Genomic DNA, 115343 nt, shown 5'->3' on the forward strand with positions numbered 1-115343 from the left:
CCACAACTCTAATTTTAAAAAAAATGTAAACACTTAGGCAGGACAGCAGACATTCAATTTTTGACAGGATTCACAAAATTTATAGGTTCAATAAAGTGGCTTCGCCGCCAAAAATCCTGCAAATCTTGTAAATCCTGTCAAAAACCTAAAAGCCTGCCAACCGAGTCTTATGCGCTTGGGGCTGCCTAAGTTTTTACAAAAAAATCAATCTCCGAACTCACGCTGTCCAGTAGTGTGTATTCCCACCTTTTTTTCACCTCGCCTGACCCAATGCTGTGTCCCGTCCAAGCAAATGTCTTACATTGGCGTTTCGGAGCTTTTATGGTTGTCGAAAAAGCATTTGGGGCAGCCATGTCAAACAAAATAAGGGACAATGAGTTTGAGTAAACATCGCAGGAAAGACAGTGGTGCTTCGCCAAGCAATGGCTAAAGTACGCTCCCTCAACTACCCCCTCGACCCCGTCCGCTCCGCTTGGCCGGGCAAGCCCTTAAACCTGTTCAACTCTTTCACCTCACGGATATGGACTGATTTTTTACTTGTTCCTTTTTTTCATCCTCCTTAAAAAATGCGCTTATGCTGACCCATGGGCCATATCGGGCACTTGCCCGGCTGTTGTTCGTCCTGATGTTCGTCCAAGTGCATCAGGCCATATCCGTCGCGCAGCGACCTTTCACTTGCGAAGACCAGTTCTTTCTGACGCTCAACACCACCCCGCCGACGCTCAGCGAGGTCGTCATTGACCCGCAGACCAACGCGGTGGTGTTCAAGAGCATCAGCGACAACTTAGGCATCGAAGTCAACGCCGCGGGCTACCGCAGCGTGGACAACTTGATATACTGCGTCAATCCCAACACTGGCGCATTGGTGCGCATTGATGCCGACGGCGTGGCGGAGGTGCTCAAGATACTCCCCCTCAATCTCAACGATGCCTATTTCGCGGGCGACGTGACCCCCGATGGCCGCTATCTGCTGATTCTTGGCACAAGGTATTTCCTCAATGGCTCCGCCAACGCCGCCAACCTCGTCCGCATTGACCTCGAAGACCCCGACTACGGCATCACCGTCATTCCCATCAATCGGCCCGGACTCATCTTCGACATCGCCTTCCACCCGGTGACCGACGAACTTTATGGCTACGACTCGGCCACCCAACGGCTGGTGCGCATCAACCCGGAGACGGGCGCGCTCTTTTTCAATTTTCCGCCGTCGGGAGTGCCCGTCAACACTGGCAGCCTCTTCTTCGACGCTTACGGCAGGTTGTTTGCATACGGCAGCACCAGCAACGACTCCGAGCAAAACAGGCTTTACAGCATCAACCCCGCCACTGGTGCCAGCACGTTTTTGTATCAAGGCCCACCCGCCAGAGCCTCCGACGGTTGCTCCTGTCCCTACACCGTGCTGTTGAGCAAAACGGTGTCGCCTCGCCAGACTTTCCCCTGCACAGAGGTGGAATACACCTTCGAAATCGTGAACACTTCCCGCCGCCCGCACGAAGGCATCCTGCTCGAAGACCAATTGCCGCCCGGGTTCACCTTCGTGGCGGTACGCGAAAACCCTTTGGGCGGCAACGTGCTGAGCCAACCCGGCGACACTTTTTTCCGGCTGAGCGACGTGGATTTGCCCGATGGCCGTTTCAAAATCACGATAGTGGTGCGCGTGGGCGCAGTCGCTGCGGGCATTTATCGCAATCAGGCCATGTTGCGCAATCTGCCCGTCGGCCTAGGCAGCGAGCGGCGCTCCGATGACCCTTTCACCACCTTGGAGGGCGACAGCACCAGCCTCACCGTGTTGGCGCTTTCGTTCGATTCGCTTTTCGTCGAGGAAGCCATCTGTGAGGGCGTGGACTTCATTCGACTGGATGCCCAATCGTATTTTGCAGGCTTCGGCAACGCCGTCAAATACCACTGGGACGACGGCAGCACCAATTCTTTTTACAACGCAGAACGTGCTGGCCAATACCGTGTGGTTGCCACGGCTGGCTGCGACACGGCATACATTTTTTACAATGTAAAATACTCGGCCATTTCGGTGGAAATACTACTCAACGAAGACGCGGCCACGCTCTCCTTGGGCGACAGCGTGTTCATCCGGACGAGCGTTTTCAACACCGACAACCTTACGACCTACTTTTGGACGGACCCGCTGCCCGGCTCGCTGCGCTGCCCGACCTGTGCCGACTCGTGGGCGCGACCGTTCAACAACGTCGAGTACACCGTGCAGGTGCAAAACGAATTCGGATGCCGCGATTCGGCCTCCATCCGCCTGTTGGTGAACAAAAACAAGAACATTTATTTCCCCAATGTTTTTATGCCTGCTGCCGAAAACCCCGATAACGGCTACTTTTACGGCTCCGGCGATGGCTATGCCATTGTGTCCCGTCTGTCCGTGTACTCACGCTGGGGCGAGCAACTCTACGAAGCACGCGACATCACCCTCAACGACGCGCGGGCGGGTTGGGATGGCACCTTCAGAGGCCAGCTCATGTTGCCCGGCGTTTATACTTGGGTGGCGGAAATTGCCTTCCTTGATGGGGATTCGGCGATTTATGCGGGAGACGTGACGCTGATTAGATAAAGGGTTGACAGGGTTGCCCGGGCAACCCTGTCAACAACTCCGTCCGCTTCGCTTGGCCGGGCAAGTACTTCAACCCATTCAACTCCTTTAACTCACAACCACTATGTCCGTGTGCAAAATCCTCCTAACCTTTGTCTTTTGCTCTTTGCTTCTGTGTCCTGAGTCGCAGGCCCAAGACGAAATCAAAGACCCGACTTTCAATTTTGGCTTGCAAGCAGGCGTAATTTTTCCCAGCAGTCTTTTCAGGGTGCGCAACCGCGTGGAAGAGTCCAACGGCATTTCGTACCGCATCGAACCCAGTATCGGAACGCAATTTGGCGGCATAGCCACTTTTAGGCTTAGTGAAAAGTTCCAATTGCAAGGTGGCTTTTCCCTGCTCCTGCGCCGATACGAATGCACTGCCAGCACCGAAAGCGAACAACGCTCGCTCAAAATCAACACCACCATCTACGAGGTGCCGCTGCTGCTCATGTACTATCAACGCTTGGGAAGCCAACTGCTGCTGACCGCTGGCACAGGGGTGAACCTGCAAACGCTGCCCAGCGACCTGACATCCAAAACGGATGGGCTGGATATCATCGCGTTTCGCCGCGCCTTTGCCCTGCCGAGCAGCCTGACCATGCTCGGTCTGGAGTTCCGAAAAAAAGGGGCGGGCGGCTTTTTTGCCGGCTTGTCCTACTGCATCACCCCTTTCCACCTCTACGACACAGGTTTCCGAACACGCTTCAACGGACAAAGCCGCTTCTACGCCATCCCACACATCGGCGACTATTTCTGCGTGGTCGGGCGGTATTATTTGGATTGAGGAGCGATGTTTCTACCGATATTCCGCCCCGCTGGGGCAAAAATTCGGGATGACTCCTGTTTACTGATGTTGATTCATCGACAGGATGATTTGTTGAGCGAACAGCGTGTTAGTTGTCAAAATATATAGGGGCTTTTGCAACAGGTAGCCCTACTGAAAATACGTCAACCGCCCTCTCACCCACCAACCCAAAAAAACCAGCCCACCCGCGACGAGCAGCGCCCACGCCCACCAAGGCCACTTCGCCCCCTCTAGGTCCACTGGCCCGTCGGCACCCGTCAGTGTGAAGGCCGCCCAGTGGAAAGGCGCTTTGCGGGCATCCATTTCCGAAGAAGCGAGATAATCAAGTTTGGCCAGGCGCAGCGCCTCGGCCTTTGAACGCCCCTTTTCGAGATGTTGGTAAAATTTGGAAAAAAATGCGGCGGTGGAGCGTTCGTTCACCGCCCAATGGCTGGCCACGAGGCTCTGCGCACCCGCGTAGGCAAATGCCCGGGCGAGACTCATCACCCCCTCACCTTCTGCAAACCTTCCCGAGCCCGTCTCACAGGCGCTGAGCGACACCAGCGAGGCACGCAAACGCTGCGCGTATATCTCGGACAAGGTCAATCGGCGGTCGTAGAATTCGATGCCCGCCACTGCCCGCCCGCCCGCGTCGGCATGGGTGGATAGATGCAGTATATTATGGTCAGGTGCGCGCTGCAAAAACGAATTGGCTGTGGCTTTTTCGCCTTCAAGCACCGTCGCCACGAGCGAGGCGGGAGCATCGCGCAAGCTATTGGGCAAGGGCGCGAGACCGTCGCGAGCCGTATGGACGAAGGGCGCGATATGCAGCAGCCCTTTCACCCCATTTTTTTTGAACGCAGGCAAGGTCAGCAAGGTGGCCGACCAAGCATACTGCACCGATGTCGAACAAAGCAAGTAGGGTGCCGAGGCATATCCACCCATGTGCGGCGCGGTCAGCAGCGCCTCGAAGGGGAGGTAGCACAAAGGCCCGTCGGGGATGACAACCAGCGAGCGCACACCCGCTATGGCCGAATCGGGCAGAAGTCGCTGGCACAACTGGAAGGCATCCGAAAAGAGGTCGGTAGGAGCGGCTTCTTGCCGCCCCTTGTCGGGCAAGAGACGGAGAAAACGAACAAGCGTGGCCTCCAAAGCCGAGTCGCGTGGCACCTCGTACCCTGAGAGCCGACCGCGCCGCAGCGTCAGGCAGAGGTAGCGGTCGCTGGCATCGAACCAAGCAAGCAGCGCGGCGGAGTCGGGCAAGGCGGCGCTGAGTTCTACGAGACGGGGAGGCGCATCTGCTTGGTGGAAGGCATCGAACTGGGGATAGTTTTTTTTCAAAAAAGCAAATAGTTCCTCGTATCGGCGCTCCAACTGAAACAGGGATGCGCTACGGAGCGTCACCAAAGCCGTGTCGTTTTTTGCCTCGGCCTCGCTCACAAGCATTTGCAGGTCGGCGCGGCCAAGCCGCAACGCTTCTTCGATATGCAGCAGGGAGTCGGGTATGCCTGTCAGCGCGAGGGCGCGTTGTTGGAGGAGTGCATCGCGGAGGGTGCTGGCGCGGCCTTTTTCGAGCAAGTCGAAGAGTCGTTGCAGGTGCGCCTCGTCGCTCGAAGCGCGGTACATTGCCCAAAGGTTGCGCGCGGCCTCGCGGCGGATGTCGGAGTTGTGTTGCGTGAAATAGAGTTTGGCCTCGTCGGAGCTATAGGTGCGGCGGAGGCGTTCGGCGACGGCGAAAGCGAGGTCGAAGCAATCAGCGGCGGTGGCGCGGTGTTGGGGCGTGGGGTTGCGCAGGAGTAGCGCGGCTTTGCGGGCGGGCGCGTTCATGGCCCAGAGTTCGAGTGGTGGCTCGGCAGGGCTGGGATTGAGGGCAGGTGAGCGGTCGTGGAAAGTCGGATAGGCTTGCACGAGGGCTTTTTGGTAGCACTGCAAGGCCTCTCCCTCGCGTCGGAGGCTGCTCAGGAAGTCGCCCCATTCGCAGTAGAGTTTTGCCATTTCGCGGCTTTTTCCCTTGAAATACGCCAATCCGATGCGCTCGGCTTGTTGGAACAGGGCTTCCGCCTCGCGGGGGCGGCCCGTGTTTGCGGCAATGTGGGCGAGCGAGGTGAGGCTGCGCATGGTGTTGTCTTCCTCGCCCGGTTCGTTTTGGTAGAAAGCCAGCGCCTGCCGCATCATGGCTTCCGCTTGGCGCCATTGGCCTTTTTTTCTCCACGCATCGGCCCCGACCGAGCGTAGCGATGCCAAAGCAAACGCGTTCCCCTTTATTGATTTTCCTTGTTCGACATAGCGCAGCGCCAAGTCAATGCTATCTTGCCAATAGGCGTTGTTGGCCAGTTGACCATAGATGGACAGCAGGTAGTATTGGCTTGAGTCGCCGCGAATGGCGGCTTGGAGGCACTCTTCGGCCCGCCGATAATTGTGTTGGCGCATATAGATTTGAGCGGCGTTTTTGTAGCAGTAGGCCACGCTTGGGCTGTTGTAGCCGTGTCGCTCGTAGATTCGGGTGGCTTCGTTGTAGGCTTCGAGCGCGTCTGTATATCGCTCCAAATTCCGGCAGGTGATGGCTTTCCACGTCCACAGGCTGGCAGTGGGCAAGGAGTCTGCCCTGCCAGTCTTGGTCAGGGTGCCGATAGCTTTGTCCAACAATTGCGCCGCTTGTTCGTGCTCGCCCGCGTCGAAGTGTTTTTCGGCTTGCTCGACGACTTTTTCTCCAAAAAGCACCCATTGTTCGGCGCGTGCTTTTGCGTCGGGGTGGGTGTCAATGATGACGTGAATGGTTTCAAATTCTGCATTTTGGATGAGGCTATCGAAGGTGGCCGCGCGGGAAGGCTCTGGAGCGGGTTGCGCCCACAAGATGGCGGCCAAAAGAACAAGCAGGGCGATGATAGGGAACAGGTGCTTCATACTGCCGGCAGATTATGCCCGCAAGTTCCGTGTTTTTGGGGATTCGATTTCAAAACTTGTATTCAAACGAGGCCTGCACGAACGGCTGAAAGCCATCCAACAAGATGCCGCCGGCCCGAATGCCCACGTTTGGCCCGACGCGCACGCTGCCGAGCGTGAGGTCGGCAAAAAGCGAGAAACGCAGGTTGGTCTCGTTGAGGTCTTGTGTGGAGGGGTCGGTGGTCGTGACAGGGTCGCCCGTCTGCAAGTATTCCACGACTCCCGTGGGGCCGGCGGCCCGGCGATACGGGGTGCGCGTGGTGGTCACTTGTCTGCGGTCTTCGCCATTTTCGAACAAAACCCGGGCGCTGCCGCCGATGCCGACTCCAACGAATTTGGCAAAGTTCTTCCGCAACAACACTGGTACTTCCAACGAGAAAAAGCCCCGGCTTCCCGATTCGCGTATTTCTTGCGACACCAGTGTGTCCAAGTCGCCCATGAGCTGGGAAATATCGCCGGGCAAGAGGGTGAGGCGTTCGGGCAAGTCGGTGCGACCCTTCACCCCCGTGAGCAATTCCACTTGCGGATAGATGCGCCACGACTTGTAGGGCGAGAGGCTGGCCCCGAAGAAGAAATAGCCCGTGTCGGACGAATCGGGCTGAAAGGCATAGCCCATTTTGAGCCCGGGCGAAATGCCCGGTTTGAAGCGCGTTTTGGAAAAATTGGTCAGCACGGGTTTGTTTTTGTCGAACACAATGGAGGCTTGGCTGCGGAAGGGTCGCTTGGGCATATCCTTGTGCGGTTCGATGCGGTATCGCACGAAGCCCTGCGTGGAGTCGTAGTCGCTCACCCCCTTTTGGCGGCTGCCGGGGAGGTAAATGTTGCGAAAGGTGAACACCAGCCCATCGCGGGTGGTGGCGGTGTCGAGGCAGCCGCTGGGTTGGGGCGGGGTCGTGCAGATGGGGCATTCCGGGTACCACTTGATGGGGCGCATTTTGCTGGCGTTCAGGCCCTCTGGCAGGGTGATGGTAAGCTCCACTTTTTGTGCCGGGCCTTCGCCGTTGTTTTGGAAGCGCACTTTGTAGTCAAGATTTTTTCCGCCCACATTCCGGTAACTCACCCGATTGTCGGAAACGGCTATGGCGTTGGGGTCGTGGGAACTGACGATTTCGATTTCGAGGGTAAATTCTTCGGGCGAAACGGCGGGGTCGAAGGGCGCGAACAGGCCTTTCAAGTGGATGAAGGCACTGGTGTCTTTGAGCATATTGGCCGTGCCTTGCAGGCTGACAAAGAGGTTGCGCTGTTCGCCGGGTTTGAGGGCGGTGAATCGCCACCCTTGCTCGTCGCGGTAGTTTTGCCGAGCCTTTTGGAGCAGTTCGGCGGACGACGGGGGCGCTGCGAAAAATAGCGGGGCGGCGTTGCCCGCAGTCGCTATTCCCTCGAAAAGGGCATCCCAGTCAAGCACCTTTTGTGGAAGGGTTTGCGTGTAAGCGGCCTCGCTTTTTTCGCCAAAATGGGTGCGGGCGTTCAAAAAGGTAAAATGAGTGGCGGGGAATTTTCGCTCGTTGAAAAAGAGGTGGAGGCGACCGTCGGTGGTGAAAATGCTGTTGTTGCGGTAACTGATGATGCAGACGATTTCCTCTCCGGCGGCGGGCTGTTGATTGGTTTTGAGAGCGATGGCTTGCGCGGTTTTCGTGAAAACATGGTTGGGGCGCAACGCGCCCGGAGCACTAGTGCTGGCAAACACCTGTTGCGACGTGGGTTTGGGTGGTTTTTGCTTGTCGTCGTAGTGGGCGGTGGCCGCGAGCAGCGCCTGATGGGGCCCGCCGGTCTCGTAGCGGTGCAAGGGGCTTTCCTCGAAGCTAAAATCACCGTCGCCAAATTCCCAATAGTAGGTGTAAAATGCTGCGGGCGCACCAGCCCTTTGCACCAAAGGCGGGCATTGGGGGCGGAAGCGGATGCCGCCATTTTCGGGTGTGGCGCCGAAATGGGCAAGTGCAGGTGATGGAGTGGGTTGAGCCTTGATGAATGAGGTGGCGAAGAACCAAGCAAATAGGAACGAGTGCAGCGTTTTCATTGCCAAATATTTTGCGAGAAAAAATCAGAGCAGGTTTATAATTTGCAAAAACAAGGTCAAATGTGCGGTTTTTTTGCAAAAACAACCTATTGACAAAAAAGCCTCAGGGTGCGGCACCCGAGGCAATTTGGTATTTTGGCGTTAGGCTGACAAGGTTACTTTTTGTTGTGATAAACATAGGCTGAAGCAGCAGCGGAGACGAGTGGCCCGCCCAGTTCCATCCCGATTATGTCGGCCCAAACCCAATCGGGGATGATGCTTGTTGTGCCAGTGCCGCCGCTGTTTTCTGGCGATGATACGGCTTTCCAGTACCAGTAGTAGCGGCTGTACTTGAGCACGGAGACCATGGAAAGCACCACTTTTGGGTTGTCCATTTTTGCTTGGCGGGCCAGGTAGGTCTCTCGGTCGGTGATGCGCTGCACGAACTCGCTCAATTCTTGCGGTGAGCCGACGGGCGTGGCGGCGGCTTCGTCGAAGATTTCGAGCAGGAGTTTCTTGTCGTTTGCTGTGAGGCGAGTCTCGTTCAGGCGAGCGACGTAGTCGCTGTAGTCACGGTTGAGGTTGAGGCTGCGAGCGCGTTGTTGCTCGGCTGTGCTCACGGGCATTTCGGCATCGGCGAGGAATTGGGCGATTTTGTCAAGCAAGAGGTTTTGGATGGCTTTGCGGTCGCCGTTGAGCGCCTTGATGGCGTCGCGGTTGTCGTTGAGCACGACCTGCACGGCCAGATTGTGCAGTTGGCCGATGTTGTCCTGCGGGTTGTTTGGATTGACCAAACCGGCCACGGGCTGGCACGATTCGGGGCTGAACACTACTGTGCGTTTTCCGGTGGGCAGGCCGCCCAGTGCGTCGCGGATGGGATAGAAACCAGCAGGGATGACTTGGCTTTCGATGCCCAATGCCTCAGCCTCTTCTTTCGTCACGACATAATCGCTGGTGACTGGGAAATACTGGCCGAAATACTGGTTGGCCGCTTCTCCGTCGCCGAATTGGAAGGCAAGGCTTTGATTCGATTTCAACACGTCTTTATCCCAGCTAATCCAGATGCAATTGCTAAAAGAGTACATGCAGCCTCTCAGGGTGGAGGTGCCGAAACGGATGGTGACGCGGTTGCCATCGGGGATGTTTGGCTCGTCTTTGACGATGATGTCGGGGGTGTCCGACACGTCGTTTTTGGTGCAAGCAGGTATGGAAGCGAGGAGGGTTGTCAGGGCAAGGATGGACACGAGAACTTGATGCTTTTTCATGACAGTTCGATTTTTAATGATGAATGAGTTGCAAGGTGTGTTTGCCCTACATCCACCTGCCCGACGGTTTGTTACCCCCCACTCGCTGAATTATTTTTTCAAGTAACTATACCTTGATTCGCTAGGATTTGTCAGATGTCCATGATTGATTTTCTTGATTTTGAGCAGATTGTGCTTTTTGCCATGCACAAAACCTAACGGCGCGAAGCATATTAGGTGCTGTCACTTGTGGCTGGGTTCGTAGATTAGCCGGAAAAACGTGCTGAATCGCTGGTTTTCCCGATTGACCGGAATGCCTGCCACGATGCCGATGAGTAGGTTTTCGGCGATGCCCACGCGCATTTGGGGGCGTATCACCATGTCGAAATCCCCTTCTCGCGCTTCCTTGTTTAGCTCCACTCCGATGAAGTTGCGCGTGCCGCTTATCATGTAATGGATGCTGGTGTTTATCTGGAACACATGCTCCCATTTTTTCTTGTCGAAATGGCGAATCATCTCCGGGCCGGTGTAAAGAAGGGTGTGCCAGTTGTTGCCCCAGCGTTTGGCGGCGATGAAAAATGGGTTGAAGTTGTTGCCAGTGGGTCGCATGGAGCGTGCGTTGAATTCTGGCATTTCCAACGCCCGGCTGCGGGGATGTCAATATCATCACGGGCGTGGAATCGGCGACATTCGCGCAGGAGGCGGAGGTGCGATGCGCCCCCAACCCCGCTTCTGTGGAGACCTACATCACCCTGCCCGAAGACCTGCCCGAGCGAGATGTGGTGGTGGTGCTGCTCTCGCCGGAGGGAAAGCCGCTGCATCGGCAAGCCTACGCGCATCCGGGCATCCGCATCCCCCTACATGGCGCGGGCAGCGGGATGCACTATGTGGCGGCGTATCGGCAGGGGCGGCTGCTGGGGGTGGCGAAGTTGGTGGTGCAGCGGTAAGAAACGCACGGTTTGCCCTCTACCCTACTTTCCAAACTTGTGCCGCATGGCCCGATAGTACACGATGGGGAACACCAGCAGGGTGAACACCGTGGCCGTGACCAAGCCGCCGATGATGACCACCGCCAAAGGCTTCTGGCTTTCCGAGCCGATGCCCGTGCTCAGGGCGGCGGGCAGCAGGCCGAGGGCGGCCATGAGGGCGGTCATCACCACGGGGCGGGTGCGCTGGCGCACGGCCTCGTGGACGGCCTGCCCAATGTCGGCAAACTTTTTCCCCTGTTTGTGAAATTCCCCGATGAGGATCACGCCGTTTTGCACGCAAATGCCGAACAGCGCGATGAAGCCCACGCCGGCGGAAATGCCGAAGTTGATGCCGGTGAGATGCAGGGCCAAGATGCCGCCCACGAGCGCGAAGGGCACGTTGACGAGCACGTAGCCGGCATCTTTCACGTCGCCGAACATGATGAACAGCAGCACGAAGATGAGGCCGAGGCTGATGGGTGTCACCTGGGCGAGGCGCTTGGTGGCCCGCACTTGGTTTTCAAATTCGCCGGCCCAGTTCACGGTGTAGCCGGGCGGGAACTGGATATCGCGCACCGCCGCCTGCGCCTCGCTGATGGTGCTGCCGAGGTCGCGCTCGCGCACGGTGAACTTGACCCCTATGAAGCGCTTGGTGTTGTCGCGGTAGATGAATGCCGGGCCGGTGACGGTGTGGATGTCGGCGATTTCCTTGAGCGGGATGCGGCCTCCGCTGAGCGTGGGAATGAACAGGCGGAGCAGGTCGTCCTCGTCCTTGCGGTACTCCCGGTCGAAGCGGATGCGGATGTCGAACTTGCGCTCGCCCTCGTACTTCACGGTGGCTGTTTTGCCACCGATGGCCATTTCGATGACCGAGAGCGCGTCGGCCTTGGTCACGCCGTACAGGGCCATCTTTTCCTCGTCGAGCACCACGCTCACCTCGGGCTGGCCGAGGTTGCGCAGGATGCCGATGTCCTTGATGCCCGGCACGTGCTCGATTTTTTCCAGCACGAGGTTGGCCAAGGAGTCGAGCACGTTCAGGTCGGGGCCAATGATCTTGACGGCGTTGTTGGCGTTCATGCCGGCCACGGCCTCGGCCACGTTGTCAATGATCGGCTGGGAGTAGTTGTAGTTGATGCCCTGGAAGTGCTTGAGTTTGGCGTCCATTTCCTCCACCAGCTGGTCCATCGTGATTTTGCGCCCCCACTCCTCCTTAGGCTTGAGGTTGACCTGCATTTGCACATAGTAAAAGCCGCTGGGGTCGGTGCCGTCGTTGGAGCGGCCGGCCTGCGAGAGCACGCCGTTCACCTCGGGGAAGGAATTGAGCACCTTTCGGAGTTCGCCGGTCATCTGCACGGTTTGGGGCAGGGACGTGCTCATGGGCATTTTGGCCTCTACCCACAACGCGCCTTCGTTGAGCTGGGGCAAAAACTCGGTGCCGAGCCAGCGCGTGGAAAACAGCGTGAGCGCCAGCACGGCCACCGACACGGCGAGGCTGGTGCGCTTGTTGGCAAACGTGCGCCGGAAGCCGCCCTCCACGAGGTTGTTGATGAAATTGACCACCGGATTGTGCTTCTCGCGCACGTTCTTGCGCAGCAAGACCGACACTAGCACGGGTACCAGCGTAAGGGTGAACAGCAGGGCGCCCAGCAATGCAAAGCCCAGCGTGTAGGCCAAGGGCGAGAACATCTTGCCCTCCACTTTTTGGAACGAAAAAATGGGCAGCAGGGCGGAGATGATGATGAGTTTGGAAAAAAACACGGCCTTGCCCATCTCCGTGCCCGTGCGCCGGATGAGGCCGAGCTTGGCCAAGCGGTTGAACTGCGGCATCCCGCGTTGGTGCGCCATGCGGTCGAGCGCCACAAAAAGGCCCTCCACCATGACCACCGCCCCGTCAATGATGATCCCGAAGTCCACCGCGCCGAGCGAGAGCAGGTTGGCGCTCATGCCCTTCATTTTCAGGCACATAAATGCAAAAAGCAGGGAGAGCGGGATGACGATGGCCACGATGAGCGTGGTGCGCCAGTCGGCCATGAACAGGAACACGACCACCGTGACCAGCACGATGCCCTCGAACAAGTTGTGCAGCACCGTTTCGGTGCAGTAGCTCATCAGGCGGTCGCGGTCGTAAAAGGTCTCCATTTTCACGTCGGCAGGGAGGATATCGTTGTTGAGTTCCTCGATTTTGGCTTTCAGGCGGGCCAGCACCTCGCTGGGGTTTTCGCCCTTGCGCATCACCACGATGCCCTCCACCACGTCGTCCTCGTCGTCGAGGCCCACCTGACCCACGCGGGGGGCGCTGCTTTCGCGCACCTCGGCCACGTTTTTTACCAGCACGGGGTTGCCGTTGAAATTGTCCACGATGGTGTTCTCGATTTCCGCCATGGAGCTCAGCAGGCCGATGCCCCGCACGACGTAGGCTTGGCCATTTTTTTCGATTACATCGCCGCCCACGTTCAGGTTGGCCTTGCCGACGGCTTCGAATATCTCCAGCGGAGTCATCTCGTACTGTTGGGCCTTGATGGGGTTGACGGCGATCTCGTAGATTTTCTCCTGACCGCCGAAGGCCACGAGGTCGGCGATGCCTGGCACGGCGCGCAGGTGACGGTCGATGACCCAGTTTTGGATGGTGAGCAGTTCGCGGGTGTCGCGCTGGGGGCTGCGCAGCACATAGCGGAAAATCTCGCCGGTGGGGCCGTAGGGCGGCTGCACGTCGGGTTCCACGCCCTCGGGCAGGGTGACGCTGCGCAGCTGGTTGTTCACCTGCTGACGGGCGAAGAAGTCCTCCACGTCGTCCTCAAAAATGATCTTGATGACGGACAGCCCGAACATGGTGATGCTGCGCACGTTGGTCTTGCGCTGCACGGGGTTCATGGCGATCTCGATGGGGGTGGTCACAAAGCGCTCTACTTCTTCGGCGCTGCGCCCGTTCCACTCCGTGACGATGATGATCTGCGTGTTGGTCACGTCGGGGAACGCCTCGATGGGGATGTGGAGGTAGCTCACCACGCCCGTGATGACCAAAATAAGTACCCAGAAAAACGTGAAGAATTTGTTTTTGAGGGAAAATCCGATGATGTTCTTGATGAACTTGTTCATGGCAGGCTGTTAGTCGTTGAGCGCGTCGTACACCCACAAACCGTTTTTGGAAATGACTTTTTCGCCGGGTTCGAGGCCGGCGGTGATGTAGGCCTTGTCGCCGACTTGGCTGTGCAGGTGCACGAGGCGCGTTTCGATGTCGCTGCGGTCGCGATAGACCATGACCCAGTTTTTGCCCTTGTCGAAGATGATGGACGCGGCGGGCACGGCCACGAGGCTGCTGCCTTCGGGGAAGCGCAGGTTGACGGTGGCGTTCATCTCCGGCTTGAGTTTGAGAGTGGGGTTGGGGATTTTCACCCGGATTTTCATGGCCTTGGTCTCGGGGTCAATGGTGTTGTAGATTTTGTCCACCTGCCCGCGGTACACGTCGTCGGGGAAGCTGACGGTGTGGACGGCAGCGGGGATGCCGAGCCGGACTTTGCCGATGTCGCTTTCGTTCACGTTGGCCAAAGCCCACACCTCGTTGATCTCGGCGATGGCGAACACGGGTTCGGTGCGGTCGGAGCGGAGCTGTTCGTTCTGATTGATGTCCTTGGCCAGTACGAACCCGTTCATGGGGGCGGTGATGTTGTAGATGGAGCCGTCGCGCAGGCTGTAGATGCTGTACAGTTCGTTCACGCGCTCCAGTTCGGCGCGGGCTTTGTCCAGTTCGCGCTGGGCGGCGATGACCTCTTTTTCGGTCAGCAGTTTGCCAGCAAACATGTCGCGGGCCACTTGCAGGTTTTTTTCGGCGATGGCCACGTCGTTCAGGGCATTGAGGCGGTCTTTCTGGAAGCCGGCCACCTCGCCGCTGCGCATGACGGCCAACACGTCGCCTCGGCGGACGTAGTCGCCCACTTCTACGTTGATTTTGAGCACGTTGCCGCCCACGATAGGATATACCTGGGCGACTTTGTTGTTGTCGGCGCTGATCTTGCCGAAGAGGCGCAGTTCGACCATTACCGGCTCTACTAGGGCCTCGTAGAATTGGCAGCGGGCGGCCATGGTGTCGCTTAGGGTGAAGGCAAACGCCGTTTGGCTAGTATCGTCTTTTTGGGCATCCTGTTGGCAGGCTGCGAGGGCGGCGAACAGAAGCAATACGGGGAAAAAGTGTATGTGTCGCATTATTGGAAAAGTTCGGTTGCAGTCAGGAAGTTGAGGTATTCGGCAGTCAAGCCGAGTTGTTGGCGGACATCGGAGACGGTGCCGAGCGCTTCGTTGTAAGCTTGGAAAAAGTCGAGAAACTCGATGAGGTTGACGTTGCCGCGCGTGAAGTTGTCGGTCATGCCTTCGAGGATGCGGTCGTAGTCGGCATTGAAGACTTCCAGCATTTTGCGGTACTCTGCCAAGGCCTGTTCGTAGGCTCGGTTGCGGTTGGCGATTTCCACGGCGATGGCTGTGCGCAGTTCCTCTCGTCCGAGGGCGGCCATTTGTTCGCCGATCTTGGCGGCCTGAATGTTGCCTTGGTTGCGGTTCCACATGGGCAGGGGCATACTTGCGCCTATGTTGACCTGATTGACAAAGGCTCCGCTGCGCTGGTCGTAGGCACCGAACACACTCACGTCGGGCTTGGCTAAGGCGCGCTGGAGCCGGGTGTTTTGGTTCGAGAAGACGACCAACCGCTCGGTGGCGCGGTAGTCGGGCCGGGCGCTGAGGGCGGCATCGAGCAGAAAGGCATCGTCGAAGCGGCTGACGTAGCGGTTGTAGGCGGCGGTGGCGGTGTCGGGCAACACAAACCGGTCGGTGCGGAGCAGCATTTGGAGGGTGCCTTGTTCGGCAAACAGTGCTTCGAAGATTTGCGCCCGCACGTTGACGAGGCCGAGGTACTCCGATTTGAGGCGCACGAGGTCTTTGAGTGCCACGTTGCCTTTGGCGGCCTGGTCGCTATAGGCGCTGATGAGTGTATCTAGTTGTTCGAGTTGGCGGGTGTATCGGTCGAGCAGGAAGATGTGGCGGCCTACTGCGAAATAGCTCTTGCGCAGTTCGAAGCGCAGTTGGCGGGTCAGGTCTTCCAGCTCCAGTTCGGCGAGTTCGGCGTTGGTTTTGGCCAAGTCCACTTGGGCTTGGCGCTTGCCGCCGAGCAGGATGAGTTGCTCCACCTGAAGCGCTTTTTGTCCCGTGCGCCCGATGTGCAGGGCTTTTTCATTCTCTGGGTCGAGCAAGTTGAAGTCGGCGAAGACGACCGGATTGGGGTACAGTCGGGCCTGCACGATCTGGGCGCGCTGGGCATCCACGTTCAGGGCGGCGGTCAGCAGGCGGTAATTGGACGCGAGGAAGAGGCTATCGGCTTGGCGCAGGTTGACACGCAGGGTATCGGCGGCATGCAGGGTAGCGCCGAGCAGCAGCAGCGGCGCAAGCAATCTGGATTTCATGCCGCAAAGGAGGAGGAAACGGGCTTAATAAGGGCTTAACGGGGATAAAATTTGGCTTAAAGACGCAGCTCCACCTGAAAACAGTTCCACCCCTTTTGCTCCGACACCTCGTACCACAGCTGCCCCCCGTGTAGTGCCACGATATGGTGCGCCAGCGCCAGCCCGAGCCCGAAGCCGCTGTGCTTACTGCTGTTGCTGCCGCGGAAGAAATGCTGGAACAGACGTTCGGCCTCTTCTGGCGGCAGTGTAGGGCCGTCGTTGCAGACCGTCAGGCGCAGGCCGCCGGGCAGGGGGGCAAGGGCCACCGTTGGCGGGTGTTCGCGATGGTAAAGGTGGGCGTTTTTGAGCAGGTTTTGCAGCACGGCGTGCAGCAGGCCTCGGTTGCCAGTCACGGTCAACTGGGCGGCATCGGTAATGCTCTCGTCGAGCGCTACTTCGATGTGCAGGTCGTCGTACGCATAGCGTAGGGAATCCATGACCTGAAACAGGAGCTCGTCAATGCGCACTGGTTGGCCGAGTGCTTGCTTGGCGCCAGCTTCCACTTGCGCTATCTGGAGCAGGGCATCCAGAATGTCGGCCACGTCGCGCAGGCCAGTCTTGTGTTCTAGCAGGGCTTGGCGAAGAGCTGTTTCGTTGCCTGTCGCTTCAGCGCGTTCGAGGTTGGAGAATAACACGGCCAAAGGTGTTTTCAGTTCGTGTGAGACGTGCTGGATGAAATGGCTTTGAAATTTGACTGCTTGGTCCAATCGTTCGCGCATGGCATTGAATTTCAGTGCCAGTTGCTGTACCTCGACACTGCCGCTGGGTATATCAAGTGGCTTTTGGAGTGTGTCCAAGCGGACTTGTTCTATCTGTTTGGCGATGTGTTCGAGCGGGGCCGTGATTTGACGGGCCAAATAATGGGAAATAAGCACCACGAGCACACAAGCGATGACAAACGTGCCGAGCAACAGGTACCTGAGGTACTCTTGCTTGCGCATGCCGAACTGGTCGCTGGCCCGGGTGATGATGTAGAACTCACGGCCGTCCTGTTCCCGGTATAGTCCTTTGATGGCCACGCCCTGTTCGCTTCCTTGGAGGTCTGGATTGCTTTTGCTGAGTGCGTTCAGCATTTCGGGATGATAATAGTGGCGCTTGTTGCCGAGGCTGTTGTAGTACACGCGCCGGTCGCGGTCGAAGATGAGCATCCGCTCGTCGTCGGCATCGTCCATGAAGTCCACGGGATATTGTGGGGTTGTTTCGGCTGAGTCTGCTTGCGCCAACATACGCAAAGCGACCTCACCTTCTTCTGTCAATCGGCGCCAGAACTCCTCGCGGCGGTAGTCGGCAAAAAATAGATACACCAACCACAAAGCCAATCCGATAAAGGCGATGATGGACGTGGAGAAATAGAGTAGGATGCGGCGGCTAAGTTTCATGGATGTCCTCGTCAATGTAGTAGCCGAAACCTACGCGCGTCTTGATGAGGCGGTCGGTGCGGGTTTTGTCAATTTTGTTTCGCAGCAGGTTGATATACACCTCGATGGTGTTGGTGTTGGCTTCAAAGTGTCTGCCCCAGATTTCCCGGATGAATTCCTGCTTGGACACCACGTTGCCACGTCCTTTTAACAGGAGCAATAGAATCTGATATTCGCGCGGGGTGAGGTCTAGGGGTGCACCGTCGAGCAGCACCTGTTTGGCTTCTTCAATCAGTTCGAGGTTGCGGACACGGTAACGCCGGTGCTGCTGATTGCCCTTGCCCGGCCTCGATTTTCGCTTTAACAGTGCCTTGATGCGTGCCACAAGTTCTTTGTGGTAGAAAGGCTTGCCAAGATAGTCGTCAGCACCTGCTTCGAAGCCATCCAATTTGTCTTGTAATTCGCTGAATGCCGTAAGCATCAGGATTGGTGTGTGCACGTCGTGGCTGCGAAACTCCCGTGTCAGTTGATACCCATTTTTGTGCGGCAGGTTGATATCCAGCACTATGCAGTCGTACTCAAATTGGCGCAGCATTTTTTCAGCCACTTGGCCGTCGAAGGCGACATCTACGGTAAAACCTTGTGCGGACAAATCTGCCTTAATGTTTTGGGAGAGCGTCGGGTCGTCTTCTATGAGTAGTATTCGCATTGCCTATGGACATTTCATTGGATTGCTTGCCATTTGGAACGTAAGTTTTGCAAGGCAATTATAGCATTTTTCTACGCTGCATCAACCAATACAGGCCGCCGGTGATGAGGCCTGCCATCATGACGGTGGTGTAGAAGGCCCAGGGTTTGTCGGGGATGCCGTTGTCAATGTTCATGCCGAAAAAGGAGGAAATCAGGGTGGGCACCATGAGCACGACGGTGATGACCGTGAGGCGATGGATGAAGCGGTTGAGGTTATTGGAGATGATGCTGGAATAGGCATCCATCGTGCCGTTCAAGATGTTGGTATACACGTTGGCCATGGAGAGCGCCTGCGAGTTGTCAATGATAATGTCCTCGAACAGCTCGGTCATGTCCTCGTCGCCGTTGATGTGGAGGAAATCGGTGCGTTTCACCTTCATTTTAAGCAATTCGTTGGCGTTGAGCGAGTTGACGAAATAGACGAGGCTTTTTTCAATGGCCAGCAACTGCATCAGGTCGGTGTTGCGGCTGGAGTGCATCAACTCTTTTTCGACGCGGTTTCGGCGCAGATTGAGGGCTTTGAGGCAGGAGAGAAAATGATACACGTTTTGTTCGAGCACTTGCAGCACGAAGCGTTTTTCATCGGCGGGGTTGAAGTTGCGGATATTGTTTTGCAAAAACTTGTCGAGCACGGGTGTCTCCACCGCCGAAATCGTGATGACGTGCTCTATGGTCAGCACGATGCCAATGGGGACGGTGATGAAGTACGCCTCGTTTTCTTCTTGAGCGTAGATGTTCTTGATGGGCGTATTGATGAGGATGAAGCGAACATCCTCGTCGCGCTCATATCGGGCGCGTTCGTCGAGGTCGAGCGAGTCGGTGAGGAAGGCCATGTCAATCTCGAACCGGCGAGCGAACTCCTCTAATTCGTCAGGCCCGAACGGTGGGGTAAGGTGTACCCAACAGCCGGGATCCGGCTCGGCCAATTCGACGAGCTTCCTTTTTTCGCGTGTGTAATAACGGATCACTGTCCATTGAGTATGAGAAAGTTGTTAGTTGTTCCCCGAATGGTCGGGGCGAGCTGTGGGTCGTTGGCTGGGCTGTCTCGGGGTCATTGAATATTGGACATGGGTCTTTTCCAAATGCTAATTTTTGAATTTGAAATTTAAAATGTTCAATGAACAATGTTCAATTTTCAATGACCAAGTGACCTACGAGCCTCCAACACTGGGCGATGCTATTGCAAAAAACCACCGCTTGCTGACCATTTTTCAGCGGGCAAACTTACGTCACCTGTCTTTGGCAAACAAATACCGAATTAACTTTTGCAGAAAACGATATTCGGGCGGTAGAATTATGTTTTGTCGTCGCTTAAAAAAAGCCATGTTTTCGGAACATTGTTTTGTTTTTTGTTTTTGGGGCGAGATATGCTTCTTGCCCTTTTACTTTTCGGCAGATTTTGATAAAAATCATGGGCTGCGCTGGAAAATTCTTTTTTATCATTGCGTGATTTTTTGAAGCGCCGTGAGTGCCCAACAAAACCATGAACACGATTGCTAATCCTCCCCCGCATACTCGTGACAAAGTAGCCCACTCGTTTGTGTTGGGCGACCCATTTTTCCGGTTCGAGCCTACGAATGTGCCAATTCAACCAACTCTGTGACATTTCAAACAGCGGATGATGCAGCGAGAAGCATCTCCGCCGTGTCTTGTCCGTCAGGACAAATCGAAGTCCAAACCATACACACTAACTAATCAAACCCTTGTTGTCTATGCGTGTATTTACACCCCGTCATTTTTTCCCCTTTCTCATCCTGCTTCTGGTGTTTTCGACCCCCGCAGTGTTGCGAGGTCAGGCCGACAATACTGCTGCCACCGTGCTTGACGGGCACTTGCAACGCCATGTCATCACGGCGTATTCGACCAATCAGGTATTGACTTTTGAAAATCTAATTGTGGGCGAGACTTTCTCGCTTATTGTGCCAGAAGACCCCGCACTTAATGGCTGCTTGCCTGAAGTTGTGGCAACAGATGCCAACACGAAAATCCTTGAATACGACGCGGCGGTTCGCCAGTTGAAGTTTGTGGTGACTGCCTCGACCATGTCGTTTCAGCTCAACTATCCCTGCTCTTGGGAGGCTGACAATCCGCCCCGGCATTATGTTTCCATGGTTTGCAACACTTGCCTGAAGAAGAGTTTTGCGGAATACATGAAGTCGCTGGCGGTGCTTGAGGTATCGCCCGGCGGCTCTGCCGAAGACCTCATCAGAGACGTGCTTATCGGTGGCAACTGTTTTGATGTGACCAATGTGACGTTTCAAGGCAATGGCTCTCAAATTGGCACTTTTACAAATGGCACTACCAATATCGGTTTTGACTACGGGATGATTATGGCTACGGGCAACTGTGCCGTCGCGGTTGGCCCCAACAATGCCGACAACGCCAGTGCTGGCTTTGGAAACGCGACACCCGACGCCGACTTGTCGCAACTTTCGGGTAGCGGCAGTTTGTACGACTTAGCCAATATCGAATTTGATTTTACGCCTACCAAAACCCCGCTGACGTTTGAATACGTTTTTGGCTCTGAGGAATACTGCGAATACGTGGGTTCGCAATTCAATGACGCTTTTGGCTTTTTCATTTCGGGGCCGGGCATCACGGGGCCTTTTGGCGGCGCGGCCAATATCGCGGCTTTGGGGCCGGGCAACTATGTCGCTATCAACAACGTGAACCACATTTCCAACGCGGGGCTTTATGTGAACAACCAACCGGCCTCCAGCGGCAACCTTTGCGGGCAACAACCCGCAAACGGCCCCGCAGTCAATGAGGTGCAGTTCGATGGCTTCACGAAAAGACTCACGGCAGTCGCACCGGTGATTCCCTGCTCGACGTATCACATCAAACTGAAAATCGCGGATGTGGGCGACGGCATTTTCGATTCGGGCGTGTTCTTGAGAGCAGGTTCTTTCTCCGGCTCGGGTGCGGCCTCGGTGGAATGGCTTGTGAACGACCAACCAGACGTGACCGACGTGTATGAAGGTTGTGGCACTGTGAAGCTTGTGTTCAAGCGAGTGGGCGGCAACGTCAACTCGAACTATACCGTGTCGTACACCATCAGTGGCACGGCCACTCCCGGTGCCGACTATTCGCCTATCCCGGCGGTGGTCGTGATTCCTGCCGGTCAAACTCAAGTGGTTATCAACGTGAATATCGTGAACGACTTGATTGCGGAAGGTGCCGAGACCATCGTCATCCGCCTCACCAACCCCTGTTCTTGCTTGGAGCCTGAAGTCACGCTCACGATACACGACCTCTTGCCGCTGTCTGCCGTGGCCGACACGGTGGTTATTTGTGGCTCGGGCGTCGGCACGGTCACCGTCACTCCTACAGATGGTGTGCCCCCCTACTCTTATTCATGGCAAGGTGGCGGCAACACAGACACCAAATCCCAATTTGTGGCGGTTTCCACAAACATCCGCGTGACAGTGACAGACAACTGCGGCAAAACATTTGTCGCCACCGCTCGCATCAACGTGAAAGCCCCGCCCGTGGCGCAGCTTCTGCCTCCCGCGCCACAAATATGTCCGGGTCAATCAGCTCTTATCAGGGTCAACTTTGTGGGAACCGGGCCATTCACGCTCAATTATACCCAAAGCGGCAACCTACAGCCACCCATAGAAGGCATCACAGAAAATCCGTTCTTCTTGGAGGTGAACGAACCCGGACTTTACCAAATAGCCAACGTCATAGATTCAGATGGGTGCGTGGGAAATGGACAGGGAGCCTTGTTAGTGACACAATCGTCGCTGACGCTAAATGGTACCGTGACCAACCCCACTTGCAATAATTCCAGTAACGGCGCCATCCAAACCTCTGTGACTGGTGGGCAAGGCCCATACACATACACTTGGCAAGGCCCGCAGAACTTGCCGAATTTGCCTTTCCAAAATAATTTGCAGGGAGGCACCTATTTAGTAACCGTCACCGACGGCTTTGGCTGCACCAGCCAACAACAGTTCAACGTGGTAGCCCCACCAGCCATTGACCCCGTCGTCGCCAATGTGCAAGGAGCCACTTGCGCCAACCCGACGGGGGGCAGCATTGACCTTACGGTTACTGGCGGTTCTCCCAACTACACCTATAATTGGACAGGCGGCCAAACAGTGCAGGACCCGCAAAATCTTGCCCCCGGCAACTATACCGTCACCGTCACAGACTCAAAGGGTTGCACAAAAACCACTACGGCCACCGTGCCGGGCAATTTTACCCCACCAGATGTGGTGGCAGCGGCTCCAGACCCACTTACATGCGTCGTGACCTCCGTCAGCCTTAATGGCAACGGCTCCAGTAGTGGGCCGAATTTCACTTACAACTGGACGGCTTCGGGAGGCGGCAACATCGTCAGCGGCGGCAACACGCTCACCCCGGTGGTCAATCAGCCCGGCACTTACACCTTGGTGGTCACCAACACAGCCAACGGTTGCACGGCATCTCAGTCCACGCAAGTCGTGGGCGACAACGTGCTGCCCACCGCAAATGGGGGGCCTGACCAAACCCTAACCTGTGTGTTGACCAATGCCACCCTCGACGGCAGCGGTTCCAGCGGAGGTGCCAATTTCACCTATCAATGGACGGCTACCAACGGCGGCACTATCGTCAGCGGCGGCAACACCCTCAATCCCTTGGTCTCCTCTACGGGTACCTATACCTTGCTCGTCACCAATACGGCAAATGGATGCACGAAGACGGATGTGGTGCTGGTGAACAGCAACACCACGCCGCCAGTCGCGGTCATTGGAGCTCCTGCCTTGTTGACTTGCACCAACACGACCGTGACGCTCAATGGCAGTGGCTCCACGCCTGCCGGAAGTCTTGGCTTCTCTTGGTCAACCGCCAATGGCAACATCCAATCGGGGCAAGCCTCCGCCAATGCGGTCGTGTCCGAACCCGGCAATTATACCCTTGTCGTGACCAATACCGTAAATGGATGCACTAATAGCACCACCGCGACGGTGGCTCAGGACAATTCCGTGCCAGTAGCCGAGGCAGATGTCAACGGCCTGCTGAATTGTAACACGACACAGCTAACCATCAGCGGCGCTGGCAGCAGCAGCGGTTCAAATTTCACCTACACTTGGTCTTCCACACCCGGCGGCTCGTTTGTATCAGGGCAAAACACTTTGAATCCTGTCGTCAACGCTCCAGCCACCTATACTTTGCTGGTGACCAACACCACCAACCAATGCACAGCAACGGCATCGGTCTTAATCACACAAGACATCGCGGCTCCCGCGGCCAACGCGGGAACGCCTGCCACGCTGACCTGCGTGGTCACCTCACACACGTTGGGCGATCTGAACGCACCTGTTGGGCCCAATTTGAGCTATGTGTGGACTACGACAGGCGGCAATATCGTCAGCGGCGGCAACACGCCCACACCCACAGTGAACCAACCCGGCACCTACAACTTGGTCGTCACGAACGCCACCAACGGATGTTCAAGCACTGCCTCCATTGCGATTCCGCAAAACATCACCAACCCGACAGCCACCGTGGCACCGGGAGGCGAATTGAATTGCACCTCACCTGTGGTACAACTCAACGGCACAGGCAGTAGCACGGGGCCAAACTTTACTTATGAATGGACCTCTTCCACCGGAGGTGGCATCGGCGCGGGCGGCAACACCTTGAATCCGACCGTGACCGCAGCTGGCACCTATACACTTACCGTCACCAACAATGTCAATGGTTGTACCTCCACAGCATCCGCGACGGTGACCAGCAATGCCAACCTGCCAACCGCCATCGCCACGCCTTCGGGCATACTGACTTGTGCGGTGCCGCAGGTTACGCTCAATGCCAACGGCTCTTCGTCGGGACCCGGCTACTCTTATCAGTGGGGCACCATCAACGGGCAAATCGTCAGCGGTCAAGGCACCTTGCTCCTCACCGTTGGCCAGCCCGGTCAGTACACTTTGTTGGTGACAAATACTGCCAACAACTGCACCGCTACCTTCTCCATTCAAGTGGAGGCCGACAAAGTAGCCCCCACAGCCAGCGCAGGCACGAGCCAAACGCTGCTTTGTACCCAACCTTCCATGACACTGGATGGCAGTGGCTCCAGCACTGGCCCACAATTCAGCTATCAGTGGACGGCTTTGTCGGGCGGCAATTTCACCAGCCCCACCAACATTCTGAACCCAACAGTGAACGCTCCCGGCACCTATCAGATATTGGTCACCAATACACAAAACGGCTGCACATCCACCGCCCAAGTCAATATCTTGCAAGATGCCGATGAACCCATCGTGCAAATCGCCACGCCGAACATCCTGAACTGCGTGACCGGGCAAGTCACGCTGAATGGCAACGGCTCCACCACCGGCGCAAACATTTCGTACGCATGGACGGGGCCGGGCATCGTGTCTGGCAACACTACCCTCAACCCCGTGGTCAACCAGCCGGGCAGCTACAACTTGGTCATTACCAACTCTGCCAATGGCTGCACCTCCGACATGGCTGTCACCGTCAATCAGGACATCACCCCCCCGCCCGCCGATGCAGGGCCTGACAAAGTGCTCAACTGTTTCAACCCACAACTGCAACTTGGCGGCACGGCCAACCCATCTGGCTCTAATTACACATTCTCTTGGACGGGTGCCGGCATCCTGTCGGGTGGCACCACCGGAAGCCCGGTCGTTAATCAAGGCGGCACATACAGCCTTCTCGTCACCAACACGACCAACGGCTGCACGACCACTGATGAAGTACTTGTCACCATGGATTTTGCACAGCCCAATGCCAACGCAGGCAACACCTTCCAACTGACGTGTGTGGCAAATACCTACACACTGGATGCCACTGCCAGCACAGGGCCAGAATTCACCTATCAATGGACAACCAACACCGGTAATTTCATCACGCCGACCAACATTCTCAACCCTACGGTAGATGGCGCGGGCAACTATTTCCTGTTGGTGACCAATACCATCAATGGCTGTACCGCCACCTCGACCGTGCTCATCACACAAGCCGCTGACGTGCCTATCGCCATTGCCAACAACGCGCCCCAACTCACTTGCGCCGTCACCAGCATCACGCTGAGTGGGGCGGGCAGCAGCGCAGGGCCAGAGTTTTCTTATCTCTGGACCGCCACAGGTGGAGGCAACATCACAGGTGGCAACGGCACGCTCAATCCCACCATTGACGCGCCGGGCACCTATGTGTTGGCCGTGACGAACACCACCAACAATTGCACAGCAAGCTCCAGCGTGCTTGTTACCCAAAATATCAACCCACCAGTAATGGATGCTGGGCCGTCGCCCACGCTGACTTGCACCGTGTTGTCAGTCAATCTTGCAGGCACGGTGAGTTCCAACGGCAACTTCACTTACAGCTGGTCTGCCTCGAATGGCGGCAATATCACGAGCGGAGCAAATACCCTTGCGCCGACCGTGAACGCCACCGGCACCTACTCGCTCGTCGTGACCAACACCCTCAATGGCTGCACCAGCACCGATGCTACCAGCGTGTCTGCCGACCAAGAGCAGCCCAATGTGTTCATTGCACAGCCCAGCACCCTGACTTGTGCGGTGCAGCAAACTACCTTGGATGCCACTGCCTCCAGCACGGGCGCTGAATTCACATATCAATGGAGCACGACAGGTGGCAACTTTGTCAACCAAACCAACCCGCTCCAGCCAGTGGTGAACCAGCCCGGCAATTACACCCTGCTGATTACCGACACTTCCAACGGCTGTACCCAAACCTACTCGACCGAGGTGGCGCAAAATGTGCAAAACCCAACCGCCCATGCAGGTACGGATGGCTTGTTGACCTGCGCCGTCACATCATTGCAACTCAACGGCACAGGCTCCAGCCAAAACGGAAATTATTTCTATCAATGGACCACCACCAACGGGCAAATTCTCGTCGGCGCAAATGGCCTTAACCCGACCATTGTGGCAGGTGGCACCTACGTCCTTGTCGTTGTGAATGAGGACAACGGTTGCTCCGCTTCCGATGAAGTGCTCGTCAACGTGAACACCACGCCACCCGTGGCAGCCATCGCCACGCCATCGCTCATCACTTGTGTGCAACCACAAGTCACCCTCAATGGCAGTGGCTCGCAGGGCGGCTCCAACATCAGCTATATCTGGACCACCCTCAACGGCAACATCGTAGGCGGAGAAACAACAAATTCGGCCACCGTGAGTGCCTCCGGTACCTATACACTGACTGTTTTGAACAATGTGACGGGCTGTACCAATACTGCCACCGTGACGGTGAACGACAACATCGTGCTGCCCATAGCGGAAGCAGGGCCACCATTCACCCTGACTTGCACAGTGGAGCAAGTGACCTTGCAAGGCTCAGGCTCGACAGGCTCCATTTATTCCTACACTTGGAGCACACAAGGGGGGCAATTCGTCTCCGGCAACAGTAGCCTGACACCAGTGGTCAACCAAGCAGGCGTTTATACCCTTACCGTTGCCAACACAACGACTGGCTGTACGCAAACCGACCAAGTACAAGTGTTTTTGGAAACCAATATGCCGACGGATTTCATTTTCGACTTGAAAAATCCGAGCTGCAAGGATAATGACGGCATCATCACCTTCGGACAGGTGGCAGGCGGCGTTGGCCCCTTCACCTACTCCATCAACAACGGCCAGTCCTTCTTCGCGCAAACCGATTTCCAAAAAATCACGCCGGGCACCTACGACCTTTGGATACAGGATGCCAATGGCTGCGAATTTCACAAGACGCTCAACGTGCCAAAAGCACCCGACCCAGCCGTCTCGCTCGCGCCCGATTTCAAAATCGCGCTGGGAGAGTCGCTGAAAATCGAAGCCACCTTGCCAGCTGGCTATCCACTTGCACTCATTGACACCGTTATCTGGACACCCATAGACGGCTTGACGTTCGACGGCAACAGCATTCTGAACCTGTTAAGCCCAACCGCACAACCCTTCAAGCCCACCCAATACACCGTCACCATCATCAGCATTGACGGTTGCGAAGCCAGCGACCGCACGGTCGTTCGGGTGGACAATCAGCCGCACATCTACATTCCAAACGTGTTTTCACCGTGGAAAGAAGATGGCGACAACGACGTGGTTTACATTTTTGCAAAAGGCGACCAAGTGGTGCAGGTCAAGACCTTCCAAATATTCGACCGTTGGGGGGCCATGGTGTTCCAAAAGCAAAACTTCTTGCCCAACGACCCAGCCTATGGGTGGAATGGTCGTTATCGCGGCAAGCTGATGACACCCGCCGTGTTTGCCTACTATGCCGAAATCGAATTGATTGATGGCCGCGTATTGCTCTACAAAGGCGATGTCACTTTGTTGAGGTAGTATATTGAGTTGGATTGAAACAACAGGAGCCATCCCGAATGTTCGGTGATGGCTCCTGTTGTTTCAATCCGAGTTCGGCATTTGTGAATCTTGTTCGGTGGGAGGCCAAATTTTACCCTAAAAAAACACCCTGCCCCGAAACGCGAAGCAGGGTTTTTCCCCAAAATCATCTTCCTTCGTTCATTAGACTTGTCGCGGTGGAGAGCTTTGGCGAAGGGAAAGCCCTCCACCGCGACAAGTCTATTAACGTCACCCATTCACCTTTTTGTAGTCAGCCAAAAACTTCTCCAGCCCGATGTCCGTCAGGGGGTGATTGAACAAACCCATAATGGCTGAAAGGGGGCAAGTCACCACATCGGCACCCGCTTTGGCGGATTGAACGATGTGCAGCGGCTGGCGAATGCTGGCCGCGAGAATGGCCGTCTCGTAAGCCTGCGCCGTGTAAATCTGGTTGATTTCGCGGATAAGCTTCATGCCATCCCAGCCGATGTCGTCAATACGCCCGATGAACGGCGACACATAAGTGGCACCCGCTTTGGCAGCCAGAATCGCTTGGCCCGCCGAAAAAACCAGCGTGCAATTCGTCCTGATGCCAGCTTCCGTGAAATATGCCAATGCCTTCACGCCGTCCTTAATCATCGGCACCTTCACCACAATGTTCTCGTGAATGTCGGCGAGTTGCTTGCCTTCGGCGACCATGCCTTTGAAGTCGGTTGCAATCACTTCGGCACTCACGTCGCGGCCTTGCCCCACGATTCCACAAATGGTGCGATAGTGTTTCAAGATATTTTTTTCACCAGAAATACCCTCTTTTGCCATGAGCGAGGGATTGGTGGTCACGCCGTCGAGAATGCCCAGTTCGGCAGCTTCGCGGATGTGGTCGAGGTTGGCAGTGTCTATGAAAAAAAGCATGGTTTCTAATGTGCTAATGCGCCAATTTGAAAATGTGCCAATGCGCAACATTGGCACATTGGCACATCATCGAATTGGCATGTTGAAGAAAAAGCGCCGAACACACCGCTACGACCACATATCCTTGCTGCGTTTCCGCCCTGGGGAGGTTTTGCAGGAGCTGGTCGCCCGGCGCCGGGGCAAAGGTACGAGCTTCGGCGAAAAATTTACTTTCCATTTACCCAGCAAAATTTTTGGGCTCATGTTCGTCTTTGTCTGGCAGGAACTCAAACAAATTTTTCTCCATGCACAACACTATACTTGTTGCGGTGGGGAGCTTTGGCGAAGGGAAAGCCCTTTTTCCGACTGGCTTCGTTAAATTTTTCGCCGAATATGCCCGATTTAGACTGCAAAATTTGCCTCGCCAGTCGAAAAAATGACAATCTCCTTCACTCAAAGCCCTCCACCGCAACAAGTCTACTACTTTTGCATCCTATGATTTTCAGTCTGCAAAACAAGACAGCCGTCGTCACGGGCGGCGGCAGCGGCATCGGTCTGGCGATTGCCAAAGTGTTTGCCCAGCAAGGGGCGAGGGTTCACATTTTGGATTGGGACGCGGAGCATGCACGCGAAGCCGTTGCCGATTCTTCCGAAAAAATCTTTGTTCACCCATGCGACGTGAGCCAACAGGCAGCTGTCGTGGCTGTTTTTGAAAATTTGGAGCGAGTGGATATTTTGGTCAACAACGCTGGTATCGCCCACATCGGTAATGCGGAAAACACCCAGGAGGCCGACTTCGACCGTCTTTTTCAGGTGAACGTGAAAGGTGTTTACAATTGCCTCTATGCCGCTTTGCCACTCATGAAAGCGCAAGGCGGCGGTGTCATTTTGAACATGGCCTCCATCGCCTCGTCGGTCGGGCTGGCCGACCGCTTTGCCTACTCCATGACCAAAGGCGCGGTAAAAACCATGACGCTCTCCGTCGCCAAAGATTTTATCCGGCACAACATACGCTGCAACAGCATTTCGCCCGCGCGGGTGCACACGCCCTTCGTGGATGGTTTTTTGTCCAAAAACTACCCGGGCCGCGAGCAAGAAATGTTCGAGAAACTCGCGCACTCGCAGCCCATTGGCCGCATGGCAACGCCTGAAGAAGTCGCCTATCTCGCGCTCTACCTTTGTTCCGACGAGGCGGCCTTCATCACCGGCGTTGACCACCTCATTGACGGAGGCTTCGTTTATCTTGGTAGTGGAAATACTTAACTGGCAATGTAATTTTTCGCCATGATAACAGAAGTTCGTCGTTGACACCGCTGTGAAAGCAGCAACATCGTCAAAAACGGGAAAAACCGCTCCGGCACCCAAACCTACAAGTGCAAAGATTGTGGTTGCTGCCGGGTATTGGACAGCAAGCAGCCCAGCAGGAACATAGACCCCGAACTGATGGAGCGTGCCTACCAAGAGCGGCAAAGCCTTCGAGGCACGGGGCGCTTGTTGAATGTCTCGCATCGGTGAAAATCAATCAAGTACGGGTCTGGATTGTTCAGTGCTGTAGAACAAGGCAGATACTCTCCTTTTCGTTGGCGACGGCTCGGTAGGGTCGTGCAAGCGACTTTGGCGCAAACTCCCGCTCAAGTTTGATTCCACGCTCAGCCTCCAATGGCTCAAGCACATCGGCCCGAGCAGCAGCGACTACAACGGCCTCTACGACATGACGCGGCCCCCCGACGGGCACTACCTCGTGGCGGGGCAGCGCACGGCTTACGGCGACCTTGCCCAGCCCAGCGGCCGGGACTGGGGGGGGCTGGCTCTACAAGTTCACGGAGCAGGGCGACAGCCTCTGGTCGAGGGCCGACAACGCGCCGGCGCCCCACGTCCCCGGTGGGGCCAGTTTGCCTACGGCGGGGTGGGCATCCTGAGCAGCGGCAGCATGGTGGCGGGCGGCTTGGGGGCTTTGAGCACCCAGTTCGTGGGCTGGGTGGTGAAGGTGACCGCGGATGGGTGCATGGACACTGTTTTTTGCGGCGCGGTGGGGACTGGGGAGCCGCCCTTGCGCGTGCTCGACGCCTCCCTGCTTTCCATTGCGCCCAACCCCGCCCGCGTCACCGTGTCGCTGGCGCTCGAAGGGGCGGCGGCGGGTGACAGGCCCGTCCGATTTTCCATCCACAATCTGCTGGGGCAGGAGTTGTGGTCGGCGCGGTCCGCGTCGGGTCGGGAGGAGGTGTGGTTGTCGGGCTGGCTGGCGGGGGCCTACATCGCGCGGGCGGAGTCGGCGGGGGGTGTGGCGGCGCGGGTGTTTGTGAAGGAGTGAGGGGCAACGGGATGCCCCTCACTCCTCATAGTTTTATCAACCTAAGTATTTTTGCCTCACCACTTGCCAAACTGATTTTTACCCAATATCCAGATGGCGGTAGGGCTTCCAACTCAAGCGCCACCGTATGCCTCTCCCGGTGGGCATCCGTTTTTTTCAGAAAAACCAGTTGCCCCAATGAATTGAATACCGCGACCTCCAGCGCCGCGGGCTGTTCAAGTTCCACATCCAACGTGGCTTGCCCAAAAGTCGGATTGGGAAAAAGCGCCAAGATTGAAATCATTTCTGGCGCTCCTGTATGCAATGTGCCGACCGCGATGGGGCCGACCACCTGAGTACAGCCCAGCAAATCCGTCACCGTAGCGTAGTAGATGCCAGCTGACAGTCCCGTAGCGACCGGGCCTGTTTGCCCGCCAGTGTTCGCGCTCCATTCCACTGCATAAAAAGAAGGCACATTGAGCGTGATGGACCAACCGTTGGCGGAAGAGTCTGTCGTCCATGAAAATAACAACAAGGGCGGCTCGACCACAATAAAGGTGAAAAATTTGAAACAACCCGCAGCGTCAGTCAGGGTTAGGGTGTAGGTGCCAGCTGTAAGATTGGTAAGGTGAGGCCCTATATGGCCGGTGTTCCAGAAAAATTGATATTCGGGAGTGCCGCCAAATGCCTGTACCGATATGGCACCCGTGTTGCCTCCGCGACAGGCGACATCGGTTTTCACCCAATCCACGTCCAACGGGGTGCTGAGCGCCTCGATGTCGTATAGCAGCGACACTTGGGTGCAGCCGACATGGTCTGTTGCCGTCAGTTGATATTGCCCTGCGGCAAGCCCTGTGATGGAGGCCGTTTGTTGGCCGCTGTTCCACAAGAAGGCGTAAGGGGCAGTACCCCCAGCCACTTTTAGGAAGATAGCGCCGCCGCTGTCGCCGCATCGGTCTTGTCGCACCGAATCGGTGGTGATTTGCAGTCCGAGCGCAGGTTGCGTGATGTTCACGTTGGGCGATATGTATGTGCAGCCGAAAAAGTCAGTGATAGTGAGCCGGTAAATTCCGGCGGAGAGGTGCTCCAGATTTTGGCTTGTCGCGCCGTTGTTCCACAAAAAAGCAAATGGCGGCAAACCTCCTGAAAATGCCGTTTGAATCACCCCGGTGGAATCGTCCTTGCACAAGACGTTGATTTGGTTGACGATATTAAAAACCACGGGGGGCGCTTCCTCAATCGTGTAGGGCGGTGAAATGGCCACGCAGCCTTGCGCGTCGGTCACCGTCACCGTGTAGATGCCCCCTGACAAATTGCTTGCTTGGTCAGTCGGGTTGGTAATGTTGGGGTGCAAACCCACCGGAGGCGACCAAGCGAATTGGAACGGCCCTGAGCCATTGACTACTTGCACCACGATACGACCATCGTCGGCACCGGGGCAAGAAACAGGTTTGACCTCAAGGGTGCGCACCGTGAAACTTTGTTTTCGGTCAATCACATTCAGGTCGTTCAGCACCTTCACGCAGCCGCTCGCATCTTGCACCGTCACCGAATACTGACCAGCATTCAGCGAATAAATGTTCTGGGTGACAGCGCCATTGCTCCACACATATTGGTAGGGCGGCACACCCCCAATCACGTTCAATTCGATGCTGCCCAACGAAAGGCCAATGCACGGAATATCGGTGAGGTTTGGCTCTATGGTCAGGGCGGGCGGTTGGGTCACCACAAGCGGCCCCAATATATGGGTGCATCCTCTGGCATCGGTGGTGGTGAGGGTGTAGGAGCCTGCTTTGATGGCCAACAGGTTTTTGGTGATGGCTCCGTTGCTCCAAGAATAGGAGTAAGACGTGGTGCCCCCCGAAGTGTTGATGGTGATGCTCCCATTCGGCTCATCCGCGCAGGTCACATGTTGCAGCGAAAGCAGCGTGGAAGTCAGAGGCAGTTCGGGTTGGGCCAGCCAGAAGGTCTGCTCTATGGAGCAGCCCCGCCCGTCTTGCACTTTCACGATGTATTGACCCGCCGGGACATCGGCCAAAGTGAAGCCTCCTGCTTGGCCATTCCAAGTCACGTTGACGCTGCCTTGCGTGCCGCTGACCTCCACCGAAATGCGCCCGGTGGAAGCGCCAAAGCAATCGGCGGGCACAAGGTCATTGACCGTCAGCGTCAGCAGTTGAGGCGCGTTGAGCGTGATGTCGGTTGTCGCCACGGAGCATCCCGCCGCGTCAGTCACGGTGAGACCGTAGTGGCCGTTGGTTTGGTTTTCCAAAATATTCAGCCCCATACCCGACGGGCCGTGGCTCCAATCGAACTGATAGGGCGGTGTGCCGCCGCTGACAAGGGCTTCTATGCGGCCATCCTGCGCTCCCACACAAATAGGGTGGGTGGTGAGCACATCATCAAGCGCCAACGCGGCAGGCTGCGAAAGGGTGGTGACAAATGTGTCGGAACAGCCGTTTGCATCCGTCACGGTGGCTGAGTAGTTCCCGGCTGGGAGGTTGTTCAGCGAATTTTGAGTGGCACCGTTGTTCCACAAAAACTGATAGGGCAACACGCCGCCCGTTGTTTCAATAAAAATAGCGCCTGTATTTTCCCCGAAACAAAGGATGTCTTGGATGATGCCTTCCGAAACGACGAGCGGCGGCGGCTCGGAAATGTTGTAAACATCCGTCGTGAAGGAACAGCCGTTTGCATCCGTCACGGTAGCTGTGTAGTCGCCGGGAGCCAAATTGGAAAGATCTTCCGTCGTCGCTGCATTTGACCAAACAGAACTATACGGCGGGGTCGCGCCAAAAATGGCGAGGTCGAGCGCACCGGAATTGGCACCATTGCAGGCGACGTTGGTCAGGTTGTTGAGCACTATTTGGAGCGGGGACGGGGCGGTGATTTCCAGATTGCTCAACACTTGCGAACAGGCACCATCTGTGATGGTGACAGAATATGTACCCGGTGGCAGGCTGCCGATGGCGGGGGTGTTTTGGCCAGTGTTCCAGCTGATGGTTGGGTTGGTGCCATTCACACTAAGCGTGATGCTGCCTGTGTTTTGGCCGGGACATTGAACGTGCAGGATTTCATCCACTTCGACGGAGAAACCGGGCGCATTGAGCACGATTTGCGGCATCACCATAGAGCACCCGCCACCGGATGCGTCGGTCACGGTGACGCGATAGCCGCCTTGTTGCAAGCCTGTGATGGTGCCGGGGCCTGTTATGTCGGTCAAAGTGCCTGCGGTCGGTCCCGACCAAGTGAAGGTATAGGGCGGTGTCCCATTGAGCGGCTCGAGGGTGATGCTGCCGTCAGTGCCGCCACAGACAGAGGGATTCTGCACCGACAGGATGGCGGTTTGCGTCACGTTATTCAGGGTGTGTACTTTGATGGATTTCGACGACGAACAACTGTTCCCATCTGTTACTGTCACGGTGTAAGTCGTTGTGGTGCCGGGTGTTGCGCTGGCTTGCACGGGAATGTTTTGCAAATTCAGCCCATTGCTCCAAGTGTAGGAGAGCGGCGCGGGTCCGTTTCCGGTGGCGTTCAACGTGACGGATTTTCCACGACATACCGTCACGGAATCGCCTTGCGCGATTTGCACGGTTGGCAAAGGGTTCACCGTGACCGCGACGGCGGCGGTGTCAGCGCAACCCAGACTTGTTTGATTCAATACATAATAGGTCGCGCTGGCGTTCGGCACGATGAACGGCGAGGAAAGTTGGGTACCCATAGTGAGCGGCAGCGCAAAATAATAGCTGGTCGTGCCGCCTGCATTGGCGGTGTCCGTCGTCGCGTTGGAAAGGTTGACCGATTGACCCAAGCAAACGGGGGGCAGGGGGGTGGACGACAGCGCGGGGGTGGGGTTCACTGTCGCTGTCACGGGTGTGCGGATGCTGGCACAATTCGCCCCCGGCAGCGAGTCTTGCAGGTAAAAAGTTTTGGTTTGCGCCAATGAGGCCAAAGTCAGGGTAGAGCCGATGCCGATGGGTGTGTGGCTGCTGGCATTTTCGAACCAAAAAAACTGACCGACAGGGGTGCCATTGGCCGTCAGCACGACGGTCTCTCCGACACAGACGACCGCCCCGTTGCCACTCGGTGCTGCGATGAACGTGTCATCGTCCATGCCATTGCAATTTTCGTCCACGCCATTGCACAGGATTTCTGTCGCTCCAGGATAGATATCCGCGTCATCGTCGTCGCAATCGCCGTCGTTTGGCACATAACCCGGAGGCGCGTTTGGGGTGCAAAGAATGACGCGGCGCTCAGGGTCGCCAAACCCATCGCCGTCCGCGTCGAGGAAAAACGAGTAGTCTGGCTCTCCATCCACGGTGGAGCCATAAAACGCCAGATTGTCAATGCCGATGTCGCCATAAGAGCCGAACACACCTGTGGCGACAAATTGAAACACCGCGATTTGACCATCGAAAGCGGCAAGGCTCACATACTCGCGCTGCCAGCGTTTGCCCTGATTGCCGCTCCACGATTGGAGAGTGGTCCAATTTTGCCCCCCGTCGGTAGAGATTTGGAAGGCGAGATTGCTCATCAGGCCAGTCGTGGTGTTCATGTAAAGGTCGAAGGAAAAATGACAGGGTTGTCCTGCTGAGGCCACTACTTGCACGCACAAGGTGCGGAGGATGGCCGTCTCGCCATTGGCACCCGTAGGCGAGCAGGCATTTCTAAAATAGAGATAATTGCCCGCACCACCCGATGCGGCGGCCGGCCCGGCAGTCGGGAACACCAGCCCCGGCCCCGTCCATACTTTCCATTCGTAATTGTCATCCGGCACGTTTTGCCAAAGGCCGGGCAACGGACAGGGAGCGGCGCAACCCGCCGGACAAGTCGGCAAGTCGTCGAAATTTTCCAAGAGGGTAGGGGGGCAGTTGGTGAAAAACTGGGCATGGGCGCTGTTAGGCCCCCACACACCAGGTGCGCAAAGGCGCCGCACATACACCTGATAGGTGGTCAATGTCGTCAGTCCGGCAAGTGGGAGCGGCAGGGCAATGGGTTCTTGCAGCGCCACGATGGTGCCGCCGTTGCCCGCGCTGCTGCCAGTGCCGGGAATGAAACCCGCTGGGCCATACTCGACTATCACGCTATCCGTGCCTTGTGTCCAAGAAATATCAGCCGACGATGCCGTGATGTTGGAAGCCGTCACGTTTTCGACCGCTGCGCAGCCGCTAGGGGCAAACACAAGTTGTAACAGGCGAAGTCTCCCCTTGTCATTGGCTTTGTTGTCGCAAATTTCGAGTCGCCACACCCCGTTGGGGTTTTGGTTGTTGGCAAAAGGTGTAAAGGATTGAAAAGGAAGGTAATAACCCGTAAAATTGTCTTGTTCGGCAGCCGCCGAAAGAGGTAGAGCGCCGGGCTGCTCGGTCAATTCCACAAACTGGGCGCAAGGGTTGCCCGCCGGGTTGCCGATGTTTTTGTCGCTCGCGTTTAGTCCGCCTACGATTTGCACACGGGTTCCGTCGGGCGACCACAGCCATGCACTGAGGTCGGAGCGCCAAGTGTGTTCGAGCATGATTCTCACCCCGCGCAGTGCCACATCGTTGCCGAGGGAAATACCCGGTGCATTGTTGACGTGTATTTTGAAAAATTGGTTACTCCCGCAAGAAGTGTCGCGGAGCTCGAAATCAAGCGGGCAGGGGCGTTTGTTGTTGAGGTCGGTGGCAAAGCTGCGCGGCGCGCTCCAATCGCTGAAACTGGCATCCGGGCACACCACCCGCACCCGGAAGTGATATTGCTGACCGGGCGTGAGGTTGCTGAGCGGTAGGGGCGGGGCGCCGTTCACAAAATGAGTGGGGGTGCCGGAGAAAGGCAGGTTGGCCTCGCGGAGCTCGATTTGGTATTCGTCGCCCACATCGGTCCATGTGAGTAGGGCCGTGGAGTCGGTGACGAGGGAAGCGGAAAGGAGCTCAGGGCGAGGGCATTGTGCCGCGGCGTGGTTCGAAGCAAAAAAGAACAATAAAACTGGCACGAGCCAGACACAGCGCAGGTATTGGAAAGTCATGTCGTCGGGAAGGATTAGCAAGGTGAATGAATCGGGTTTTAGTCTCGGGGCCGCTTTCAGACGCGCCCTGGCGGATGCGTAACAAATCGCTCAAAGTTTTGAAATTTGTGAGCAACGCGTGGAGGGAAACGTGGTTTTTGTCATTTTTGGTGAAAAAATGCCGTCGAAGCGGTAGGCAAAATTCAGGCCGGAAAGGGCTTGAAATGACTATGCGCCAAAGAATTGACCTCGAACAATAACAACTTTTCAGGCCGACAACCTACGTTTGCACGGCTCAACTTCTTCAAATGCTTCAATCGGAAATCGCCTCTTTCAGGCTTCAAAACCAACTCATTACGCACTCGTCTTTCACCCAACCGAAAGAAGTGGCCGCTTGGCTCGGCGCGATGCAAGCGCAGGATTACACCCACGCCAAATGGGCGATTGGCCTGCGCATCCCCGGCTCCACCGATGCCGACATCGAGGCCGCGCTTGACCGGGGCGACATCGTGCGCACCCACGTCCTGCGCCCGACTTGGCATTTCGCTGCCGCCGAAGACATTCGTTGGATGCTGGCACTATCCGCGCCACAGGTCAAATCTGCTACTGTCGCCATGAACAAGCAACTTGGATTGGACGAGGCGCTATTCAAAAAAACCAACACGCTTATTGCCAAAGCTCTGGAAGGCGGCAAGCAACTGACCCGCGAAGAACTCATGGCCGAATTGGCAAAATCGGGCATCGTTGCCAACAATTCGCAGGCTACCCATATCATGTTCGAGGCGGAATTAGACGCCATCGTCTGCAACGGCTCGCGACGCGGCAAACAGCAGACCTACGCGCTGCTCGACGAGCGCATCCCGCCCGGCAAAATACTCGCTCGACCCGATGCCATCGCCGAACTTGCCCGACGCTATTTCACAAGTCATGCACCCGCGTCGCTAACCGATTTTCAATGGTGGTCGGGCTTGCGGGCTGCCGACGCACGGGTGGGTTTGGAAGCGATGCAGCCGTTTTTGACAAAAGAAATTGTCGAAAATCAGACGCTCTGGCTGCCCAATGATTTCAAGCCCAAGCCTGCTTCGCCTCTGAACGTGCATCTGCTGCCAGCTTTTGATGAGTTTTTGGTGAGCTACACCGACCGCCGCGCCTCGCTCCATGCTTCCCGAAAGGCGCAAACCATCACGGGCAACGGCATTTTCAAGCCCGTCGTGGCAGTGAACGGCTGGGTGAAAGGCATCTGGAAACGGACCTTCAAAAAGGACTCGGTTGTGATTGAGAAAGAGATGTACGAGACGCTGACGGCTGCCGAGCAGGAGGCTTTTGAAGCGGCGGCGAAGCGATTTGAATCCTTTGTTTTTCAAAACAAAACCATCTAAAGCGGCGACATGACTCGATTTCTTAAAAATTCCGTTACCGCCACAGTTCTCATTTCTTGCAGCCTCGCCATGTTTTCACTTTTCGGTTGTTTCAAAAAAAAGCCCGCCCCCAACAACATCGAGACATGGTTGGAGACGCAGTTTCCCGGCCAGTTTGAGGTGGTGCATTCCAACCTGAACTACAACGCGATGGATATGTATCGAGGCAGAAAAACGGCACTCGTCGCCGACAAAGCTGACCCCGACGTTCAGTTTTTGCTGTTTTGGCAAAAAGATTCGCCCGACGTGGGTTTGACAAAAGAGGTGCTTCAAACTGCTTTTAAAACGGCAAAACGAGATGTCGCGCAAGCCCGCGATTTGTTCAATCTGTTGAAAAATAAGGACTTGGAAAAAATATCGGTCGGCGTGATAGAGCCAGCCGCCTATATTTTAGTGTTCGCCGAACCCGATGCAACGACGCGAGAGGAAGTTTTGACAAAAATAAAATCGGCACTGGACGCCGCTAATGCGCCAACCAGCATTTGGGTCGAGTGGATGGAACCTTCTGCATATCGTCAGAAGTTTAGCGACATCATCCCGAACGGCCATTGGAAAACCGAGATGAGTTGGCAGGAACAGGAAAAAATCATGTCTTTGAATTTTGAGCATCGAAAAGAGGTGTCCGCCGCGACGCTGATGCGCCATTGGGAAGTCAACCCCATGTCGAAACGAGGCGATGCGGACAGGAAAGATGCCTATCGGCAAGCCAAAATTTGGGCTGAAAAAAACCTCCCCAAACCTTTTTATCTGGAACCGAACCAGATAATTGGCTTTGAAGTAGATGAAAAAGACGGGTTGGCCATTCACTACCATTTTCCGTATTTCGATGCCAAACCGCGTGAGCAAGATTCAGGTTTGGTCGAGCCAAAAGGCTATATTTCAGGGCTTTATCACACGGTGGAGAAAACTTTTAAAAACATCCGAAAACGAAAGGAACTATGAACGACTCGCAGCGCATTGCCGACCCCGGCATTCAACTGTACGATTTCGCCACGCATTTTGTCGTCCATTGCCCCAAATGCGCGGGCAAGGCGCACGTCAACCCCGTTGGGGATAATTTCCCGAAACACGGCAATTTTCAAGGCGTGGAATGGCGGCTTGTCTGCACGACCTGTTTCCACGTCGAGACCCCCGGCCATTGGCACGGCGCGGCGACGGCGTTCGTGTCGGTCAAATGCCGCGAATGCCATGCCCAGCTGCAACGTTCTGCCCCTTGGGACGGCCAGTGGCAAAAATTGGCGATGCACTGCAACGAGTGCGGCGACGATTGCGAGTACGAGGCGCACATTACCCGACATCCCTACGACAAAGGCCGCAAAACCGACCCCGTATTCGGCCTGCCCCTGTGGCTGCAAAAAGAATTTCGCGACGACTTGTTTTGGGCGTACAATTACGAGCATTTAGGTTTGCTGCGCCAATACATCGGGGCCAAGTTGCGCGAACGCGGTATCGAACCGCGCAACACCATTCGCAAAAACAGCGCGATGTTGAGCCGTTTACCGGAATTCATGAAGAAAGCCGCCAACCGCGAAGGGCTTCTGAAATTGATAGAACATCTTGAACATCAGTAAAAAATGGAACTTAGAGACAAAATCTGGCTCGGCTTCTGCGGGATGTTTGCCTTCGTCGGCACCATGTTCCTCATCATCGGTTGGAGCCATTGGCAATCCACCTACCGCATCGTCCGCAACGGCGTGCAGACGCAGGGCATCGTCGTCGAAAACGTCCGAAAACAGCGACGCGGCGTGCAGCCGCAAACAACTTCCCGGGCACCGGTCGTGCAGTTTTTCACGGCCACCGGCGAGCGAAAACTGTATTATTCCCAAACCTACACCACGCCCGTCTCGCATCAAGTCGGCGAAACGGTCGCTATTTGGTACCTGCCCGACGCTCCAAATCAGGCGACGCTCAACGGCGTGGATGCGTGGATTTTCCCGGTCGTGTTTGGTCTTTTTGGCGTGGCGGCGGCGCTCATCGGATACCCGGCGCTGCTTAAGTTTCTTTTCCGAAAAATTTTTTCAAACACCTGAATTTTCCCAAGTGATTCAAATAGAAGGAACTACCGTCCGCCAAACAGGCGCTGACGTTGAAAAAATCTGGAGCATCCCCGAACTGCTCGAAACCTACAACGCGCTTTCGGAAGAACCATTGGACGAGCGCATCATGCTCTTTCGGCAAATCGTGCCGCTCGCGCAAGCGATGTACGGCGACCTTTCGGAGGCCGCCCGCTTGCGCTGCGATTTTTGGAAAAACCTCCAACCTTGGCTCATCAAAACGCAGAAATACGAGTACTCGGTAAAAATCAGCAACACCTACCGCTGGGAACTGGAGGTCAGCATGGAAGGCCTGTTTTTCAAAGATATTTCAGGTCAGTACGGCGCGGCGGGCGAGGTGCGCCCGCAATTGTTCAGCGACTTTTGGTTTTACGGCCCGCTCAGGCCTTTGCCCGATTTAGGAATGCGAAAACAGGTGTTGGCGCAACTCCAAAATACTTTTGAGCGCAAGCACAAGGCACTCCTCGACGCTCATTTTCAACTGTTTGAATACCCCGCTTACGCTAACCCGCCGATGTGGGAAGACGGCGATTACCGCGTCAGCGATTTTGTCATCGTGCGCGATTTTGGCGTGGATTACGGTCGGCAAAACTTTCGCGACGGGCTGGTATCACAGGGTTTTATCTCCTTCGAACATTGCCTGCACCGCGACGACATTCCCGAATGGGCGATTCCCGCCAAGGTGTTGCGCGACATCAAAAACCGCTTGCTCGGTATTGAAAGCCCCGAATTCGAGGCCGATTTTTCCCAAAAAACCGAACCAGAAAAACCCGCCCGAAAAACGCCGGAAACCGAAGCCGAATGGCTCGAACTCGCCGCCACCGGCAACGCTCGTGAAAAACAAGAGGCCGCACGAGCGTTGTGGGAAAATTACCGGAACGAAAAAAGCGTCGAGACCCTGCTCGAACTGCTGCCCAACCCTGACTCCTACTGGCGCGATTACGTGTTCAACACCTTCGCCAAAATGCCCGACAGCGAGGCGGTGCGCGACTGGATTTTGAAATGCCTCAACGGCGACGACGCGGTTTATTTCAGAAAATCAGTGGACGTGCTGCGGATGTGGGGCTTGTTCGGCAATCCGCGCCTAAGCGACGAAAGCCTGCTGCGCCCGCTCAACTGGGCAGAGAAAGAAATGCGCACGAGCGCCTTTCGGGAGGCATTGAAAAAAGCGACGACAATTTTGTCGTAAATGTGTTGATGACCTCATCAACCCTCATCAACTTTTATCAACTTTATCTCATGTCTCGATTCCTCTTCGGCCCCGAACTCATTTGGCTTGCCTTGTACGGCATCGTCAGCCTGATTGCCAAAGCCAACGTGCCGCCCGTGAAGGCTATTGACGACCGGTTGGAGCACTTGTGGTTTTTCGTTCCGCTAGCCGCTTTGCTGACTTTCGCGCTCTGGTATTTTCCCAGCGTGGAGAAAAACTGGCTCCTCCTGCGGGTCTGGATTGTCTGCATTTTTGGCGGCCACTACGTCCTCGAAAAAGGTCTCGGCGCTCATAGCCAGCAAGGCCCCGGCATCGGAACGGCCTACATGGTCGGGATGATTTTTGTGTTTTTCGCGCTCATCGTAGGCAGTATTTTTGTCAAAATCAGGTTTTGAAAATGAAGCAAGAGCAATTCGCGCAACTCATCGAACAAGCCTACAAAGACGCCCTCGCTGCCGCCGATGCCATCAAGGAAAGTGCCGCTGCCGACCACGAGGCGGCCCGGCAAGAACTGGAATCGGCCCAAAAAGCCAACGAAGTGGCGCAAGCCGAAGGCAAAAAAGTGGCGCAGGAGCATTTTGAAAAACACAAGGAGGAACTGGTCGAAAAAGCCCACCGCGAATGGCTCGCCGACCTTGTACGAAAACACCTCGAAGCGGGAAAATCCAAAGCCGAAATCATCGAATGGCTCGAACTCGATGAAGATTTTGTCGAGCATATTCGGGTGGAACTCATTCTTAAAAACCCGCCTGCCACCGATGCCCGGCTCGAATACGCCGAGTATCCTCGTGGCGGCACCGTCACTTATGTGAAGGGTAACACCCGGCTTGTGTTCGACTGGGAATTTGGCGGCGGCAACACGGTGTCGCTCATTTTTGTGCCGCGGGAAGAGCATTGGGAATCTCGCACTGGCTTGCCCTTGTCCGAGCGCCCGTCCGTGCTTGATTTTGTTGGGCAGCAGGTTGTCCGCGACAAAGCGAGAGGCTGCAAATACCGGATTCGGGCGGATGTGTTGGAGGTGTATCGGGGGTGAGCGCTGCCAACAAGATTTTGAAAAAATTCTGTAAAAACTTAGGCAGGACAGCGGACATTCAATTTTTGACAGGATTTACAAGATTTACAGGATTTTTCGCGGCGAAGCCGCCTCATTGAACCTGTAAATCTTGTAAATCCTGTCAAAAACCTATAAGCCTGTCAACCGAGTCCTCTGCGCTTGAAGGCTGACTAAGTTTTTACAAAATTCTTTATTTTTGTCCAAAATTTCAATCAATATGTCTGTAGTCCAGCCCAGTCCGCCGCTCACCAATGTGCAACTCGAACTCTTGAAGTTGTACGCCTACGATTTGAAAGAGGAGGAAATGCAAGAACTGAAAAAGGTACTGGCCGCTTTTTTCGCGCAACGTATTCGCCAACGCACGGGAGAAATCTGGCAGGAGCGCGGCTACACGCAGGAAACGATGCAGCAGTGGCTCAATGAGGAAAACCAGTAAGCCATGCGCATCGTGTTGGATACCAATGTGTTTTTGGTTTCACTCTCGCCTTTTTCGCAATACGCGCCAATTTTTGATGCATTCCTGACTGGGCGTTTTACGCTCTTGCTCAGCAACGAGGTAATTACAGAATATGAAGAAGTCATCGCCCAACGATACGACCGCAAGACCGTTCAGGACGTGTTGCGCTTGCTGGTTTCTATTCAAAATGCCGGGCTAATCACGCCGCACTATCGTTGGAAACTAATAATCAATGACCCGGACGACGACAAGTTCGTGGACTTAGCGGTTGCTGGAAATGCCGATTTTATAGTTACAAATGACAAACATTTCAAGGTTTTGGAGCAAATATCTTTCCCGCTTGTTAAAACGATATCCGCCGAAGAATTTTTGGAAATGCTCGCCGCGCTGTAATTCTTACTCGCCCTACCTTTGCCCGCCCGACCCCTTTACTCTCTAACCATCTCCACCATGCAAAAACTCGAAAATTATATCCTCGGAAGCTGGCAGCCCGGCGCGGGCGACGGCATCCCCCAATATCACGCTCTCACAGGCGAACTCATCAGCACCGCCAGCAGCGAAGGGCTGGACTACGCCGCCATCCTCGAATACGGTCGCAAAATCGGCAACCCCGCCCTGCGCCGCCTCACCTTCCACGAGCGCGGGCGAATGCTCAAAGCATTGGCGCTCTATCTGTTGGAGCGGAAAGAAAAATACTACCAAGTCTCCCATGCGACCGGCGCGACCCGCGTGGATTCGTGGGTGGACATCGAGGGCGGCATCGGCAACCTGTTCGCCAACAGCAGTTTGCGGCGGCGTTTTCCCAACGAAACCTACTACGTCGAGGGCGAAACCGTGCGCCTCTCGAAGGAAAACACCTTCATCGGCCACCACATCCTCGTGCCGAAACGCGGTGTGGCCGTCCACATCAACGCTTTCAATTTCCCGATTTGGGGGATGCTGGAAAAAATCGCCGTCAACCTCATGGCGGGCGTTCCGGCGGTGGTGAAGCCCAGCGAGCAAACCTCGTTTTTGACCGAAGCCATGGTGCGCGACATCATCGCGTCGGGCATTTTGCCGGAAGGCGCCTTGCAACTCGTCGTCGGCACGGGGCGTGGCATCCTTGATTTTGCTCAAAGTCAAGACGTTGTGACCTTCACCGGCTCAGCGGAGACGGGCCGCAAACTGCGGGCGCACCCCGCCATCATCGAGCATTCCGTGCCGTTCACGATGGAAGCCGACTCTTTGAACGCCGCCATTTTGGGCGAAGATGCCGCGCCAGGAACGCCTGAATTTGACCTGTTTATTAAAGAATGCCGCCGCGAAATCGTGACCAAAGCGGGGCAAAAATGCACGGCGATTCGGCGCATCATTGTTCCTGAAAATCTGTTGGACGAAGTTCAAAAAGCCTTGTCGAAAGAGTTGGCAAAAACCGTCATTGGCGACCCGGCCTTGGAAGGTGTGCGCATGGGGGCGCTCATCAATCGCCAGCAACTCGCCCGTGTGCAGGAAAAACTGGCTTTGTTGACAAAAGAAACACCTGTCGTGGTCGGCGATTTGGAAGCCTTTGAGGTCGTCGGCGCGGAGCGGGAAAAGGGTGCGTTCATCCCGCCTGTTTTGCTTTTAAATGACAAACCTTTTTCCAAAAAACTGACCCACGAAACGGAGTGCTTCGGCCCTGTTTCCACGCTAATGCCTTACAAATCAATGAGCGACGCCATCGAACTGGCGAACATGGGCAAAGGCTCGCTCGTCTCCACCATTTGCACGTTCGAGCCGAAAACCATGCGCGAGTACGTGCTGGAAACGGCGGCGTTTCACGGGCGCATTCACATTTTGAATCGAACTTCAGCGAAAGAAAGCACGGGGCACGGCTCGCCGATGCCTTTGCTCGTGCACGGCGGCCCCGGTCGCGCAGGCGGCGGCGAGGAAATGGGCGGGATGCGCGGCGTGTTGCACTACCTCCAGCGCACGGCCATTCAAGGCCACCCGACCGACCTCACGGCAGTGACGAACCAGTACCAAGTCGGCGGCGCGCAAACTGAAACGCCTGTTCACCCGTTCAAAAAACACTTCGAGGATTTGTTTGTCGGCGAAACGCTTGTCACGGCCAAACACACGGTCTCAGAGGCGGATATCCACAATTTCGCCAACGTCAGCGGCGACAATTTTTACGCCCACATGGACGAAACGGCGCTCGAAGGCACGCCTTTCACCCGCCGCGTGGCGCACGGTTATTTCGTCCTTTCCAAGGCCGCCGGCCTTTTCGTGGATGCCAAAAAAGGCCCTGTATTGCTGAATTACGGCCTTGACGAATGTCGTTTCACCAAACCCGTCTATCCCGGCATGACGATTGGCGTGAAGCTGACGGTGAAAGAAAAAATCGAACAGGAGAGCCTCCCCCCGACCCCCTCCGAAGGAGGGGGAGTGAGCGTGGCGGCCATCCCGCGCGGCATCGTCAAATGGCTCGTGGATGTGTACGACGAAACAGGCGAGACGGTGGCGATTGCGACGATTTTGACGATGGTGCGGAAAAGGGGGTAAGTTGTTTGAGGGCTTGCCCGGCTAAGCGGAGCGGACGGGGTTTGAGTTGTTTGAGGTATCGGGAAAGTTTTAACTTGCGCAAAAATTTAAACCATCAAGTGGTTTTGAACATCAAGGTTGGCTCCTAATCGAATCAATCGGAATTAATCAAAAAAATCGAATCATTCAACAATATGAACGGACAGACGGCAGTCGCGCCAAATGCGCCGGCGAAAAAAAACAAGCCGAAAGAGCGGCTCTACACCATCGAGGAGTACCTCGCGATGGAAGAGACTTCATTGGTAAACCATGAATTTGATAACGGAAAACTGATACCTATGGCAGGCGGAACTCCCACTCACAGCGAAATAAAAGCATCGGTTGTCATGGCGTTAGGAATATTGGCACGGCAATCGAAAAAGTCATGTCGGGTTTTCAACAGCGACATTCGCATTTATCTGCCTGTTTTTAAAAAAGGCGTGATGCCCGACGCGGCGGTCGTAGTGGGTAAAACCGACTTTTCAATCGAACACCCCGTCGGCTTGCTTCTGAACCCCACACTCATCGTTGAAGTGCTTTCCGACGGCACAGAATCCTACGACCGGGGCGAGAAATTTGCCCGTTACCGCACCCTGCCTTCGTTGGAAGAATATGTATTGGTGTCGCAAAACGCTCCCCGCGTGGAGACTTTCGTGAAGCAAGACGGCAGATGGTTCATCAATGAAACCGCCGAGGGCTTGGACGCAAAAGTGGAATTGTTCGCGTTGGGCGTGAAGTTGCCGTTGAAAGAGATTTATTGGAACGTTTCTTTTGAAGAAGAAAAGCCTAATAAGAAGCGAGCGAAGAAGAAGTAATTCATCTTTCCTCATTCATCATTCTTACCAGCCACTCCTTCTCCGCCACCGCCTTTGTCTCCTCGATTTCGCGCCGCAGCGCCGCCCGTTCCGCCTTATCGAACAAATTGGTCTCCAGTAGTTTTTGGGTGAAATGCACCGTGTTCAGGTAGTTTTCGCGGTGGTAGCCCATCACTTTTTTCCGGCGGATGAAGGCGCGGATGGCCTGCAGGTGCGATTCCAGCAGGTCGAATTCCTGCAATTCGTAGAAGATTTTCAATTGCAAGGTCTTGGCCGCGAGGCTGAGCATGAGGTCTTTGTGTTCGGCTTTTTGAAGCAGTTGCAAAGCCTTGCCCAAGTCGCGGCGCCGATACTCCAGCCGGGCGAGGTTGAAACTGAACAGGCTCTCGCGGTGCTCCTCTTTCAAGTAGGGCCGATACTCGTGGACGAACTGCTCCACCCACTCCAACTCGTGCAACACGAGACCGATAGTGGCGGCGTTTTGGTAGGTGTAGCGCGACAGGGCGCCGTCGGTGAGAAAGTATTTTTGGGCGAAACCTTCCTTGTAGAGTTCAAATTGTTCGGCTAAATAATCCTGATTCCCGGCGTTGTATTGGCGGATGCAAAAGTTGATGGCGAGGATGTAGAGGTCGCGCAATTCCTCCACCGCGAACAACGCGCAGTGTTGCATCAAGAGGGTTTTGAACTGCTGGAAATGTGTTGTTTCCGCCGGGTTCGTGAGGGCGCGGTAGCAGTGGTAGTAGATGGCGATGGCCGGGATGTCGAGCGCGCTTGACTGCTCTATGTGTGCCAGCGCCGCGTCGAGCAGGCCGAACTGGTAGTGGGTGCTGGAAACGGACTGGTGCGAGAGCATGAAGCACGACTGCCAGAGTTTTCGAGCGAGAAAGGCGTTGTCCAATCGGTCGGAGAGTTCCTGAAAATCGAGATTTTCAAATGCGTGCGACTCGACGGCGAATCGGTGTTTTTCCAACAATATCTGATAATTTTCCTCAAAAAAAGCGGCATCGCGCAGGGACTGGCGCTCGTGGGCGGCCATGGCCTCGTCGCAGGTTTTGGCGAATTGTTCGGGCAGGTGTCGGCGGCGAAAAATGGCGGCGAGGCGGCGCTGGTACTGTGGCCGAGCGTTGAGGAAATCCTGCACGGCGAGGAATTGGCCGGTGAGTTGGTAGAGAAAACTCATGGCCATGCGCACGCGATGGTCGTCGAAAGAGGGCGCTGCGCTGGCGGATTTTGATTCGAGCGCCATTTCGTCGTTGAGCCTGCCCGCGAAAATCTGGCGGTAAGCCTGTTCTTTGTCGGGCAAATCGCGCCCGTTTTTCAGCGATTTTTCCAGCACGTCGAGCAGGGCCGGCACTTCGCTGCGCTGGTTGAAGAAGGGGTTGCGGACGAATTTTTTCAGCCCGCGCAATTCCTCTTTTGAGAGGGTGCGGAGAAGGCGTAGCAGGCGGCTTTTTTCCATCAGATTTCCAAATCGGAAATTTATTTTTTAATAGACAAACACACAGCAAAAAAATGCTGAAAATCAATTTTTTAAAACTAATTTTTGAAAAAAAATTTGTTACAAAGCCTGAAATTTGTTTTTGCCCGCTTGCATCGAAGCGGTCACTTTTGTACCGTGAAAAGTTTCATTTATCAAAAAGGGTTTTCCATGCGCGTCCATCTACTTTTGAAAAAGGCGATTATTCTCTTCTTTTCGCTTGCAGCGGCTTTCCCGTCGCGGTCGCAGGTGACGATTTCCGGTAAAATTGTGAATGTTGACACTGGCAACGGGCTTGCCGAGGTGAATGTGCAGCTGGCCAGCGCCACCGACACACTTTATCAACTGACGGACGACAATGGCAATTATTCTTTTTCTGTGCCGGCGGGGGTTACTTACATCGTCACCCCTGAAAAAAACGATAATCCTTTGGTGGGCATTGGCACGCTGGATTTGGTGCTGGTCGGCAAATACATACTTGGAGAAATACCATTCACCTCGCCTTATCAAATCATCGCTGCTGATATTGACGGCTCGAACAGCGTGGAGGCGGAGGATACGACGGCGCTGCGGAAGGCGATTTTGGGCATCTACGAGGATGTGCCGAAGTCGTGGCGATTTGTGCCAACGAACTATGTGTTCCCAAATCCGCAAGACCCGTTTCCCTTCCCGGAGTCAGTGGTGTTGGAGAATCTTTCGAGCGATGTGGGGGGAGTGGATTTTGTGGGGGTGCAGGTGGGGAAGATACCGTTTGCGGGGCAAGGCGTGTCCGTCATGTCTGGCAAAATCACGACCCCGTGGGGCGCTCCATTGGTCGGCTTCCCCGTTTTTTTATTGGATGGCAGCTCTAACGTAGTGGCCACTGCCTTCACCAACAATGCAGGTCAATACGCGCTTGTCGCCCCCGATGGCGGCACTTATTTTTTCAAACTGCACAACCCCGGCAACCCGCTCAATGGCGTGACCGCCAACGACGTTGATTTGATAAACAAGCATATCCTCGGCCTCGAACCGCTGGCCGCGCCTTACGGGTTGATAGCCGCTGATGTGAATCGTTCCAATAGCGTCACTACTGCGGATGTGGCGCAGGTAAATGATTTGATTGGCGGGGAAATCGCCCATTTTTCATCGGGGCTTTCTTGGGTTTTTGTAGATGCGAGTGATTCTTTTCCCAACCCCATCAATCCGTTCGCAAACCAATTTTTTCCTGCCGGTTCTTTCACCCAACTCGATTTTTACGCTATCAAATTGGGCGACGTGGACGGCGATGCGCTGCTCGACCCGGCCAGTTTGGGGGCTTATGATTGGTCGCCTGCCCTCATTGATGGCACTTTGGACGTGGACGACGACGGCGATTGCGCGGGCGATGCCGTCAGTCAAACGTGGTTGAATTGGCTCGTGCGAGCAGAAAGCAACGAGGGCGTTTTTTACAAAGTGGTCGAGTCGGTTGGCTCTTACAACTTGCCTGTGCCGGAGGGCGAGTATGCCGTGACGCTCGTCAGCCCAAGCTCGCTTTGGGAGGTCTGCCCGCCAACAGCCAACACGGTGCAAGCCTCGGCAAACAGTATTGTCTCGGTGGATTTTGTTGCAAAAAAATTGAGCAACTGCCCCTTTCTCGAAATTGACCTTGCTGCCCCTTTTCTCCGTCGCTGCTTCGACAATCCCTACGCTGTCTTTTATTGCAACAAAGGCACGGCGCCTGCCGAAAATGTCTTTATCGAAATCGAGTTCGACCCCGAACTCTCGGTGGTGAGCAGCAGCAGCCCTTGGTCGTCGGTGAATGGGAACACTTACACTTTCCAAGTGGGCAACTTGGATGTGGGGGCGTGTGGCAGCTTCAGCGTGGTGGTGAACGTGAGTTGCGATGCCGCGTTGGGGCAAACCCATTGCTCGGAGGCGCGGATTTTCCCCGACACGCTTTGCCTGCCGCCCGACCCCGCATGGAGCGGCGCCAATTTGGAAATAACGGGCGAGTGCCTCGACGGCGAGGTGATTTTCACGATTATCAACACGGGCGACGATATGGTGAACCCGGTGGAATACATCGTCATCGAGGACATTATGATTCAAGTAAGCGGCCAAACTATCTTTTTGTCTGCCGGGGAAAGCCAGACCATCACCTTGCCCGCCAATGGCTCCACTTGGCGCCTCGAACTGCCTCAAGTGCCTCATCACCCCTGGAACACGCTCATCACGGCGGCGGTGGAAGGCTGCGGAGAAAATGCGGGCGGCACGTTTAGCCTCGGTTTTGTCACCCTTTTCCCCGACGGCGACGAGGCGCCTTTTGTGGACGTGGATTGCCGGGAAAACATCGGCTCCTTCGACCCGAACGACAAGCAGGGTTTCCCGCGCGGGGTGTTCGAGGAGCATTACATCCCGAAAGGCACCGAAATCGAGTACCTGATTCGTTTCCAAAACACGGGCACGGACACGGCTTTCACGGTGATGATACTCGACACGCTCTCGCCGCATCTCGATGTTTCCACCGTTCGTCCCGGCGGCAGCAGCCATCCCTACCATTTCAATGTGTTGGGTTCCGGCGTGTTGCAGTTTCTTTTTGCCAATATCATGCTCCCGGACAGCAACGTGAACGAGCCTGCCTCGAACGGCTATGTCAAGTTCAGCATCAAGCCCCACCCCGAGTTGCCCAACAATACGGTCATCGAAAATCGGGCGGGCATCTTTTTCGATTTCAACGAGCCGGTCATTACGAACCGCACTTGGCACACCATCGGCGAAAAGTATTTGAACGTCTCAACGGTGGTCTTCCGGCGCGGCATCCAACTCAACGTCTATCCCAACCCGACCTCCGAGCGGGCGACGTTTTTCCTCAAATCGGCCACACCGATAGCGGGCACCCTGCGCTTGCTTGATTTGCGGGGAAGATTGGTGCGCAGCCAGTCGTTCAATGCCAATGTGTTTGAAATGGACGCAGCGGGTTTGCTGCCGGGCATGTATTTTTTCCAGTTGGAATCGAAAGGCGGCGTGGTGGCTGCGGGGAAATTGGTAGTGCAGCGTTGAGATTGGAAAAACGGCCGCAAACGATGTTTTTATGTCCAACGGAAAGTGTTTTGCGAAAAAATGCCCGTTTAAATCCTTGAAAATCATTGTTATCAATCAAGGCAATCTCGCAAATCATTTTCATCTGGGTACAAAACTATTTGAAAATCTCTCCCAAATCGAGTTCGATGTCCAATTTTTTGTCTTTCAAAATGTCTTTGCCGGAGTAGATGTTGTAGTCTTCGGGGGAATAAAAGACGTAAATCGTTTTCAAGTCAGGGAGCGCCAGCCAATAGGATTTCACCCCGGCAGAAAAATACTCGGCGCGTTTCACCATGAGTTCCGACAAATCCTGCTTGGCGAAAAGAATCTCGACGACTCCGAGCGGGATTTCGGTCATGCGAATTTCGTTGTCGCCGGGAACGAAATCCATTGGAGGGTAGATGGCGAGATCGGGTACTCGTTCCCGAATGGGCAAGCCAAGCGTTAACTCAGGCAGTATCGTGTATGTGCCTTCATACTTGACTTGAGTATTGAGGAGAAGTCGGGCTTGGACGAAGGCGTGATTTTTGTCTGGCATGGGCTTTCCGCGTTCGATTTCGTACTCGTTAAGCGCAGCGGTAGTTGTCATCGCTATTTAATTTTTTCCCGAAAGTAAATCGGATTTTTCAAACCTAAAAAAAAACGGCTGCCGTGCAGCAGCCAATCGGGCAGAAACAGTGTGGGAAAGTGCGTTTCAGTGGAGGAAAATAGGGAAAGTGCCCGACCTCATTCGCTCCCGCCGGCAGCCGTTTGTTTCTTTTTTGAACACAGCTGACACTGAAAGACACTGATTTCACCGAAGTTTTTCAAAAAAAAAACATACTTGTTAAAATCAGTGTCTTTCAGTGTCAGCCGCGTGTTCAATCAATCTACGCCGAACAAGCCTCGCACGTCGGGTCGTCCAAGCTACACACCTTGCCTGCGGCTATGGGTTCGGGCACCGACATTTCGATGGGCTTCGGCTCCTCTCTTGCCGGAATCGTCGCGCTGACGACCGGGTTGTCGGCCTTCGCATTTGCCACGAACTTTTGCTGATGCTTCTGGCCGAGGGTGAACTTGATGGGGTCGGTCGCGGCCTTCGAGCGGAGGTAGTACATTCCCGTTTTCAGGCCTTTTTGCCAGGCGTAGAAGTGCATCGAGGAAAGTTTCGCAAACGTGGGAGCCTCCATGAACACGTTGAGGCTTTGGCTCTGGCAGATGTACGCGCCCCTGTCGGCACTCATGTCTATGATGACTTTTTGGCTGATTTCGTAGGCCGTTTTATACACGTCGCGCACCTGTTTCGGAATGTCCTCGATGCCTTGAATGGAGCCGTTGGCGGCCATGATGGCTTCGCGCATTTCTTCGTTCCAGAGGCCGAGGCGCACGAGGTCGCGCATGAGGTGTTTGTTCACCACGATGTGTTCGCCCGCGAGGGTGCGGCGTGTGTAGAGATTGCTGGTGTAAGGCTCGAAGCACTCGTTGTTGCCCAAAATCTGGCTTGTGGAGGCCGTCGGCATGGGCGCGAGCAGGAGCGAGTTGCGCACGCCGACTTTTTTCACGCGCTCGCGCAGGCTGTCCCAATCCCAGCGTTTTGAGGGCGACACGCCCCAAAGGTCGAACTGGAACATTCCTTTGCTCATGGGTGAGCCTTTGAAAGTCTCGTAAGGGCCGTGTTTTTCCGCCTGATTCGCACTCTCCGTCACGGCGGCGAAGTAGATGGTCTCGAAAATGTCTTTGTTCAACTGCTTGGCCGCCTCGCTGTCGAACGCCATGCCGAGCAGGATGAACGTGTCTGCCAAGCCTTGCACACCGAGACCGATGGGGCGGTGGCGCATGTTCGAGTTCCGCGCTTCGGGAATCGGGTAGTAATTGATGTCTATGACCTTGTTCAAATTGCGCGTGACGACGCGGGTGATTTCAAAAAGTCTTTCAAAATCAAATTGGCCGTTGGCGACAAACTTCGGCAACGCGATGGAAGCCAAATTGCACACCGCTACCTCGTCCTTCGAGGTGTACTCGATGATTTCGGTGCAGAGGTTCGACGAGCGGATGGTGCCAAGATTTTGCTGGTTGCTCTTCTTGTTCGCTGCGTCTTTGTAAAGAATGTACGGCGTGCCGGTCTCGATTTGGCTTTCGAGGATGGCGTTCCACAAGTCGCGGGCTTTCACCGTTTTGCGCTGGCGGCCTTCCTGCTCGTATTGGTGGTAGAGCGCCTCGAATTTCGCTCCATAGACGTCGAACAAACCCGGCGCTTCGTTCGGGTCGAAGAGCGACCAATCCTTGTCGTCTTTCACGCGCTCCATGAACAAATCGCTAATCCACAGCGCATAGAACAGGTCGCGAGCGCGCATTTCTTCTTTGCCGTGATTCTTTTTCAGTTCCAAAAACTCAAAAATATCGGCGTGCCAGGGTTCGAGATAGACGGCGAAGGCGCCTTTCCTCTTTCCACCTCCTTGGTCCACATACCGCGCCGCGTCGTTGAACACGCGCAACATGGGGATGATGCCGTTGGAGGTGCCGCCCGTGCCTTTGATGTAGGAGCCGGTGGCGCGGATGTTGTGGATGCTCAGGCCGATGCCGCCCGCCGACTGCGAGATGAGGGCGCAGCGCGAGAGGGTCTCGAAGATGCCTGCGATGCTGTCCTCTGTCATGCTGAGCAGGAAGCAGGAGGAAAGTTGCGGCTTGGGCGTTCCGGCGTTGAAGAGGGTGGGCGTGGCGTGGATAAACCAGCGCTCGCTCATGAGGTTGTAGGTCTCGATGGCCGCGTCAATGTCCTCGCCGTGGATGCCGACGGCGACGCGCATGAAGAGGTGTTGCGGGCGCTCCACCACCTTGCCGTTCATTCGCATGAGGTAGGAGCGTTCGAGGGTTTTGAAGCCGAAGTAGTCGAACTCGAAGTCGCGGTCAAAGATGATGGCGCTTTCGAGGCGTTCCTTGTGCTTCTGCACGATTTTGTAGGTGTCGTCGCCGATGAGGCCCGCGCGGTCGCCGGTTTTCGGGTCAATGTAGTGGTAGAGTTCGTGCACCACTTTGGCGAAGGATTTTTCGGTCTCCTTGTGGAGGTTGCTCACGGCGATGCGCGCGGCCAGCAGGGCGTAGTCGGGGTGGACGGTGGCCATGGTGGCGGCGGTTTCCGCTGCGAGGTTGTCGAGTTCCACGGTCGTCACGCCGTCGTAGAGGCCCATGATGACTTTTTTGGAGACCTCGATGAGGTTGACGTAGTTGGTGTCGAGGTTGTAGGTGAGTTTGCGCAGGCGCGCCGTGATTTTGTCGAAGGACACCTCTTCGCGGCGCCCGGAACGTTTGATTACTTGCATCATAATGGTGGGTGTGTAAGGTTGTGGGTTTCTCTTTTATGTTTCGATTTTAGCGATGATTTCGTTGATTTTTCTCTCCAATTTCGGAAGGTCTTCTTCTACAATTTCCCACACGACCTGCTCATCAACTCCGAAATAATGGTGTACCACCCGATGCCTGAAATTGATGACCAACCGCCATTCGACTTCTGAAAACTGTTCGTAAAAATCCTCTCCCAGACTATTGGCGGCTTCTCCGATGATGGTAAAATTTCGCAGCACCGCGTCCTTTACCAGTTCATTGGAGGCGAATGTTTCGAAGGGCATTCCGGCCGTATAGCGCAGAATTTTCTCCACAGATTAGAGTATGTCTTTCAACAAGTCTATGTTGCTTCTCTTAGACATATTTCAGGTCGGGTTCAATATGTTTAAAATAGCGGTCCTTCACGCCTCTTCTGGTGACCAAATCTACCTTGCAGCCAAGTAAGGTTTCCAATTCGTCAGCAAGCCGGAGGAAATCCATGCCCACCGGCTCAGTGAACTCCACCATGATGTCCACGTCACTGTCGGGTCTATTGTCGCCCCTGCTGACCGAGCCGAAAATGGCCATGTTTTTCAGCGGGTATTTGCTGAAAAAGTAGTCGCGTTTGGCGGCGAGTGCGGCGGATATGGCAGAGAAGGTGGTCATGGTTGTTTTTACGTAATCTTATGTTTTGGTTTAGAGGTGTTTAAGGCAAAGCACTTTGGATGGTTTGTCAAGGGGCAGAGCCTCGCGACAGCGAGGGGGGTAGGGGTTAATTGATTTTTTCCCGTCGTACTTGGTGTTCTCACCAAGCGCGGCAGTAAACGGTATGGTCGCTTAGAGTCCGGCATCTCGCTCCGCCGCGTGTTGTTGGCGGGGATGCCAACAACGACAAAAACTCATTTCACTTCTATCCCTTTCCCAAAACCGTATTCAACCCCTTCTTTTTTTAGCGTGATGTTTGCCATGTAAAAGCCTGGTTCAAGGGGCTGAATCGAGTGTTTTACAAATTCCCGTGCTGTCGGCAGCGTGGTGTGGTAAGAATCCAGCACGACGCTCGAGTTGTTGATTTTTGTGAAGGTCATCGTGTAGTCGCGGTAGAAGGTGTTTCCCAATTGCGTGACCACGACCGTGAAGTCCAGCCTTCGGTTGTCATTGTCTATTTGGGTGGTTATGGCATCTTGAAAAAGGATGTTCACCTCAACTTCGAGATTTTCTTTCTGGCAAGTCGTTGTCGTGAACACGAATAGGCCTCCAAAAAGGATAAAACTGAAAAAACGAGTGGTTTTCATCATCGAAGAAGTTTGCAAGATGAGTTGGACATTGTGATTGCCGCCAACCGAAAAACAGTCGGCGGCAATCCATGGAGGCGGATGGTTAGGCAGCTGTCGTGTCTTCCACCGTTGCGTCGGGCGCGTTGCGCTTCACCGAATCAATGCCGTTTTCGCACGATGCCGTGCTTTCGTACATTTCGCTGGTGCCGATGACTTGGCCGTTGGTGGCTTTCAGGTTGAAATAGGGTTTGCCATTCGAGGAGGTCAGCCGCTCGAAGCGGGCATCGTCCTGCGCGTTTTTGCGCACGGATTCGACACCGTTCATGCAAGTGTCTTTGCTTTTGTAGCCTTGGCTGGTGAGGATGACTTGTCCGTTGGTAGCTTTCAGGTTGAATTGGTAGTCACCGTTGGCACGCTGAGAAATCACAAATTTTCCCATGATGAAAAATGTTTGTTGAGAAATATGGTTAATGTTCGATAGAGCGATAAAAGTAGTTTTTTTGCGTAATAGGGATGTGGAGGTGCTTGTTTTCTCAAAAGTCCGCTTCCATGCTGAACACCTGCTCTTCGCGGGCGGCCATCACGCCGGCTTTCTGGTAGTCGCCGACGCGCTTTTCGAAGAAATTGGTTTTGCCTTGAATCGAAATCATGTCCATCCACGGGAAGGGGTTGGCGGTTTTATAGACTTTCTCGCAGCCGAGCGACATGAGCAGGCGGTCGGCCACGAACTCGATGTACTGGCTCATCATCTCGGCGTTCATGCCGATAAGCGAGACGGGCAGTGCGTCGGTCACAAATTCTTTCTCGAACTCGACGGCTTCGGTGATGATGGCCTGCACCTCGGCGGGAGCGAGTTTGTTTTCGAGCATCGAGTAGAGCAGGCAGGCGAAGTCGCAGTGCATCCCCTCGTCGCGGCTGATGAGTTCGTTGGAGAATGTGAGGCCGGGCATGAGGCCGCGTTTTTTGAGCCAAAAAATGGAGCAGAACGAGCCGGAGAAGAAGATGCCTTCCACGGCGGCAAAGGCAATGAGCCGGTGCGCAAAGGTGGGCGAGTTCTCAATCCAGCGCAGCGCCCACTCGCCTTTTTTGGCGACGCAGGGCAGGTTTTGCAGTGCGTGGAAAAGGAAGTCTTTTTCCTTTGGCTCTTTTATGTAGGTGTCAATCAGCAGCGAGTACATCTCGGCGTGGATGTTCTCGATAGCGACTTGAAAGCCGTAGAAGCAGCGGGCTTCGGGGATTTGCACCTCGCGCATGAAGTTGAGCACGAGGTTTTCGTTCACGATGCCGTCGCTGGCTGCGAAGAAGGCGAGGACGTGTTTGATGAAGTGGCGCTCGTCGTCGTTGAGTTTGTTTTCCCAATCGTTGAGGTCGGGGGCAAGGTCAATCTCTTCGGCTGTCCAGAAGGATGCTTCGGCGGTTTTGTACATCTTCCACACCTCTGGGTATTTGATGGGGAGGATGACGAAGCGGTCGGGGTTTTCGGCGAGAAGCGGCTCTGTGGCGATGGTGTTGGTAAGTTGTGTCATAGAATGTTCTGAATCAGATGAAGAGATGGGTTGTTTTTTTGTGGACTTTGTTTGAGTTGTTTGAGGGGTTGGTACTCCCATATCCGGCGTGGTCGGAGCGAGCCAGTCATTGCAAAAAAGGCAATTTTTGGCTGCAGACATTTCCTTTGGGCGCGTTCAGCGCCTGTCGGGAAAACACAACATGAGTGGAAGGGACGTGCTCGAAAAAGGCGGAGTAAAGTTTGCCCGTCGCAGATGCGGACAAGCGGAGGCTAAAGTACGGGTTTTTTGGCTTTGCCTAAAGTAAATTTTCCACAAAATGTGAATAACTTGTTCAAGTATTTGATTTACAATAGTCTTTAAAAATCAAATTTGTTCTCAACATTGTGGATAACTTGTGTTGGTAATTTTGTGGAAAATTTTTGAACACACTTTTGGCTCATAAAATAATGGTTTTATCCGTGCCAATTGTGCTGTCTATATATTCTGTATCAATGCGTGGCGCAAAGAAATTCTAAACAATTTCTAAGCTTTTTCTCCGGCGGCATCTCCTTCCTTTGCTGCCATGAATTGGAAAACCCTTTTTTACATCGGCGCGGCGGGGCTAGCCTTGTTCGAAGTCGCCAACGTCTATTTCATCATGCCCATGCCCGGCAGCCAGCGCATGGGAAGCCTCGACGCTGCGTATTTTCTGCACGGGTGGCGGTGGGTGTTCCGGGCGATTTTCGGAGCGACGATGGCAGCGGGATTCTTGTCGGCTTTTCGGGCGAAACGCTGGCTTGCCCTCCTCGTGCTTGTCGCTGTCGGTGCTGTCATTTTCAATTTCAATTTCAAAATGGCGGCGGAAAAGATGTTTTACCAACCGACGGTGCTGCGCATGGCGGGCGCTACCGAAAACAAGGTTGGCTTGGACAAGCTCGTGCTCGGCATCGAACTGAACGGCCAAGCGAAGGCGTATCCGATTCAGTATATCGGCTACCACCATCAGGTGCGCGACACGGTGGGCGGCGAGCCGGTGATGGTAACGTACTGTACCGTCTGCCGTACGGGGCGGGTGTATGCCCCGAAGGTGAATGGCGAGCCAGAGGATTTTCGGCTCGTCGGGATGGATCATTTCAACGCCATGTTTGAGGATGCGACGACAAAAAGTTGGTGGCGGCAAGTGACGGGCGAGGCGGTGGCTGGCCCGCTCAAAGGCACCCAACTGCCCGAAATCCACGCCACGCAAACTTCTCTGGGCGAGTGGTTTGTCCTACACCCAAACAGCCTTGTGATGCAGGCAGACAGCACGTTTTCAGAGGATTACGCCAATTTAGACACCTACGATTTTGGGGTGGAACGAGGAAAGTTGACCCGTACGGACACGCTTTCGTGGCAGGAAAAATCGTGGGTTGTCGGCATCGAATCGGGCAAGGCTTCCAAGGCCTTCGACTGGAACCGATTGAAACAAGAGCGCGTCATCAACGACCAAGTAGGCGAACAGCCTGTCGTCATTGCGTTGGCAGACGACGATAAAAGTTTTTTTGCCTTCGAGCGGCCCGACGCGACGGCTATTTTTTCCTTAAAAAACGACACCCTGTTCAACGGGGAAAAATCATGGAATTTGCTTGGCAAAGCCTATGACCCAGCCAATCGGGATTTGAAAAAAATCACGGCCTATCAAGAGTTTTGGCACAGTTGGATGACCTTTCACCCATACACGACGAGGTATTAAATGAGGGTTGATAGAAGTTGGAGAGCGTTCATAAAACTGTGTCATCCCCCAATAGGGGAAAAACACAGAGGCACGAAGAGCACAGCGTTTTTATACTTCGCTCTGCCAGGTTTTGGGCATGGCTAAAAGCGCAATCTGCTCATAATCAGGGGAGCAGTCATGGCCATCTGACAAATTCTAGCGAATCAAGGTATGATTTTCTGAACCAGCCTTAATTGCGGCGCTGCCGGGGCTTGACGTACAGGTTGAACAGCGGAATGTCCACGGCGAAAAAGGCACCGACGCGCCACCCGCTGACATTGATGTCGCCCGTCCCGGTGCTGACTTTTCGCAGGTTGGGGCCGCGTTGCGCACCGATGCCGAACGTGAAGGGCAGTTCGTTGAAAAAACCATAGGCGAGGTAGAGTCCGGGGGAGAGCAGGTTGCCCCATTCGAGTTCTGGCAGGTTGTTGGAGAACGGGTCGTCGAAGCGGAAGGCGACCAAGGCGCCCACGTCAATGAGCGGGGCGTATAGCGTGATGCTCCCTATTTTTTTGCCCGATTCTAGGCCCAGCCCCCAACTGGCCGAAAAACCCAATGGCGCGGACAGCGCCACAAATGGCTTGCCGCCAAAGCCCTGCAAATGCTCGCTGCCAGCCGTCACTCCTGTATAGGCATTGATAGCAACGGAGAAGTGATTTTGTTTTTTCACCCGCGAACTGCCGGGCGGCAGCGCCACTGCTTCAATGGCGGCGGCTATCTGGTCGGAATTGTCGGCAGCGGCCACTGCCGCTATGAAGTGGCCGTATTTGAACACCTTGTCGCGATGCTCGAAAGCGGGAGCCAGTTGGTCGAACACAAACAGCAAGTCGTTGACGGCGGCGGCGTAGTGTTTGCGCCGAATGTCGAGGTTGAGGTCGTTGAGGTGTTGCAGGCTTTTGAGGAAAATGGTGTCGGTGCGTGTGGAAGCGCCGGTGTAGCCAGCGACTTGGGTTTTGAAGCGCATCCCCGTTTGCAGGAGTTTGAAAAAAGGGTCGAAAAAGCGAAATTGTTGTTCGTAGCGCATATCGTCGTCGGGGCCTCGGCGGTAGGAGTTGCGCAGGCCGATGCGAGTATCCTCGGCGTGTTGCGCAAAATCGCGCAAGCAGTCGCGCATGGGGCCGGTGTTGCGAGCGATGCCGCCCAGTTTGTCGCGCACGGAAGCGCCGTCGCTGAACTGGATGCGATGCCCGTGATGCCACAGCAGTCCGAGGTAAATGTTGAGCACCGCTTCGTCGCGCAGCGCAGCGGAGACTTTTTTGGCGGGCAGCCAAATCTGTGTGTCGTCGTCGCTGCGCAGCGATTCGGAGAGGAGGTGAAGCGTTCGCAGCCCAGCTGCCAAGTCGGTGAGTTGTTGTTGGTCGGTCGGGTCGAGCACGCTGGCACGGCGTGTGGGCTGCTGCACCGCTGACTGCATGGCGAGGTGGGCGATGATGGAGTCGGGCGACATTCCGTCGAGGAACAGCTGGGAGAGGTCGAGGGCATCCTCGGCGAGGATTTGATATTTTTCGGACCGGATGAACTGTGTATTGGTCAGGTAGGCTTTCAGGTTGAGGGGCAATACCTTCATGTCCTTGTCGAAACTTTCGCGCATGGACTCGAGGTAGAGGTTGTATTGATAAATGCGCTCGCCAATCAAGTCGAGCACTGCCGCTGTGGAAGGGAAGAGGGTGTTGAGCGCGGTGTTTCGGCGCATTTCATCTTGAAAATCGCGGAAGAACACGATGCTAAGTTCCTCCTTCGTGCGGGCCACCAGAAATTTTGCCAGCCCGTCGGCTACGGCTGTGGGGCTGAACCCACTAACGGTGGGTGCTGGGGCGGCGTAGGTCTGACCGCGTGTGAGGCTGCCCAAGTCTTGCAAATTGTTGGAAATGCCGACGATGGGGCCGTCCAATTCGTCGGCGAGGTAGGGATTGCCGTCCAGCGCGTCGAGCAGGTTTTTTTTCTTGGATTCGGGAGGCAGGCCCGTGGCAGCGAATAGCCGCGCCAGATATTCACCCGTGCTGGCCTCGTCGTCTTTGAGTTTGAAGCGACCGGGGCCGTTGGGCACTGCAAATTCCCGAATCCCTATGGCGTGTTGCAACAGACTTTGCCGAGTAACAGGCTGGCCGAGCAGGTTTTGGCACAAGATGCCCCAACATATCAGGTGCAGCAAGATTTTTTTCATGGGTTGAGAGCAGTTTTTGGATTGTAAAAACAGAGGGGCAATGCCAGCATTTCCTCGATGGAGAAGGGTTGGGCAACGGTTTCGGTCAAGTGTTGCAGCAACGTCGCGCGGTCGGGTCGTTCGTAGGGTATTTCGTCTGTGGCTGCTTTTTCTTTTAAACGGCTGATGGCCAGGGCGGCTACTCCTGCGAGGCAGGCAGTGGCGAAGCTGCAGGAGCACTCTCGCTTTGAGTATGGGGTGTCGGCGATGCCGGTGTAGCAAACGACTTGGGCGGCGGGCAGCAAAAGACCAGTGAGTTCGGCGATGTCGGCTGGCGCGGGGCGCGAAGCCAGGATGGGGTGGCTGATGGTCCCGGCCACGATGCTTTCCGGCTCTGTGGATGGGAACGCGAGCCGCTTGAGTCTTGCGAGGCTGTCGGTGTTGCGCAGGGTGGTGACCAAGACCGTCCGGGAGGCGGTGAGCATGTCGAACACTTCGCGCAGCCGGCCTTCGGTGACGGTCTCGGAGCGTGTGGTGAGCACGCTGGTGCCGATGATGTCCACACCCAATTTTAGGGCGAGGTGGATGCCGTCCACCAAGTTTTTGTCGGTCACGGTGTTGTCGGTTCCCGCGATTTTGATGATGTAGATTTCTGCTTGGGGGGCTATGCCTTTCAGCCCAGCGGTGGGGTTGTCGTGGTCGTCGGTTTCGGGCAATGCGGCCAACACGCTTAGGCAGGCGGTTCCGTGCAGGATGCCCTCGTTTTTGAGGTCGCTGATGTCGTCGTTGCCTACTGGAATGGGTGCGTTGGGAGCGTAGTTGGCGCGGGCCACGTTGAATTTGTGGCCGGGTTTGTCCAGATGCCGCAGCGCGAGGTGTTGGAGTTCGGCACCGGAGTCGAGGTAGGCGATTTTCACGCCGCGACCTTCCGTGGAGCGCCATTCGGCGGGAAGGTGTTGCAGCATTTCATTCCAGTTGAAAATGGGCATAGTTAGGTGGTTGGAATTTGTGCGGATAAAACTACGGTGATTTCAAGAATCAAGCCTGAACTGTTTGTGGGGCGGCGCGTGCGCGTGGCATATCTTGGCCACTCGAATATGGGGTAGCGTGGGATAGGTTTTGTGAGGATAGGGGTGATTGCGGTCAGGAGCAAGTCTATTAAGGCAGGGCAGCGTCCCGAAAAATTGGTTGGAGATGCTTGATATTATACTTCGCGCCGTTAGGTTTTGGGCATGGCTGCAATCGCAATCTGCTAAAAATCAAGAACATCAATCATGTTCATCTAACAAATCCTAGCGAATCAAGGTATGTTTCGTGAGGAGTAGCGCCCCGGGATATGTTTCGGGGCGCTGTCTAAATAGTTACTTTTTCAAAAGAAAATAATAGACCCCAAGTGCGGCTACCACCACCGTGCCGATGATGACCCAAACTGGCACACCTCCCCACCATGGGCAGTTGCCCATCACGGGCGAAAAAACAGTGGAGCAGCCGTTGGCGTCCGTCACGGTCACTTGCACGTTGTTTTTCCCGTACAAACTGACGGAGTGCCCGCTGAATGATTGGGAGCTGCCATTCCATTTCCATTGATAGGTGTATGGAGGCTTACCGCCCGACACTTGCAGGTTGGCCACGCAATCGCCCGGTGTGTCGCTTACGTTTGGCTCCTGCCCACACAGCGTGATGAGTTTGTCGGCATAGCACCCCGTGGCAGGGTCGTACACGGAAAAATAATAGGTACCGGGGATTAGGTTGAGCATCTGCCAAGTGTTGCCCGTAGAGCAGTCTTGCCACACTAAGGGAGCATTGGGGCCAGTGGCTGTCAAGGCGACGTTGTAGGTGCCGGATGTTGTGCCGGGCGTGATGCTCTCGCTCAACGCGAGGGCGCAAGGCACCTTGATGGTTCGGTGTATGAAATATCGCTGGCAAGCCTTTGAGGCGACCAATGTGTAGGTTCTGTTGCGTTTTTCGGTGACGATGGCATTGGCGGTGTTGGCTCCGATGAGTCCTGATTCGGGATACCATTGGCAATGAAACCCGTTGGTGGTCAGAAAGGATAGCGTGGAGGCATCCAACAGCGGGAGCGAGATGTTGGTGCCTGAGTCATCTGGCAAGACGAAAGTGCTGTCAGAAAGCACTGTGTTTTGGCAGGTTGTATCGGGAGCGAAGGTGGCACCACAGTTTAGATTGACCACCGCCAGATTGGTTTCGATGGGCGGGTTGCAATCAAAGCGAATCTGTGCCCGATTGAGGATGGCATCGCAGGGCAGGCGGGTGCTTGGGCAGCTATTGCCCAGGGGGATCTCGATGCGCAGGCGACCGATGGTGGCTGGTTCTTGGAAAGCGCTCCCATAGCCCAGCTGCCCGGTGCCCGGCAGGTTGATGTTATTGATGACTGCTTCTATGATGCCGTTTTGGACGGAAAAAGAAAAAGTGCCTGCTGGATGGTGCGAGAAGTTGCTGTTGTTGAGCACGCAGTTTTTAAGTTTAGCATCCAGCTCGTCGGTGATGGTCACTTTTTTAACTGGGGCGGGGCCGTCGTTCTGAAAAGTGATTTGATAAATCAGGTATTGTTGGCCGTTGCGCTCTTCGATGAACGCTGTCTTGCGGTTTGGGTCGTGCGAACTTTCCACGACGTTGTGGCCGGATAGCACGAATGGTCTTGTACTTATGCCGCAATCGGTGCTGGTCAGCTGCATGGCAGCGGTCGGGGGCGTGACCGTCGCTTGATGTTGCCCGATGGTCTTGAATCGCAGGAACGCATTTTTTTGCGTTCCGCGTGCGAGGTTGGAGAGGTTGATTTTGATGGTGCCGTTGGAGACATTCGTCGCGTCCACATTGTCGCTGCCCGGATAGGTCTCGTGGTTTTTGTACTCCAGTTTTTCCTTGTCGAAGGTGAATACGACATCGCCGGTGATGGTTTCACACGCGCTTGAGGTTGGGTTTTCGTAGGTCAGGATATAGGTGATGGAGTGGCCGCTCACCATCGCCCTGACGGGGATGATGTTGACGGGGTAGATTCCCAAATTGACGTTGGGCAATTGATTGCCTGTGCCAGTGCCTATGTTGATTGGGCTGCCCAAGAGTTGTTTCGGGGGCTTTTGCTTGTCATCATACGCATCTACCGTCTCTACGAAAGGGGTGAAATTGCCGCTGGATGCATAGCTGTGCGCATATACCCACGAAGGATTGGGCATATCGGCCAACATTTCGTCCAAGCGATATTGGCCATCGCCCGTGAATAGGAAAACCCTGTATCGTTGGGTTGGGCTGGATGGGTTCGAACTGGCTGGCAGCTGGGGTGCAGTCACGGTAAAGGTGCGCGAAGCCCCGGTGCCGCTTGTGGTAAGCGTCGGGGGATAAGTGTTGTCGGGGTCGTAGCCCGTCCATGCCAATAGCCCTGCCACTAAGGAAAGGGACAAGGCACCGAGAATGATTGACTGGTTTTTCATGTGCTTTCTGAATTTGAATGTTAACAAGGTGGGTTCGAACAGCCGTCGGAGGGCGGCCAGCGGATTCGTGGGTTTGGGCGACGCGATTCGTCTGCTGCGAGTGGTGGCGTGTTCCGGCAAGCGATTGGGAAAGGAGAAAAAAGAGGCCGGGCTGCAAGGATATAGGCAGCCCGGCAAAATTGGAGACAAAAATTGATTTAGCAGCACACGCGTCGTGCGTAAAAAGCAAGTTGGACCATGCCGCCCCCCTCACCGCCATGCTCAAGGTAAACATCAATGGGGGTAGGAGGATAGATTTTTGCCATGCAGCAATCCAGCGTGATTGTCCCACTGGCTTCACCAATCTCATCCTTAAAGGCAGCTGGTCGCTCGACACCTTCATCGTGTTCCCTCACTTGCACATTGACCTGAGTCGTCAGGGCGGTTCCTTTTTTGACAAAGACGCGGTTAATCACCCGTTCTATCCCTACCCAAGGGCCGGGGCCTCCGGGCAGGCCGTTTGCCCGCAAATCCAGCGTGCTTGCCAAGCCGGGAAACACAAAGCCTGCTTCGGGGTCGCCTGCGGTCACATACAACTGAACCTCCAATGCATTTATCGTGGGCGGTATTGGAATATCTCCCATATCAGGTGGTTCAATTTGGGGCTTGGCCGCCCGCACTTTGGCCAAGACGATTTCAAAACAACAACATTCTTTGCTCACACATCCGCAAGGCTGGTCGCCGCAACAATCGCGCTCGTTGGTATTGGTGTTCACGACCTTCGCGGCAGGTGTCAACATCGCTCTTGCCGCCGCTTTGACATCCGCCTTCACATCTTCGATTGTTTCTCGCAATGAAGATTGACGAGTCTGCTGCTCGTGCATCATTTGGGCGGAAGCCAATAAAGTGCGTGCCAATTCCTTCAGGTCGGCAATTTCTTGATTTTGAGCCTCAATGATTGGCGAGGTAACATCTTCTTCAAAATCAGCGGTCTTCTCTAAGGGAGCCTTGGTTGATTCAATTGATTTTTTCTTTTCCATGATTTGAAACTAAGGTGGTTGAAATACAGCCTACTCTGTGTACCGCTTCGAACTTTTCCAAAGCAGCCAGGCTTTTCGGCTTTGGCCTGCGAAAAAGCGCTTTTCATCACCACATCCACGTCGTCATAGCACTGTTACCCCCCTCCACCCCACTTTTTTCAAAAAAATTTTTCCCCACCCCTGCTACCTTTGGCGCACACCAATCCTGACCTTTTCACATGAGCGTTCCCCTGCATCCAGACTCACACTACATCCATGCTCTGCTCAACAACAACCATCGCGGCATCACAGACATCTACAACCGTTTTGCCACGCGCATCGAACGCTTCGTGTGCGCCAACAATGGCTCTCCCGACGATGCCCGCGACGTGTTTCAAGACGCGCTCATCGCCATCACGCGGCAAGCACAGCGTCCGGGCTTCGCGCTCACCTGCCCTTTCGAGGCATATCTGTACCTCGTTTGTCGGGGCAAATGGTTCAACGAACTCAAGCGCCGACAGCGGGCTGCGGTAACAATCGTCGAGTCGAGTGGATTTAATGACACGGAACACGCCGATGCTTTGGCCGACATCACGCTGCGTGAGGAAGAGCGAGACCGGTTGTTTCGCCTTTTTTTTGAAAAATTGGCTGCGGGCTGCCGCCAACTGCTCCAATTGGCATGGTCGGGCATTTCGATGGAGGAGGTGAGTGCGCAGTTGGGAGTGAGTTATGGCTATGCCCGAAAAAAGAAACACGAGTGTGTGAGCCAATTGATGGGCTGGATTCAGGCATCGCCTGAGTTCGCGCTCGTCAAGCACTCGTGAACATTGTGCCCGAGCACTCTTTTTTAATACCACGAACCATTGTCGCACACATGGAAGACCTTTATCCCCGCATTGAAGATTATCTGGACAACGTGCTTTCCGATGCCGAGCGCGTCGAGTTTGAAGCCGATGTCCAAAGCGACCCGGCACTTGCTGCCGCGCTGGCCGCCACGAAGGAGGCCCGCGAGCGACTCGCCCAGCAATGGGCGCGAGCAAGTGCCGAGACTGCTCTCCGCCAGACCCTGCAAGATGTGGGGAAACAACATTTTACCGGCAAATCGCAGACAGGCCGCTCCGCCCGCAGCGTCTCGTTGGGGCGCTGGTGGATGGCGGCTGCAGCGGCAGCGGCAGTGCTGCTTGTATGGTTGGCTTGGCCACCCAGCACCGATACGCTCTACCAACGCTACCGCTTGTTTCCCGAAGCATCTTTTGCCCTAAAAAGCGGTGCCGATACCCCCGCCCCTTCGCTGACCGATGCCGCACAAGCGTTCAACAACAAAGACTTCGCCGCAGCACAGGCCACCTTGAGCACGCACTTGCAGACCAAGCCCGACGATTTGGAAGCGCGATTTTTTATGGCCTTGTGTCAGCTCGAACTGGGCCAACTCGACGAGGCGGAAAACACCTTATCAAGCCTTGTGTCGCCAGAGACCGCATGGTCGGGCGAAGCGCGGTGGTATCTGGCACTTGCCCACCTTCGCAACAAAAAGCCTGAGGCATGCAAGGCCATCCTGCGCCAAATTCCCACAGGGGCGCCGCATCATGCAGAGGCACAGGCCCTGCTTAGGAAAATTTGAAAACCTGTTTCGGGAAAAAAGCTATTTTTAAAAAACGTGTTAAACTTTGAGTGCTCGTTTTTGGCAAAATCGGCGCGTTTTAACTTTGCAGCCTCGACAAACACCTCCGTTCATCAAAAAAATAGAGCGCCATGCGAACATTGCACTCTGCTATTCTGACCATCTTTTGTTCAGCTGCTTTTGCAGTGCCAACCTTCGCCCAAGATTTCCCCACATTTGAGGAATTGCACCGCCAAATGCGCGAGATGCAACAGCAAATGATGGAACAACTGCGCAACACCCCTTTCCAACACTTCGACCTTGCCCAGCCCCGATGGGACACCACCTATCAGTTTCGGTTCGATACCACCTTCGAAGGCGGCAGCCTTTCGCATCGGTTTTTCCATTTTTCGCCCTTTGGCAACGACAGCACTCTGCAAAATGACTTTTTGGGCTTTGGGCGCTTTTTCGACCAGTTTTTCAACTTCGGCAAACTACCCGAAAAGCCAGACTACGGCATCCATGATTTTCCCACCGACGATGGTGCCGTTTTCCCCGCCGACGACGATTTGCTCCCCGAAGAGCGCCTGCGTCAGCAGGAGGAAAAGGACAAATCGAGGAAGAAACAGGGCGTGCCCAAAAACGAGGAAACTAAGCCCGACCAAAAGGTGAAGACCATACGAATTTGACCCTCCACAACTTTCTGAATTGCACTGCAAAAGATTTTTGCGTCCTTTGCCTCCGAATTCGACAAAAAAACAGAACACTCAACGCAAACATTTGCACCCAACCGCTGTTTGGAAAGGCAAACATTCCATGGGCAAAAAAATTCTCCGGCCATGCAAACGAACGAACAAGTAGATGTCATCATCTACCGCGTCGGCGAAAAAGGACTCGAAGTCTTTTTAGTCAATCCTAGCACCGAGCAGGATACTGAAAATCAATGGAAAACACCGACCGCCGGAGAAAACACACCGGAGCGCGTCGCCAATTGTATTGAACTGGACCCCATCACCAGCGCTAACGGCGAGGCCAGAAAAGCGATTGCCATCGAAGCCGATTGGCACGAGATACCGTCGCTCCGAGCATTGATTTACGAGGATTACCGCGTGGCCAAGGAAAAAGCCAAGCAACACATCAGAAACTTGCTCCCCGATTTGGACAAAGGCGCTTTTTTTGCCGTGAAAGAGGCACTCAAGCGGGTCATGCCGGAGCAATACGCCTACCTAAAGGAGCTAAAAGACATTTTAGCCGAAAAAAACTCAACAAAGTATCTTTAAAAACGCTTGGCTTTCAAAAGCGGAAGCACCTCACGCCTTCCCGTTCTCTCCTTTCCCTTCAAACAGTGCCAATATAATGTTGCCCATATAGATGCCCAACGCCGACTCCACGAAGGTGAGAAACATGGTCATGTCCTGGAAGTTGAGGATGTTGGGTGCCAATGCCTTCAATGAGATAAGCGTCAGCACAATGATAAAGTGGCCATTCACAAGCCATTTGACGAGGCTGCTGATGGGTGCGCCATTCTGCGGCACCTGAGTTGGCTCGGTGATGCTGCGCCCGATGAAGCGGAACACCGCGCCCCCATAGAGCGCCGTCACGGGAGCCAATATGCCCATGAGCGAGGTAAATTCCTCAATATCGAACCCGCGCAGGATGTAGAAGACGCAGGAAACAGCAATAAGCAGAAAATGATAAAAGAGTATCTGCCGAGCGATGCGGGTGCGCGGAGAGAGAGGGGCAGATTGGGAGGCTTGAGTGGTCGTTTCCGTTTTTGCCATTGGCTGTGCCATGGTCCGAGTGCTGCTGGTTGTCATTGGCGAAGGTAATCCGTTAATTTTTTAAAAAGTCGCTTTTGGTATTCCTCAAGGTTGTTCTTGTAACGCAAATCCATGTCCTTATAGTCATTCTTACGGGGAGGAAAAATGATGCCAGAGCCATATTTTCCCTGAAACTCCCAAGAAATCTCCACATCATCGCCTTTTTGCAGGCCCTTGACGTAGATGCGGTGGTATTCAAAAAAGCCATCGGGGCAAATTTCGTAATTCAGGTGAGTCACTTCCAACACGAACTCGTCGTAGGCAGTGTAAGAGGTGTCCACTTTCGCTTTCCACAGGATGGGTGTGCCTTTCGGCTTGTAGTAGTCCGCCAGATAGGTTCTGGCCGCAAGGCATACCGCCTTCACTTTTTTTCCGGGCAAAATCAGTTTATTGTCGCCCGTGTTGACGCCTTGTAGCGAGTTGGGCGTGTTCACCTCTGCCACCACCCCCGAGCGAATACTGCGTTGCTCCACCGGCACCTTGCCCTCTCGGCTGTATATTTTGGCCAAAAAATGGGCGGGGTCGTGGCAGCGCACCACCACTTCGGCTTGGTCTGGGTGGATTTCGGCGAGGAAGGCCCATTTGTGCAACAACCGTTCGTGGAAAAACTGGCCGTTCACCTTTCTGTTTCCCTGCTCCAGTTTCGTCCATGCGCATTGCAAAGAGTCGCACACCAGCTTGCTGTCGTGTGTGGGGCGCAAGAACAAGGTCACTTTTTTGGCGGTCACAGCTACGCTATCGGTCTTGAAAATGTGCTCGAGCTCGTTTTGGCGCAGCCACGAATCAAACTCCGTTCTTTTTTTCTGGAAAAAATATTTGTCCTGCCGGAGGTCGGTCGAGGGTTGTGCACCCACGTCGGAAATGCCGAGGCTGGGCAAAAAGCAGGAAAGGAAGATTAGCCTGAGCAGGCGGAAGGCCATCGCGGAAGTTTTTGTTGTGCGGGGGGTATGACGTAGGCTACTCTCTCCTTATTTTCAATAATTTTCGCTTTAACATTTTGAAAATTCGGCATCCCAGCGAGGTCACAGCACATTCGCCAACTGCTCTTTTATTTTTTCCAATTCATCTTTCATCTGCACGACGAATTTTTGAATTTCCGCGTCATAAGCCTTGGCGCCGAGCGTGTTGATTTCGCGACCCATTTCTTGAGAAATAAAGCCCAACGAGCGCCCTACCGACTGCTTGGGATGCTCCATCTGCTCAAGGAAATAATTGCAGTGCTGTTCAAGCCGCACCTTTTCCTCCGTGATGTCCATTTTTTCCAGATAATAAAGGATTTCTTGTTCAAAGCGGTTGGCATCAAGGCTCTCCTTGCCGAGCGTCTCCTCCATGTTGTTGCGAATGCGCTCGCGCATCCGCTCGAATCGCTCCCTTTCAAAAGGCGATATTTCGGCCAGCAAACTCAAGATGTTAACCACTCGCAGCCGCAGGTCAGCCTCCAACGCCTTGCCCTCGTGAAGGCGAAATTTTTTGAAATTGTCCAACGCCTTCGTCACCACCTGACACACCGCAGCCCACTCTTCCTCATCTGCTTCTCCAGCAGTAGCCGCCACGACATTGGGAATGCGCAAAATCGCCTGCAACATATCCGTCTGCCCTATGCCCAACTCGCCCGCGATACGGCTCAGCTCGCGGTGATACCCGCGGAACAGCGCCTCGTTGAGGCTTACCATCGCGGCACCATCGGCATTTTGCACATCAATAAGGACATCAATCTTACCGCGTTCGGCATGGTCTGTCACCAACTTGCGCAACTCCAACTCTTTTTCTTTGAAGTCTCCGGGCAAACGAATTTTCAGGTCGGTCATTTTGGAGTTCAAAGCCCGCACCTCGACCGAAATGTTTTTATCACCGAAACTACCGGAAGCGCGGCCGTAGCCAGTCATGGAAAGAAGCATACGTAATATACTGTAGAGTGTGTGAATCAAATGGTTATTGGCATTTTGTCGTTGGCCGCACGTTCGGGAATCGCGGCCAGCGGTCAATGGCTAACCACCAAGAGCAAATAAGATTGGGGCAAATGTAGGAAAAAGGAGCCTGCGTGAGCAACACCTGATTTTTTTTGAAAAAAATGTTTGTAAAGTGCTGAATAAGAGCGAGTTTGCGCCGTGAAACCCAAAAAGCCGTTTTTTCTGCGTTCAGATGCTCTTATCTGTTCTTCAAGGCGATACAGGTCGTAAAATTTAGGGGAAAAGTTTGTGGGGGTAGAAAATAATGCGAACTTTGCGTCTCTTTTTTTGAAATGCCCATTTTTCGTTCATAATTCATTCAAAATCAACGAAATAAAACATGAGAAAGGCTGACCTTGTTAACGCTATTTCCGAGAAAACCGGCGTTGCCAAAGTGGATGTCCTCGTCACCCTCGAGGAACTTTTCAAGGAAATCAAGTCCACTATGACGAATGGCGAGAACGTTTACATTCGCGGCTTTGGCAGCTTCGTTATTAAGAAACGCGCCAAAAAAGTTGGCCGCCACATCAAAAAAGGCAAATCCATCGAAATCCCCGAACACTACATCCCCTCTTTCAAGCCAGCAAAGGTGTTTACCGAGCAGGTGAAAAAGAAAGTGCACTCGCTTCCAAAAGACTAAAAACAGGTTTGGAGGTTTCTGGCCTGAGGTTTTCTGGCTTGTTTCAACCCGCAACCAGAAATCCTCGAACCAGAAATTTCTTCTACACTCCCGATGAATAAAGCGCAGTATTTGGCGGTTTTAAGCGCAGTGGCGTTGTTTTTTGTCTTGTATTTTGGTTTTGACACCAAGACTGACAAACAGAAAACAGCGGAGCGTTCGCGGGCCATCCAAGCAGAGGTCACGGACTTTGAGACCCTGTTGGCCAACGCGAAAGCATCGCTCACCGCTTCACAAGCTGGGCAAATGGCAGAACAAGAACAAATGCTCCGCAATGCTGCCAATGACACCGAGCGTGCCACATCTTTGAAACGGCTTTCCGGGTTGTGGCATGAAATGGGACAGTTCGCTGTGGCGGGAGGCTTTGCCGAGCAAGTGGCTGAGATTGAAAACGCCGATTCGTCGTGGTCGGTAGCAGGGGCTACTTTCTACAACGGGCTTGTAAGCACCCAAGACCCCATCGTACGCGACTATTGCGCTGCTCATGCTGTCAAAGCTTTTGAGAGCGCCGCCTCGCTGAATCCTTCAAAGGCCGAGCATCGGGTCAATCTGGCTTTGGTGTACGCGGAAAACCCACCACCCAACAACCCCATGCAAGCCGTGATGATGTTGCGCGAATTGGAGGAAAAACATCCCGACGACCCAACAGTGTTCAACGCATTGGGGCGTCTGGCTATCAAAACAGGTCAGTGGGACCGTGCCATCCAACGTTTGGAGAAAGCATGGTCGCTCGATAAAAACAACCCCAACACACCCTGTCTCCTTGCAAAAGCATATCAGGGAGCGGGCAACACGACAAAAGCAAATGAATTTGCGAGCATTTGCAATGCACGCTAACTCACAAATTCACAACTCTTAACTCATAACTTGCAGCAGTATGCCTTGCGGAAAAAAACGTAAACGTCACAAAATTGCCACGCACAAGCGCAAAAAGCGCCTTCGTAAGAATCGCCATAAGAAGAAGCGTTAGTCACTGAACCACAGGCATCAGGCGGAGTTTTCCGAAGTGTCGGAGCCGTCGTGCCGGGGTCTCAGCGCCAGACGCAACCGTCGAAATCGAAAAAACTTTTCGGAAAGCCCCAATACGCTGGCCGAAAAGTTTTTTCTGTTTGCCTGCAACGGGACTACATTCAGCCCATACATTGGCACTCTGAAATTGTTCATTGGTAAGCATCACCCCGAACTTGTTTCCCTGCCACGGAAACGCTGCGTTTTTGTCAACCCAAACAAAAACGAGACAGCCCTCCTTGCCAAGTCACATTTTATTCAGACGCAATCACCCCATTGTTGCAATGCCAATTCACGCAAACATCCTGCGCGGTCTCCTTTTGACGCCCGTACCGACCCCGGTGCTCGGTGAAGGGCTTTTTCTTAGTTTGAACGAGTTGACTATATTCACGCACTCTCAACCCATTCATCCCTCCACAACTCGCTCAACCCCCTCCGCCCCTGCCTGTTACAAAACCAAGCTCACAATCTGTGGACAAGGAACTTATCATCAACGCGACCGAAACAGGCGTTGAACTCGCCTTGCTCGAAGGCGGAAAACTCGTAGAGCTCCACCATCAAAAAACCAACAACAACTTCACCGTCGGCGACATACTCATCGGCAAAATCAGAAAAATGATGCCGGGGCTGAACGCTGCCTTCGTGGATATTGGCCACCGCAAGGATGCCTTCCTGCACTACACCGATTTAGGGCCGAAGCTTCGCTCGCTCGTGAAGTGGACGAACGGAGTGATGAACGGCAGCATCAATACGCACAAACTCGACCACTTCAAGTATGAGGAGGAAATCGTAAAAACTGGCAAGGTGGACCAAGTGCTGAACAAGCGTTGGCCCATACTCGTGCAGATTTTGAAAGAGCCTATCTCCACCAAAGGCCCGAGACTTTCGTGCGAGCTGACCCTGCCGGGACGCTACATGGTGCTGTCGCCCTTTTCCGACGCGGTTTCCGTTTCCAAAAAAATCGGCAGTGCCGAGGAGCGTAAGCGGCTCCACACGTTGGCCGAAAGCATCAAGCCCAAGAATTTTGGCCTCATCATCCGCACCGCTGCCGAAGGCAAGAAGGTACAGGAACTACATGAGGAGGTCACCCGACTCATGGGGCAATGGGAGGAAATCTATCGCCAGCTAAAAGCGGTGACACCTCCGGCCAAACTCTTGAGCGAGCTCGACAAACCCGCTAGCGTCTTGCGCGACTTGCTCAGCGACGGGTTCAGCCGCATCGTGGTGAACGACAAAGATTTACATGCCGACATCAGGGCTTATTTGCAAAACATCAGCCCCGACCAAGTGGGCATCGCCCAATACTACAACGGGGCCAAACCCATCTTCGATGCGTATGGCGTGACCAAACAAGTAAAGGCTTCGTTTGGCAAAACGGCCACCATGAACAGCGGCGCCTACCTCGTCATCGAAAAGACGGAGGCCATGCACGTCATTGATGTGAACAGCGGTCACAAAATCACCACTGCCGACGTGGAGCAGACCATTTTTGGGGTCAACCTGGAAGCAGCAGAGGAAATCGCACGGCAGATACGGCTGCGCGATATCGGGGGGCTTATCGTCATTGACTTCATTGACATGAAAAACCTCGAACATCGGAGGCTGCTTGCCAAGAAGATGGAGGATTTCATGCGAAAAGACCGCTCTCAACACACCATTCTGCCGCTCTCCAAGTTTGGATTGATGCAAATCACCCGCGAACGAGCGCGACCGGAAGTGGTGGTGGATACCGCCGAGGTGTGCCCCACATGCGGGGGCACTGGCAAGGTGAACGCTACGATATTACTTACTGACGACATTGAGCGCGATTTGGAATTCGTGATGCAATCACGCCCAAAAGGCCCGCTTTACCTGCGGGTCCACCCATATTTGGAGGCTTACCTGAAAAAAGGCCTTTGGAAAAGCCGCCAAGTGCAGTGGTTCTTCAAGTTCAACAAGTGGATTCGCATCATGCCTCATGCGGACTATCAACTGACGGATTACCGCTTTTACGACGGCAACGACGATGAAATAAGGCTGAATTGAGTTTGCAAGGAGGAACTCAAATGCCGCGTCCGCCACTCGCCGGACGCGGCATCGATCAGCCTTCAATCCGCCACACACAGGGAAAACCTTGTCGCAAAGACTAGAAATGTGGGCAATCGCATTTGGGCTTGAACATCCGGCAGCTTTCCAACACAACCATGCCTACCATGAGTAGAAAGAAAGCCACACGCCACCAATTTATTTTTTTCATAGTCGAAACTGTGTTTACTTTTACGACGGCGAAAGTAGCCAAATCGCTGACAACCAAGGGAAATTTTAACTTCCAGTCCGATACAAGCCGTCGAGCGAGATGAAAGGGGTTGAGAAGAGCGAGGCAATCCGCCTTCCCGACCCCTTTCGCCTTGCCTCAACCTTCCGAAACGGGCGGAGGAGATTCAGCAGATGAAACGCATTCTCGTCGCACCGCTCAATTGGGGACTCGGCCATGCAGCCCGATGCGTCCCACTCATTCAGTCGCTTCAGTACATGGGCGTTGAAGTGCTGCTTGCTTCCGACGGCGGTGCTATGCGCCTGTTGGAAGCCGAATTTCCCAATCTGTCAGTCATCGAGATTCCTTCCTACCGCATCCGCTACGAATACAGCAACATGGTGCGCAACATCGCTTGGCAGCTCCCGCGCATCACTTACGCCATTCGAGCGGAGCACCGAGCCGTGGAAAAATTGGTGCAAGAACACGACATTCATGGCATCATATCCGACAACCGCTACGGCTGCTTCAATGCCAAGGTGAGTAGCATAATCCTGACCCATCAGCTCCACCTCCGCGTGCCCAACAGTTTTTTGCAGTGGGGGGCCAATCGGATGTTGCGCCGCGCCCTTCGCCAATTCGATATCGTATGGGCGCCCGATGTGGCCACCACGCCCAACCTTTCTGGCGAGCTCTCGCACGGCGAGCCAATCGTGCATCCCAATACCCGATTCATCGGCCCGCTTTCAAGACTTCAACCCGGGCAAGGCAGCACCGAGTACGATGTGGCGGTGGTGCTCTCTGGCCCCGAACCACAGCGCACCTATCTCGAACAACGCCTTTTGGAACAGGCCATGCTGTTGCCCCATAAGTTTATTTTTATTCAGGGCAAGACGCAGGCAAAAAAGCACCATTACGCCGCGGACAATGTGGAAGTCGTCTCTTATCTCACTTCTTACGAGCTCAATCAGGTGCTGCTCGCCAGCGATGTCATCGTGTGCCGCTCCGGCTACAGCAGCATCATGGATTTGGCGGCACTGGGCAAAAAAGCCCTGCTCATTCCCACGCCGGGCCAGACGGAACAAGAATACCTGGCTGCATACTTTGCCCACCAACAAACTTTTTTGGTGCAAAAACAAGATGAGATTAATCTTGAGAAAGGCCTGCGTGAAGTAAACGAAACAACGGGGTTTGAACCCGGGCAATTCGACACCCGCGTGTTTGAATCCATCCTGGGCGAGTGGGTGGACGGATTGAAGCCTTGAACTTCAAGGCTGAAATGATATGTTTGCGCATCCACAAGCACACACATTGTTAGCCATGAAAAATTTGCCCTTTGCCGCTTGCCTTTTGCTGTTGTTTCTCGCTCCCGCTATCCATTTTGCCCAAACGCCCCAACCCTATTTCCAGCAGGAAGTCAACTATCGCATCGTCGTCACGCTCGATGATTCCACGCACACGCTTGACGGACACATCGAAATGGAGTACATCAACCACTCACCCGACACCCTTTCGGAAATTTGGATGCACCTCTGGGGCAATGCGTTCAAAAACCGCCGCACCGCGTTTTGCAAACAAAAACTCCGCGACGGCAGCGCCCGCTTCTATTTTGCCGAAGACAAGGAATTGGGCTATTTCAAAAATCTCGATTTCACTGCAAACGGCCAGAAAATCGAGTGGCAATACGACGAGCGCCATCCCGATATCGCGCGGTTGAAGCTCTCTTCCCCACTCCTGCCGGGCGCTCGCGTCACACTCGCCACGCCGTTTTTTTTGAAAATACCAGCTTCTTTTTCGCGCCTCGGTCACGTCGGCACCTCATACCAAATGACCCAATGGTACCCCAAGCCCGCCGTTTACGACCACAAAGGCTGGCACCCCATGCCTTACCTCGACCAAGGCGAGTTTTACTCCGAATTTGGCGCGTTCGACGTGACTATCACCCTGCCGGAAAACTATGTGGTTGGCGCGACGGGCATTTTGCAAACCCTGTCGGAAATTGATTTTTTAAAAAACAAAGAAGCGGAATCGAGGGAAAAACTGGCGAAGGGCGTGGATAAGAAAAAGGACCCCTTCCCACCTTCGAGTAGTGCCCGAAAAACGATACGCTTCGTCGCAGAGCGGGTGCACGATTTTGCGTGGTTTGCCGACAAGCGATTTTTTGTGTTGAAAGACACGGCGCAATTGGCCTCCGGCAGGACAGTAGAGTGCTGGGCCATGTTCACCAATGCGGAATCGGATATTTGGGAAAAAGGCGCGTTCTATGTGCGTCGCGCTGTGGAGTTTTACTCCGAAAAAGTGGGCGAATACCCGTGGCCGCAAGCGACAGCCGTACACTCGGCGCTCAGCGCAGGCGGAGGCATGGAATACCCGATGATAACCGTCATAGGCAACTCTTCCAGCGCCAAGCAACTGGACGAGGTCATCACCCATGAGGTGGGACACAACTGGTTTTACGGCATTTTGGCATCCAACGAACGCGACCACCCTTTCATGGATGAGGGGCTGAACTCTTATTACGAGTTCCGCTACATGAAAACCTACTACGAAGGCTCGTTTGCCGACGACATATTGCCAAAGTTCGTGTACGACCCGGCAAAATCCGGCCCTCCGCTCCACAGCGCGCAACTCGTGCTCGCCCGCGAACACAAGGACACTCCTCCCGATTCGCATTCCAATGATTTTGCGCCCATCGCTTACGGCTTGCAGGTTTACATGAAAACGGCACTCTGCCTCCATTGGCTGGAACAAGCCGTGGGCACCGAACGCCTCGATGCCGCCATGCGGGACTACTATCAGCAGTGGCGGTTCAGGCATCCTTACCCAGAGGATTTGAGAGCGGTTTTTGAAAAGCACCAACTCAACGCTGACTGGTTCTTCGATGCGATGCAGACTCAGAAAAAGTCGGATTTTGCCTTGAAAAGCATACAGCGGGGCACAGCGGGGGATTGGACGCTGTATGTCGCGAACAAAGGCGATTTGCGGGCGCCATTCCCCGTCACAGCCTTGTCAAACGGGAAACCCGCACACACAAAGTGGTACTCATCACCGGGCGAGCTGAATTTCCCAACGGTGGAGGCCGATGCCTTTGTCGTTGACGACGAATATGCGACGCTGGATTTGAATCGAAAAAACAACCTGCGCCGCACGAGCGGTTTTTTGCCCGGATTCGAGCCAGTGGCGTTCGGCGGGTTGACTCCATTTCAAAGCCCTTATCGAAGCACAATCGCCGTATTGCCGTGGCTGGGCTGGAACAACTACGACAAGACGATGCTTGGCGCGGTGATTTACAACCCACCCCTGCCCTCACGTCGCCTGCAATACTACCTCGCGCCGGGCTATGGCTTTGGCTCCGGGCAATTGGTCGGTTTGGCTGACGTGCGCTACCATTTTTTCCCCGGAGGGCTATTTCCGAAAATCAGTGTGGGCGCGAGCGCCAAGACCTTCCACCTTGACTACAACTGGCGCGACGATTATTACTCCAAATTCTACCGCGTGGCGCCGCAGGTTCGTGCCGAATTGCGCGACAACTCTGTGTCGTTCAGGCATTTCCTGAATTTAAGGACCTTGTTTATTGGCATCGAAAACGACTTGCGCGATAGCATCGGTGGTTTTGTCGGAAAGGAATTTGACCGATACACTATTTACGAAGCTCGCTATGAGGCTGAGCAGCGAAAGTTGCCCAACCCGTGGCGATTCGTGTCTGCGATGGAGTGGCAGAATGGCCGCGATGCCTTTGGCAACGAGGGCAAATACTTGCGCAGCGCGCTCGAATGGCGCCAGCAGTTTTTTTATTCGCCTAAAAGAAAAATCACGATGCGGGCGTTTGCGGGCGGCTTCCTCCACAACGCTCGCCGCGACAGGGGCATCGTGGCGGGCGACCCTGCGCAGGCATCACTTGCGCTCAATCCGCAGGGGTTCAACGACTACCGTTTCGACCATGTGTTTCTCGCCCGCGGCGGGGAGCGCGGCATTCTCGGCAGGCAGGTGAGCCAAACGGAGGGCGGCTTCAAAGGAGCGTTTGGCCCGGCATTCGCCAGCACCATCGGTGTATCGAACAATTTCGTTCTCGCGCTCAACCTGAAGGCCGATTTTCCTAAACGACTCCCATTGGGCTTGCCAGTGAAACCGTGGTTCGACATTGGCTATTACGACGATGCCACACTGTTGGGGGAGAACCGCCCGTCCAGCGAGCAATGGATGTGGAGCGGCGGGTTCATGCTGGAGTTTCTCAACGGCGGGCTGGAGATATATTTTCCGGTTGTTCATTCCAAGTTTTTAAAAAACAAATACAACGAGGTGTTTGGCGGTAATTATTGGCGATGGATTTCGTGGAGTATGCGGTTGGACAGAGTGCAGCCACAAGATGTGCTGGAGCGTTTTGTCCGTTAAAGAACCTTATCTTTGACGAATGGTACCACGCGATGAACTTTGGAAAAGCATCCTCGAAGACCTGTTCGAGCCATGTGTTTACTTCTTTTATCCAGAAGAAGCGCAGTTGGTGGATTGGAGTCGCCAGCCAGAGTTTTTAGACAAGGAACTCCGGCGGATAGTGGCAAAATCGGAAGCGCCGGGACGTGTGGCCGATAAGCTGGTGAAAATCTGGCTATTGGATGGGAGCGAACGCTGGATGTTGATTCACATAGAGGTGCAAGGCTATCCCGAAATGTCTTTTGCGAGAAGGATGTATGACTACCGGGTGCGCATCAAAGAGAAATACGGAACGGATGTGGTGGCCTTGGCCATCTTGACCGATGAAAGCCCCTCGTTTCGACCTAGCGCCTACATAGAGAGAACTTGGGACAACGAATTGATTTATCGGTTTCGGGCTTACAAACTGCTTGACCACCACCCATCCAGCTTTCCCGAACCTGACAACCCATTCTCTATTGTCATGGAAACCGCTTTTTACAGTTTGCGCCCCAATAAGCTCGATGACGAGGGATTGCTGGAAATCAAGAAAAAATTGATGCGCAATTTGCTAAAAAGAGGACTCTCCCGACAGCGAGTGTTGAATGTTTTGCATTTCATTGATGAGTATGTACATTTTGGAGAATCAAAATTTCAGGCTACTTTTGAGGCAGAATTAGACAAAGTTTTCAAAATCGAAAAAACGATGAGCACTTACGAATTGGTTTTGAAGGCCCGCCGCGCCGAAGCGCGCAAACTCAGAAAAGAAGCCATGGTAGAGGGGCGTGCCGAGGGGCGTGCCGAGGGGCGTGCCGAGGGGCGTGCCGAGGCTTTACGACTCGCCGCAGCAAATATGCTACGCGAAGGGATGGCTCCCGAGTTCATCGCTCGCGTGTTGCAATTGGAAGTGGAACAGGTAATGGAGATACAAAAGCAACAGAACTCATCCTCTCAAAATTGATGATGCTTCAGTGCCCATCAAATGCGCCTGAAGCATCCCCTTGAGGTGTGCCTTGAAGCGGATTTGGCTTTTTTCCGAATAAATATCTTCCTCGCAATCTTCTTCCAAGATGGCGCACATCAGGCTACAATGACTGATGAGCGACGAAAAAGAGCCGAATACGGTGGCCACCGTTAGCTCCGCATCTATTGGCCGAAACATCCCATTCTGTTGACCATCGAGAATGAAGCCGCGCACCAGCGCAAGATTGTGCGCCAGATGGTCGGTGATGATTTTCACCAGCGCGGGGCGCTGGCGCAGCGACATTTCGCGCATGATGAGCCGGTGAAAATCGCGCCCCTGAAAAAACCTTTCCGCGTACATATCCACTGTCAGCGACAGCTTTTCCCACGGGCTGAGCGGGGAGCGCGATAAGGTCTCGAGACGCTCGCGGGTTTCGGGAAGTCGGGTCGTGATGATTTCTTCCAGCAGTTGTTGTTTCGTGCCAAAATGGTAATTGACCATGGCGACATTGGCACCGACTGCTGCTGCCAATTGGCGCACGGACACTGCCTCGAAACCATTTTCGGCAAACAGTCGTTCAGCTACATCGAGCAGGAGCGCGCGTGTCCCGTTTCTATCGGGTGAGGGAAGGTTCGACATGTTGTGGGCGAGAAATACGCGACAAAAGTATAAAAAATCATTCCCGGTTGGACAACCTTGCCTCAACGGCCACTCAGCTTTTTTTGGAATTGCCCGGCCAGCCAGTCGCGGTGGAGAATTTCTTGGGCGGGTGGCAACAGCTGCGCAAGGGTTTGATAGCGCATTTTGTCGTGAGGGGCTATCTTGGCAAATTTGGTGGTGAACTCGACAAATTTTTGCATCTGCCGCTTGATGTGCGCATCCAATAGCGGATTGCGCAACAAGAAAATCCGCGTGGCTTCCAAATAAGAGAGCAGCAATTCCGTCTGCTCCGTTTCGCAATAAATTTTGATGAGCAGGCTGCGGGCAGACACGTTGAGCAACACGTCCGTGAATTCAACTTGGAGCAAGGCTCGTTGTGCCTCGTCGTAATTTTTCAGGTAATAGTGGTGCTGTGCGAGGTTGTAGCGAAAGGTGTTGTCCCGATATTCTTCCGGCAATCGCTTTTGATATTCGTGGATGAATTGGCGTGTCCACTCAACTTGGCCAGTTTTGAGGCCGACAGTGACGAGATTGGTGTATTTCCATGGAGGAAGAAGGTCGTTGTCAAAAATAAGCCCGTTGCTCAGCATCAATTTGTTGATTTCCAAATGCTCGTTTAGAAAATGCTGGTCGTTGTGGCGATTGATGCGCAAGGCGCAATAATTGAGCAGATGCGTGTATAACTGTCTGAGTTCGTCGCGGTGAAAACTTTGTCCGGAGGCAACTACCAACGACTTGGCCACCTTAAAATGGGCGGTGTCGTCGGGTTCGGTAAGAAGTAGCAGCAATCGGCGATATACCTGTATGGTCGTGACCTTCTCGTATTTGGTAGCCGCCGACCATTGGAGCACTTCCTCCCAATAGTTTGTTTCGTAGCGGATGTTCAGCAAGGTTTCGTAGTTGAGCATTTCGCATACAAATCGCAGCTTTTCGGCCACAAAATAAGTATCCAAAGCATCCGCCGCTGCCTGAAGGCGCTCGTCGAACCCGCGTTGGTTGCGGTCGCCGTGTTCATAAAAAAGCCGCTTGACCACAAGCGACTTTTGATAGTAGTCGGCATCTCGCACGACGGCTGCCTCCAGCTGTTTTTCGATATCCGATTGGACTGACTTGTAATGCTTGGGCAAGTTGCGTGCCTGATATTCTTGAAGCAAAGCAAGTCGTTGCTTGCCCTCGTCGGCATACAGGTCTTCCGCCACAAGAAACTTCTCAACGAGTGCGAGCAGTCGGCTAGAAAGATGCGCCAAGTTTCTGTCGTCCAGCGGTTTTTCTGTGGGCAGTTTTTGCACCACGATTTGCCGCGCGATATTAGGGTGTGAAAAGTCTGGCGCGTACTTTTGTAAATAATCGTAGAGCAGCACACAGTCAGTATTTTTGTTGAAATAAGGCGACCGCAAGAAATCCCCCAGCCTCGACAGTTGTCGCGGAGTCATCGCACGGAAAAGTTCTATGATTTTGCTGTCGGTCATCTTCCAGAATCCTCGCCCGAAAGTTCCACTTTTTAAGTCATTTTCCAACCAAATGCTTTGTCATGCGCCTATCAGCCTGTTTTCTGCTTTTCTCTCTTTTTTCTGCGTCAGCAACGGCGCAGCCCTTCATCATGTATCCCGGCGACACCAACAATGACGGGGCAGCGAATCATTACGACCTCTTGCCCATCGGAATCGCGTACAATCAGACGGGACCGCCGCGCCAGCCCGCCACAATCCTCTGGGTACCCCAAATCGTGGAAGAACCGTGGGACGCTTTTCTGCCAGTCAGCGGCATCAACCTCGCGTTCGTGGACTGCAACGGCATGGACACCATCAATTCTTTGGACATCTTCGCCATCGCCCTCAATTACGACAGCACTCAAAACAACTCCTTTCCTCCGCCAAGCCCCTATCAGCCCAAGTTAATTGATACCTGTTTCAGCTGCCCGCCTCCAAACCTCTTGGTCACGTTCAACAAAGACATTGTGGATGTCACGGGGCAATTGGAGGCTTACATTCAGCTGCAATATCCATTTCAGGCGCCCGCCCCGCTGGGCGCTCTGGGCATCGCCTTCGACGTGGAATACTACTACACCAACACCATCATTGATTCTCTTACCCAAGTATTCCCTGACACGTTTCCCAACAGTAGGATGTATGTGGTGGCAAGGCACACCGAAGTGCTGACCAATGAGCTGCTTCCCGCCGCAGGGCGCATGGGGTTTGCGGCAGCGGGTCGTGGGGAGAATGTTTTTATCGCAACCGACACGCTTATGACCGTCAGTTTTGTGATTGACGCGATGATTATCCGCGACGACACGCCCGACACTTTTTCCCTGCGAATCTCCAATGTGCTGATTTTGAACAACCTTGAACAGGTGATAACCTTAGGCAAAATCATCACCGACTCCGTGGTGGTGGTTTCCACAAAAACATCGGCATCGGCAGCCCCATCGCTCACCATTTCACCCAACCCCGTCCGCGATTTGCTCACTGTCGAATCATCGGGAGCCCCGATAGAGCGGGTTGACATTCGGAGCCTCGCGGGCGAGCAGATGTTGTCGTTGACAGCCCACAAACAACATCGCGTCGAACTGCCAGTTGCTTCACTGCCAGCAGGCATTTGGGTGGCGGTGGTACATACTCGGGGCAGCGTGACGACAAAAAAATTTGTGAAGCGGGAGTAAGCGTTTCAATACTAAAAATTCCGACCTTCGCCGCCACATCTTTCGCCCACTTCCTAATCCAAAAGCCCCACTCCCGACCATTTTCCCGCCGTAGTCTCAGGTTTTCAAACCTTTCGTTAATCGGTTTGGTCTGTGCATGAAACGAAACCCGCACTCGTTTCAGCGCCCAGACGAAATCTAACCCATTGCCCATGTCGTTACTCAAACACCTTTTACTGCGGCGAAACCTTCTTTTTACTCTCTTTACCCTTTTTTCCATCCTTGCGCATGCCCAAGCCCCCGTCGAAATTTGCAACAACGGCATTGACGACGACGGCGACGGCCTCATTGACTGCTACGACCAAGACTGCACCTGCACCGGTCAATGCGATGATTTTTACTACACCACTTGCAACGCCGATTGTTACTACATCCCGCCATGCGGGCAAATCACGCTCGGCGTGCAATGGGAAAGCGAAGCCGAGACTGGCACCTACTCCACCCTCGTGGCAGGCGATTTGGACGGCGACGGCATCCCGGAGGTCGTGGCCTATCGCGTAGAAGCGCCCGACCTGTTCATCATTGACGGCGCGACCGGCGCCACCAAGGTGCATATTATAGGCCCCACCGTGTGGCCGGGCGGCACCGCCCCCGCCATCGCCGACCTCGACAAAGATGGCTTTGGGGAAATCGTCATCGTCGGTTTCGACCGTCGGCTCTATTGCTACAATCACGACGGCTCGCTGAAGTATGTCAGCGCCATTCAAGTTGGCTACGACGGTCGCTATCGCTATTCCGTGCCAAACATCGCCGACTTTGACCACGACGGCTGGCCGGAAGTGAACATTGGCAATCAGGTGTTCAACGGCCAGACGGGCGCGCTGCTGGCACAAGGCGGCCCCAACGTGTCGGCTGGTGAGCACCCCGCTCGTGTGGCGGTAGGTTTTTCCTTCGCCTCCCCTGTGGCCATGGACGTGTTGCCCGACAATTTTTGCCCTGATTGCGCTGGGCTTGAGATTGTGGCTGGCAATCAAGTCCTTTCCGTGAACTTAGTGACTGGTGCCGTCACGCCCGTCGTCACGGCACCCGCGCCGTTTACCGATGGCTTCACCAGCGTCGTGGATTTTGATGGCGACGGCGACCTCGATGCCATTGTGCAAGGCCGCAACGGGAGCAACAATTTCAACACGGTGTATTGCTGGGACATTCAAACCAGCACCATTTTGCGACAATACCAATTGCTGAACAACTGGCAAGAAGGTGCCTCGCGGGTGAATGTGGCGGATTTGACTGGCGACGGAAGTCTGGAAATCAGTTTTGTGAGCCATCCTTACCTCTACGCGCTGCGCAACGACTTCACTCCCCTGTGGATAAACGATGTGTACGACGCTTCTTCCATCACCTGCTCCAGCGTGTTCGACTTTTGCGGCGATGGCTCCGCCGACGTGATTTATCGCGGGGAATTCAGGTTGCAAGTGCTGGATGGCGCAACGGGGCAGGTGAGTTGGGAGGACAATTGCCGCAGCGCCACTCACATCGAAAATCCATTGGTACTCGATGTGGACGGCGACGGACAGACGGAAATCATCGTGCAGTGCGGCACCCCCGACTATAACTCAACAGGAAACGGCAAAGTGATTTCATACAAAGCGGTGGGCGCGCCCGGCATTGCCTCTCGCCGCGTGTGGAACCAACACGCTTATTTCAACACAAACATCAACGACGACCTCAGTGTGCCGCGCTACCAGCAGAACCCGCATATCATCGGCGATGGCGTGCGCATGAACTCCTTTCTCAACCAGTATTTCAACCCTTCCTTCCCTTCGCCCGACGGGGTGTTGGCTTTGCAAAATGTGGTCTGCGTGCTGGATTCTCTGCAAATAACAGTAAACCTCTGCAATGAGGGCGACAATATATTGCCTCCTCAAACACCCGTGTCGGTTTATCGAGGCAATCCCCAAACAACCTCCGCGCAGTGGTTGGGTGCGCGCCCGCTCGGCTTCGACTTGCAGCCGGACAGCTGTCGCGTTTACACGTTCAACATTCCGCGCGTGGCCAACGACTCGGTTTTCATCGTGTTGAACGACGACAACTCCTTGCCCACGCCCTACAATCTCGCACAGGACTTCCCCGTCACCGCGATTGGCGAGTGCAAATTCGCCAACAACATCGCCTCGTTTTTTGTCAAATACCAGCCCGACATTGTCCAACTCGGTCAGGACACCGCTATTTGCGACAATACTTCCTTGCTTCTGAACGCTGCCGGAAGCGACCTTGCCACTTGGCAATGGTCGTCAGGCGCGACCACTCCCACCCTCTCCGTGAACACGCCCGGCACCTATTCGGTGACGGCGACCGATGTGTGCGGCTTCACACAGACGGATGTTATCGTGGTGACCATTGACAGCAGCACCGTGGTGAGCCTCGGCCCCGACCCGTCCATTTGTCAGGGCGAAACGGTGTCGTTGGCCGAAAGCGGTTTTGATTTTTATCAATGGACGGGAAATGGGCTGAGCTGCACTACCTGCCCTGCGGTCACGGTGGCACCTTCGACTTCGGGCTTGGTGGTGCTGGCGGCGGGTTTTCTGAATGGCTGCGTGAACCGCGACTCGGTGTACATCACCGTCCACGACACTTTCAACTATAAAATTGACACGACCATCTGCTACGGCAGGACGTTGGTTTGGAACGGACAAGTATTGCCCCCCGACTCCAAGCGCACGTTTTTCCTGCAAACGGTGCACGGCTGCGACTCGACGGTTCATGTGAACGTAATCGGCACCACGCTCGGCACTTACCAAATCACGGTGGACACCTCCGTTTGCCTCGGCTCTTTGCTGTCTATGAATGGCGCCAACCTGCCACCCGGCGCGGGAATCACCTTCCATCTGAACGCGGAGACGGGTTGCGACTCTACGGTCATGGTGACGGTGGCGCCAAAGGACACGTTCGCCACGGTGGAGAGTCCGACGATATGTTCCGGCGAGTCGTATCCTGTATTCGGTGCCCCGGTCACGGAGAGCGGTATTTACAAAAGAACATTTTTGGCGAAAAACGGGTGCGACTCCACGCACACGGTCAACCTGACCGTGCTGGCTCCCATTGTACTGGAAATTGACGGAAGTCCGAGTTGTTTTGGAGAGGCAACGGGGGCGCTGTCGGTGACGGCCAACGGCAACGCCCCTCCTTTCAAGTACGCTTGGAATTTCGCAAGTAGCCAGCCGAAGATAGACAATGTGCCTGCGGGCAATTACACCGTGACCGTGACCGACAAAAATGACTGCACCGAGACGGCCAGCACGATAGTGGAAGCCCATCCTCCCATCGTGTTTTCGGCGAAAGCGGATTCAGCCACTTGCTACAACTTGCCCGACGGGGCCATCGCACTGGAAACGCCCGATAGTAGCTTGGTTTTCAGCCTCGACGACGAAGTGTTTTCCCAAAACAAACTTTACGAAAAGCTGCTGGCGGGCAAATACACGTTGTTTGCCCAAGACATCTACGGATGCGTGGACACCTTGCCTATTATCGTGCCCTCGCCGCCACCGTTGTTGCTGAGCCTGTCCACAAAAGAAGCGGAAGTGCAATTGGGCGACTCCTTGGAAATCAAGGTGTTTGCATCAGGCTTGGAGCCGCTTGCTTACCATTGGGCGGATTCGTTTTATTTGAGCTGTCACAACTGCCCCGATCCTGTGTCGAAGCCGCTTTCCAATGTGCTTTACAGCCTCACGGTGACAGACAAAAACGGCTGCACTGCTTTTGAGCAGTTGCAAATCATCCTCAACTATGTGGTGGATGTGTACGTTCCCAATGTTTTCTCGCCGCTTTCGGCCAGCGACCAGAATAGTCGCTTTGAGATGAGTTTTGGGCCAGCGGCGACGCGGGTGCGATTGATGCGAGTGTTTGACCGATGGGGCGGGTTGATGTACGAGGTGCACGATGTGACTCCCAACGACAACTCTCGCGCTTGGGACGGGCGACGCAACGGAAAAGTCGTCACGCCGGGGGTCTATACTTGGATGATGTGGCTGGAACTCGCCGACGGCACGATAAGGCAGCTGGACGGTGACGTGACGATAGTTCGATGAAAATGAAGGTTTTGATTTTTGAAATCCGACTACATGATTTCCGATTGTTGATGTTTCGTTTGGAACATTCGGAATCGGAAATCATGTAATCGTTGTTCGGAAATCAAATTCAAGCCGTTTTGCTTTCGTCGTCTCCTTCGGGTTTGTCCTTGCCGGTCAGAAACTGGCGAGTCTCGTCGGCTTTGTCGGCCACATAGTCCTTTGCTTTTTCCCAAAAGTCGCGGCCTTTTTCGGAGGCTTCGGCCAGTTCTTCCTTGGCCTCGCCATAGACAGCTTTTGCCTTGTCCGAGATGAAGCCCAATGCGCCACCTTCGTGGGCGGCCATTTTTTCGCGCATGACTTTCAGTTCGGCAGCGGCCTCGGCGGCTTCGGCCTTGCCTTCGGCGGCGAGTTTTTCGGCTTTCTCGCTGAGTTCTGCAAATTTTTCGGCAGCGGTGCCTTTCAGGTCTTCATAGGCGACACCTGCTTTTTCCAATGTTGCCTTGGCCTTTTCGGATAGGTTTTTCCAAAAATCTTCCATGATGGTGACAGTTTGTTTTGTGAAGAAATGAGACTGCGAAAGTACGCAAATGAGCCGTGAAAAAACATGGAGCCGCCATTAAAAAAACCTGACTGTGACGGACTGTGGCGACTAATGCCCTCGCCCGCTGGGATGGTCATTTTTGTGTATCACCACAATCCCTCTTATAGCCGATGTTTTCTCAGCTCCGCTCTTCCCACACCTGTGCCAAGTGCACCATCGTTTCGGCTGCCTTTTCCATGTCTTGCACCGACACCCATTCTTGTTTGGAGTGAAATGCGTGCTCGCCCGCGAAGATGTTGGGGCATGGCAAGCCCATGAAAGAAAGCCGGGAGCCGTCGGTGCCGCCTCGTATGGCACGCTTGAGCGGGGTTTTGAACCCCGCACGTTGAAGTGCTTCGAGCGCATAGGCGACCACCTGTGGGTGTCGGCGCAGCACTTTGCCCATGTTGCGGTATTGTTCGGAGACTTTGACTTCGGCGTGTGAGTTGGGGAAGTTTTTCATCACGCCATCCACGATTTTTTGAAGGGTTTTGGCGTGGCGCTTCAGGCCGCTTTCCGTGAAGTCGCGTATTATGAGTTTGATGGTCGCTTTTTCCAGATTGCCCTCAAAGTGCATCGGATGGATAAACCCCTGCCGCCCTTCGGTGTGTTCGGGGCTTAGTTTGTCGGGGAGTTTGGCAGCGATGCGGGCGGCGATTTTCAGGGCATTCTCCATTTTGCCTTTTGCGAAACCGGGGTGCGCCGACACGCCATGCACTGTGACGGTGGCGGCATCAGCGCTGAAGGTTTCGTCTTCGATGCTGCCAGCGGTTTCTCCGTCAATGGTATAGCCATATTTGGCGCCGAGTTTTTTCAGATTGACCTTGTCCACGCCGCGTCCGATTTCCTCGTCGGGTGTGAAGAGGATGCGGATTTTTCCGTGTCTCAATTGTTTGTTGTTCAGCAGGATGTACGCGGCATCCATGATGGCAGCCACGCCGGCCTTGTTGTCGGCGCCCAAGAGCGTGGTGCCGCTGGCCGTGATGATGTCGTGGCCTATTTGGTGTTGCAAATCTTCGTGCTCTGCCTTGCGAATGACTACGGAGGGGTCGTCGGGCAGCACAAGGTCTTGTCCTTTGTAGTTGGCGTGAACGATGGGTTTCACGCCTTCTCCCGAACAATCGGGCGAAGTATCCACATGGGCGCAAAAACAAATGACCGGCACTTTTTTGTCGGTATTGGCGGGGATGGTGGCATAAACGTAGCCATGCTCGTCCAATTCGGCGTCGGCGACGCCCATGGCTTTCAATTCTTGGACGAGCAAGCGAGACAGGTTTTTTTGTTTTTCCGTGCTGGGCTGGGTTGGGCTGTTGGGGTCGCTCTGAGTGTCAATGGTGACGTAGCGGAGGAAACGCTCTTTGGCTGTGTGTTGAAACATGGTGGCTGTTGAATTGGCCCCAAAAGAGGGATAAAATTGATAAGGGTTGGTCTTCAAACAAGGGTGCCGCAAAATTGGGCAATTCCTGTCAATTCCCCCTCGGCTCCTTGCCTGTTCCCAAAACTTCTATTGGCCCGGCAAGGCCGAGTTGTTCACATCCCCCACTTTTAGCCCTTTAAAATTGACGTTTGGGAAATCGCCTTGAAGGTTCGGAATCGTGATGCTCTCCGGCGGGAGGTTTCCAGAGAATGGCATGGCGGGGTCGGAAAAAGTGGCGGTGGCCGGGAAGAAGCGCCACGCGGGGAGGTTGGGCAGTTTTTGGTAAATGCCGAGAATGAGCTTGCGAATCTCGACCACATCGAAGGTGGTCACCGAGTTGCTTTTGTTGGCATCGGCGGCGATGGTCTTCCACGGCGAATCGAATGGCTCAAGTCCCAAGATATGCCTCGAAATAAGCAACAAATCAAAGGTGCTCACGCCGTTCAAGTCGCTGGTGTCGTACGATGGCTTGATGACATAACTGTTTCCGAGCGGCATATCGTCAAACTGGTAATGCCCCGAATCATCCGTCAGAATCGTTGCGTTGCCCCCTCCCGTGATGGTGACCTTCACACCGGGCATGGGCAGCCCCCAATGCGTTTGCACGGTGCCGGAAATGGAAAAAGTGGGTGGTGTGGGTTGCGGGTAGCCATTGAGCGTGGAGGGGTTGAGGTTTCCGGTGTCGAGCCAGTCTCGGAGGCGCGTTTGTGGGCTGGCACCTTGGCTCCATGAAAAATCGAACCGCCCCCAATAGGTGACGTTGTCGAGACAGGGGTCAAATTGGTTGCGGCTGCCGCCGTGGAGCTGACCGATGATGCGTTTATTGGGGTCAAACAATGGGCTGCCTGACGAGCCTTGTTGGAAAATGCCAAAATCGGGTGCCACCTTCCAGTGGCTGTAGGCGGGACTGATGCCAAAAATGCCGCCCCAGTTGAGCGCCTGCGGATGGATGACTGCTTCCGCCGTGTCCACCGATATTTTTTTGATGTCGCCCGCCGGATGATGGATGAACGTGCTGTGGTTGACCCCCGTCGTGTCGCGGCTCCAACCATTGAACCATAGGCCATAATTGCCCGGCAGGGGGCTTAGCCGGAGGAGCATGAAATCTGTTTCGGCTCGAAAAGCAATGCGCTCGCAACCCAACACGGATTTGAAGGCAGGCTCGCTAGGCGGGTTGGCACAGCCGGGTGCCTCATAGTCGAAATCGAAAATCCAAAAATCGAAGTTGGGGTTTTGGCCAATCAATTGGCAGTGGTGCGCACTCAAAAAGTAAGGCTCCGCAGTGCCGGCGGTGTTGGCAATCAACGTGCCCGAACACCAGCCGAGCCCATTGGAAAATACCATGAGAATGCGTGCCACGCCCCTTTTTTCACTTTGCCATCCGGCACCCTGAGGGCAGTTGACGTTTATGTTGCAAGGCAGGGCATCCCCAAAATCGAGCAATCCGGCAGGCTCATAAGCCACGTCCACGCGATGCAGGTGCAATTGGGTTTGCCCTTTCGCATCTGCTGGCTCAAAATACTCGAGGCGCACCGTAGCGCCGGGCAGCAGCCCGATGGTGAATTTGCCGGAAGGGACACAGCTTCGCTCCGTGTAAGCGCCTTTCACCGTTTTCCCATCGGGCGTGTAGGCAAACAAGCGGCCTCCAGCGGGCAACCGGAACTGGTCGAACAACAAGGCCAGCCCCAACGCGCCGGGCGATTGCACCTCGCACTGCCACACGCGAGCGCCATTGGGCAGGGTGGTCCATGTGCCGTCTTTTTCCATGGAAATATCCGCCGTCATCGGTGCCGCAAAACGCTCTTGACCGGGCGTGTCAGCATCTTCTTTGCGAGCCTTTTGCACATCCAAGACGGGCAAAACAACCGTCGCGGGTGTTTTTTGCGACAAAAGCGATTGATAGTCGGGCGAGAAAGCCAAAGGCATGCCTCCGTCGCTGATTTGGGCTTCGGCAAAGAGTCCGAGGAATAGGGCGAGCAGGGTAAAATGTTTTCTCATAAGATGCGGGAAGGATTGGTGATGCTGGATTTTTGAAAAAAATCAGGCCAAAAATAAAAAAGGCGGCTGAATGGGCCACATTGATTTTATATCCTGCCTCGCCAAAATTGGTCGGATGACCATGATGACATCCTCGATTTTGAACGAATCGCGCTTTCAACCATGCTGAAAACTTGGTGGCGCGACAGCTATTCTCGGTTTGTAAGAGGCGTCATCTTTTGAGGAACAAAAAAGGTGACATCTCGATCTGTTTTTGAGATGTCGCCCCTCCATGCTTCCGGGACGACACCTCAGAACCCGACAAAGCGAGAATCGCTGGTGGTGGGAGGGATAATTTAATGCAGGACAACAATCTTTTTGCGCTCAAAGTAACCTGCGCTATTTTGTATTATCCCATAATAGATACCGCTAGGAATATTGAAAACACTCACAGAGAGTTGATTGACAAAGGACTGCCTATGAATGATTTTGCTTTCTAAATCATAAAGAATAAACTCCCCTTCAAAAGGAGCATTGGCATCTATAAAGATGAAATCAGTTGCTGGGTTAGGCCAGACAGATAATTTTATCGGCGCATCAATTAGGGGTGGAAGAAGCGTCACCGTCTGGCACCACAGCGTGTCCAAGCACCCGTCGTTGGTCACCTTCACCAGCCAGCAATACTTCGTGTTGCCCTCGTTGGTGGTGCCGCCCGCCACGATGCTCCCGCTCGATAGCACGCCCACGCCGCCGAAAAAGCCGCTGTTGGTGTAGTAGAGCGGCAGGAAGGGCGCGTTCACCTTGCGCTCCCAGAGGCTGTCGCCACCGGCAGAGAACTTGTACAGCCAGCCCACGCGACGGGTGGGGTCGTCGCCGTCTTTCACCAGCGTCTCGCCCGCGCCGATGTAGTGGCCATCGGCCGTGGGGGCAAAATCCCACAGCGTGATGTAAGATACCAGCGACCGAATGGGGCCGAAATGGCTGACCCACTCGATTTGAAAGTTGGAATCTAATTTTGATAGGGTTGGCTGGAACAATGCGGTTCCGCTAACAAAGTCAGCCTTATGAAGGCCAAACAAAATTATCCCTCCGTCATTTGTCGGAATGATTTTGCGCACATAGCCAATTTCTGGCTCAATATCCGATGCCCAATAATTGAGTTCATTTCCTTCGAGGTCAAAATATAACAAGGATGTAAAACCTGTGTGCGGGTTTATACTGGCTCCCGTCCCGATTCCAGCAACGTAAATAGAGTCATTGACTTGCTTAATATCCAATATTGAGTTGTTGTAAACACTATATGATAGGTACTTGAACCAAATCGTTTCACCCTGCTTGTCCACATATCGGATAAACCCGTCGTTGTAGTAGTCAGGCCGCTGGATGGCACCATATAGAAGATAACCGCCAGATACTTCAATTAGCGTGTAAGCGTAGTTGCTCAGGTTCACCGTGTCGGGGTATTCCTTGATGAACTCGACCTCGAAGTCGCTGTCTGTTTTTATCAGCACGGCGCTGTTGCTGTAAAATGGTGCGGCTGTCATCGCGTAGCCCCCGTCGGAAGTCTTGACGATTTTGCCCCAGTGCTTGTCAATACCCAGATGGTCTCCTGAAGAATCAAGTATCAATTTAGTTTTCCACACCTTGCCGGAAGAATCCAATTTTGCGAGCAACAAACCTTGTTGCCAGCTATTGTTGACCAGTTCGTATGCCAAACCATAGCCGATAATGGTGTCATCAGCTACGAGCATATCCCTGAATTGATTGGTGGGCATCCCAACATCAATTGCCACGTTGAACCCTGTTTGGCAGAGTGCCTTATGTGCAAGCACCAAAAGTATAAAAGCGGACAAAAACCGAGTTCCTAACATATCGAAGCAAATGATTGATTGGGTTTCAGGCCGTCCTGACACCCAATAATGAGAGAATTCTTTAGCGAGAGACAATGAATTTGACGCTCCCCGTGTTTTCGCCGCAGAGTTTCACGAAGTAAAGGCCTTCCGAAAGCTGGCTGGTGGAGATGCTCATTTGACTGGATTGTGCAGGGAGGTCTATGGCCAGCACCAAGCGTCCATGAAAGTCAAATACCTGCAACAGCCTTGGCGTCCCAGAGACAGGATAGCCGATGTTTAAGATGTCTTTTGTCGGGTTGGGGTAAACCCTTACCTCCATCATATCGCCCGGCACCTCCGGCGCGGCGACCACCGTCTGGCACCACAGCGTGTCCAAGCACCCGTCGTTGGTCACCTTCACCAGCCAGCAGTAGTCGGTGTTGCCCTCGTTGGTGGTGCCGCCCGCCACGATGCTCCCGCTCGATAGCACGCCCACGCCGCCGAAAAAGCCGCTGTTGGTGTAGTAGAGCGGCAGGAAGGGCGCGTTCACCTTGCGCTCCCAGAGGCTGTCGCCACCGGCAGAGAACTTGTACAGCCAGCCCACGCGACGGGTGGGGTCGTCGCCGTCTTTCACCAGCGTCTCGCCCGCGCCGATGTAGTGGCCATCGGCCGTGGGGGCAAAATCCCACAGCGTGATGTAAGATACCAGCGACCGAATGGGGCCGAAATGGCTGACCCACTCGATTTGAAAGTTGGAATCTAATTTTGATAGGGTTGGCTGGAACAATGCGGTTCCGCTAACAAAGTCAGCCTTATGAAGGCCAAACAAAATTATCCCTCCGTCATTTGTCGGAATGATTTTGCGCACATAGCCAATTTCTGGCTCAATATCCGATGCCCAATAATTGAGTTCATTTCCTTCGAGGTCAAAATATAACAAGGATGTAAAACCTGTGTGCGGGTTTATACTGGCTCCCGTCCCGATTCCAGCAACGTAAATAGAGTCATTGACTTGCTTAATATCCAATATTGAGTTGTTGTAAACACTATATGATAGGTACTTGAACCAAATCGTTTCACCCTGCTTGTCCACATATCGGATAAACCCGTCGTCATAGTAGTCTGGCCGCTGGATGGCACCATATAGAAGATAACCGCCAGATACTTCAATTAGCGTGTAAGCGTAGTTGCTCAGGTTCACCGTGTCGGGGTATTCCTTGATGAACTCGACCTGCAGGTTGTTGTTCAACTTTATTAAAAAGGCGCTTTTCCTGCCTACTGTCGCTGCGATAGCGGCATAGCCGCCGTCGGAGGTCTTGACGATTCCTCCCCAAGCTTTACCAACAGCCAGCGCATCGCCCAATGAATCCAGCACTATATTGGAAGCGAGAACATTTCCAGATGAGTCGAACTTTGACAACACCACTCCTTGTTTCCATTCGACATTATTGTTGAACCCGATACTGATCCCGGCGATGGTGTCATTATCTAATGTCAGGTGCCTGATGTCTCCCTGAGGATACTGCAACGGTATAGCTAGGTTAAAGGAGTTCTGTCCGCATACCGGATGAAGCCAGGCGGCAATTAAGAGCATGACAAGCAGCATTTTCATGGCAGCAAAAAGTGAAAAGGGTATTGAGCCGAAGCTCAACACCCTGGTAAGTAGTTGACTTTACTATTGAGAAACGACCACTTTTTTACGAAATGGCAGACCTTGCCCGTGATGAAGTTCGATAAGGTAGATGCCCGGCGTAAAATGGCTGACTTGAACAGAAATTCGCAAAGACTTTTCATACAGCGGAATATCGCTGACCGTCTGCCCCTGAAGGTTGAAGATGCGCAATCTTCCCTGCTTCGCAAGCATGGGGTATTCTACATGAAGCACGTTAGTGGCCGGGTTGGGATATATTGTTAACTCATTTTTCTCACCCAATGGTACAGAAGTTGAAATACTGGGTCGCTCTTCCTCTTCCGAACAATCCGGTCCATACTCTATGCCATTCCTCCACAGTATTGCTTCCGACAAAAAGCCCGCCTCGTCGCAATTATTTGTCCATGTTTTTAGTGTTTCGAGGGTCGGATGTGGCAGCTTGTCCAATTGTGTGCCCACGGAAAGGTGGGCGCGGAGCGTGTCATATACTTCGCCTAAACGCTCGAACTCATCTTCAGCATCTCCGCTCAATTCGTGTTTGACGGGTATCTGCCCCCACAACGTGTCGAAGGCCGCATAATCGCCCGTGAAGAAATGATGGCGGGCCAAGCGTACATCGGTTTGATGGGTTTGTAACAGGCCGAGCCAATGGGTGATGGAGTCTATTTCGATGTTGAGGGTGTCGAGGCTGTATTGCATCAGCACCCGGCTGCCATCTTGGTTCATGGCGAGGCGCAGTTGCCTGATGGAGTCGACCGCCGCCGCACGTTGCGCGGAGTCGGTGAGTAAGGGGAAAGCGGCCGTTTTGGTCAGCCATTGCTGGCGGTTTTGGTGGAAATTTGTTGCCCATTCGCTCACTTCCGTGCCCGGGCAAGGAAAACACGGCGGCTCCGGGTCGGCGCAGCTCTCGTTGGGCTGACCCACTGGCTCCCTCTCAAACCCTAACACGCAAGGAAACCCCGAGCCATCCGGGATGCCGGGGTCTTGTATCGTGTCACCGTTATAGAAGTAGTACGCTATTTCCGGCCCCAGATTTTCGATGGTGCAGTGCGCGGTGTAGTCGGCGGTGAACGTGTTGCCGGTGGGGCGTATAAGTTGAGTGGATGGGGCCATGTCCCCCTGCACTCTCCTGATGCTGCCGATAATGCGAAAATCGGCCAAGCCATCGTGGTTTTTATTGGTGTTGCAAAGGTAAAGCAGGCCGTCGCTGTCGTAGCCGTTGTTGCCTGAAGCGCGGTTGCCGATGGTCATTTTGAAGTATTTGTTGTCGAGGATGGTGTTGCCCAAGCCGTCTTTGAGGTTCACGCAGTCGGTCCCGACCAGTGTCTCGGTCGGGAAGCCCTCGCCATCAAAGTAAAAATCGTTGCCCGAAAACAGGAAGCCGGTGGTCTCCCCTCTTATCTGCACCCCTATCACTTCTATGGGGAGCGAGGGGCAGGCATCGGGCTTTTTGACCTCGAAGTTGTTGCCAAAAACGGAAAAGCTGCCGGACGAGAGCAGCTCTATATCCTTGTAACACCCGGTGAAGTTGCTGCCGGACACGGAGAGCGACCCGTTGGTCTCCGTCAATTTGTCGGCGCGTATGCCGATGTAAAGATTTTCAAAATGACTGGACAGGGACACGCGGAACCCGGCGTTCCGAGCATCTATCCCGATGGCTCTCAACGAAGGTGCGGGACATTGGGCGCGCAAGTCCCAAAAACGTCCGGAGCGTATGCTCAGCCCCTTTATTGCGTTGAGTTGCAGGAAAGTGGGGCGCTCCGAGCCTCCCCGGTAATCGTTGGTCACGGAAAAAATGGGGGCGACAAGGCTGCTGCTGTTTTGATAGGTGTATTGGCCGAAGCGAATGCCAATGAGGTTGTTTTCGAGCCGGGCGCTCGTCAACGTTTTCACGATGCCGCCTCCCGTGCCTCCGCCGGGCGCGTCGGGGTCTTGCACATCAATGGCGCAGCGGGCGTGTTCTATTTTTCCGCTACCTTCGACGATGACCCGCCCTTGTTTGTTCGGGGATTGAATGGGGTCGAAGGCGTCTCCTTCCACAATGATGCCCTGCCACATTTTTCCGCAAGCCCCTGTAATAGTGGACTGAACCCTCAAGGTGGCGCCGGGTTTGACCCTGATGGTAGCCCCGGGCAGCATTTCAAGGGTCGCGCTGATGACCAATTCGCCGGACTCAACTATGATGTTGCCCGAAGGGCTTGAGGGATTGACGTTGGGGTAGGTTACAGGCTCCAACACAACATTTGCCAGAGTTGAGGAAGTTGCTAAGTATGCTCTCATCCTCTTGACTTGTTCAGTTGAAAAAGAGTTTCGGCAAGACCAACTGTCTGCATAGCTCATGTAATTCATGGCCATTGTATCCACACCACACATCAAACTGTCAGTTGTTACAGGTGTGTCACAAATGAAATCGCCAGTACAGTGACACGGTGCCTGGCCACCGGGACATGGCAAGGACTCATTGCAATTGGACTCAAAAGTGTGTAGAAGCCCAAGCAAATGCCCCATTTCATGCACAAATGCAGTAGTTTCGTTAGCAGGGATACCTCCTTCACTGCCCCGTATTTCAAAGAAGGTATTTGGGATAGCGTATGCCCATCCCGAAATAAATCCGGTATTGCCAAATATGTAGATATCAATGCCGTCTGAATTAGCGGCACCGGATACTAAATCCCGAATAGTGTAGAGTCCCATTATCTGGGTTTCAATCAGATGTGCGTTTTCAGAACCGCAGGCATCATACCCTCCCACAAAAAAAATCCCATGCTTATTGAACGCATCGTTTAATAGACTCATGCTGATTTGAGCGCTCGAATCGGCGGCATTCTGATTTATCCATTGATTCTGTGGAGAAGTCACAAAATGGATATAAACCTTGAGATGAAATACCCCATGATGTTCCTCATAAGGCCGAACAACATCTTCTTGAAGATAACACTGAGACATGGTGGATTCTGCAGACGCTAAAAACAGAATCGTGACACTCATTGCTTTTAGAAAAAGGATTGTTTTTCTCATGGTTCTGCCAAAATTTAGAAATTAGGATAGTGGGACGTGAACGCCCTGCTTAGGAAAAAGTGAATGCGAGAGACTTTGTATGCAAAAATACAATTTTTTCTCTGTCGTTGCACGTCTTCGCCAACGACAATTCCACCAATACCCTCCTCTGGGCGAACGCATCAGAATGGCACAAACCTCGGAGAGGTAAAATGTTGGTAGTAGAATGTTTTCTACGATGGACATTTGACCTCTCCGAGGTCATGGTAATTATCACAAAAACACACCATTTCTACCAACATTTGACCTCTCCGAGGTCGGTTGTATTTTGATGCGTTTGCCCTGCCCTGCTCCCACTCTTCAATGAAACGGGTTCTGCACTTCGGGGTTGTTGATGAAAGTAGTGTCGGTCAGGGTATGTAGGAACGCGATGACATCGGCGGTCTGTTGCGGCGTGAGACCAGTGTAGTGACCGCCGACAGGGAAACCGATGGTGCGAACAAACGGGTCTTCATTGATGACGCCGAAGCCGTTGTCGTTGTACTGCGCCAGCACCTCTTCCAGTGTCTTGAAACGACCGTCGTGCATATAGGGGGCGGTGAGGGCGATGTTGCGCAGCGTGGGCGTGCGGAATTTTCCATTGTCGAGTTTGTTCCCCGTCACCGCGCCGCGTCCTTTGTCCACAAAATCATTGAGGTCGCCCACGCTGTCAAGACCGTTGTTGAAAAACTGCCCGCCCGTCAGGGTGATGCCTCCGTGACAGTGAAAACATTGGGCATCGGGGAGGCCGATGAACTGACCTTCGTCAAAAAACATCAGTTTGCCGCGCAGCTCGTTGTCTTCCAAGTCGAGCTCGCCTTTCACAAATCGGTCGAACTTCGAGTCGCCGCTACTTATCAGGATGCGCTCGAATTGGGCAATGGCTTTTGCGGCCAACTCTTTCGTGATTTTTTCGCAGCCAGTGATGCCAAAAGCCTTGCGGAACAGCTCGGGATATTCGGAATGGCCTTTCAGCCGTTCGATGACATCGGGCCAAGTGGCGTGCATCTCGATGGGGTCTTCCACCGGGAGCAACGCCTGCTCTTCCAGCGTTTTCACCCGTCCATCCCAGAAAAGGGCGGTGCTGACATACGCGATGTTGAGCAGGCTCATGGCGCTGCGCTTGCCGGGTGTGCCGTCTATGCCCAAAGAAACGGCCTGATTGTCCGTGAAGCTTCCTTGCGGGAAATGGCACGTTGCGCATGACATGGTGCTATCGCCCGAAAGAATGGGGTCGTAAAAAAGTCGCCGCCCCAGCTGCACGCCTTCCAGCGTCATTGGGTTGTCGGATGGGACGGGCACTTGCGGGAAATGTTCCGGCTTTTTGATGGTGTAGGGAGTGGGGCTATAAGGTATGTTGGTGAGGTCGCACTCGGAGGCTGGCCCCGGCGGCGGGTCTTTTTTGCATTGCGGCAACAGGCATACAGCGATGGCTACTGCCACCACTGCCAATGGTCTCACTCCTTTGTTGTATGTGATTTGTCTCATCCGAATAGGTTTTTTCTGTTGGCCTCGGGAGGCTGTTGTCATTTCATTGAAGTCGCGTTTTTGAAATTCATCATCAGTTTTTGGGCCAAGGCGATGTTGGACGCATCGTGCGAGGTAGTCCGATTGCTTGGCACTTCGAGGTCGAGCAGCGCACCATCGAAGGTGAACAGTTTTTTCAAATCAAACTCTACGACGAGCGAGCTGGTGCCCCTCACGTCAATGGGGGCGCTCATGGTGGCCATGTTGTAAACGGGGTCGGAGCCACAGTGATAAAAAATCACCGTCTCGGTAGTGTCGTTGGCATCCAAGTCCACGCGGCCTTGCACTTTTGTGAAGATGTAGCTCTTCCATCCAAGCCAGTATTCCGACTCGATGTAGAGGGGGTGGCTGGGCGGGAAATCGGAGGGTCTTTTTGCGTTCAAATTGGCCTTGACCCCGTAGCCGATTTTGATGCCCGTGTAGTCGCCATCCGGCACCGTGTATTTGAAAGAAACCTCCACGGCATCGTTGTTGGTGGCATCGTCTGGCGTGAAATCCACCCACTCGATATCGGAGAGTTTTGTTTCCACGGCACCGCTCAACAGTGTGATGTCAGACAGATAAGTGTTGAATCGGTCGAACGTGACCACCTTATCGCCGTAGGGATAGTTCTTGTATTTTTCCAAGGGTTGGCCATCGTAAGTGGCTCGGAAAGTGAGGGTGAAATTGTTGGGCTGAACGGACGGGCCTTTGCTGTCCTCGCAAGCGACCATAAAAGTAAAGGCCAACAAAGCGAGCAGGGCTACGATGTGATTTTTCATAGTCAGTGTTGTGCTTGAGCGGGAGGAATGTGTGCAAATCTCTGAATTATCATTGAGAAACGCTAAACACATTCGGCAAGTTGGCGACAATTTGACTTTTCCATGATGGAATGTCGCCGCTTGTCCAATTTATGCCGGCGAACATTTTTTTGTAGTCAACGCCGAGTTTGAGCCGGAAGTCGAAACCGCCCGACTCATGCACGAAATTGCCGGTGTTTTCAATGAAAAAATTGCCCAAATCTGCCTGTGTGAAAGCAAGCGTGTCAGGCTTGGTGGCAAGCATGGAGTCTCTGGCGACGACGGCTTGGAGGAACACATAACCCACCGAGGGCCCGTACCACAGGCTATCCCCTTGAATTCGAAGCGGGCTTCCGGCGGGAGCCAACTGCGGGACGACGCGCTGCGCGTCGGGCGAAAGCCCCAAGCGAACTTTTACGCGCTCAAAAACGCCCGTTGGCTGAAACTCGCCCACTGGGTTGTCCACCGGGGTGCGGCGCACCAGCAGGAAGTCCTTGATGAATGTTTCTTTGAGCGTGTCGCCGCCCGTCGGGGCGTAGGTGAAAAGCTGCACCGTGTCGCTCACGGCGAAAAGCCCGTTGTCTTGGAACAATTCAAACTCCGACAGGTAGAAGACCACGCTTTTGATGCGAAAAATTTGCCCCGCGTCGTTCTGATAAAGTGAGTCGGGCAGGTATTGGAGGGTGTCGAATCGCTGCACGGTCTCGAGGCGAAGGCGCGGGTACTGGCAGCAGCAGTTGCGGTCGGCTGCCGCGTCGAAGTTGGTGGCCTCAATGTCGAGGCAACCTTCTTTAGGCTCAAAGCACGCGGGGAGCAACAAGACAGCGACGAGAATGACGGCGAATGAGATGCGAGACATAGGTTTCAACTCAGAGATTATTTAAGGCAGCGTGTGCAGTATAGGTGTGGCATGAAGGCTTTGAAAACAACGATAAAAAGTAAAACTCCCATGAGCGTTCATGCCACACCTACGCAGGTTTCTTAGCCTCATATTTCCTTCATCATCTTTTTGATAATTTGCTTCACCTGTGAGGAGAACTCTTTTTCCAAAATCCAGTGAGCGTAGTTTTTCTCTTTTTTCAAAACCTCTTTCACTGGTTGGCCGACGTATTTTCCAAAATTGAAAACCACCGTGCCGTCGGGCTGAACCTTGAGTTTCTGGGTGGCATCGAGAAAGTTTAAATCGTTGGTGAAGTCGTGCAGCGCCTGAATGTCGTTTTTGATAGGGGCTGGCACCAGGTTGCCCTCCTCGTCGAGCAGGTCTTTGCCCTCGTAGGCGCTGATTTGGCCTTTGAAGACATCGATGGTGGCGCGCACGTCGGCCAGCGCATCGTGGGCATCTTCCAACTCCTTGCTGCAATAAAACCGGTAGGCGGCTTTCAATGTGCGCGGCTCCATTTTGTAGAAGATACGCTGAACGTCAATCAAACGCCGCTTCGACACATCAAATTCCATCCCGACGCGGGCGAACTCTTCCATGAGCATCGGCACGTCGAAGCGGTTGGAGTTGTAGCCCGCCAAGTCGGCATCGCCGATGAAATCCCAAATTTTTTGGGCCACTTGGGCAAAGACGGGCTTGTTGGCCAAGTCCTTGGGCGTGATGCCGTGCACGGCCATGGCTTCTTCGGAAATAGGGATGCCGGGGTTGATGAGCATGCTCAGTTCGGAGAGCGGCTGGCCGTTTTTGTGCAACTTCACCAACGCGATTTGCAGGATGCGGTCGCGCACGACGTTGAGGCCGGTGGTCTCCACATCGAAGAAAACAAGGTCGCGGGTGAGGTTGATTTGGATATGGTCCATAAATTATTTTTTGTCGTTTAGAAGCCCCTCTCGTTTAGCGGTTTCCACTGGGCCATGCAATTGCACGGGCTGCTGGGTTTTTCGCAAGCGGATATTGAGTATTTCCACAAAAAGAGAGAAAAAGATGGCAAAGTAGAGATAGCCCTTGGGTATCTCTGCCTCAAGCAAATGGCCGCTGTGGGCTGCCTCAGCCACGAGCGAAAACCCGATGAGTATGAGAAACGACAGGCCGAGCATCTGAATGGTGGGGTGGTCGTTGACAAACTTGCTCACCGGCCCCGCAAACATCATCATGACTACCACCGATGCCACCACTGCGATAATCATCACCACCAAGTCTTTGGACAAGCCTACCGCTGTCAGGATGGAATCGAACGAAAAGACGAGATTGATGAGCGCAATTTGCAGGATGACCTGATTGAGGGCGCTTGGGCCTTTTTTCACGGCAGGGTCGTCGGCCTTTTGGGGCGATTCGAGTTTGTGGTGTATCTCTGTGGTGGCTTTCCAAAGCAAAAACAGCCCGCCGACCAGCAATATCAGCCCTTGGCCAGTGAGGCCCGCGTGCTCACCGGGATGCGATTCGTCCCAATGCGAGAGAAAATCGAGCGGCACGAGCACTTTGTTCAAAGACATGACCCAAGTGATGCCAAAAAGCAGGACGATGCGCAGCACCATGGCCAAGACGAGGCCGATGTTGCGGGCTTTGGGCTGCTCAGAGGCGGGCAACTTGTTGGAGATGATGGACAAGAAAATGATGTTGTCCACTCCCAAGACGATTTCGAGGAAGGTGAGCGTGAGTAGGCCTACCCACACTTCGCCCGATGTGAAATCGGGCATTGCAAGCAAGAACATAGCAAGTTCGAAGGTTTGAAGGTTTGAAAGTTGGCGAGTTCGACAGTTGGAAGTATTACCAAAAACGCTGCAAGATTACGGTGTTGCCGCGAAACCCGCATCATGTTTGCTGGGCGACATTTGGCGACATTCAGGGTCAATTTTAAGGCGCTGTCTGCCACAACGCATAGTTTTGCCAAAAAATGAACATTCCGATATGAAAAAACACAACCTGCTTTTGTTCCTGCTGCTGGCCGCTTGGGCCGCTCACGCTCAGACTTCCACCAAGAAGTACGTCTTCATCGAGCATTTCACGAACACCAAATGCCCGAATTGTGCCAACAGAAACCCAGCCTTCTACAACCTCATCAATCAATATCCCAACGATATTCACCACATCTCCATCCACCCGCCTTACCCTTACAACACCTGCGGCCTGTATCAGGCCAATCCTGCTGAAAACAGCGCCCGCGCCTCCTATTATAGTGTTTTCGGCACCCCCAGCATAGCGATGAATGGCGCTTTGCAGCCCAGCAGCAACCCCCTGCTCTCGAACGCCACGCTTCAAAATTTTCTGGGGCAAACCAGCCCGCTTTGGCTCCAAGTAAGCGAGTCCGGCTCGGGCAACGCCAGAACGGTCACCGTGAATGCTCATTCGCTTGGCGACATCCCCACTGGCACCTACAAACTCTATGTAGCCATCGTGGAAAAGGTGGTGAATTTCGCTGGCGGCAACGGCGAGACCGTCCACTACGACGTGTTCCGCAAAATGGCAACCGACATCAATGGCGCTGATTTCACGCCTGCGGCCATGGGCCAATCGGTATCCGCCAGCTTCAGCTTCAACATCTCCGGCAGCTGGAATGCCAACGAAATCTACACCATCGCTTGGGTGCAAAACACCGCCACCAAGGAAGTGCTCAACAGCGGCACACGCTTCGACCCTTTGGTGACCGGCACCCAAGAGCCTGCCCCTCAATCCATCCAGATTCAGCCCAATCCGGCCAGCGAGGTCGCTTTTGCCCGCATCGGCGACGACACCGCCCAACAAGTCGAGGTGTTCGCCGTCAATGGCCGGCAGGCTTCCGCAACCTTTGAACACGCAGAGGCAGGCACCATCCGCATCCCCACCGCCACACTTCCGGCTGGTGTTTATTTTGTAAAAATAAGAGGGGAAAAAGGCGTGTATGTGGCCAAGATGGTCAAAAACTGATACCGCTCAAAAAAAAACATCCCCATTCTCGGGTTTCCTGAGAATGGGGATGTTTTTTTTTCTCGAATCCTGTCTGCTCAATCCCTTTTTCTCTCGGGGAGCGGCTTGTCCACATAAGGCGCCGTGGGGCGATTGGCAATATCCCAAGCCGTGCAGAAAGCGAGTTGGGCGCGTTTGGCGAGCGCCTCGTAGTTTATTTTGTCAGCTGTATCGGTGGGTTTGTGATAGTCGGCGTGCGTCCCGTTGAAATAAAAAATAGCGGGTATGCCGCGCTCTGCGAAGTTGTAGTGGTCGCTGCGCTCGTAGTAGCGATTGGGGTCGTTGGGGTCGTTGTACTTGTAGTCGAGCTCAAGTTTGATGAACCGCTCGTTCATCTCCTCGCTCAACTGGTGGAGCGTCGTGCTGAGTCTATCGGAACCGATGACATACACATAGTCGGGGTTGCCCTCATGGGCCTTGTCCACGCGGCCAATCATGTCAATATTGACGTTGGCTACCGTTTGTTTGAGCGGAAACAACGGGAATTCCACATAGAATTTGGAGCCGAGCAGCCCCTTCTCCTCGCCACTCACCAACATACATATCACGCTGCGCTTGGGGCCGACGCCTGCCTTTTTGGCCTCCGCAAAAGCCCTTGCGATTTCGATGACACCCGCCGTGCCGGAGGCATTGTCGTCCGCTCCATAATAGATGACCGAGCTATCGGGCATGCCCAAATGGTCGTAGTGCGCCGTGACGACGACGTATTGTTTCTTCAGCACGGAGTCGGTGCCTTCGATGAAACCAACCACGTTGGAGCCGTTCAGTTTTTTGATTTCTTTTTCAAAACGAGCCTCTATTTTGGTTTTCACCTTCACGGGCTTGAAATCCTTTCCGCCTTTGAGCGCGGCGATAGCCTCGTCGGCTTTGTCGGCCTTTTTGCCCAAAATGTCGGCAGCCACCGAAGGCGTGATGAAAATGTTGTTGATAAATTCGTTGGCTTCGCGCTCGTTGGAAGTGGAGGTGGGCTTCCATCCCCAAGTGGAGATGAGACGGCGGTTGGCTTTAAGGCTCTCGCCGAATTGGGTATCCACAATGAGCGCCATAATCGCGCCTTTTTGCTTCGCCAATTGCACTTTGCGCTTCCAATCGAGCGACCAAGCGGAACGGAACTGCGTGCCCGTAATGAGCGATTTGCCGTCGCTGCTCATAGGCTCGCCATCGTAAAAAATGACGGCTTTGCCTTTCACATCCACGTTGCCGTAGTCATTGTGCTTAGGGTCTTCGATGCCGTAGCCAACGAACACCACTTCTTTCAGTTCCAACTTGGGCGTGCTGGGATTGAAGGAAGGGAAGACATAGAAATCCGTGCGGTTTTTGAACTCCTTTTCGCCCACTTTGAGGCCGATGTCTTTCCAGTTTTCGTTGATGAGCGAAATTTGCTGGAAATAGGTGTTGCGGTCGGCCACCGGAGGCAACCCAAGTGCCTTGAATTGCGCGGCGATAAAGTCTGCCGCTCTGCGCTGGCCTTCCTCGCCCGTCTCGCGACCCTGCATTTCGGCGCCGGCGAGGGTTTCCACCAGAGGGCGCACTCGCTCGGCTGTGATGAGCGAGGCAAAAGGCATGGGGTCGGAATGCGGGTAGGGAACGACTTTTTTCTTGATTGGGGTGGGCTGAATCACCATTGAGTCCGCCTGTGCCGAGAGCGTGAAAGCGGGCAAGAGCAGCAATAAAAGCAGTCTGAGTTTCATGTCCAAAAAATCAATTTGAAGGTTTTTCCGGTTATTTCCGGCAAAAACACGCTGTTTAATTGAGGCGCAAATATCCTGATTCGGGTTTGTTTTGGGGTGTATAATTTGTTTTTCAAACGTTAACCGGATATACAGCATTCTATCCAACCCTAAATTCTACTTTTGCGCCATTAAAAAAACCGCTCCTGTAGTCGCGTTGAATTTGCAACGAGGAAAAACCAGCCTCGATGAGCCAACGCCCCCTTAACAGCCCTCAACGATATTCGCCATGACGAACGACGAAACAACGCCTGCACCCGTCACCCCATACCGCTCCGATGCGGGCAAAAAGGCCGAGGTCGAGCGGATGTTTGACAAAATAGCCCCCAAGTACGACCTGCTCAATCGCGTGCTTTCGCTCGGCATTGATGTGAGTTGGCGCAAAAAAGCCCTCGGATATCTCAGCTCGGCGAGGCCCCAAGAGATTTTGGACGTGGCAACGGGCACGGCAGACGTGGCCATCATGGCTGCCAAAATGCTGAAACCTCAAAAAATAGTGGGCATTGACATCGCCAACATGATGCTCGACTTTGGCAGGGAAAAAATCAAGAAAGAGGGATTGGAGCAGACCATAACCCTCGAAACGGGCGACAGCGAGCAGCTGCGCTTCCCCGATGCCTCTTTCGACGCGGTGACGGTGGCGTTCGGTGTGCGCAATTTTGAAAATCTGGAAAAAGGGCTTTCGGAGATGTTTCGCGTGTTGAGGCCGGGAGGCCGAGTAGTCATTCTGGAGTTTTCAAAACCCCATGTTTTCCCTTTCAAGCAACTTTACAATAGTTACTTCAAATACGTTTTGCCCCTTGTGGGGCGTTTAACGAGCCGCGACGTGAGGGCTTACAGCTATCTTTATGAGAGCGTGCAGGCTTTTCCCGAAGGCACCGATTTTTTAAACATCTTAACCCAACTCGGTTATCAGCATCCGGTATGCAAACGCTTAACGCTTGGAATATGCTCTATTTACTCCGCAACAAAATGAGCCGTCGGCCTTTGGCCGCCGCCGCCGCAGTGCGCTCAACGCTGCCACAACGCTTCATGCTCCTGTGCCTTTTGGCGTGCTGCCAATTGCCGCAATTGAATGCCCAATTCAGACAGGGCAGCAACATCAACTATCAAGACTTTCAAGGGAAAAACTACTACTTCGGCATCACGCTGGGCTACAACCAGAGTGATTTCAGAATTTACCAATCCAAAAACTTTATTCTCAACGACTCGTTCGCCCGCGCCGAATCGGTGACGGGGCCAGGCTTCAACCTCGGCATCGTGTCGAACCTTCGCTTGGGCGACTATTTCGACATTCGTTTTTTGCCGACGCTCTCATTTATCGAGCGCACCATTCGCTACACCGTGCCGGGCAACGGCGACCGGGTGTTCCAGCGGCCCATCGAATCCGTGTTGGTGGAAATGCCTTTTCATGTGCGCTACAAATCGGCACCCTACCATGATTTTCGCCTGTTCGTCATTGCGGGGGTGAAATACTCCTTCGACGTGGCCAGCGACTCGCGCACCCGCCAAGCAGCGGGCATCGTAAAGATAGCCCCCTCCGATTTTCAGGTGGAATACGGCGCGGGCATCCAGTTTTTCTTCCCCTATTTCATCTTTTCCCCAGAGTTGAAAATATCACAAGGGCTGAACAACATCCTCATCTTCAATGACAGGCTGGAGCAGAGCAATGTGCTCGACCGGGTGTTGAGCAGGGCATTCACCCTGTCGCTGCATTTTGAAGGGTAGGTCACCAAGTGGCCTTCAGCCATTGGGTGCTCACTTTCCACTTGCCCTCTTGCTCTTCTTTTTGTGCCGGCCACACTTGGACTTGGCTTTCACCAAGACCTACTTGGCGCAAGTAATTTTCGAGGTATTTGGCTCGCAGGTTTCTCGTTTTAAACTTGGCGTTTTTGACATGGATGACGAGTTGCTTTTCAGGAAATTGAAGCATGGCATTCGCCACAGCAGCCAAATGTCGGTTGAAAAGTACCGGAAAACCCAAATGGTTCTCCGTGCAGGTCAACACAAATTGGATTTCGACTCTGTCGCTATACCGAACCGATGCCAACTCTCGAATCAAGACGACATCCAGCGCGGCCTCTGATTCCAAAGGGGGAAGTCTTTGAACCAGCTCTCTGGACATAGTATCCTTCAAATCACTGGGGCAATCAGTCTGCATGATATCCGAAACATCGTCCAAAAGCAAGTTGCCGAGGGAGGGTGTGCATCTCATACCGGGAGGGTAGTAGGCCTGAAATACCAAGTGCGTAATCGGTTTTGCTTGAAAATGCCGCATGACAAACCGATACTTTTTCCAATCCCGATGGGCAATGGGAGGTGAATCGCACAGCAGCACCAACCCGTCGCAATAGTCGAAGCCACCCCACAATCGAAGTATGGTCGGCCCATTATAATTGGCTGGCTCTGCGGTCAGACGAGTGTATGAGAGATACTCTGGTGAGCTGGCTAATTGCACAGAGAAGGTGTAGCACACTCCTGAATCCAAAGGGGACGACAATTGTTGCGCCACGGCTTCGAAGGTGAAATTGTCGCGGGTGACCATGCCCAGATAACTTTTGCCGTCGGCTGGCGCGAGCTTGCAACCGAACAAGCCGGGCTGCAAATCAGGCGGTGTCTCGCCCTCCACCTCACACACCCTCCAACCATCAGGCACCCAAGCGGGGCGTTTTTTCACTTCAAAAGAAGGGTTTTCAAGCTTGATAGAAGCCTGCGCAGCTGCTGTTCCACCCAAAAAAAAGCAGAAAGCAAACGAGAGGTGCGTTTTTCATTGGAAGAAAAAAACTAAGTACCCGGACAGATTTATTTCACACAACGACACGGCGACAATACGATTTTATTTTTCTGATAATCAATTTTTTGTGCCGTTGTGTCGTCGTGTGAAATGCTTGAATAATTTTGTCTCAGTACTTATGTGGGCAAGGTCACAGGTTGGGGCTGCCCTTTGGCAAAAAACGACAGCAAGTCCCCCATCGTTTCCTTCAAGTCCTTGCGATTCACCACCAAGTCCACAAAGCCATTTTCCAACAAAAACTCGGCGGTTTGGAACCCTTCGGGCAAATCGCGCTTGATGGTCTCGCGGATGACACGCGGCCCCGCAAAACCGATGAGCGCACCCGTTTCGGCCAGATTGATGTCGCCCAACATGGCGAAAGAAGCCGTCACGCCGCCTGTGGTAGGGTCGGTCATGAGCGAAAAATAGGGTAATTGGGCCTTGGCGAGCAGGGTGAGTTTGGCGCTGGTTTTTGCCATTTGCATCAGCGAGAAGGCGCTTTCCATCATGCGTGCGCCGCCCGATTTGGAAATGATGAGCAGGGGCGATTTTGTTTCGAGGGAGCGGTCTATTGCCAACGAGATTTTTTCACCCACCACCGACCCCATCGAGCCGCCGATAAACTTAAAATCCATGGCCGCCACCACGAGCGGATAGCCATTCACCATGCCCTCGGCCACGGCCAGCGCGTCGTTCAAATTCGTCTTCTTGCGCGTCTCCTCGAGGCGCTTGTCGTAAGGCTTCAGGTCTGTAAAGTTAAGAAAATCAACGGAGACGAGGTTGTCAAAGAGCGTGGTATAGGAGCTGCCATCGAACAGCAGATAGAAGTACTCCTCTGAGCCGATGGCGGTGTGATAATCGCATTTGGGGCATTTGTAGAAATTGTCGCGGAGGTCGCGAGTGGTGCTGGTCTGCTTGCAGCTTTTGCACTGGAACCACACACCTTCCGGCACGTCTTTTTTCGACTTGGTGGCGGTGGATATGCCTTCGCGCAGTCGTTTGTACCAACTCATGGGCTTGTCTTTTGATTGATGATTGGCGGGTTAGTCGGGGGAGGCAAAGATAGCGCGACTTGGAAAAAACAAGCATGAATAGAGCGGTCGGCAGAAAATGATTCTATCCCTGCATCGCTCGTGGGTGCAAAGCCGATGTTTGCGTCTCCTATAAATATATCGCGCCCTCGCGCCAAATGTCGCCCAAAAGCTAACTACATTGAAAGCCTGCCGACATTCGCCCGAATAAAATTTCTCCCTACCTTTGCGCTGCCTCCCAAGCGAATAGACACTTTCACGTTCAACTTACCTTCGAAATTTGCCACTCATTAAATCCATTTCGGGCTTTCGCGGCACCATTGGTGGCCGCCCCGGCGACAATCTGACCCCACAGGATATTGTGGAATGCACGGCTGCCTTTGGGCAGTGGGTGCTCAAAACCTCCGGCAAACCCATCATCGTGGTCGGTCGCGACGGGCGCATCTCTGGCGAAATCGTCAGTGCATTGGTCATCAATACGTTGCGGGCGATGGGCATCTCCGTCATTGACCTCGGCCTCAGCACCACCCCAACGGTGGAAATCGCCGTGCCGCTCGAGAAAGCAGGCGGCGGCATCATCCTCACGGCAAGCCACAACCCCAAAGAATGGAACGCCTTGAAACTCCTCAACCACAAGGGCGAATTCATCAGCGCCAAAGACGGCGAGGCGGTGCTTGACCTCGTGGCGAAGAAAAATGTGGAATACGCAACCGTTGACAAATTGGGCGGCTATCGGCAAGATGATACCTACATCAAAAAGCACATCGAAAAAATCCTTGCCCTGCCCTTGGTGGACGCGAAGGCCATCCGCGCCAAACAGTTCAAAATCGTGGTGGATGCCATCAACTCGACGGGTGCATTAGCTGTGCCGCCGCTATTGGAAGCACTCGGCTGTCAGGTGGTTTTGCTCAATGGTGAGGTGAACGGTCACTTTGCCCACAACCCCGAACCGCTGAAAGAACACCTCGGCCAACTCTCCACGAGCGTTCGGCAGCAAAAAGCCAACCTCGGCATCGCCGTTGACCCCGACGTGGACAGGCTCGTGTTCATGTGCGAAGACGGCGAAGTGTTTGGCGAAGAATACACCCTCGTGGCGGTGGCCGACTATGTGTTGTCGAAGAAAAAAGGGAACACCGTGTCGAACCTGTCCAGCTCTCGCGCCCTGCGCGACGTGACGGAGAAACACGGCGGCGAGTACTTTGCCTCCCCCGTCGGCGAGGTCCATGTGGTGGAAAAAATGAAGGCCGTGAAAGCCGTCATCGGCGGTGAAGGCAATGGCGGGGTCATCCTGCCAGATTTGCACTACGGTCGTGACGCATTGGTCGGCATCGCATTGTTTCTCAGCCATTTGGTCAAAAGTGGTCGGCAGATTTCCACGCTCCGCAAAACCTACCCCGACTATCAGATGGCCAAATCCAAAATCGAGCGCACACCCGATATTGACCTTGACAAAATCTTTTTTGCCCTGAAAGAGAAATACCAGCGCGAGCAAATCAACACCGAGGACGGTCTCAAAATTGACTTCGAACAGGGCTGGGTGCATCTGCGCCCTTCCAATACGGAGCCGATTATTCGGGTTTATTCGGAGAGCAATTCGATTGTGGTGGCGGAAAATTTGGCGAAGAAAATTATTCAGGATATCCAATCTTTACGGTAAGCGGCACACGGTACACGGCGTAGAGTTGACAACGAGGTTAGTTTAAATTGGTCCTGCAAAAGAGATAAAAAAAACCAATTAGAAGATTTAAAAGGTTGCTACCGCCCGGCTTTTGATAAGGTTTTTCAAGGAGGCAAAAACTTTGTCCGCAAAGACCAAAATCGCGTCTGAACGGCAGTTGTCTTGTAATTTCATAGATTTTTACCGTCAAATCCATCGCGTCGTTCCATACCCGAAGTTCTTTGAATTTTCCCATGACAATCAAATATTTATACCTCGCGCCGCCAAGTTTTCAGCATCGTCTAGGGTAACGTTTACTAAACTTTTGAAGTTTAGTAAACGTGATCTCATCCTTCCAACCATGCTGAAAACTTGGCGGCACGAGGTATAAGTGTGAACTGAAAAATACAAAAATAAAAAATCCGTACACCTTGCACCTCCTAACCGTGCATCGTGTACCGTCAACCGTTTACCGTAAAATGAGAGTCTATTTCGACAACGCCGCCACCACCCCTATCTCCGAAGAAGTCATCACTGCTATGCTGCCCGTGTTGCGCAAGCAATACGGCAACCCCTCGTCCATCCACGCCGAAGGCCGCAGCGTCCGCGCCATCATCGAGAGCGCCCGCAAGACCGTTGCCCAGTGCATCGGCGCGAGCACGTCGGAGATATTTTTCACCTCCGGCGGCACAGAGAGCAACAACATGGCCATCAAATGCGCTGTGCGCGACCTCGGCGTTCGCCGCATCATTTCCAGCCCGACGGAGCACCATTGCGGCCTTCATACGATTGAAACTGAAGAAAAAATTGACAACGTGGAAGTCGTTTGGCTGCCGGTGGATGAGCGCGGGCGCGTTGATTTAGAAGCACTCGAACAAGCCTTGCAAGAAAGCGCGGGCGTAAAAACGCTCGTCTCGCTCATGCACGCCAACAATGAAATCGGCACCATGCTCGATTTGGAACGAGTGTCCGCCCTATGTCGGCAATACGGCGTGTTGCTCCACTCCGACACCGTGCAGACCGTCGGCCATTTCCCCGTCAACGTGCAACAGACACCCGTCAATTTCCTTTCCGGCGCGGCACACAAATTTCACGGCCCCAAGGGCGTGGGCTTCATTTACATCAACTCCGAATCGCCGCTCAAACCCTTCATTGACGGCGGCGGGCAGGAGCGCAACATGCGCGGCGGCACAGAGAACGTGTATGGCATCGTCGGCCTCGCCAAAGCCCTCGAACTCGCCACCGCCGAAATGGACGAGCGCAGCGCCCACATCCGCGAAGTGCGCAACTACATGAAAGAGCGACTGATGGAGGCCTTCGAGGGTATCCAGTTCAACGGCGACCACGACGGCGAGTGTCTTTACACGGTGCTTAGCGCGTCCTTTCCCCCCTCACCGAAAAATGAATTGCTGTTGCTCAGCCTCGACATCGCGGGCGTGAGTGCCTCTGGCGGCAGCGCCTGCTCAAGCGGGGCGGAAAAGGGCAGCCACGTCCTCGAAGCCATCGGCGCCGACCCGGCCCGGAAGAGCATTCGCTTTTCGTTTTCACACTACAACACGAAGGAAGAAGTGGATTTTGTGGTGGAAAAACTCAAAACGATATTGCCCATGCGAGCATCGGCGGCTGTCGTCGCATAGCCATCGCCCCTCGCGTTATGATGCAGTGCACCCGATTCAATCTCAACAGGCCAAGCGCCTCTTAAAAAACACTTGCAACAATGCAAAAACGCTTCCTCTGGCTGTCATTGGCCACGTTCCAACTGCTGTTCGCTTGCACACAAAACAAGCCCAGCCAACCACCAACCGCCGCGCTCGCGGTGGTGAAAATGGAAGAAAAGACCATTCGCAAATGTGCCAGAGACAGTACCGTCTGTGCGGAAGTCACGCTGCGTTACCCGACCCTTTCGAGCGAGCGCAACGTCGCCGCCATCAGTGCCATCAACGAGGCGCTGCGCGAAAAAGCCTTGACAGGGCTGGAGGCCAACCCGAAAATGTCGGTCGAGCAGGCGCTTGACTCCGTGCAAAAAAACCTTTTGGCCATGTTGAAAGAACATCTGAAAATGTCGCCCGATTGGGACGCGGACTACACCAAGGGAGTCAATACCGAAACCCTCCTCAATTCCGCTCGGTTCGTTTCTTTTGAGATGACATGCAGCGGGTTCACAGGTGGAGCACACCCCTACTATCATGCGTCGCTGACGACATACAATCTCAGCAGCGGGCAGCCCGTCCAACTCTTTGACATCGTGCGCGACACCGCTGCGCTGCGCCCCATGCTCGAAGAGGGCTTTGTGGATGCCAAGAAGGAAGCGATGCCCGACGCGACTCTCGCAGACCTGTTGTTCCCCGAGCTCACTCAATTGCCCTTGCCGACCAACGTCTGCATCGTACCCGACGGGCTACGCTTTTTCTACAATCCTTATGAGGTGGCGCCGTGGGCCGTAGGCCCCACCGAAATCACGCTCACATGGGAACAATTGCGCGACTTGGTCGAACGGGGAAAATGGGTAGATTGAACCGAATCTTCCCCACACCGCCGCGATTTCACACTTTACGCCGTTCTTTGTTCCCAAAACGCCTTGTATGCGCCTCCTCCTTTTCTTCATCTTTGCCCTCTCTCATTTTTCGGCCAACAGCCAAAAAATACTGCTGCTCGAACGCGCCAACAACGCCCGACCATCCAAGATGTATATCGGCGACCCACTGCTCTACCGTGTCGCCGGAAAAGAAAATTACTGGTACGACCGCACCATCACCGATATGCTGCCCGACCGAAGCATCGTGCTGCTCGACAATTTTCCGGTAGAACTTGGCGACATCAGCCACCTCAAAGTCAGAAGAAAGCCCGTGTGGCGCATCACGGGAGGAGCCATGTTTGCTTTTGGCGCCTCGCTGGCGTTGGCCACCACCATCGCCGCCATCTACCGAGACGAGGGCACCAACTACGGCGCTTTGTACGGCGCCTCCGCCGGCTCGCTGGGCATCGGCTATTTCCTCAACACTCGTCGCACCTTGAAAATGGGGGAAAAACACCGGCTGCGCATGATAGAAATAAATTTTGCCCCGCCTCCTATTCAAAGATGAATATTAGAGTTGTTGCGGTAGAGAGCTTTGAGTGAAGAGAATTGTCATTTCTTTGACTGGCAAGACAAATTTTGCAGTCGAAATCGGGTATATTCGGCGAAAAATTTAACGAAGTCAGTCGGGAAAAGGGCTTTTCCTTCGCCAAAGACCTCCACCGCAACAACTCTATTGTACCTTCCCGCTAAATTTTGTATCATGAGAAAACAAGCCAACTTATACCCTTCCCTTTTTCGACTAAACATTTTGCGTTTTTGCTCAATCCCCATTGTTCTTCTTTTCGGCACCACACTCTTTGCTCAGCCCGCCCCCACGCCCGCCGAATCGCGCCTGCAAGGTTTTGAGCAAAGAAAAAACTTGGAAAAAAACTCACTGCTCGCAGCCCTCAAACCCGAAAGCATCGGCCCCTCCGTTTTCTCTGGCCGAGTCACTGATGTAGATGTAAACCCGCACAACCCAGCAGAAATGTACGTCGCCTATGCCTCCGGCGGCTTGTGGCATACAGAGAGCAACGGCACCGCGTTCAAGCCCGTGTTCGACCAAGAGACAAGCATGACCATCGGCGACATTGCCGTGAACTGGAAAAGCAACATCATCTGGGTCGGCACAGGCGAAGTGAACAGCAGCCGCTCATCCTACGCTGGCACGGGCATCTATCGCAGCGCCGACAACGGGGCGACATGGGAATGGCGCGGCCTGCCTGAAAGCCACCACATCGGGCGCATCGTGCTGCACCCTTCCGACCCCAACACCCTGTGGGTGGCCGTGTTGGGCCACCTTTACTCCCCCAATAGCGAGCGCGGTGTCTTCAAAACCATGGACGGAGGCAAAAACTGGCAGCGCATACTTTTCGTCAATGAAAACACGGGAGCGATCGACCTCGTGATAGACCCCAACGACCCGGACATCCTCTACGCAGCCACTTGGGAACGCAGCCGACGCGCTTGGAACTTCGACGGTGCCGGCGAAGGCTCCGGGATTTGGAAAAGTTCGGACGGTGGAGAGAACTGGGTCAAAATCAGCACCACCGGAAGCAAATTCCCCACAGGCAGCAAAATCGGGCGCATCGGATTGGCCGTAGGCCGGGCGAATGGGAAAACCGTGCTGTACGCCTGTTTGGACAATCAAAACCCCAAGCCCAAAAAGGAAAAACCAACGGACGACCTGCTGACCAAAGACCAACTACGCAGCATTTCCAAAGAGGATTTTTTAAAAATATCAGACGAAAAACTCGCCGAGTTTCTGAAACAAAACCGATTCCCCGAAAAATACACTACCAAACAAGTGAAAGGCCTGATTGAAAAA

The 115343-nt window shown here is 54.2% G+C and carries 86 protein-coding genes and 1 other RNA gene (1 of these 87 running past the window's edge); 41 read left to right on the top strand and 46 right to left on the bottom strand.

Features of this window, described 5'->3' with window-relative positions; genetic code table 11:
- Window positions 1–574: 574 nt before the first annotated feature.
- Both KIS77_17860 and KIS77_17865 read left to right on the top strand, forming a co-directional pair.
- Window positions 575–2575 carry a DUF11 domain-containing protein gene (locus KIS77_17860; GenBank protein ID MCW5924193.1) on the top strand — a complete coding sequence of 667 codons (2001 nt, stop codon included), beginning with the start codon at window positions 575–577 and terminating at the stop codon, window positions 2573–2575.
- A gap of 109 nt (window positions 2576–2684) precedes the next feature.
- Window positions 2685–3380: an outer membrane beta-barrel protein gene (locus KIS77_17865; GenBank protein MCW5924194.1), complete on the top strand. Its 696-nt coding sequence runs from the start codon at window positions 2685–2687 to the stop codon at window positions 3378–3380.
- Window positions 3381–3530: 150 nt separating this feature from the next.
- Here KIS77_17865 and KIS77_17870 read toward each other — a convergent pair whose 3' ends face one another.
- The 4 genes from KIS77_17870 to KIS77_17885 all read right to left on the bottom strand — a co-directional run bounded on the left by KIS77_17870 (window position 3531) and on the right by KIS77_17885 (window position 10196).
- Window positions 3531–6284, bottom strand: a complete 2754-nt coding sequence (locus KIS77_17870; protein MCW5924195.1) for a CHAT domain-containing protein — start codon at window positions 6282–6284, stop codon at window positions 3531–3533.
- Between the two features lie 49 nt (window positions 6285–6333).
- Window positions 6334–8340, bottom strand: coding sequence for a PKD domain-containing protein (locus KIS77_17875; GenBank protein ID MCW5924196.1), 2007 nt, complete (start codon window positions 8338–8340; stop codon window positions 6334–6336).
- 155 nt (window positions 8341–8495) lie between these two features.
- Complete coding sequence (locus tag KIS77_17880) at window positions 8496–9584, bottom strand: hypothetical protein (GenBank protein MCW5924197.1); 1089 nt, start codon at window positions 9582–9584, stop codon at window positions 8496–8498.
- A 222-nt stretch (window positions 9585–9806) separates the two neighbouring features.
- Entirely contained in the window at window positions 9807–10196 is a 390-nt protein-coding gene (locus KIS77_17885; GenBank protein ID MCW5924198.1) for a hypothetical protein, read from the bottom strand.
- Between the two features lie 41 nt (window positions 10197–10237).
- Here KIS77_17885 and KIS77_17890 point away from each other — a divergent pair, with 41 nt between their 5' ends.
- Window positions 10238–10510, top strand: coding sequence for a hypothetical protein (locus KIS77_17890; GenBank protein ID MCW5924199.1), 273 nt, complete (start codon window positions 10238–10240; stop codon window positions 10508–10510).
- Window positions 10511–10534: 24 nt separating this feature from the next.
- Here KIS77_17890 and KIS77_17895 read toward each other — a convergent pair whose 3' ends face one another.
- The 6 genes from KIS77_17895 to KIS77_17920 are packed head-to-tail and all read right to left on the bottom strand — an operon-like array spanning window position 10535 to window position 19093.
- Complete coding sequence (locus tag KIS77_17895; GenBank protein ID MCW5924200.1) at window positions 10535–13627, bottom strand: efflux RND transporter permease subunit; 3093 nt, start codon at window positions 13625–13627, stop codon at window positions 10535–10537.
- A 9-nt stretch (window positions 13628–13636) separates the two neighbouring features.
- On the bottom strand, window positions 13637–14731 hold the full coding sequence (locus KIS77_17900) for an efflux RND transporter periplasmic adaptor subunit (GenBank protein MCW5924201.1): 1095 nt from the start codon (window positions 14729–14731) through the stop codon (window positions 13637–13639).
- Window positions 14731–15978, bottom strand: a complete 1248-nt coding sequence (locus KIS77_17905; protein ID MCW5924202.1) for a TolC family protein — start codon at window positions 15976–15978, stop codon at window positions 14731–14733. The genes KIS77_17900 and KIS77_17905 overlap by 1 nt, the downstream gene beginning before the upstream one ends.
- Before the next feature lie 56 nt (window positions 15979–16034).
- Entirely contained in the window at window positions 16035–17396 is a 1362-nt protein-coding gene (locus KIS77_17910) for a HAMP domain-containing histidine kinase (protein ID MCW5924203.1), read from the bottom strand.
- On the bottom strand, window positions 17386–18084 hold the full coding sequence (locus KIS77_17915) for a response regulator transcription factor (GenBank protein MCW5924204.1): 699 nt from the start codon (window positions 18082–18084) through the stop codon (window positions 17386–17388). The genes KIS77_17910 and KIS77_17915 overlap by 11 nt, the downstream gene beginning before the upstream one ends.
- Before the next feature lie 58 nt (window positions 18085–18142).
- Complete coding sequence (locus KIS77_17920; GenBank protein ID MCW5924205.1) at window positions 18143–19093, bottom strand: magnesium transporter CorA family protein; 951 nt, start codon at window positions 19091–19093, stop codon at window positions 18143–18145.
- Between the two features lie 124 nt (window positions 19094–19217).
- Between KIS77_17920 and KIS77_17925 the strand changes: the two genes are divergently transcribed.
- Window positions 19218–19583: a hypothetical protein gene (locus KIS77_17925; GenBank protein MCW5924206.1), complete on the top strand. Its 366-nt coding sequence runs from the start codon at window positions 19218–19220 to the stop codon at window positions 19581–19583.
- A 254-nt stretch (window positions 19584–19837) separates the two neighbouring features.
- Entirely contained in the window at window positions 19838–27424 is a 7587-nt protein-coding gene (locus KIS77_17930; protein ID MCW5924207.1) for a choice-of-anchor L domain-containing protein, read from the top strand.
- 249 nt (window positions 27425–27673) lie between these two features.
- Here KIS77_17930 and fsa read toward each other — a convergent pair whose 3' ends face one another.
- Together fsa and ffs are read right to left on the bottom strand one after the other, a co-directional pair.
- On the bottom strand, window positions 27674–28336 hold the full coding sequence (fsa, locus tag KIS77_17935) for a fructose-6-phosphate aldolase (GenBank protein MCW5924208.1): 663 nt from the start codon (window positions 28334–28336) through the stop codon (window positions 27674–27676).
- 87 nt (window positions 28337–28423) lie between these two features.
- Window positions 28424–28514, bottom strand: an RNA gene (ffs, locus tag KIS77_17940) — signal recognition particle sRNA small type.
- A 296-nt stretch (window positions 28515–28810) separates the two neighbouring features.
- Here ffs and KIS77_17945 point away from each other — a divergent pair.
- Window positions 28811–29578: an SDR family oxidoreductase gene (locus KIS77_17945; GenBank protein ID MCW5924209.1), complete on the top strand. Its 768-nt coding sequence runs from the start codon at window positions 28811–28813 to the stop codon at window positions 29576–29578.
- A gap of 633 nt (window positions 29579–30211) precedes the next feature.
- Here KIS77_17945 and KIS77_17950 read toward each other — a convergent pair.
- Window positions 30212–30478, bottom strand: a complete 267-nt coding sequence (locus KIS77_17950; protein MCW5924210.1) for a hypothetical protein — start codon at window positions 30476–30478, stop codon at window positions 30212–30214.
- Here KIS77_17950 and KIS77_17955 point away from each other — a divergent pair.
- Entirely contained in the window at window positions 30366–30626 is a 261-nt protein-coding gene (locus KIS77_17955; GenBank protein MCW5924211.1) for a T9SS type A sorting domain-containing protein, read from the top strand. The genes KIS77_17950 and KIS77_17955 overlap by 113 nt on opposite strands.
- A 25-nt stretch (window positions 30627–30651) precedes the next feature.
- On the opposite strand, the gene KIS77_17960 is transcribed toward KIS77_17955, so the two are convergent.
- Window positions 30652–36624, bottom strand: a complete 5973-nt coding sequence (locus KIS77_17960) for a T9SS type A sorting domain-containing protein (GenBank protein ID MCW5924212.1) — start codon at window positions 36622–36624, stop codon at window positions 30652–30654.
- A gap of 266 nt (window positions 36625–36890) precedes the next feature.
- Between KIS77_17960 and KIS77_17965 the strand changes: the two genes are divergently transcribed.
- The 11 genes from KIS77_17965 to KIS77_18015 all read left to right on the top strand — a co-directional run bounded on the left by KIS77_17965 (window position 36891) and on the right by KIS77_18015 (window position 46131).
- Window positions 36891–37961, top strand: coding sequence for an AlkZ family DNA glycosylase (locus KIS77_17965; GenBank protein MCW5924213.1), 1071 nt, complete (start codon window positions 36891–36893; stop codon window positions 37959–37961).
- A gap of 69 nt (window positions 37962–38030) precedes the next feature.
- Entirely contained in the window at window positions 38031–38942 is a 912-nt protein-coding gene (locus tag KIS77_17970) for a hypothetical protein (protein ID MCW5924214.1), read from the top strand.
- The gene (locus KIS77_17975; GenBank protein ID MCW5924215.1) at window positions 38939–39571 is read left to right on the top strand and encodes a hypothetical protein; all 633 of its coding nucleotides are present in this window, start codon (window positions 38939–38941) and stop codon (window positions 39569–39571) included. The genes KIS77_17970 and KIS77_17975 overlap by 4 nt, the downstream gene beginning before the upstream one ends.
- A gap of 3 nt (window positions 39572–39574) precedes the next feature.
- Entirely contained in the window at window positions 39575–40030 is a 456-nt protein-coding gene (locus KIS77_17980) for a DUF3592 domain-containing protein (protein ID MCW5924216.1), read from the top strand.
- A gap of 10 nt (window positions 40031–40040) precedes the next feature.
- Complete coding sequence (locus KIS77_17985) at window positions 40041–41243, top strand: hypothetical protein (protein MCW5924217.1); 1203 nt, start codon at window positions 40041–40043, stop codon at window positions 41241–41243.
- Between the two features lie 50 nt (window positions 41244–41293).
- Window positions 41294–41659: a hypothetical protein gene (locus KIS77_17990; protein ID MCW5924218.1), complete on the top strand. Its 366-nt coding sequence runs from the start codon at window positions 41294–41296 to the stop codon at window positions 41657–41659.
- A gap of 2 nt (window positions 41660–41661) precedes the next feature.
- Entirely contained in the window at window positions 41662–42297 is a 636-nt protein-coding gene (locus KIS77_17995) for a hypothetical protein (GenBank protein ID MCW5924219.1), read from the top strand.
- A gap of 238 nt (window positions 42298–42535) precedes the next feature.
- Window positions 42536–42754, top strand: coding sequence for a hypothetical protein (locus tag KIS77_18000; protein ID MCW5924220.1), 219 nt, complete (start codon window positions 42536–42538; stop codon window positions 42752–42754).
- 3 nt (window positions 42755–42757) lie between these two features.
- Window positions 42758–43168 (top strand): putative toxin-antitoxin system toxin component, PIN family, encoded by a 411-nt coding sequence (locus KIS77_18005; GenBank protein MCW5924221.1) that lies wholly within the window; start codon window positions 42758–42760, stop codon window positions 43166–43168.
- A gap of 48 nt (window positions 43169–43216) precedes the next feature.
- A complete protein-coding gene (gene paaZ, locus KIS77_18010; GenBank protein ID MCW5924222.1) occupies window positions 43217–45298 on the top strand; it encodes a phenylacetic acid degradation bifunctional protein PaaZ in 2082 nt (693 codons plus the stop codon).
- 173 nt (window positions 45299–45471) lie between these two features.
- Window positions 45472–46131 carry a Uma2 family endonuclease gene (locus tag KIS77_18015; protein MCW5924223.1) on the top strand — a complete coding sequence of 220 codons (660 nt, stop codon included), beginning with the start codon at window positions 45472–45474 and terminating at the stop codon, window positions 46129–46131.
- Between the two features lies 1 nt (window position 46132).
- On the opposite strand, the gene KIS77_18020 is transcribed toward KIS77_18015, so the two are convergent.
- The gene (locus tag KIS77_18020; protein ID MCW5924224.1) at window positions 46133–47590 is read right to left on the bottom strand and encodes a hypothetical protein; all 1458 of its coding nucleotides are present in this window, start codon (window positions 47588–47590) and stop codon (window positions 46133–46135) included.
- A gap of 189 nt (window positions 47591–47779) precedes the next feature.
- Here KIS77_18020 and KIS77_18025 point away from each other — a divergent pair, with 189 nt between their 5' ends.
- The gene (locus KIS77_18025; GenBank protein ID MCW5924225.1) at window positions 47780–50629 is read left to right on the top strand and encodes a T9SS type A sorting domain-containing protein; all 2850 of its coding nucleotides are present in this window, start codon (window positions 47780–47782) and stop codon (window positions 50627–50629) included.
- 136 nt (window positions 50630–50765) lie between these two features.
- Here the strand turns inward: KIS77_18025 and KIS77_18030 are convergent, their stop codons facing one another.
- The 7 genes from KIS77_18030 to KIS77_18060 all read right to left on the bottom strand — a co-directional run bounded on the left by KIS77_18030 (window position 50766) and on the right by KIS77_18060 (window position 56750).
- A complete protein-coding gene (locus KIS77_18030) occupies window positions 50766–51239 on the bottom strand; it encodes a Uma2 family endonuclease (GenBank protein MCW5924226.1) in 474 nt (157 codons plus the stop codon).
- A 280-nt stretch (window positions 51240–51519) separates the two neighbouring features.
- Window positions 51520–53949 (bottom strand): ribonucleoside-diphosphate reductase subunit alpha, encoded by a 2430-nt coding sequence (locus tag KIS77_18035; GenBank protein MCW5924227.1) that lies wholly within the window; start codon window positions 53947–53949, stop codon window positions 51520–51522.
- A gap of 36 nt (window positions 53950–53985) precedes the next feature.
- The gene (locus tag KIS77_18040; protein ID MCW5924228.1) at window positions 53986–54285 is read right to left on the bottom strand and encodes a DUF86 domain-containing protein; all 300 of its coding nucleotides are present in this window, start codon (window positions 54283–54285) and stop codon (window positions 53986–53988) included.
- Window positions 54286–54325: 40 nt separating this feature from the next.
- Window positions 54326–54616, bottom strand: coding sequence for a nucleotidyltransferase family protein (locus KIS77_18045; protein MCW5924229.1), 291 nt, complete (start codon window positions 54614–54616; stop codon window positions 54326–54328).
- Window positions 54617–54849: 233 nt separating this feature from the next.
- Complete coding sequence (locus KIS77_18050; protein ID MCW5924230.1) at window positions 54850–55245, bottom strand: hypothetical protein; 396 nt, start codon at window positions 55243–55245, stop codon at window positions 54850–54852.
- An 82-nt stretch (window positions 55246–55327) separates the two neighbouring features.
- The gene (locus tag KIS77_18055) at window positions 55328–55663 is read right to left on the bottom strand and encodes a YegP family protein (protein MCW5924231.1); all 336 of its coding nucleotides are present in this window, start codon (window positions 55661–55663) and stop codon (window positions 55328–55330) included.
- 94 nt (window positions 55664–55757) lie between these two features.
- A complete protein-coding gene (locus KIS77_18060) occupies window positions 55758–56750 on the bottom strand; it encodes a ribonucleotide-diphosphate reductase subunit beta (GenBank protein ID MCW5924232.1) in 993 nt (330 codons plus the stop codon).
- Between the two features lie 544 nt (window positions 56751–57294).
- Here KIS77_18060 and KIS77_18065 point away from each other — a divergent pair.
- The gene (locus tag KIS77_18065) at window positions 57295–58443 is read left to right on the top strand and encodes a DUF3179 domain-containing protein (GenBank protein ID MCW5924233.1); all 1149 of its coding nucleotides are present in this window, start codon (window positions 57295–57297) and stop codon (window positions 58441–58443) included.
- Window positions 58444–58654: 211 nt separating this feature from the next.
- Here KIS77_18065 and KIS77_18070 read toward each other — a convergent pair whose 3' ends face one another.
- From KIS77_18070 to KIS77_18080, 3 genes are all read right to left on the bottom strand, one after another.
- The gene (locus tag KIS77_18070) at window positions 58655–60628 is read right to left on the bottom strand and encodes a hypothetical protein (GenBank protein ID MCW5924234.1); all 1974 of its coding nucleotides are present in this window, start codon (window positions 60626–60628) and stop codon (window positions 58655–58657) included.
- Window positions 60625–61596: a S8/S53 family peptidase gene (locus KIS77_18075; GenBank protein ID MCW5924235.1), complete on the bottom strand. Its 972-nt coding sequence runs from the start codon at window positions 61594–61596 to the stop codon at window positions 60625–60627. Before KIS77_18075 ends, KIS77_18070 begins: the two co-directional genes overlap by 4 nt.
- Before the next feature lie 372 nt (window positions 61597–61968).
- Window positions 61969–64056 (bottom strand): PKD domain-containing protein, encoded by a 2088-nt coding sequence (locus tag KIS77_18080; protein ID MCW5924236.1) that lies wholly within the window; start codon window positions 64054–64056, stop codon window positions 61969–61971.
- A gap of 28 nt (window positions 64057–64084) precedes the next feature.
- On the opposite strand from KIS77_18080, the gene KIS77_18085 reads away from it, so the two are divergent.
- Complete coding sequence (locus KIS77_18085; protein ID MCW5924237.1) at window positions 64085–64252, top strand: hypothetical protein; 168 nt, start codon at window positions 64085–64087, stop codon at window positions 64250–64252.
- A 1-nt stretch (window position 64253) separates the two neighbouring features.
- Here KIS77_18085 and KIS77_18090 read toward each other — a convergent pair whose 3' ends face one another.
- Window positions 64254–65075 (bottom strand): hypothetical protein, encoded by an 822-nt coding sequence (locus KIS77_18090; protein ID MCW5924238.1) that lies wholly within the window; start codon window positions 65073–65075, stop codon window positions 64254–64256.
- 218 nt (window positions 65076–65293) lie between these two features.
- Here KIS77_18090 and KIS77_18095 point away from each other — a divergent pair, with 218 nt between their 5' ends.
- The 4 genes from KIS77_18095 to KIS77_18110 all read left to right on the top strand — a co-directional run bounded on the left by KIS77_18095 (window position 65294) and on the right by KIS77_18110 (window position 67934).
- A complete protein-coding gene (locus KIS77_18095) occupies window positions 65294–65878 on the top strand; it encodes an RNA polymerase sigma factor (protein MCW5924239.1) in 585 nt (194 codons plus the stop codon).
- A 50-nt stretch (window positions 65879–65928) separates the two neighbouring features.
- Complete coding sequence (locus KIS77_18100; GenBank protein ID MCW5924240.1) at window positions 65929–66675, top strand: tetratricopeptide repeat protein; 747 nt, start codon at window positions 65929–65931, stop codon at window positions 66673–66675.
- Between the two features lie 131 nt (window positions 66676–66806).
- Entirely contained in the window at window positions 66807–67343 is a 537-nt protein-coding gene (locus tag KIS77_18105; GenBank protein ID MCW5924241.1) for a hypothetical protein, read from the top strand.
- A 150-nt stretch (window positions 67344–67493) separates the two neighbouring features.
- Window positions 67494–67934 carry a hypothetical protein gene (locus tag KIS77_18110; protein ID MCW5924242.1) on the top strand — a complete coding sequence of 147 codons (441 nt, stop codon included), beginning with the start codon at window positions 67494–67496 and terminating at the stop codon, window positions 67932–67934.
- A gap of 30 nt (window positions 67935–67964) precedes the next feature.
- Here KIS77_18110 and KIS77_18115 read toward each other — a convergent pair whose 3' ends face one another.
- The 3 genes from KIS77_18115 to KIS77_18125 form a co-directional block, all read right to left on the bottom strand.
- Complete coding sequence (locus KIS77_18115; protein MCW5924243.1) at window positions 67965–68435, bottom strand: hypothetical protein; 471 nt, start codon at window positions 68433–68435, stop codon at window positions 67965–67967.
- A gap of 32 nt (window positions 68436–68467) precedes the next feature.
- Entirely contained in the window at window positions 68468–69394 is a 927-nt protein-coding gene (locus tag KIS77_18120; protein ID MCW5924244.1) for a hypothetical protein, read from the bottom strand.
- A gap of 102 nt (window positions 69395–69496) precedes the next feature.
- Window positions 69497–70360: a YicC family protein gene (locus tag KIS77_18125; GenBank protein MCW5924245.1), complete on the bottom strand. Its 864-nt coding sequence runs from the start codon at window positions 70358–70360 to the stop codon at window positions 69497–69499.
- A 403-nt stretch (window positions 70361–70763) separates the two neighbouring features.
- On the opposite strand from KIS77_18125, the gene KIS77_18130 reads away from it, so the two are divergent.
- From KIS77_18130 to KIS77_18155, 6 genes are all read left to right on the top strand, one after another.
- Window positions 70764–71063 carry an integration host factor subunit beta gene (locus KIS77_18130; protein MCW5924246.1) on the top strand — a complete coding sequence of 100 codons (300 nt, stop codon included), beginning with the start codon at window positions 70764–70766 and terminating at the stop codon, window positions 71061–71063.
- 93 nt (window positions 71064–71156) lie between these two features.
- Window positions 71157–71939, top strand: a complete 783-nt coding sequence (locus tag KIS77_18135) for a tetratricopeptide repeat protein (GenBank protein ID MCW5924247.1) — start codon at window positions 71157–71159, stop codon at window positions 71937–71939.
- A 642-nt stretch (window positions 71940–72581) separates the two neighbouring features.
- Entirely contained in the window at window positions 72582–74135 is a 1554-nt protein-coding gene (locus tag KIS77_18140; protein ID MCW5924248.1) for an Rne/Rng family ribonuclease, read from the top strand.
- 402 nt (window positions 74136–74537) lie between these two features.
- Window positions 74538–75608: a glycosyl transferase family 28 gene (locus tag KIS77_18145; protein MCW5924249.1), complete on the top strand. Its 1071-nt coding sequence runs from the start codon at window positions 74538–74540 to the stop codon at window positions 75606–75608.
- A 55-nt stretch (window positions 75609–75663) separates the two neighbouring features.
- Window positions 75664–78735, top strand: coding sequence for a M1 family metallopeptidase (locus tag KIS77_18150; protein ID MCW5924250.1), 3072 nt, complete (start codon window positions 75664–75666; stop codon window positions 78733–78735).
- A 19-nt stretch (window positions 78736–78754) separates the two neighbouring features.
- Window positions 78755–79714 carry a hypothetical protein gene (locus tag KIS77_18155; protein MCW5924251.1) on the top strand — a complete coding sequence of 320 codons (960 nt, stop codon included), beginning with the start codon at window positions 78755–78757 and terminating at the stop codon, window positions 79712–79714.
- Here the strand turns inward: KIS77_18155 and KIS77_18160 are convergent.
- Complete coding sequence (locus tag KIS77_18160; protein ID MCW5924252.1) at window positions 79697–80356, bottom strand: TetR/AcrR family transcriptional regulator; 660 nt, start codon at window positions 80354–80356, stop codon at window positions 79697–79699. The two genes, KIS77_18155 and KIS77_18160, sit on opposite strands and share 18 nt — an antisense overlap.
- A gap of 62 nt (window positions 80357–80418) precedes the next feature.
- Window positions 80419–81894, bottom strand: coding sequence for a hypothetical protein (locus tag KIS77_18165; GenBank protein MCW5924253.1), 1476 nt, complete (start codon window positions 81892–81894; stop codon window positions 80419–80421).
- A gap of 14 nt (window positions 81895–81908) precedes the next feature.
- On the opposite strand from KIS77_18165, the gene KIS77_18170 reads away from it, so the two are divergent.
- Together KIS77_18170 and KIS77_18175 are read left to right on the top strand one after the other, a co-directional pair.
- The gene (locus KIS77_18170) at window positions 81909–83036 is read left to right on the top strand and encodes a T9SS type A sorting domain-containing protein (GenBank protein ID MCW5924254.1); all 1128 of its coding nucleotides are present in this window, start codon (window positions 81909–81911) and stop codon (window positions 83034–83036) included.
- Between the two features lie 191 nt (window positions 83037–83227).
- Complete coding sequence (locus KIS77_18175) at window positions 83228–87103, top strand: VCBS repeat-containing protein (protein MCW5924255.1); 3876 nt, start codon at window positions 83228–83230, stop codon at window positions 87101–87103.
- 109 nt (window positions 87104–87212) lie between these two features.
- Here the strand turns inward: KIS77_18175 and KIS77_18180 are convergent, their stop codons facing one another.
- The 11 genes from KIS77_18180 to KIS77_18230 all read right to left on the bottom strand — a co-directional run bounded on the left by KIS77_18180 (window position 87213) and on the right by KIS77_18230 (window position 102536).
- Window positions 87213–87623 carry a hypothetical protein gene (locus tag KIS77_18180; GenBank protein MCW5924256.1) on the bottom strand — a complete coding sequence of 137 codons (411 nt, stop codon included), beginning with the start codon at window positions 87621–87623 and terminating at the stop codon, window positions 87213–87215.
- A gap of 181 nt (window positions 87624–87804) precedes the next feature.
- Complete coding sequence (pepT, locus tag KIS77_18185) at window positions 87805–89043, bottom strand: peptidase T (GenBank protein MCW5924257.1); 1239 nt, start codon at window positions 89041–89043, stop codon at window positions 87805–87807.
- 126 nt (window positions 89044–89169) lie between these two features.
- Window positions 89170–91080 carry a carboxypeptidase regulatory-like domain-containing protein gene (locus tag KIS77_18190; protein MCW5924258.1) on the bottom strand — a complete coding sequence of 637 codons (1911 nt, stop codon included), beginning with the start codon at window positions 91078–91080 and terminating at the stop codon, window positions 89170–89172.
- 335 nt (window positions 91081–91415) lie between these two features.
- The gene (locus tag KIS77_18195; protein MCW5924259.1) at window positions 91416–92852 is read right to left on the bottom strand and encodes a T9SS type A sorting domain-containing protein; all 1437 of its coding nucleotides are present in this window, start codon (window positions 92850–92852) and stop codon (window positions 91416–91418) included.
- 139 nt (window positions 92853–92991) lie between these two features.
- Window positions 92992–94485, bottom strand: a complete 1494-nt coding sequence (locus KIS77_18200) for a T9SS type A sorting domain-containing protein (protein MCW5924260.1) — start codon at window positions 94483–94485, stop codon at window positions 92992–92994.
- An 81-nt stretch (window positions 94486–94566) separates the two neighbouring features.
- Window positions 94567–97338 (bottom strand): zinc-dependent metalloprotease, encoded by a 2772-nt coding sequence (locus tag KIS77_18205; protein MCW5924261.1) that lies wholly within the window; start codon window positions 97336–97338, stop codon window positions 94567–94569.
- Between the two features lie 561 nt (window positions 97339–97899).
- On the bottom strand, window positions 97900–99066 hold the full coding sequence (locus KIS77_18210) for a c-type cytochrome (GenBank protein ID MCW5924262.1): 1167 nt from the start codon (window positions 99064–99066) through the stop codon (window positions 97900–97902).
- A 38-nt stretch (window positions 99067–99104) separates the two neighbouring features.
- Window positions 99105–99866 (bottom strand): hypothetical protein, encoded by a 762-nt coding sequence (locus KIS77_18215; GenBank protein MCW5924263.1) that lies wholly within the window; start codon window positions 99864–99866, stop codon window positions 99105–99107.
- 49 nt (window positions 99867–99915) lie between these two features.
- Window positions 99916–100743: a hypothetical protein gene (locus KIS77_18220; GenBank protein MCW5924264.1), complete on the bottom strand. Its 828-nt coding sequence runs from the start codon at window positions 100741–100743 to the stop codon at window positions 99916–99918.
- A gap of 128 nt (window positions 100744–100871) precedes the next feature.
- On the bottom strand, window positions 100872–101675 hold the full coding sequence (locus KIS77_18225) for a 3'-5' exonuclease (GenBank protein ID MCW5924265.1): 804 nt from the start codon (window positions 101673–101675) through the stop codon (window positions 100872–100874).
- 12 nt (window positions 101676–101687) lie between these two features.
- Window positions 101688–102536, bottom strand: coding sequence for a TerC family protein (locus KIS77_18230; protein ID MCW5924266.1), 849 nt, complete (start codon window positions 102534–102536; stop codon window positions 101688–101690).
- A 196-nt stretch (window positions 102537–102732) separates the two neighbouring features.
- Here KIS77_18230 and KIS77_18235 point away from each other — a divergent pair, with 196 nt between their 5' ends.
- On the top strand, window positions 102733–103728 hold the full coding sequence (locus KIS77_18235; protein ID MCW5924267.1) for an Omp28-related outer membrane protein: 996 nt from the start codon (window positions 102733–102735) through the stop codon (window positions 103726–103728).
- 77 nt (window positions 103729–103805) lie between these two features.
- Here the strand turns inward: KIS77_18235 and KIS77_18240 are convergent, their stop codons facing one another.
- Window positions 103806–105332 carry a M28 family peptidase gene (locus KIS77_18240; protein MCW5924268.1) on the bottom strand — a complete coding sequence of 509 codons (1527 nt, stop codon included), beginning with the start codon at window positions 105330–105332 and terminating at the stop codon, window positions 103806–103808.
- 394 nt (window positions 105333–105726) lie between these two features.
- Between KIS77_18240 and ubiE the strand changes: the two genes are divergently transcribed.
- Window positions 105727–106473, top strand: a complete 747-nt coding sequence (gene ubiE, locus KIS77_18245) for a bifunctional demethylmenaquinone methyltransferase/2-methoxy-6-polyprenyl-1,4-benzoquinol methylase UbiE (GenBank protein ID MCW5924269.1) — start codon at window positions 105727–105729, stop codon at window positions 106471–106473.
- Between the two features lie 56 nt (window positions 106474–106529).
- Entirely contained in the window at window positions 106530–107225 is a 696-nt protein-coding gene (locus KIS77_18250) for a PorT family protein (protein MCW5924270.1), read from the top strand.
- Between the two features lies 1 nt (window position 107226).
- Here KIS77_18250 and KIS77_18255 read toward each other — a convergent pair whose 3' ends face one another.
- Both KIS77_18255 and accD read right to left on the bottom strand, forming a co-directional pair.
- A complete protein-coding gene (locus tag KIS77_18255; protein MCW5924271.1) occupies window positions 107227–108174 on the bottom strand; it encodes a hypothetical protein in 948 nt (315 codons plus the stop codon).
- A gap of 233 nt (window positions 108175–108407) precedes the next feature.
- Window positions 108408–109283, bottom strand: a complete 876-nt coding sequence (gene accD / locus KIS77_18260; GenBank protein MCW5924272.1) for an acetyl-CoA carboxylase, carboxyltransferase subunit beta — start codon at window positions 109281–109283, stop codon at window positions 108408–108410.
- A gap of 298 nt (window positions 109284–109581) precedes the next feature.
- Here accD and glmM point away from each other — a divergent pair, with 298 nt between their 5' ends.
- Entirely contained in the window at window positions 109582–110958 is a 1377-nt protein-coding gene (gene glmM, locus KIS77_18265) for a phosphoglucosamine mutase (GenBank protein ID MCW5924273.1), read from the top strand.
- Between the two features lie 37 nt (window positions 110959–110995).
- Here the strand turns inward: glmM and KIS77_18270 are convergent, their stop codons facing one another.
- Window positions 110996–111214, bottom strand: coding sequence for a four helix bundle protein (locus KIS77_18270; protein MCW5924274.1), 219 nt, complete (start codon window positions 111212–111214; stop codon window positions 110996–110998).
- 223 nt (window positions 111215–111437) lie between these two features.
- Here KIS77_18270 and KIS77_18275 point away from each other — a divergent pair, with 223 nt between their 5' ends.
- The 4 genes from KIS77_18275 to KIS77_18290 all read left to right on the top strand — a co-directional run.
- Complete coding sequence (locus tag KIS77_18275; protein MCW5924275.1) at window positions 111438–112595, top strand: cysteine desulfurase; 1158 nt, start codon at window positions 111438–111440, stop codon at window positions 112593–112595.
- 80 nt (window positions 112596–112675) lie between these two features.
- Complete coding sequence (locus KIS77_18280) at window positions 112676–113473, top strand: DUF4163 domain-containing protein (protein MCW5924276.1); 798 nt, start codon at window positions 112676–112678, stop codon at window positions 113471–113473.
- A 67-nt stretch (window positions 113474–113540) separates the two neighbouring features.
- Complete coding sequence (locus KIS77_18285; GenBank protein MCW5924277.1) at window positions 113541–114041, top strand: hypothetical protein; 501 nt, start codon at window positions 113541–113543, stop codon at window positions 114039–114041.
- A gap of 195 nt (window positions 114042–114236) precedes the next feature.
- On the top strand, window positions 114237–115343 hold the 5' end (the start) of the coding sequence (locus KIS77_18290) for a glycosyl hydrolase (protein ID MCW5924278.1). The gene runs 1821 nt beyond the window's last position; 1107 of the gene's 2928 nt are visible here — the first part of the coding sequence; the start codon lies at window positions 114237–114239; its stop codon lies off the right edge, out of view.

The organism is Saprospiraceae bacterium (assembly GCA_026129545.1).
In the GTDB taxonomy this organism is placed as follows: Bacteria; Bacteroidota; Bacteroidia; order Chitinophagales; family Saprospiraceae; genus M3007.

Excerpts from the sequence above, each read along its gene's own strand:
- KIS77_17860 (MCW5924193.1), top strand. The coding sequence starts at position 575 with ATGCTGACCCATGGGCCATATCGGGCACTTGCCCGGCTGTTGTTCGTC.
- KIS77_17870 (MCW5924195.1), bottom strand. The coding sequence starts at position 6,284 with ATGAAGCACCTGTTCCCTATCATCGCCCTGCTTGTTCTTTTGGCCGCC.
- KIS77_17875 (MCW5924196.1), bottom strand. The coding sequence starts at position 8,340 with ATGAAAACGCTGCACTCGTTCCTATTTGCTTGGTTCTTCGCCACCTCA.
- KIS77_17880 (MCW5924197.1), bottom strand. The coding sequence starts at position 9,584 with ATGAAAAAGCATCAAGTTCTCGTGTCCATCCTTGCCCTGACAACCCTC.
- KIS77_17885 (MCW5924198.1), bottom strand. The coding sequence starts at position 10,196 with ATGCCAGAATTCAACGCACGCTCCATGCGACCCACTGGCAACAACTTC.
- KIS77_17895 (MCW5924200.1), bottom strand. The coding sequence starts at position 13,627 with ATGAACAAGTTCATCAAGAACATCATCGGATTTTCCCTCAAAAACAAA.
- KIS77_17900 (MCW5924201.1), bottom strand. The coding sequence starts at position 14,731 with ATGCGACACATACACTTTTTCCCCGTATTGCTTCTGTTCGCCGCCCTC.
- KIS77_17905 (MCW5924202.1), bottom strand. The coding sequence starts at position 15,978 with ATGAAATCCAGATTGCTTGCGCCGCTGCTGCTGCTCGGCGCTACCCTG.
- KIS77_17910 (MCW5924203.1), bottom strand. The coding sequence starts at position 17,396 with ATGAAACTTAGCCGCCGCATCCTACTCTATTTCTCCACGTCCATCATC.
- KIS77_17915 (MCW5924204.1), bottom strand. The coding sequence starts at position 18,084 with ATGCGAATACTACTCATAGAAGACGACCCGACGCTCTCCCAAAACATT.
- KIS77_17930 (MCW5924207.1), top strand. The coding sequence starts at position 19,838 with ATGCGTGTATTTACACCCCGTCATTTTTTCCCCTTTCTCATCCTGCTT.
- fsa (MCW5924208.1), bottom strand. The coding sequence starts at position 28,336 with ATGCTTTTTTTCATAGACACTGCCAACCTCGACCACATCCGCGAAGCT.
- KIS77_17945 (MCW5924209.1), top strand. The coding sequence starts at position 28,811 with ATGATTTTCAGTCTGCAAAACAAGACAGCCGTCGTCACGGGCGGCGGC.
- KIS77_17950 (MCW5924210.1), bottom strand. The coding sequence starts at position 30,478 with ATGGAAAATCGGACGGGCCTGTCACCCGCCGCCGCCCCTTCGAGCGCC.
- KIS77_17965 (MCW5924213.1), top strand. The coding sequence starts at position 36,891 with ATGCTTCAATCGGAAATCGCCTCTTTCAGGCTTCAAAACCAACTCATT.
- KIS77_17970 (MCW5924214.1), top strand. The coding sequence starts at position 38,031 with ATGTTTTCACTTTTCGGTTGTTTCAAAAAAAAGCCCGCCCCCAACAAC.
- KIS77_17975 (MCW5924215.1), top strand. The coding sequence starts at position 38,939 with ATGAACGACTCGCAGCGCATTGCCGACCCCGGCATTCAACTGTACGAT.
- KIS77_17980 (MCW5924216.1), top strand. The coding sequence starts at position 39,575 with ATGGAACTTAGAGACAAAATCTGGCTCGGCTTCTGCGGGATGTTTGCC.
- KIS77_17990 (MCW5924218.1), top strand. The coding sequence starts at position 41,294 with ATGTCTCGATTCCTCTTCGGCCCCGAACTCATTTGGCTTGCCTTGTAC.
- KIS77_17995 (MCW5924219.1), top strand. The coding sequence starts at position 41,662 with ATGAAGCAAGAGCAATTCGCGCAACTCATCGAACAAGCCTACAAAGAC.
- KIS77_18000 (MCW5924220.1), top strand. The coding sequence starts at position 42,536 with ATGTCTGTAGTCCAGCCCAGTCCGCCGCTCACCAATGTGCAACTCGAA.
- KIS77_18005 (MCW5924221.1), top strand. The coding sequence starts at position 42,758 with ATGCGCATCGTGTTGGATACCAATGTGTTTTTGGTTTCACTCTCGCCT.
- KIS77_18015 (MCW5924223.1), top strand. The coding sequence starts at position 45,472 with ATGAACGGACAGACGGCAGTCGCGCCAAATGCGCCGGCGAAAAAAAAC.
- KIS77_18020 (MCW5924224.1), bottom strand. The coding sequence starts at position 47,590 with ATGGAAAAAAGCCGCCTGCTACGCCTTCTCCGCACCCTCTCAAAAGAG.
- KIS77_18025 (MCW5924225.1), top strand. The coding sequence starts at position 47,780 with ATGCGCGTCCATCTACTTTTGAAAAAGGCGATTATTCTCTTCTTTTCG.
- KIS77_18030 (MCW5924226.1), bottom strand. The coding sequence starts at position 51,239 with ATGACAACTACCGCTGCGCTTAACGAGTACGAAATCGAACGCGGAAAG.
- KIS77_18035 (MCW5924227.1), bottom strand. The coding sequence starts at position 53,949 with ATGCAAGTAATCAAACGTTCCGGGCGCCGCGAAGAGGTGTCCTTCGAC.
- KIS77_18045 (MCW5924229.1), bottom strand. The coding sequence starts at position 54,616 with ATGACCACCTTCTCTGCCATATCCGCCGCACTCGCCGCCAAACGCGAC.
- KIS77_18050 (MCW5924230.1), bottom strand. The coding sequence starts at position 55,245 with ATGATGAAAACCACTCGTTTTTTCAGTTTTATCCTTTTTGGAGGCCTA.
- KIS77_18055 (MCW5924231.1), bottom strand. The coding sequence starts at position 55,663 with ATGGGAAAATTTGTGATTTCTCAGCGTGCCAACGGTGACTACCAATTC.
- KIS77_18060 (MCW5924232.1), bottom strand. The coding sequence starts at position 56,750 with ATGACACAACTTACCAACACCATCGCCACAGAGCCGCTTCTCGCCGAA.
- KIS77_18065 (MCW5924233.1), top strand. The coding sequence starts at position 57,295 with ATGAATTGGAAAACCCTTTTTTACATCGGCGCGGCGGGGCTAGCCTTG.
- KIS77_18070 (MCW5924234.1), bottom strand. The coding sequence starts at position 60,628 with ATGAAAAAAATCTTGCTGCACCTGATATGTTGGGGCATCTTGTGCCAA.
- KIS77_18075 (MCW5924235.1), bottom strand. The coding sequence starts at position 61,596 with ATGCCCATTTTCAACTGGAATGAAATGCTGCAACACCTTCCCGCCGAA.
- KIS77_18080 (MCW5924236.1), bottom strand. The coding sequence starts at position 64,056 with ATGAAAAACCAGTCAATCATTCTCGGTGCCTTGTCCCTTTCCTTAGTG.
- KIS77_18090 (MCW5924238.1), bottom strand. The coding sequence starts at position 65,075 with ATGGAAAAGAAAAAATCAATTGAATCAACCAAGGCTCCCTTAGAGAAG.
- KIS77_18095 (MCW5924239.1), top strand. The coding sequence starts at position 65,294 with ATGAGCGTTCCCCTGCATCCAGACTCACACTACATCCATGCTCTGCTC.
- KIS77_18100 (MCW5924240.1), top strand. The coding sequence starts at position 65,929 with ATGGAAGACCTTTATCCCCGCATTGAAGATTATCTGGACAACGTGCTT.
- KIS77_18105 (MCW5924241.1), top strand. The coding sequence starts at position 66,807 with ATGCGAACATTGCACTCTGCTATTCTGACCATCTTTTGTTCAGCTGCT.
- KIS77_18110 (MCW5924242.1), top strand. The coding sequence starts at position 67,494 with ATGCAAACGAACGAACAAGTAGATGTCATCATCTACCGCGTCGGCGAA.
- KIS77_18115 (MCW5924243.1), bottom strand. The coding sequence starts at position 68,435 with ATGGCAAAAACGGAAACGACCACTCAAGCCTCCCAATCTGCCCCTCTC.
- KIS77_18120 (MCW5924244.1), bottom strand. The coding sequence starts at position 69,394 with ATGGCCTTCCGCCTGCTCAGGCTAATCTTCCTTTCCTGCTTTTTGCCC.
- KIS77_18125 (MCW5924245.1), bottom strand. The coding sequence starts at position 70,360 with ATGACTGGCTACGGCCGCGCTTCCGGTAGTTTCGGTGATAAAAACATT.
- KIS77_18130 (MCW5924246.1), top strand. The coding sequence starts at position 70,764 with ATGAGAAAGGCTGACCTTGTTAACGCTATTTCCGAGAAAACCGGCGTT.
- KIS77_18135 (MCW5924247.1), top strand. The coding sequence starts at position 71,157 with ATGAATAAAGCGCAGTATTTGGCGGTTTTAAGCGCAGTGGCGTTGTTT.
- KIS77_18145 (MCW5924249.1), top strand. The coding sequence starts at position 74,538 with ATGAAACGCATTCTCGTCGCACCGCTCAATTGGGGACTCGGCCATGCA.
- KIS77_18150 (MCW5924250.1), top strand. The coding sequence starts at position 75,664 with ATGAAAAATTTGCCCTTTGCCGCTTGCCTTTTGCTGTTGTTTCTCGCT.
- KIS77_18155 (MCW5924251.1), top strand. The coding sequence starts at position 78,755 with ATGGTACCACGCGATGAACTTTGGAAAAGCATCCTCGAAGACCTGTTC.
- KIS77_18160 (MCW5924252.1), bottom strand. The coding sequence starts at position 80,356 with ATGTCGAACCTTCCCTCACCCGATAGAAACGGGACACGCGCGCTCCTG.
- KIS77_18170 (MCW5924254.1), top strand. The coding sequence starts at position 81,909 with ATGCGCCTATCAGCCTGTTTTCTGCTTTTCTCTCTTTTTTCTGCGTCA.
- KIS77_18175 (MCW5924255.1), top strand. The coding sequence starts at position 83,228 with ATGTCGTTACTCAAACACCTTTTACTGCGGCGAAACCTTCTTTTTACT.
- KIS77_18180 (MCW5924256.1), bottom strand. The coding sequence starts at position 87,623 with ATGGAAGATTTTTGGAAAAACCTATCCGAAAAGGCCAAGGCAACATTG.
- pepT (MCW5924257.1), bottom strand. The coding sequence starts at position 89,043 with ATGTTTCAACACACAGCCAAAGAGCGTTTCCTCCGCTACGTCACCATT.
- KIS77_18190 (MCW5924258.1), bottom strand. The coding sequence starts at position 91,080 with ATGAGAAAACATTTTACCCTGCTCGCCCTATTCCTCGGACTCTTTGCC.
- KIS77_18200 (MCW5924260.1), bottom strand. The coding sequence starts at position 94,485 with ATGCTCTTAATTGCCGCCTGGCTTCATCCGGTATGCGGACAGAACTCC.
- KIS77_18205 (MCW5924261.1), bottom strand. The coding sequence starts at position 97,338 with ATGAGTCTATTAAACGATGCGTTCAATAAGCATGGGATTTTTTTTGTG.
- KIS77_18210 (MCW5924262.1), bottom strand. The coding sequence starts at position 99,066 with ATGAGACAAATCACATACAACAAAGGAGTGAGACCATTGGCAGTGGTG.
- KIS77_18215 (MCW5924263.1), bottom strand. The coding sequence starts at position 99,866 with ATGAAAAATCACATCGTAGCCCTGCTCGCTTTGTTGGCCTTTACTTTT.
- KIS77_18220 (MCW5924264.1), bottom strand. The coding sequence starts at position 100,743 with ATGTCTCGCATCTCATTCGCCGTCATTCTCGTCGCTGTCTTGTTGCTC.
- KIS77_18230 (MCW5924266.1), bottom strand. The coding sequence starts at position 102,536 with ATGTTCTTGCTTGCAATGCCCGATTTCACATCGGGCGAAGTGTGGGTA.
- KIS77_18235 (MCW5924267.1), top strand. The coding sequence starts at position 102,733 with ATGAAAAAACACAACCTGCTTTTGTTCCTGCTGCTGGCCGCTTGGGCC.
- KIS77_18240 (MCW5924268.1), bottom strand. The coding sequence starts at position 105,332 with ATGCCTTTTGCCTCGCTCATCACAGCCGAGCGAGTGCGCCCTCTGGTG.
- ubiE (MCW5924269.1), top strand. The coding sequence starts at position 105,727 with ATGACGAACGACGAAACAACGCCTGCACCCGTCACCCCATACCGCTCC.
- KIS77_18250 (MCW5924270.1), top strand. The coding sequence starts at position 106,530 with ATGCTCCTGTGCCTTTTGGCGTGCTGCCAATTGCCGCAATTGAATGCC.
- accD (MCW5924272.1), bottom strand. The coding sequence starts at position 109,283 with ATGAGTTGGTACAAACGACTGCGCGAAGGCATATCCACCGCCACCAAG.
- KIS77_18270 (MCW5924274.1), bottom strand. The coding sequence starts at position 111,214 with ATGGGAAAATTCAAAGAACTTCGGGTATGGAACGACGCGATGGATTTG.
- KIS77_18275 (MCW5924275.1), top strand. The coding sequence starts at position 111,438 with ATGAGAGTCTATTTCGACAACGCCGCCACCACCCCTATCTCCGAAGAA.
- KIS77_18280 (MCW5924276.1), top strand. The coding sequence starts at position 112,676 with ATGCAAAAACGCTTCCTCTGGCTGTCATTGGCCACGTTCCAACTGCTG.
- KIS77_18285 (MCW5924277.1), top strand. The coding sequence starts at position 113,541 with ATGCGCCTCCTCCTTTTCTTCATCTTTGCCCTCTCTCATTTTTCGGCC.